At 28.9% G+C, this 115,343-nt stretch carries 102 protein-coding genes and 1 riboswitch (2 of these 103 running past the window's edge); of the genes, 83 read left to right on the top strand and 19 right to left on the bottom strand.

The features are described 5' to 3' along the window. From M2214_RS14095 to M2214_RS14065, 7 genes are all read left to right on the top strand, one after another. Positions 1–94: the final stretch of a DNA-3-methyladenine glycosylase family protein gene (locus M2214_RS14095; RefSeq protein ID WP_248479999.1), read on the top strand. Its footprint begins 521 nt before the window's first position; only the last 94 of its 615 coding nucleotides appear in the window; its start codon lies off the left edge, out of view; it ends in the stop codon at positions 92–94. A gap of 117 nt (positions 95–211) precedes the next feature. Continuing rightward, positions 212–955, top strand: coding sequence for an MEDS domain-containing protein (locus M2214_RS14090; protein WP_248479997.1), 744 nt, complete (start codon positions 212–214; stop codon positions 953–955). Between the two features lie 234 nt (positions 956–1,189). Beyond that, entirely contained in the window at positions 1,190–1,507 is a 318-nt protein-coding gene (gene trxA / locus M2214_RS14085; RefSeq protein WP_248479995.1) for a thioredoxin, read from the top strand. Positions 1,508–1,519: 12 nt separating this feature from the next. Beyond that, positions 1,520–2,371 carry an NAD(P)/FAD-dependent oxidoreductase gene (locus tag M2214_RS14080; protein ID WP_248479993.1) on the top strand — a complete coding sequence of 284 codons (852 nt, stop codon included), beginning with the start codon at positions 1,520–1,522 and terminating at the stop codon, positions 2,369–2,371. Between the two features lie 367 nt (positions 2,372–2,738). After that, positions 2,739–3,674 carry a metal ABC transporter solute-binding protein, Zn/Mn family gene (locus M2214_RS14075; RefSeq protein WP_330651509.1) on the top strand — a complete coding sequence of 312 codons (936 nt, stop codon included), beginning with the start codon at positions 2,739–2,741 and terminating at the stop codon, positions 3,672–3,674. A gap of 11 nt (positions 3,675–3,685) precedes the next feature. Beyond that, positions 3,686–4,348, top strand: coding sequence for a metal ABC transporter ATP-binding protein (locus tag M2214_RS14070; protein ID WP_248479981.1), 663 nt, complete (start codon positions 3,686–3,688; stop codon positions 4,346–4,348). Then, positions 4,329–5,153 (top strand): metal ABC transporter permease, encoded by an 825-nt coding sequence (locus tag M2214_RS14065; protein WP_248479979.1) that lies wholly within the window; start codon positions 4,329–4,331, stop codon positions 5,151–5,153. Before M2214_RS14070 ends, M2214_RS14065 begins: the two co-directional genes overlap by 20 nt. 91 nt (positions 5,154–5,244) lie before the next feature. Here M2214_RS14065 and M2214_RS14060 read toward each other — a convergent pair whose 3' ends face one another. Next, on the bottom strand, positions 5,245–5,403 hold the full coding sequence (locus M2214_RS14060; RefSeq protein WP_248479977.1) for a hypothetical protein: 159 nt from the start codon (positions 5,401–5,403) through the stop codon (positions 5,245–5,247). Between the two features lie 551 nt (positions 5,404–5,954). On the opposite strand from M2214_RS14060, the gene M2214_RS14055 reads away from it, so the two are divergent. Further along, complete coding sequence (locus M2214_RS14055; RefSeq protein ID WP_248479954.1) at positions 5,955–6,809, top strand: CPBP family intramembrane glutamic endopeptidase; 855 nt, start codon at positions 5,955–5,957, stop codon at positions 6,807–6,809. A 61-nt stretch (positions 6,810–6,870) separates the two neighbouring features. Here the strand turns inward: M2214_RS14055 and M2214_RS14050 are convergent, their stop codons facing one another. Further along, a complete protein-coding gene (locus M2214_RS14050; RefSeq protein WP_248479952.1) occupies positions 6,871–7,068 on the bottom strand; it encodes a PspC domain-containing protein in 198 nt (65 codons plus the stop codon). A gap of 208 nt (positions 7,069–7,276) precedes the next feature. Between M2214_RS14050 and M2214_RS14045 the strand changes: the two genes are divergently transcribed. From M2214_RS14045 to M2214_RS14030, 4 genes are read left to right on the top strand one after another with little or no spacing between them, the layout of a single operon-like run. Next, complete coding sequence (locus M2214_RS14045) at positions 7,277–7,534, top strand: hypothetical protein (RefSeq protein ID WP_248479950.1); 258 nt, start codon at positions 7,277–7,279, stop codon at positions 7,532–7,534. 54 nt (positions 7,535–7,588) lie between these two features. Next, complete coding sequence (locus tag M2214_RS14040) at positions 7,589–8,281, top strand: ABC transporter ATP-binding protein (protein WP_248479948.1); 693 nt, start codon at positions 7,589–7,591, stop codon at positions 8,279–8,281. Continuing rightward, complete coding sequence (locus tag M2214_RS14035; RefSeq protein WP_248479946.1) at positions 8,281–10,638, top strand: ABC transporter permease; 2,358 nt, start codon at positions 8,281–8,283, stop codon at positions 10,636–10,638. The genes M2214_RS14040 and M2214_RS14035 overlap by 1 nt, the downstream gene beginning before the upstream one ends. Before the next feature lie 28 nt (positions 10,639–10,666). Beyond that, positions 10,667–11,911 carry an HlyD family secretion protein gene (locus M2214_RS14030; protein WP_248479943.1) on the top strand — a complete coding sequence of 415 codons (1,245 nt, stop codon included), beginning with the start codon at positions 10,667–10,669 and terminating at the stop codon, positions 11,909–11,911. Between the two features lie 110 nt (positions 11,912–12,021). On the opposite strand, the gene M2214_RS14025 is transcribed toward M2214_RS14030, so the two are convergent. From M2214_RS14025 to M2214_RS14015, 3 genes are read right to left on the bottom strand one after another with little or no spacing between them, the layout of a single operon-like run. Beyond that, positions 12,022–12,819 carry an ABC transporter permease subunit gene (locus M2214_RS14025; protein ID WP_248479941.1) on the bottom strand — a complete coding sequence of 266 codons (798 nt, stop codon included), beginning with the start codon at positions 12,817–12,819 and terminating at the stop codon, positions 12,022–12,024. Positions 12,820–12,848: 29 nt separating this feature from the next. Next, the gene (locus tag M2214_RS14020) at positions 12,849–13,646 is read right to left on the bottom strand and encodes an ABC transporter permease subunit (protein WP_248479932.1); all 798 of its coding nucleotides are present in this window, start codon (positions 13,644–13,646) and stop codon (positions 12,849–12,851) included. 5 nt (positions 13,647–13,651) lie between these two features. Next, positions 13,652–14,536 (bottom strand): ABC transporter ATP-binding protein, encoded by an 885-nt coding sequence (locus tag M2214_RS14015; RefSeq protein WP_248479923.1) that lies wholly within the window; start codon positions 14,534–14,536, stop codon positions 13,652–13,654. Positions 14,537–14,896: 360 nt separating this feature from the next. On the opposite strand from M2214_RS14015, the gene M2214_RS14010 reads away from it, so the two are divergent. Then, positions 14,897–15,859 (top strand): DegV family protein, encoded by a 963-nt coding sequence (locus M2214_RS14010; protein WP_248479921.1) that lies wholly within the window; start codon positions 14,897–14,899, stop codon positions 15,857–15,859. Positions 15,860–15,891: 32 nt separating this feature from the next. On the opposite strand, the gene M2214_RS14005 is transcribed toward M2214_RS14010, so the two are convergent. The 3 genes from M2214_RS14005 to M2214_RS13995 all read right to left on the bottom strand — a co-directional run bounded on the left by M2214_RS14005 (position 15,892) and on the right by M2214_RS13995 (position 19,406). Next, positions 15,892–17,124 carry an aminopeptidase gene (locus tag M2214_RS14005; RefSeq protein WP_248479919.1) on the bottom strand — a complete coding sequence of 411 codons (1,233 nt, stop codon included), beginning with the start codon at positions 17,122–17,124 and terminating at the stop codon, positions 15,892–15,894. Between the two features lie 123 nt (positions 17,125–17,247). Continuing rightward, entirely contained in the window at positions 17,248–18,237 is a 990-nt protein-coding gene (locus tag M2214_RS14000; protein WP_248479911.1) for a stalk domain-containing protein, read from the bottom strand. A 281-nt stretch (positions 18,238–18,518) separates the two neighbouring features. Next, the gene (locus tag M2214_RS13995) at positions 18,519–19,406 is read right to left on the bottom strand and encodes a sulfite exporter TauE/SafE family protein (RefSeq protein WP_248479902.1); all 888 of its coding nucleotides are present in this window, start codon (positions 19,404–19,406) and stop codon (positions 18,519–18,521) included. A gap of 535 nt (positions 19,407–19,941) precedes the next feature. Here M2214_RS13995 and M2214_RS13990 point away from each other — a divergent pair. The 6 genes from M2214_RS13990 (at position 19,942) to M2214_RS18335 (ending at position 25,027) form a co-directional block, all read left to right on the top strand. Further along, a complete protein-coding gene (locus tag M2214_RS13990) occupies positions 19,942–20,469 on the top strand; it encodes a hypothetical protein (protein ID WP_248479900.1) in 528 nt (175 codons plus the stop codon). Between the two features lie 100 nt (positions 20,470–20,569). Further along, a complete protein-coding gene (locus tag M2214_RS13985; RefSeq protein ID WP_330651508.1) occupies positions 20,570–21,874 on the top strand; it encodes a Na+/H+ antiporter family protein in 1,305 nt (434 codons plus the stop codon). A gap of 203 nt (positions 21,875–22,077) precedes the next feature. After that, positions 22,078–22,500 (top strand): metal-dependent transcriptional regulator, encoded by a 423-nt coding sequence (locus tag M2214_RS13980; protein ID WP_248479899.1) that lies wholly within the window; start codon positions 22,078–22,080, stop codon positions 22,498–22,500. A 129-nt stretch (positions 22,501–22,629) separates the two neighbouring features. After that, positions 22,630–22,866 carry a FeoA family protein gene (locus M2214_RS13975; RefSeq protein WP_248479897.1) on the top strand — a complete coding sequence of 79 codons (237 nt, stop codon included), beginning with the start codon at positions 22,630–22,632 and terminating at the stop codon, positions 22,864–22,866. 13 nt (positions 22,867–22,879) lie between these two features. After that, complete coding sequence (locus tag M2214_RS18340) at positions 22,880–23,650, top strand: FeoB small GTPase domain-containing protein (protein ID WP_330651507.1); 771 nt, start codon at positions 22,880–22,882, stop codon at positions 23,648–23,650. A 3-nt stretch (positions 23,651–23,653) separates the two neighbouring features. Beyond that, positions 23,654–25,027 (top strand): nucleoside recognition domain-containing protein, encoded by a 1,374-nt coding sequence (locus M2214_RS18335; protein WP_330651506.1) that lies wholly within the window; start codon positions 23,654–23,656, stop codon positions 25,025–25,027. Between the two features lie 84 nt (positions 25,028–25,111). Here M2214_RS18335 and M2214_RS13965 read toward each other — a convergent pair whose 3' ends face one another. Next, complete coding sequence (locus M2214_RS13965) at positions 25,112–26,041, bottom strand: hypothetical protein (protein ID WP_248479889.1); 930 nt, start codon at positions 26,039–26,041, stop codon at positions 25,112–25,114. A 182-nt stretch (positions 26,042–26,223) separates the two neighbouring features. On the opposite strand from M2214_RS13965, the gene M2214_RS13960 reads away from it, so the two are divergent. The 22 genes from M2214_RS13960 (at position 26,224) to M2214_RS13855 (ending at position 53,684) form a co-directional block, all read left to right on the top strand. Further along, positions 26,224–27,165 carry a phosphoglycerate dehydrogenase gene (locus tag M2214_RS13960; RefSeq protein WP_330651505.1) on the top strand — a complete coding sequence of 314 codons (942 nt, stop codon included), beginning with the start codon at positions 26,224–26,226 and terminating at the stop codon, positions 27,163–27,165. A 137-nt stretch (positions 27,166–27,302) separates the two neighbouring features. Then, complete coding sequence (locus tag M2214_RS13955) at positions 27,303–29,297, top strand: methyl-accepting chemotaxis protein (protein WP_248479887.1); 1,995 nt, start codon at positions 27,303–27,305, stop codon at positions 29,295–29,297. 89 nt (positions 29,298–29,386) lie between these two features. Continuing rightward, positions 29,387–29,689 carry an MTH1187 family thiamine-binding protein gene (locus M2214_RS13950; RefSeq protein ID WP_248479884.1) on the top strand — a complete coding sequence of 101 codons (303 nt, stop codon included), beginning with the start codon at positions 29,387–29,389 and terminating at the stop codon, positions 29,687–29,689. 775 nt (positions 29,690–30,464) lie between these two features. After that, on the top strand, positions 30,465–32,489 hold the full coding sequence (ligA, locus tag M2214_RS13945) for an NAD-dependent DNA ligase LigA (protein WP_248479882.1): 2,025 nt from the start codon (positions 30,465–30,467) through the stop codon (positions 32,487–32,489). A gap of 114 nt (positions 32,490–32,603) precedes the next feature. Then, complete coding sequence (gatC, locus tag M2214_RS13940; protein ID WP_248479880.1) at positions 32,604–32,888, top strand: Asp-tRNA(Asn)/Glu-tRNA(Gln) amidotransferase subunit GatC; 285 nt, start codon at positions 32,604–32,606, stop codon at positions 32,886–32,888. A 6-nt stretch (positions 32,889–32,894) separates the two neighbouring features. Continuing rightward, complete coding sequence (gene gatA, locus M2214_RS13935) at positions 32,895–34,361, top strand: Asp-tRNA(Asn)/Glu-tRNA(Gln) amidotransferase subunit GatA (RefSeq protein ID WP_456300427.1); 1,467 nt, start codon at positions 32,895–32,897, stop codon at positions 34,359–34,361. Between the two features lie 14 nt (positions 34,362–34,375). Continuing rightward, a complete protein-coding gene (gene gatB, locus M2214_RS13930) occupies positions 34,376–35,806 on the top strand; it encodes an Asp-tRNA(Asn)/Glu-tRNA(Gln) amidotransferase subunit GatB (protein WP_248479876.1) in 1,431 nt (476 codons plus the stop codon). A gap of 323 nt (positions 35,807–36,129) precedes the next feature. After that, a complete protein-coding gene (locus M2214_RS13925) occupies positions 36,130–37,050 on the top strand; it encodes an ABC transporter permease (RefSeq protein WP_248479866.1) in 921 nt (306 codons plus the stop codon). Positions 37,051–37,063: 13 nt separating this feature from the next. Then, positions 37,064–37,987, top strand: a complete 924-nt coding sequence (locus M2214_RS13920) for an ABC transporter permease (RefSeq protein WP_248479864.1) — start codon at positions 37,064–37,066, stop codon at positions 37,985–37,987. Between the two features lie 15 nt (positions 37,988–38,002). Next, positions 38,003–39,025 carry an ABC transporter ATP-binding protein gene (locus M2214_RS13915; RefSeq protein WP_248479862.1) on the top strand — a complete coding sequence of 341 codons (1,023 nt, stop codon included), beginning with the start codon at positions 38,003–38,005 and terminating at the stop codon, positions 39,023–39,025. A gap of 2 nt (positions 39,026–39,027) precedes the next feature. Next, positions 39,028–40,008, top strand: coding sequence for an ABC transporter ATP-binding protein (locus M2214_RS13910; protein WP_248479860.1), 981 nt, complete (start codon positions 39,028–39,030; stop codon positions 40,006–40,008). A 117-nt stretch (positions 40,009–40,125) separates the two neighbouring features. Next, positions 40,126–41,739, top strand: a complete 1,614-nt coding sequence (locus tag M2214_RS13905) for a peptide ABC transporter substrate-binding protein (protein WP_330651504.1) — start codon at positions 40,126–40,128, stop codon at positions 41,737–41,739. Between the two features lie 69 nt (positions 41,740–41,808). Continuing rightward, positions 41,809–42,399: a hypothetical protein gene (locus M2214_RS13900; protein WP_248479856.1), complete on the top strand. Its 591-nt coding sequence runs from the start codon at positions 41,809–41,811 to the stop codon at positions 42,397–42,399. Positions 42,400–42,778: 379 nt separating this feature from the next. Next, positions 42,779–43,759 (top strand): AIR synthase family protein, encoded by a 981-nt coding sequence (locus M2214_RS13895; protein WP_248479854.1) that lies wholly within the window; start codon positions 42,779–42,781, stop codon positions 43,757–43,759. A 98-nt stretch (positions 43,760–43,857) separates the two neighbouring features. Further along, positions 43,858–45,894 (top strand): N-acetylmuramoyl-L-alanine amidase, encoded by a 2,037-nt coding sequence (locus M2214_RS13890; RefSeq protein ID WP_248479852.1) that lies wholly within the window; start codon positions 43,858–43,860, stop codon positions 45,892–45,894. A gap of 442 nt (positions 45,895–46,336) precedes the next feature. Continuing rightward, positions 46,337–47,431, top strand: a complete 1,095-nt coding sequence (locus M2214_RS13885; RefSeq protein WP_248479850.1) for an NAD/NADP-dependent octopine/nopaline dehydrogenase family protein — start codon at positions 46,337–46,339, stop codon at positions 47,429–47,431. Positions 47,432–47,477: 46 nt separating this feature from the next. Further along, on the top strand, positions 47,478–48,902 hold the full coding sequence (locus M2214_RS13880) for a sodium:solute symporter family protein (protein WP_248479848.1): 1,425 nt from the start codon (positions 47,478–47,480) through the stop codon (positions 48,900–48,902). 131 nt (positions 48,903–49,033) lie between these two features. Then, complete coding sequence (locus M2214_RS13875) at positions 49,034–50,161, top strand: mandelate racemase/muconate lactonizing enzyme family protein (RefSeq protein WP_248479846.1); 1,128 nt, start codon at positions 49,034–49,036, stop codon at positions 50,159–50,161. Positions 50,162–50,394: 233 nt separating this feature from the next. Next, positions 50,395–51,735, top strand: coding sequence for a ribonuclease PH (rph, locus tag M2214_RS13870; protein WP_248479844.1), 1,341 nt, complete (start codon positions 50,395–50,397; stop codon positions 51,733–51,735). A gap of 2 nt (positions 51,736–51,737) precedes the next feature. Continuing rightward, complete coding sequence (locus tag M2214_RS13865) at positions 51,738–52,214, top strand: metallophosphoesterase family protein (protein ID WP_248479842.1); 477 nt, start codon at positions 51,738–51,740, stop codon at positions 52,212–52,214. Positions 52,215–52,343: 129 nt separating this feature from the next. Further along, entirely contained in the window at positions 52,344–52,880 is a 537-nt protein-coding gene (locus M2214_RS13860; RefSeq protein ID WP_248479840.1) for a DUF2179 domain-containing protein, read from the top strand. 411 nt (positions 52,881–53,291) lie between these two features. Then, positions 53,292–53,684 carry a hypothetical protein gene (locus M2214_RS13855; RefSeq protein ID WP_248479838.1) on the top strand — a complete coding sequence of 131 codons (393 nt, stop codon included), beginning with the start codon at positions 53,292–53,294 and terminating at the stop codon, positions 53,682–53,684. 435 nt (positions 53,685–54,119) lie between these two features. Here the strand turns inward: M2214_RS13855 and M2214_RS13850 are convergent, their stop codons facing one another. Then, positions 54,120–55,391 carry an ArsB/NhaD family transporter gene (locus M2214_RS13850; protein WP_248479836.1) on the bottom strand — a complete coding sequence of 424 codons (1,272 nt, stop codon included), beginning with the start codon at positions 55,389–55,391 and terminating at the stop codon, positions 54,120–54,122. A gap of 211 nt (positions 55,392–55,602) precedes the next feature. On the opposite strand from M2214_RS13850, the gene tig reads away from it, so the two are divergent. From tig to clpX, 3 genes are all read left to right on the top strand, one after another. Further along, on the top strand, positions 55,603–56,889 hold the full coding sequence (tig, locus tag M2214_RS13845; RefSeq protein WP_248479834.1) for a trigger factor: 1,287 nt from the start codon (positions 55,603–55,605) through the stop codon (positions 56,887–56,889). A gap of 63 nt (positions 56,890–56,952) precedes the next feature. Beyond that, complete coding sequence (gene clpP / locus M2214_RS13840; RefSeq protein ID WP_248479823.1) at positions 56,953–57,537, top strand: ATP-dependent Clp endopeptidase proteolytic subunit ClpP; 585 nt, start codon at positions 56,953–56,955, stop codon at positions 57,535–57,537. A gap of 24 nt (positions 57,538–57,561) precedes the next feature. Further along, the gene (gene clpX / locus M2214_RS13835; RefSeq protein ID WP_248479821.1) at positions 57,562–58,818 is read left to right on the top strand and encodes an ATP-dependent Clp protease ATP-binding subunit ClpX; all 1,257 of its coding nucleotides are present in this window, start codon (positions 57,562–57,564) and stop codon (positions 58,816–58,818) included. 11 nt (positions 58,819–58,829) lie between these two features. Here clpX and M2214_RS13830 read toward each other — a convergent pair whose 3' ends face one another. Together M2214_RS13830 and M2214_RS13825 are read right to left on the bottom strand one after the other, a co-directional pair. Next, entirely contained in the window at positions 58,830–59,366 is a 537-nt protein-coding gene (locus M2214_RS13830; RefSeq protein ID WP_248479818.1) for a chromate transporter, read from the bottom strand. After that, complete coding sequence (locus tag M2214_RS13825) at positions 59,351–59,866, bottom strand: chromate transporter (protein WP_248479816.1); 516 nt, start codon at positions 59,864–59,866, stop codon at positions 59,351–59,353. The genes M2214_RS13830 and M2214_RS13825 overlap by 16 nt, the downstream gene beginning before the upstream one ends. A gap of 156 nt (positions 59,867–60,022) precedes the next feature. On the opposite strand from M2214_RS13825, the gene lon reads away from it, so the two are divergent. The 3 genes from lon (at position 60,023) to M2214_RS13810 (ending at position 64,458) form a co-directional block, all read left to right on the top strand. Beyond that, positions 60,023–62,368 (top strand): endopeptidase La, encoded by a 2,346-nt coding sequence (gene lon, locus M2214_RS13820; RefSeq protein WP_248479813.1) that lies wholly within the window; start codon positions 60,023–60,025, stop codon positions 62,366–62,368. A 1-nt stretch (position 62,369) separates the two neighbouring features. Then, positions 62,370–62,978, top strand: a complete 609-nt coding sequence (gene yihA, locus M2214_RS13815) for a ribosome biogenesis GTP-binding protein YihA/YsxC (protein ID WP_248484878.1) — start codon at positions 62,370–62,372, stop codon at positions 62,976–62,978. Between the two features lie 157 nt (positions 62,979–63,135). Then, positions 63,136–64,458, top strand: coding sequence for an APC family permease (locus M2214_RS13810; RefSeq protein WP_248479811.1), 1,323 nt, complete (start codon positions 63,136–63,138; stop codon positions 64,456–64,458). A gap of 58 nt (positions 64,459–64,516) precedes the next feature. On the opposite strand, the gene M2214_RS13805 is transcribed toward M2214_RS13810, so the two are convergent. After that, positions 64,517–64,684, bottom strand: a complete 168-nt coding sequence (locus M2214_RS13805) for a (2Fe-2S)-binding protein (RefSeq protein WP_248479809.1) — start codon at positions 64,682–64,684, stop codon at positions 64,517–64,519. Between the two features lie 215 nt (positions 64,685–64,899). Between M2214_RS13805 and M2214_RS13800 the strand changes: the two genes are divergently transcribed. From M2214_RS13800 to M2214_RS13765, 8 genes are all read left to right on the top strand, one after another. Continuing rightward, on the top strand, positions 64,900–65,979 hold the full coding sequence (locus M2214_RS13800) for a PRK06851 family protein (RefSeq protein ID WP_248479807.1): 1,080 nt from the start codon (positions 64,900–64,902) through the stop codon (positions 65,977–65,979). Positions 65,980–66,234: 255 nt separating this feature from the next. Then, complete coding sequence (gene ric, locus M2214_RS13795; RefSeq protein WP_248479805.1) at positions 66,235–66,942, top strand: iron-sulfur cluster repair di-iron protein; 708 nt, start codon at positions 66,235–66,237, stop codon at positions 66,940–66,942. A 223-nt stretch (positions 66,943–67,165) separates the two neighbouring features. Beyond that, positions 67,166–67,867, top strand: coding sequence for a Crp/Fnr family transcriptional regulator (locus tag M2214_RS13790; protein ID WP_248479803.1), 702 nt, complete (start codon positions 67,166–67,168; stop codon positions 67,865–67,867). Positions 67,868–67,959: 92 nt separating this feature from the next. After that, on the top strand, positions 67,960–69,189 hold the full coding sequence (locus tag M2214_RS13785) for an FprA family A-type flavoprotein (protein ID WP_248479801.1): 1,230 nt from the start codon (positions 67,960–67,962) through the stop codon (positions 69,187–69,189). A gap of 42 nt (positions 69,190–69,231) precedes the next feature. Beyond that, on the top strand, positions 69,232–69,789 hold the full coding sequence (locus tag M2214_RS13780; RefSeq protein WP_248479792.1) for a hemerythrin domain-containing protein: 558 nt from the start codon (positions 69,232–69,234) through the stop codon (positions 69,787–69,789). Between the two features lie 160 nt (positions 69,790–69,949). Then, positions 69,950–71,140 (top strand): anaerobic nitric oxide reductase flavorubredoxin, encoded by a 1,191-nt coding sequence (locus M2214_RS13775; RefSeq protein WP_248479790.1) that lies wholly within the window; start codon positions 69,950–69,952, stop codon positions 71,138–71,140. Between the two features lie 33 nt (positions 71,141–71,173). Beyond that, the gene (locus tag M2214_RS13770; RefSeq protein WP_248479788.1) at positions 71,174–72,391 is read left to right on the top strand and encodes an NAD(P)/FAD-dependent oxidoreductase; all 1,218 of its coding nucleotides are present in this window, start codon (positions 71,174–71,176) and stop codon (positions 72,389–72,391) included. A gap of 14 nt (positions 72,392–72,405) precedes the next feature. Further along, entirely contained in the window at positions 72,406–72,624 is a 219-nt protein-coding gene (locus M2214_RS13765) for a DUF1450 domain-containing protein (RefSeq protein ID WP_248479778.1), read from the top strand. 109 nt (positions 72,625–72,733) lie between these two features. On the opposite strand, the gene M2214_RS13760 is transcribed toward M2214_RS13765, so the two are convergent. After that, positions 72,734–73,216 (bottom strand): hypothetical protein, encoded by a 483-nt coding sequence (locus M2214_RS13760; protein WP_248479776.1) that lies wholly within the window; start codon positions 73,214–73,216, stop codon positions 72,734–72,736. A 241-nt stretch (positions 73,217–73,457) separates the two neighbouring features. Between M2214_RS13760 and M2214_RS13755 the strand changes: the two genes are divergently transcribed. From M2214_RS13755 to M2214_RS13630, 26 genes are all read left to right on the top strand, one after another. Continuing rightward, positions 73,458–73,649 (top strand): hypothetical protein, encoded by a 192-nt coding sequence (locus tag M2214_RS13755; protein ID WP_248479774.1) that lies wholly within the window; start codon positions 73,458–73,460, stop codon positions 73,647–73,649. Positions 73,650–73,664: 15 nt separating this feature from the next. Next, on the top strand, positions 73,665–75,464 hold the full coding sequence (locus M2214_RS13750; RefSeq protein ID WP_248479772.1) for a heme NO-binding domain-containing protein: 1,800 nt from the start codon (positions 73,665–73,667) through the stop codon (positions 75,462–75,464). Between the two features lie 267 nt (positions 75,465–75,731). Then, positions 75,732–77,741, top strand: a complete 2,010-nt coding sequence (locus M2214_RS13745; RefSeq protein ID WP_248479760.1) for a methyl-accepting chemotaxis protein — start codon at positions 75,732–75,734, stop codon at positions 77,739–77,741. Between the two features lie 204 nt (positions 77,742–77,945). Beyond that, positions 77,946–79,970: a methyl-accepting chemotaxis protein gene (locus M2214_RS13740; protein ID WP_248479751.1), complete on the top strand. Its 2,025-nt coding sequence runs from the start codon at positions 77,946–77,948 to the stop codon at positions 79,968–79,970. Between the two features lie 282 nt (positions 79,971–80,252). Beyond that, entirely contained in the window at positions 80,253–80,936 is a 684-nt protein-coding gene (locus M2214_RS13735) for a DUF881 domain-containing protein (RefSeq protein ID WP_248479749.1), read from the top strand. 19 nt (positions 80,937–80,955) lie between these two features. Further along, a complete protein-coding gene (locus M2214_RS13730; RefSeq protein WP_248479747.1) occupies positions 80,956–82,635 on the top strand; it encodes a GspE/PulE family protein in 1,680 nt (559 codons plus the stop codon). Positions 82,636–82,644: 9 nt separating this feature from the next. Beyond that, on the top strand, positions 82,645–83,694 hold the full coding sequence (locus tag M2214_RS13725) for a type IV pilus twitching motility protein PilT (protein ID WP_248479745.1): 1,050 nt from the start codon (positions 82,645–82,647) through the stop codon (positions 83,692–83,694). 13 nt (positions 83,695–83,707) lie between these two features. Then, positions 83,708–84,919 (top strand): type II secretion system F family protein, encoded by a 1,212-nt coding sequence (locus M2214_RS13720; protein WP_248479743.1) that lies wholly within the window; start codon positions 83,708–83,710, stop codon positions 84,917–84,919. 2 nt (positions 84,920–84,921) lie between these two features. Then, positions 84,922–85,005: riboswitch (cyclic di-GMP riboswitch) on the top strand. Between the two features lie 320 nt (positions 85,006–85,325). Further along, complete coding sequence (locus tag M2214_RS13715) at positions 85,326–85,682, top strand: competence type IV pilus major pilin ComGC (RefSeq protein WP_248479741.1); 357 nt, start codon at positions 85,326–85,328, stop codon at positions 85,680–85,682. Positions 85,683–85,767: 85 nt separating this feature from the next. After that, a complete protein-coding gene (locus tag M2214_RS13710) occupies positions 85,768–86,517 on the top strand; it encodes a prepilin peptidase (protein ID WP_248479739.1) in 750 nt (249 codons plus the stop codon). A gap of 19 nt (positions 86,518–86,536) precedes the next feature. After that, positions 86,537–87,595: a type IV pilus assembly protein PilM gene (gene pilM, locus M2214_RS13705; RefSeq protein WP_248479737.1), complete on the top strand. Its 1,059-nt coding sequence runs from the start codon at positions 86,537–86,539 to the stop codon at positions 87,593–87,595. A 10-nt stretch (positions 87,596–87,605) separates the two neighbouring features. After that, a complete protein-coding gene (locus M2214_RS13700; protein WP_248479735.1) occupies positions 87,606–88,166 on the top strand; it encodes a PilN domain-containing protein in 561 nt (186 codons plus the stop codon). After that, positions 88,166–89,404 carry a hypothetical protein gene (locus tag M2214_RS13695; RefSeq protein ID WP_248479733.1) on the top strand — a complete coding sequence of 413 codons (1,239 nt, stop codon included), beginning with the start codon at positions 88,166–88,168 and terminating at the stop codon, positions 89,402–89,404. Before M2214_RS13700 ends, M2214_RS13695 begins: the two co-directional genes overlap by 1 nt. After that, on the top strand, positions 89,401–89,769 hold the full coding sequence (locus M2214_RS13690) for a PilW family protein (protein ID WP_248479731.1): 369 nt from the start codon (positions 89,401–89,403) through the stop codon (positions 89,767–89,769). The genes M2214_RS13695 and M2214_RS13690 overlap by 4 nt, the downstream gene beginning before the upstream one ends. A gap of 11 nt (positions 89,770–89,780) precedes the next feature. Beyond that, complete coding sequence (locus tag M2214_RS13685; RefSeq protein ID WP_248479729.1) at positions 89,781–91,919, top strand: pilus assembly PilX N-terminal domain-containing protein; 2,139 nt, start codon at positions 89,781–89,783, stop codon at positions 91,917–91,919. Between the two features lie 20 nt (positions 91,920–91,939). Continuing rightward, positions 91,940–92,437 (top strand): PilW family protein, encoded by a 498-nt coding sequence (locus M2214_RS13680; RefSeq protein WP_248479727.1) that lies wholly within the window; start codon positions 91,940–91,942, stop codon positions 92,435–92,437. Between the two features lie 26 nt (positions 92,438–92,463). After that, on the top strand, positions 92,464–96,534 hold the full coding sequence (locus M2214_RS13675; RefSeq protein WP_248479725.1) for a VWA domain-containing protein: 4,071 nt from the start codon (positions 92,464–92,466) through the stop codon (positions 96,532–96,534). Positions 96,535–96,780: 246 nt separating this feature from the next. Further along, complete coding sequence (locus tag M2214_RS13670; protein WP_248479723.1) at positions 96,781–97,848, top strand: YecA family protein; 1,068 nt, start codon at positions 96,781–96,783, stop codon at positions 97,846–97,848. An 81-nt stretch (positions 97,849–97,929) separates the two neighbouring features. Then, on the top strand, positions 97,930–98,307 hold the full coding sequence (locus M2214_RS13665; protein WP_248479714.1) for a hypothetical protein: 378 nt from the start codon (positions 97,930–97,932) through the stop codon (positions 98,305–98,307). 82 nt (positions 98,308–98,389) lie between these two features. Continuing rightward, positions 98,390–100,372: a methyl-accepting chemotaxis protein gene (locus M2214_RS13660; RefSeq protein ID WP_248479712.1), complete on the top strand. Its 1,983-nt coding sequence runs from the start codon at positions 98,390–98,392 to the stop codon at positions 100,370–100,372. A 207-nt stretch (positions 100,373–100,579) separates the two neighbouring features. Beyond that, a complete protein-coding gene (locus tag M2214_RS13655) occupies positions 100,580–100,906 on the top strand; it encodes a hypothetical protein (RefSeq protein WP_248479710.1) in 327 nt (108 codons plus the stop codon). Positions 100,907–100,967: 61 nt separating this feature from the next. Beyond that, on the top strand, positions 100,968–101,144 hold the full coding sequence (locus M2214_RS13650) for an aspartyl-phosphate phosphatase Spo0E family protein (RefSeq protein WP_248479708.1): 177 nt from the start codon (positions 100,968–100,970) through the stop codon (positions 101,142–101,144). A 135-nt stretch (positions 101,145–101,279) separates the two neighbouring features. Further along, entirely contained in the window at positions 101,280–102,878 is a 1,599-nt protein-coding gene (locus tag M2214_RS13645; protein WP_248479706.1) for an NAD(P)/FAD-dependent oxidoreductase, read from the top strand. Between the two features lie 123 nt (positions 102,879–103,001). Beyond that, a complete protein-coding gene (locus M2214_RS13640) occupies positions 103,002–104,630 on the top strand; it encodes a Na/Pi cotransporter family protein (RefSeq protein WP_248479704.1) in 1,629 nt (542 codons plus the stop codon). A 247-nt stretch (positions 104,631–104,877) separates the two neighbouring features. Beyond that, the gene (locus M2214_RS13635) at positions 104,878–105,711 is read left to right on the top strand and encodes a carbon-nitrogen hydrolase family protein (protein ID WP_248479695.1); all 834 of its coding nucleotides are present in this window, start codon (positions 104,878–104,880) and stop codon (positions 105,709–105,711) included. A gap of 90 nt (positions 105,712–105,801) precedes the next feature. Further along, positions 105,802–107,154: a glucose-6-phosphate isomerase gene (locus tag M2214_RS13630; protein ID WP_248479682.1), complete on the top strand. Its 1,353-nt coding sequence runs from the start codon at positions 105,802–105,804 to the stop codon at positions 107,152–107,154. 158 nt (positions 107,155–107,312) lie between these two features. Here the strand turns inward: M2214_RS13630 and M2214_RS13625 are convergent, their stop codons facing one another. From M2214_RS13625 to M2214_RS13605, 5 genes are all read right to left on the bottom strand, one after another. Then, a complete protein-coding gene (locus tag M2214_RS13625) occupies positions 107,313–109,229 on the bottom strand; it encodes a cellulose biosynthesis cyclic di-GMP-binding regulatory protein BcsB (protein WP_248479681.1) in 1,917 nt (638 codons plus the stop codon). 120 nt (positions 109,230–109,349) lie between these two features. Then, on the bottom strand, positions 109,350–110,639 hold the full coding sequence (locus tag M2214_RS13620; protein WP_248479673.1) for a glycosyltransferase: 1,290 nt from the start codon (positions 110,637–110,639) through the stop codon (positions 109,350–109,352). A gap of 5 nt (positions 110,640–110,644) precedes the next feature. Beyond that, positions 110,645–111,490 carry a hypothetical protein gene (locus M2214_RS13615; protein ID WP_248479671.1) on the bottom strand — a complete coding sequence of 282 codons (846 nt, stop codon included), beginning with the start codon at positions 111,488–111,490 and terminating at the stop codon, positions 110,645–110,647. After that, positions 111,480–112,337 (bottom strand): diguanylate cyclase domain-containing protein, encoded by an 858-nt coding sequence (locus M2214_RS13610; RefSeq protein ID WP_248479669.1) that lies wholly within the window; start codon positions 112,335–112,337, stop codon positions 111,480–111,482. The genes M2214_RS13615 and M2214_RS13610 overlap by 11 nt, the downstream gene beginning before the upstream one ends. A 13-nt stretch (positions 112,338–112,350) precedes the next feature. Further along, positions 112,351–113,463 carry a glycosyl hydrolase family 8 gene (locus M2214_RS13605; protein ID WP_248479667.1) on the bottom strand — a complete coding sequence of 371 codons (1,113 nt, stop codon included), beginning with the start codon at positions 113,461–113,463 and terminating at the stop codon, positions 112,351–112,353. A gap of 314 nt (positions 113,464–113,777) precedes the next feature. Between M2214_RS13605 and M2214_RS13600 the strand changes: the two genes are divergently transcribed. Continuing rightward, entirely contained in the window at positions 113,778–114,617 is an 840-nt protein-coding gene (locus M2214_RS13600; protein ID WP_248479665.1) for a PRD domain-containing protein, read from the top strand. Positions 114,618–114,631: 14 nt separating this feature from the next. Beyond that, a protein-coding gene (nagE, locus tag M2214_RS13595; protein ID WP_248479663.1) for an N-acetylglucosamine-specific PTS transporter subunit IIBC crosses the window boundary here: on the top strand, positions 114,632–115,343 show its 5' portion. 656 nt of this gene lie beyond the right edge of the window; the window shows 712 of its 1,368 coding nt (coding positions 1–712); it begins with the start codon at positions 114,632–114,634; its stop codon lies off the right edge, out of view.

Genomic DNA, 115,343 nt, shown 5'->3' with positions numbered 1-115,343 from the left:
GATATCAAAAAAGTTATTTAATGAATATAAGGAAATATATTCGCCGTATGCTTCTGTAGCATCTTTGTATTTGTGGGAGTTATCTTTAAAATAAAACTTATTGTATACAATACAATAACTTTTAATTTAGATAATATCCCATATTAAAATATACCAAAAATGATATAATATAGATAAAAATGTAATATTTTAGCGAAAGGGGATGATAGTGATGAATATAGGATACGATACTGTAGAAAAAAATGATTATTATGATTTGGAAAATAAGATTGAGTTGACTCGTCAAAAATTAAATAGTATTATAGCAGAAAAAAATGAAAATTTACTAGATCAAGAGGTTATAAAGCTAAGCGAAGAATTAGATGAATTAATAGTTAGATTTCAGTATATTAAGTCTATACAAGATACTCACTTAATGAATTTGAAAAATATAATGGGCACTCATTCTACTTTTTATTATTACGGAAAGTGTCATCTCTTTACAAATATGGTTCAGTATATTAAAGTTGGACTAGATAATAATGAAGTGCTATATATATCAATGAAACCTGAATTGTATGAAGATCTGAAAAAACGTTTAAATGATAATGGAATATCTGGAAAAAATTTAAAATTTAAATCTGTTAAGCAGCTTATAGATATAAATAAAAATGGTGGAGTAAAAAAACTTAAAGAAAAAATTGAAATTTTACTAAAAGAAGAAACTAAACAAGGATATAGCGGTATTCGGTGGATAGGTCAGCCTACATATGCTATTGAACAAACTTCTAAAAAGGATTTTTTGGACTGGGAAGCTAATTTAACTGAAGGTTTAAGGAATACGAAGGCATCTCTTATTTGCATATATGATTATTGTGATTATATAAATAATAAGGAAGTTATAGATGAAGAGGTTATCAAAAAATCAGTAAATACGCATTCTCACATTTTGGACAAGTTTTTTTTAAGAGGATAGATAAAAACCTTCTATAATTGTAGGAGGTTTTTTCAGTTAAGACGCTTGTTTAATTAATTATAAAAAATAGAATAATATTGTTGATTAAGTCATATTTTATTGGGTAAAGTAATAAAAGGAAAGAGTAAATGGATTTTAATATCTATATATTACGATATTGACATATTGATAATAAAAGAGTATAGTATGGATATAATAAATGTAAAATTAATTTGAATTGGGAGGAATTTAATCATGATAAAAGTTATAAATACTAATGATTTTAGCAAAGAAGTAGAAAATGATAATGGGGTAGTTGTAGTAGATTTTTTTGCAGAGTGGTGTGGACCTTGTAAAATGTTAGCTCCAATATTCCAAAACTTAGATGAAGAAATTGGTGATAAGGTTAAGTTTATGAAGGTTGATATAGATAAAGATATAAATTTAGCTGAGAAATTTCAAATAACAAGTGTTCCTACTATGATAGTATTTAAAAATGGAAAACCAGTGGATACTATAATGGGCTTTAGACCTAAGGATATGATAAAATCTCAAATAGAAACACACTTATAAGATGGTGATTTTATGAGATATGATGTAGCTATATTAGGAAGTGGGCCAGCTGGATTGTCAGCTGCTATAAATGCTAAGGTTAGAAATAAAAGTATAATAGTATTTGGTAACAGCAATTTAAGTGATAAGATAATAAAAGCACCTAAGGTAGATAACTACTTAGGTATTCATGGTGTAAACGGTGAAAACCTAAAAGATATGTTTAAATCTCATATAGATAAGATGGGTATTGAGATTACAGAAGAAAGAATTAATAATGTATACGCTATGGGAGAATATTTTGCCCTAATGATGAATGAAAAAACTTATGAAGCTACTACGGTAATACTTGCTACTGGAATAGAGTATGCAAAGCCTATAAAAGGAGAAGAAAACTATTTAGGCAAGGGAGTCGGTTATTGTGCTACCTGCGATGCAGCTTTATATAGAGGAAAGAATGTAGTTATTGTAGGTTATAATACAGAGGCTGAGGAAGAAGCCAATTTCTTAATGGAAATAGCATCTAAGGTTTATTATATACCTATGTACAAAGGCGAGTATGACCTAAATGGTAGTATAGAAGTTATAAAGGATGTACCTATTGAGGTTAGAGGAGAGATGAAGGCTAATAAACTTGTACTTAGAAACTCAGAGTTAGATGTAGATGGAATATTCTTTATAAGAAACAGTATATCTCCTAAATACTTAGTTCCAGGTCTTGAAATCGAACAGGATCATATAAAAGTAGATAGAGGTATGAAGACTAATATCCAAGGCTGTTTTGCAGCTGGAGATTGTATAGGAAAACCATATCAGTATATAAAAGCTGCAGGAGAAGGTCAGGTTGCAGCACTTAATGCAGTTTCATATCTTGATAAGAAATAGATTAAAACACGCTCTTCATTAAGGAGCGTGTTTTTTCATACACTAAGGGATTATAAAATTTTCGTTCAGTGGATAATATTGATAGAAGAACTACACTTGCAATTATTTTAAGCAACAGAGGAGTGAGACTTGTTGGCGTCATGAGCCAGTGCGTAGCAACTAGACGAATTTTTTATTTAATAATAATTAGTAAATATAGAAATATTTACGTTTATAGATAAGAATATAAGAGAATAATAAAGATATATGGTTAAATAACCATATATCTTTATTATTTTCTACAGAAACTATATTGACAAATTAAGTCATTATGTTATGATGAAAAAAGTGAATGATAATTATTATTAATTAATAAGGAGTGAAAATTTTGAAGAGATTTTTAATTTATATAGTTATTATAATAGGATTATTTTTAATGAGTGGATGCTCAAATAAAGAAGCAGATGATAATAAAAGTAGTGACTTAGGAACAGACAATATAAAAGTTTCTGTAGCTATTGTACCAGAAAAAACATTTGTAAAAGCAGTAGGAGGAGACTTACTTGATGTAGAGGTTATGATACCTCCAGGATATAGTCCTGCTAATTATCAACCTACGCCTAAGCAGATGTCCAAGCTTAGTGAATCACGAATTTATTTTTCAATAGGAGTTCCAACAGAAGAGTCTAATATAATTCCAATGATAGAAGGCTTAAATGAAAGTATAAAAGTAGTGCATTTAGACGATAAAGTGAGAAATGTATATCCAGATAGAATGTTTAATGAAGAACATGAAGATGATTCAGGTGAATATACACATGATGAACATGATCATGAAGGACGTGATCCTCATATATGGTTGTCTCCAAAGAGGGTTAAAGTAATGATTGATGAAATAAAAAATGAGTTAATAGAATTGGATCCTGATAATAAGCAGATATATGAAAAAAATGCCATGGATTACATATCTAAGATAGATGAAGTAGATAAAGAGATTAAGGATACCCTTAATAATGTTAGCAAACAATCTTTTATAATATACCACCCGTCTTTTGGATATTTTGCAGATGATTATGATCTAAATATGGTTGCTATAGAAGAAGAAGGTAAGGAAACTACAGTCAAAAGACTTCAAGATATAATAGATTTTGCTAAAGAAAATAACATTAAGTTTGTATTTTATCAAGAAGAATTTGACAGCAAACAGGCTGATACTATAGCTAAGGAAATAGGTGGAGAAAGTATACAGGTATCTCCTTTAAGTCGTGATTATATAAAGAATTTAAAACATATATCGAATACATTTGAGGAAGTTTTAAAGTAGGAGAGGATTATATGAATGATATAGAAATGAAAAATTTGAGCGTAAGTTATGGATCAGTATGCGCCTTAAAAGATATAAATTTAGAAATAGGAAGTAGAGAATTTGTAGGAATAACAGGACCTAATGGAGCTGGAAAGAGTACTCTTTTAAAGGTTTTACTTGGGATATTAAAGCCTACAAGTGGAAGTATTTCATTAAAAGACAATACGTCTATAGGATATGTTCCACAATTTACATCTTTTGATAAAAACTTTCCTATAAAAGTATTAGATGTCATACTTATGGCTAAGTTATCTAATAAAATTAAGTTGTTTAAAAGATATTCTAAAGAGGAAATAGACAGGGCAAGAAATATTATGGATAAACTAGGAATACTCAAGTTTGAAAATAGACAAATTGGACAATTATCAGGAGGACAACTTCAAAAGGTATTAATAGCTAGAGCTCTTATGACAAACCCAGATATACTAGTATTAGATGAACCTACTGCAAGTTTAGACTTTAAAGCAAAAATAGATATTTATGAGATGCTATCTAAAATAAAAAAAGAAAAGACTATAATAATAGTTACTCATGATATGGAAGAGGTTGTTTCGTATACTGATAGAGTAGTTTATTTGGATAAGGGATTAGCTAGTTGCAAGGAGGAGGAGCATGATAGAAACATTATTTAGTTATAATTTTATAAAAAATGCCTTTATGGCTGCTATATTAAGTAGTGTAGTATGCGGAATAATAGGTACAATAATAGTTGAAAAAAAACTTGTAAGTATGAGTGGTGGTATAGCTCATGTTTCGTTTGGGGGTATAGGCCTAGGATATTTGTTAGGTATTGAGCCTATAATAGGAGGGCTTATGTTTTCGGTATTGGCATCTCTCGGGATATCTACTATAAATAGAAAGACAAATACTAATTCAGATGTTTTAATAGGTATGTTTTGGTCAGTTGGAATGGCTCTTGGAATATTATTCATATCTTTAACTCCTGGATACCCACCTGATATGACATCTTATTTATTCGGAGATATACTAACGGTATCATCTGTTTATATAAAAATAATGATAATATTAAGTGTAATAATAATTATATCTATATTTAGTATATTTAATTACTGGAAGGCTTATTTATTTGATGAAGAATTTATTAAGGTATTAGGTATAAATACACTATTTTTAGAGTCTTTTTTGTTTATATTAATAGCCCTTAGCATAGTAGTGTTAATAAAAGTAGTCGGGATAATACTATCTATGGCACTTTTAACTATACCTCCAGCTATAGCTAAACTCTTTACTTACGATATCAAAAATATTATGATATTGTCTACATTATTAGGAATAGTATTTAATGTTTTAGGACTAACAATATCTTATCAGTACAATATTCCATCAGGAGCAACTATAATATTGTTATCTGTAAGCGGATATTTTGTGGCTATTGTTTTAAGTAAATATATAAAACATAAAAAAGTGCTGGCATAGTTTTTTTATTCAATAAATTATATAAATAATGAGGGGTGCTTGTTAAGCACTCCTCATTATTTTCTTTAAAAGAACTTCTAAATTATTTTAACTAATTATTGATAAACTCTTCTATTTCAGATTGTTCAAAAATAAAATGCTCTCCCTTATTGATCATTACACAAGGAAGACCGATGCTGCCTGATTTTTTGATTTCATCAAACTCAGGTCTTGTATCTCTGTATTTCAGAAATCTTTTTAGATTTAACATACTATCTGTAATATCGAGATATAAAAATTCAATATTATTTTCTGAAAGAAACTCTTTCACTGGTGTACAATCTGGTCAAAGTTTGCTACCGAAAACTGTAATTTTATTCATTCTTATTCCTCCTAAAAATTCTATTATCTATGTACAACCTAAATTCCATGTTAAATAAAATTAACATTGATTTATGAAGAATTTAGGAAACATATTCTATATTGTAACATCTTCATCGCCTCCTCGCCAGCATTTTAGCCTGATAAAAATAATCAGCGAGAATATCTTAGATTTTACATAAATAGTTATACCTTTAATTATTACTTATTTAGAATTATTAACCATTAGCAAGAAGCTTTATGCATTATCTAGAATAGTGATTATTTCACTATCCTAATATTTAAATAGAATGATACGTTGTTGTAACATTCTTGTTTAAATACAATACTATAATATAATTATATATGTATAATTATATTTATAAAATTAAGATGCATTTAAGATTTTTAATATACAATTAACTCTTAATATTAGGTAGACAAAAGGGAGGCAGAGTACCGATGAACTTAATTAAAAACTTAGAGATTGGAAATATTAAAATACGAGAGATAGGTATTTTAGGAGCTATATGGATATTTATACTCCATATACTTTCCGATTTTTTGATGATACCTGTTTATATAATTGAAGAAATATTTTCTTTGAATTCATCTTCTATATATTTTTATGTTGAAAGCATGGGTAGCTTAATAGTTAAAATTATAATGATAAAGTGGCTTTTAAAAAGGTATTCTACAAAGGAAGAAGTAGGACAAAAAGAAAGTAGAAGCATTTCTAAAAAATATTATATATATACAATACTTATAGTTTTGGGATTGAGAATAGTTTTTGATAATAGTATAGGGATATTAGTCGATCAAGTACCAGTAAATGAGTCAATTGAAGAAGCTTTTAATGAATTGTTTAGATACCCTGTCATAGCTATGATTTCTATATGTGTAGTAGCACCTATATATGAAGAAATAATTTATAGAGGAATAATACTTAAAGGTCTTAGCAGAAAGTACAATGATAATATAGCTGTAATATTATCTTCTCTCTTATTTGCAGTAATGCATATGAATTTACATCAAGGAATTAATGCTTTCCTGCTTGGAGTTGTATTTGGTTATCTGTATTTAAAAACAAAATCTATATATATAACTATGTTTGCTCATTTTATAAACAATGGAATTGGTATAATAGTTTCTAGTATACTAGTAGAGTTCATTAAACTATCTCATAATGTGGTTATTATACAATCTGCTGTTACTGCTGTTGGTTTAATATTTATGTATAAGATTATTATATGGTTTAGAAAGAATGAGATAATATTAGATGAAGAACGCTTGTGTGAAAGTGATGCAGGTTGTTAAGTGCGAGAATAAAAATGAGAATTAGATACGATTATCTAATTCTCATTTTTTTATTTACTTTTTAGTAAACATTTGGATCATTAGGTATTATTAATGAACATGCAATGTAGGCTAAAATACCGCTGCCTCCTAGAAGTATAAATAGTATCCATAGTAATCTAACAATTGTAGAGTCTATATCAAAGTATTCAGCTATGCCACCACACACACCTGAAATTTTTCTATCTTTTATTGATTTATAGATCTTCTTTTTAGTCATAAGATCACCTCTATTCTTGTATTTTTGGATCATTATATTATCAAAACTTAAGATAAGTAAATTCTTATCTAGTATATAATATAATTTTAATTATTTATTTGGTACATGTTCACTCTTATATTCCAATAATAGACTACATTGGTCAATCATTATATAATTAAGATGATTTGAGTTTTTCAAAAATATTTATAATGAATCAAACCTTGAAATGAAAGAAATTGTAATCAAAAAACAAAATCAAATGAGTGAACAATCAAAAGTAACCTTGTTTAAAGGTGTTGATTACTCTTATTTTAAAAAGGGTATCGATATAGAAAAAACAATGGTAGTTATCTACAGTACGTTAGAAAAGATAACTATGACTCAAATCATAGAAGAAAATGCAGATATAGATGAAATAGTAGATAAGATAGAGGAGTATTTTGACTATTTTAGAGAACTATTTTATGAGAATGGAATAAATTAAGAATAATTAAAAAGGAATATTACCTAATAAAATCATTGAAAAAAGGAGGGTAATATGGAAAATAAAAAAGATATCAAAGAGCCTATCTTGATTGCCAAAAATCTAAATAAGATATATATAAATGGAGAGATTCAGACTCATGTTGTAAAGGAGGTTAATTTTTCAATATATGAAGGAGATTTTATTGTAATATTAGGACCCAGCGGTTCGGGTAAAAGTACCTTGATGAACCTTATTGGAGGGATGGATAGTATAACGTCAGGAGAACTTTTTTATAAAAATCAAGCTGTTCATAAGTTTAATAAAAAAGCCATGTCTTTATATAGAAGAAATGTAATTGGCTTTGTATTTCAGTTTTACAACTTGCTTCCAAGTCTAAATTGTTTTGAAAATGTTTCTTTATCAGCAGAACTATCAAAACATCCATTACCAGTAAAAGAGATTCTACAGAAAGTAGGTTTAGAGGAGAGAGAAAAGCACTTTCCATCACAACTTTCTGGAGGTCAACAGCAAAGAGTTGCACTTGCAAGGGCAATCGTTAAATCACCAGAAATATTACTCTGTGATGAGCCAACAGGTGCCCTAGATTCTCAAACTAGCCAGCAAATTCTAGAACTATTAAGAGAAATCAACAAAGAATATAAGAAAACAGTCATTGTTATTAGTCATGATCATGAACTATTAAAGTTTGCTGATAGATGCTTGCTTATCCGTGATGGTTATTTAACGGAGAAGGAGGAATTCTAATGCTCCTAAGAAAAATGATGAGGGATCTGTGGAATCAGAAAGGAACATACTTAGCAAGTATGATTTTAGTTATTTTGGGCATTCTTCTTTACAATATGTTTTCTATGCTTTATGAGAGTTTTAGCTATTCATTAGATAAGTACTATAAAGATTATCACTTTGCGGATGGAACATTAAAGGTAGTTGGTATGCCAAATCATGTTGTAGATGATATTATAAGGATAAAAGAAGTAAAAAATGCCACAGGTAGACTAGAAAAACGTGTTCGTTTATTGGATAAGGAAAGAGAAGTTATTTTTCAGTTTATAAGCTATGATGCTGATAAGGAGAATAGGCTTAATGATATAGAATTGCTTGGAGGTAGGATGCCAAACCAAAATGAACGTGAGATTATAATTGGAAATAATTATTTTGATGCTATGAAGATGGAATTAGGAGATAAATTACCTGTAGTAGTAAATGGGAAGCGTTATAATTTAACGGTAGTAGGTTATGGAAGATCTCCTGAATTCGTTTATGCAAAAAAGAATGATAATGAGCTTATTTCTGATCCAACATCTTTTGATTTAACTTTTATGCCTTATAAATCCATGTGCGAAATGTTTGACAATGTAAATCAAATCAACAATGTTGCTTTTTCATTATATAATGAAGACGAATTTGAAACTGCAAAGAGAAAAATCAAAGAAGTTGTATACAAATATGGTATTGAAGAAATTACATCGAGAGAAGATCAGATTAGCCACGCTACAACAACTCAAGAGATGGATGGAATTCGTAGTATGACTAAAACTTTACCTATTATGTTTTTAGTTATATCAGGAGTAATTATTTATATTGTTTTAAAAAGGATTATAGAACAAGAGCGTACCCAAATTGGAGTCTTGAAGGCCTTTGGTATTAGTGATTTTAGAATACTTATTCATTATATTTCTTATTCTATAATAATAGGATTAATAGGAGGAGCGATAGGCTTTTATATAGGAATATCTTCTGTACCAAGTTTAATTGAAATGCTAGGAATCGGTTATAATATGCCTTTTGTTACAGCCGGATTATATAAAAGATATTTAGTAAATAGTTTTATTTTGTCATTATTGTTTGCCATTATTTCAGGTTATGCAGGAGCAAAAAACTGTTTAAAACTAGAACCTGCTGATGCAATGAGAGCTAATGTTAGTGTAGAAGGGAAAGAGGGTCTACTAGACAAATTTTATTGGGTAATTGAAAACCTAGATATAAAGATAAAGATGGCGTTAAGAAATATTGTAAGAAATAAAGGACGTAGTTTGTTTATTTTATTTGGTATTTCTATTACAGCAGCGTTACTTTGTTTTCCAGTAGCGATGAGTAATATGTATGACAAAATGTTGATGGATCAATTTACGAAGATTGAGACTTATGACATGAAAATTTCTCTAAATAAATACATGGATCGTAAACCTATTGTAAGGGAATTGAAGAATAAGGATGGTGTAACGGATGTGGAGCCTATGATGCAATTCCCGGTTAAAATCTTTAATAATTGGAGGAGTGAAGAGATTATAATTATTAGTTTACCTCTTAATAGTAAACTCTATCACCTATATGACTTAAATGATGACCCTGTGCCATTACAAGCAGATGGAATGATGTTGACCCACTGGATGGCTAAAAGCCTTAATATACAAGAAGGGGACTATGTGAGTCTAGAAAGTCCACTTTTTAGAAATGAAACAATGAAAAAAATAAAGGTTACTAAAATTATTCCACAATATATTGGATCAAACGGCTATATGAATATTGATTTAGTTAAAGAACTACTAGATGGAAGAGATGCAGCAAATGCATTAATGGTTAATGGAACAAAGGAATCTTTAGACAAATTAAAAGATGACTATGATGAATCAGAAATGATAGGAACTTTTGATTTTCGTGAAAAAATTGCAGCGCAATTTGCTGAATTTATGCAGCAGACTACTGCGATGATTGGCATTTTAGTATTTTTCGGTTTGGTTACAGGTTTTGCTGTTATTTATGTATCCCTCACTATATCTTTATCAGAACGAAATCGTGAACTAGCAACAATGTTAGTGGTAGGTATGAGTGAAAGAGAAGTACATCAAGTGTTGATAATTGAACAATTTATTATTTCGATTTTTGGTATGGCTCTAGGGGTTCCATTGGGAAAATTATTGCTTGTAATCTTTGCTGAAACCAGTAGTACAGAACATTTCATCATGCCATCTACCGTACCCATAGAGGCCATGTTTTTTAGTATTGTACTAACCACTATATCTATTATCATCCCACAAATATTTGGACGAAGAAAAATAGGTAAAATAATTGTGACAGAAGCATTAAATGCACGTGAATAAAGGGATTGTATAAAAGGAGGAAAATATAATGAAAAAAAAGACGATGGTTAGTTTATTGTTAGTAGTTGTGGTTTTTGGCATCGTTGGTTTTATGATTTATAAATCAAATCAACCTTTAGTGGTCAAAACTGTCCAATTAGAAAAAATCAATTATGAAGAATATCACTATGAAGAGGGTAGTGTTGAGCCAAAGAAGCGCATGAAGGTATTTAGTAATGGAAGTGGTAAGATTATAGATTTATTTATAGAAGCGGGGAGCGCTGTAAAAAAAGGAGATGCAATTTTAAGTATAGATGATGATGATTTAAAATATCAATTAGATATTTTATATGCTCAAAAAAATAGTTTAGCAGGAGAACAAAAATCTGAAGAACAAATTGTAAAAAATTCTGAGCTAAAACTCCAAGAAGAAGCTATAGAACTTGCAAAATATGAAGTAGATTCAGTGAAGAAAGATTTAGAAAGAAAAAGAAAACTTTTTGAAAGTGGAGCAATAAGCAAGACGGATTTTGAACAGATAGAAGATCAATATAAGCAAGCAGTTGGTAAATTAAATATAGAAAATTTTAAATTTACAACTTTAAAAGATAGATCAAAGATTGGAAGCGGTAAAAATCTATATTATGCAGGACAAGTAGAAAAAATAGATTTGCAAATTAAACAACTTGAAGAAAAAATAGATAAAATGAAAGTCATTGCGCCTATAGACGGAACAATATCAAATCTTTCATTAGATAAAGGAGACTATATATCAGAAAATCAAATGTTATTTGAAATCTTTCATGCTGGGCTTTATGAGGTAGAATCCTATGTTTTAGCAAAAGAAGTAAAAAAACTTAAGATAGGAATGACCGCATATTTAGAGGTTGAAAACCAAAGTAAAATAGAAACAATAAAGGGCAAAATTACATTTATAGCACCTAATGCTATAGAAGTTACTTCCCCCTTGGGTTTAGTAGAGAAAAAGGTTAAAGTGCTTGTTGAACCGCAAGAGGATGTTAAGTTAATCCAAGGAGAAGAAGTTGACGTGAAATTTATAACTTACAGTAAAGATAAGGCTCAAGTCGTATCTAAAGATTATATTTTTCCTTGGATGGAGGGTGAGGGCATGTGGATTATTGATGACGGAAAAGCTAAGGTATTAAAAATAGATAAAGAATTTGATTCATCATCTAATGTTGTGTTAGGAAAGGATATAGATGAACAAACAAAAGTTATTATTACACCTTATCCAGAAAAAATTGAGGAGGGAGCTAAGGTAATAAGCAAATAGAAAAATTCACTTTATGCTATCGCATAGCTTATTTTAAAGAATCAATCTAAAGAGAGTATCCACCAATTTTAATTAGAAAAATGGTGGATACTCTTTAGATGGTTGTAATACTATAAACTTAAATCTCTCTTTTTATAAAATACATAGGTTCCTGTTAATGATACTCCAATAATTACAATAGATAGTATTATAAAAACAAAATCAATGCCATTCCCTAAAATTATAGATTCAGCTTCAAAATATTTAAAGGGTGTAAAATATTTTAGATTTTCAAGTTTATCATACATATTTGTTATCATATATAAAATAAAAGTGGCTAGGAGTATTCCTGTAGCAGTAGAAGTTGCAGAGTTAGTTTTTTTACTAAAAGAAGCTAAAAATGAACCTATACACATAAACATAACTTGCAGAATAAACATACCTAACATTAATGTTATTATATCTCCTAATATTGCATCGCCGTCATTAAAATAATTAACGGCAACTAATGATGCAATTAATGTAACTATATTTAAAATAATTATATTTAAAACAGCAGCTAATAGCTTTGTTGTTATAACTTTATTTCTTGAAACAGGTTTTATAAATAAAAACTCTGTGGTTTTATCTATTTCTTCTTTTGCTATAATATTTGATCCAAGCATGACAGCGTGAACCGTAGCAATTAATATAAGATATAAGAAAAGAACACCATAAAATCCAATAGCTTTTGATAAATCAAAGCTACTTATACCCATTATATTTAATAAGGGCTTAGGATATATATCCATAATATCATTGATAGACACCCCTGATTTAGTAAACCCTGCAAATTTTCCCATACCGGATCCAATCATCGCAACCATGCCTATACACCATATGATAAGTGATTTTATATTAGCATGCATTTCTCGAGTAAATATATTCATTGATTAAACCTCCTTTATTTTGAACCTAATTAAACTGTATGAATATCCTTTTTATCATATATAGCATAGCTTGCTATAATAGAAACAATAATAACTAATAAGGATATAATGATAAAGGGTGTTTCATAAGCACCATTTTTTATAATATAAGCAGGATCAAAGTATTTAAAAGGAGTTATATATCTAATAATATCATCACTATCTGCTGAACTTAAAAAGCTTATAAAATAGAAAACAAATACAGTAGCAAGAGAAATAGGTAAAACTGATTTGATTCTAGGCAAAATAACTGAGATAATAACGCCTAATGACATAAATATTAGTTGTACAAATAACAATGTAATAGAGACCATAAAGAATATTTTAAAGCTATAGTCTTCATTCTTTACAATAGATGCAATGATGTTTGCGGCTAATATATAAATTATATTTGTAGCTATTAAAGATGTAGTTACTGCCAGTATCTTAGACGTTAAAATTTGAGTTCGTTTAATAGGTTTTGTTAACAAAAAATCTGCTGTTTTTTGGCGTATTTCCTTTGATACAATTGAAACACCAAAATTCATAGCTTGAATTGCTCCGATTAAAATTATAAATGATAAGGGGAAAGAGTAGTATCCTAAAATATTATCAAAACTTTCCAGGGAAATACCTATTATGTTTCTTATAGATTTAGGGAAGCCTTCCAATAAATTTTTGATTTGCTCAATATCACGTGAGAATGAAGGGAAAAGTGAAAAAAATATAATAACTACCACAACTAAGGATAAAGTCCATATAATACTGGATTTTCTATAGGCCTTTAGTTCATGTAAAAATATATTCATTTTATTTATTCCTCCTCTGAATAATAATGCATAAAGATCTCTTCCAGGTCAGGTTCTTCTATCCAAAGGTTGGATATTTCAACGGATGAAATCTTTTTTATAACTGAATTGACATCACCCTTAAATATGAAGGTGACTATATTTCCCTTTGATTCTAACTTATTTACGCCAGCAATATTAAAGTAATCTTTATTTGTTTTTGATAAAGTTTCAATCTTGAATTTTTTATAGGTATTTTCTTTTAGAGTAGACATTTTTTCTAATTTGATTATTTTACCTTCTTTAATAATAGCTACACGATCGCACAATCTTTGGACTTCACTTAAAATATGGGAGGAAAACAAAATTGTTGCACCTTTCTTATTTTCTTCTTCAAGTAAATCGAAGAATTTCTGTTGCATAAGGGGGTCTAGCCCACTGGTAGGTTCATCAAGAATAATTAATTTAGGTTCATGAAGTAGGCCTTGAACTATACCGACTTTCTTTTTATTTCCAAATGACAAGTCATCGATTTTTTTATTTAAGTCAAGATTCATTGCATTTGCTAAATAATCTATTCTTTTACTGCAGTCTTTTTCATAAAAACTAGCTGAATACTTTAAAAGATCAATAACCTTCATATTGTCATAATAAAAAACTTCAGATGGTAAATAACCAATTTCTTTTTTTATTTCAGGACCATATTGTACAATATCCTTGCCAAATATCTTAGCAGTTCCGCTAGTTGGATATATCAGAGATAACAGTGTTCTAATAGTTGTTGATTTGCCAGCACCGTTTGGCCCGATAAATCCAAAAACCTCTCCCTCCTTAACACTAAAGCTTATATCGTCAATTCCCCTTGATTTACCATAACTTTTAGTTAAATTGTTGGTTTCAATAACATTCATTTTTAGAACATCTCCTTAAAAATATAAGTTTTTAATCCTGTTTATAAAGTGGTTACTATTAACATTATTGTTTACAAACAAATGTATATTATTCTTACTAGAATTTATGGTATACAAGGGTGTAAAGATGAGATTAAGGCCTATATGGATATAAGCTATTGTAAGTAGTATAATAATGGATAACAAAAATGATAATTTCTTTAAGGACAGATTAATTAATTTTTCTAAAAAATATTACAAAATTAATGCATGGAATGTATAATAACATATAGGAAACTTAACAATTTTATGACGTAGATTTCAATTATCGAGGCAAAATAATATATAGACATAAAATAACATAACTATTGGAGGGTATTTATGATAAAAATTATAGCAGATTCAACTTGTGATTTATCTCAAGATTTAATAGATAAGTATGATATTGGGATAGCTCCGTTGACGATTAATATAGATGGGAAAGTTTATAAGGATAGAATAGATATAAAACCAGATAGATTTTACAGTATAATCGAAAATTTAGTGAAAGAGCCAACAACTGCTATGCCAAGTCCTACAGAATATCTGAAGATAATGAATGAAGCTGTAGTAAATGGATATACACAGATAATATGTATATCCATGTCAAGTGGGACAAGTGGTTCTTATCAATCAGCAGTTATAGCTAAGGATTATTTTTATGATGAGCATGAAGGCTCTAATGTTGATATTCATATAGTTGATTCAAAGTGTATGAGCCATGGCAGTGGATGGTTGGTTTTAAAAAGTGCTATATTAAAAGAGCAAGGAATGAGTTTTGAAGAAATAGTAGAATTCAATGAGACATATAAGATAAATGTTAAGCATTTCTTATCTGTTGATGATTTAGATCACTTAATAAAAAGTGGAAGACTTTCAAATTCAAGTGCTTTTATAGGAAAGATATTAAAGATTAAACCAATAATGAGTATGAAAAAGGGAAAGGGAGCAATAGTAGCAAAGGAAAGAGGCCGTAAGAGAGTTTTAAAGCATTATGTAGATGAATTTATAAGTAGAAATGATAAAGAAGCTACAGATTTTATAATAATAGGATATACATCTGATATTAGTGTGGCTCAGAATTTAGAGAATAAGATAAAAAAAGAAACTGATTTTAAAGGCGATATATATATTATGCAGATGGGAGTAGCAGTTGGAACTCATGTAGGACTTGGAGCTATATCTATGTATTATATAGAGAAAGGACATAAAAAAGATAATCTTCTTATAAATGAAGTAAATGGGCTAATGGAAAAAAAAGCTGAGATAATGGAAAGAATAAAAAATACAAAATTGAATTCTTAAAAAAGTAGCTTGTATTTACAAGCTACTTTTTGTTATATCACCCAATTACCATTTTCGAATATTTGAACTTTTTCTCTATCATGAGTTTCAGCTACTATATCCATATCATCAGAACCTATCATAAAGTCTTCGTGGATTAATGAATCATTAGCACCAGCTTTTTGAAGCTCTACAGAACTCATCTGAGTTCCATTTTTTATACATGTAGGATAAGCCATTCCAAATGCTAGATGGCAAGATGCATTTTCATCGAATAAAGTATTATAAAATATTATATTTGAGTTTGATATAGGTGAATCATAAGCAACTAAAGCTACTTCACCAATATAAGAAGCACCTTCATCTGTTTCTAATAATTTTTTTAACGTTTCATGACCAACTTCAGCTTTAAAATCTACAACTTTACCGTCTTTGAATGTTAAAGTAAAATCATCTATTAAATTACCTGCGTAGTTAAAAGGTTTTGTATTTTTAACAGTTCCATTTATACCTGTTTTAAGAGGCATTGTAAATACTTCTTCTGTAGGCATATTTGCGACAAAATATGTTTTCTTAGCATTGTACTCTCCGCCACCAGCCCATAAATGATCTTTTGGAAGTTCTATAGTAAGGTCTGTTACACTTGACTTAAAGTGAAGTGATTTAAAGTTTTTATTATTTAAAAACTCAACCCTGTCATTTAAAGTTTTTAAATGAATATCCCAAGCTTTTATAGGATCATCTTTATCAACTCTAACTATTTTAAATATATTATCCCAAAGCTTTTGAACTGCATCATCTTCTGATACATCAGAGAATACTTTTTTAGCCCAAGCTTTAGTTGGAATAGAAACTACACACCAAGATATAGTACTGTTCATTATGTACTCTCTATAATTTTTTAGAGCAAGAGATCTTGCTTTATTAGCAGCTGCAATTCTCTTTGGATCTACATCCTTTAAAAGTTCTGGATTAGAAGCTGATATAGATATAACTGCAGCACCGTTTTTAGCTAACTCTTCAAGACCGTCAGCTTCCCATTTAGGAAACTCGTCAAATGCTTCATCTGGTGCATTCAAATATTTGATAAGAGCTAAATCTTCATCGCCCCATCTTACATGAACATTTTTAGCTCCATTGTCATAAGCACATTTAGCTACTATTCTCGTAAACTCAGCACACTCTATAGGAGAGTTTATTATAAGTGTCTGTCCTTTTTGAATATTAACACCGACTTTAATTGCAAGTGAAGCATATTTTTTTAGATTTTCATTAAAACTATTCATTTAATCACCTCTTCTTTAGTATTATTAAATAATATAAGTTAATTATACAGAAGTGACCAAAAAAAGGGAAATAAAAAAGATGTATTAAGATGATTTTTAATCATCTTAATACATCTTTAAAAACTATAAATAGAAATCGTGATTTTGAATGGTTTTATAGTAAGATCTATGCCATACTATCCAATTGTTAGTTGACTTTCTTGGATTCAAGAAGTAAAGACATGTTGATATATTATTATGTCCTTCAAGTGCTTGTTTTGTAGCTTGAATACTAGCATCTGAAGGGGTATTATATATTCTACCATTAGCAACTGGAGTATATTGAATTCCATAGTTATCATCAAATATAACTCCTTTTATACTATTAGGGAATAATTCACTATTTTTTCTATTTATTATAACATTGGCAACAGCTAGTTTTCCTTCGTAGGGTTCTCCTTGAGATTCAGCTTCTACTAATCTAGATAGCCAATATAAATCTTCGCTAGAATAGCTAGGAACATTAGGCTTAACTGTATTTTCATGAGAAGGTATGTAACCTTTAGTTTGAATATCCACTACATAGTTATAGCTATCCCAGTTGACAGAACAGCTAAATGCCTCGGCTACAAAGCGAACGGGTACGAATGTTCTTGCATTATATATGTTCACAGGGGCATCAAGATACACTGTAGATTCGTTTATAGTAGCTGTACTAGAGTATACTGGCAATTTGATATTCTTGTCCTCATATTCTAATATAGCTTCTTGTGAATCTTCATCCCATGATACATCTGCACCTAGATTTTCTGATATAAATCTTATAGGAACAAATGTACGTGAATTTTCTATATAAGGATTTTGATCTGTATAAACTACTTTACCATCTATTTTGATAGATATAGTTTTTTGATCTTTTATAGGCTTGATCTTTATTAAACTTCCAGAGTTAAGATTGTATTCTGATATGTTATTTAATGAACGAATACTATCTATACTTGTATTATACTCCTTTGCAATAGAAGTATAGGTATCTCCGGTTTGGACCGTATGCATAAGATATGACTGTGCATAGGAAGTAGAATTACCTAGTAGCAGAGCAGCAAAAATTAAGCTCAATATTAGTTTTTTCATTATGAATTCCTCCTTTGTAAGTCATTAACAATTTTATCATTGTAAGAAAACGCATACAATGGAATAAAAATGGTTTGTGAGGATAAAATTGTAAAGATAAGAAAATGGAATTCGTTTGTATATATAGATACATCTAATATATATTAAAATCTAGATAATATCAAAAAATAGGATTATATTGAAGAAAGTAACAGTTATAATTTTCTGAATTTGGGAAGCAATGTTTTCTGTGAAACTAAAAAAGCAGGTAGGTTAAAAACCTACCTGCTTTTTTTATCATACTAAGCTACTCTTTTGTTTTCTTTAGCAGTTGTTTCTTTATATGATTTGAACATCATGAATGTTGTGTATACAACAACGAATATTAATAACCATTTTAATAGGTAAACATCCATAGACTTAACTAAAAATGCAGCTATTAAAACTCCGATTGGACCCATAACGTTAACTGCCATAGAACCTTGAGCAGAGTGAGTATCTTCCTTTATAAACTTCATACCAGCAAAAGGTAATAAAAGTGCACAAGAACCCATCATTATAGGGAATGCTGCTATTGGAGACATACCTAACATGTAAACCAAAGTCATACATGGAGCAAAAAGTCCTATACCTAAAGTATTTAAAGCTCCAAATATAAAGTTACCAACTATAGCTATTATAAGCTTAGTTCCATGAAGACCCATAGCATCTCCACCCACTGGGAAAAGGTTTAATTGTCCAGCAAGTAATATTATTGCCATTGAGAATAAAGCTATTCCCATTGCAAGTTGTATAGTTTTTTTAGGAAGCTTAGATATAAGTCCAGCTCCTACAATTGCACCTGCAAGTGCTGCAACTATCATAGAGAATAAAGTTAAAGGTTCAACATTAACAGATGCTATAAATATACAAGCCTGAAATAAAGTTGGGATTGTTGCACCAACATTTAATGTTCCAGGTAATTTTTCATCGCTAACTAAATTAAAGTTTTTAAATAAAGATGTTTCTATAGCGAAACTACTAAGACCTAAAGTGTCAAAAAAGTTTGCTAAAGCTCCTATTAAACCCATTTTAATAAAACTTTCTTCTTCTAATCTACCTTCTGCTTTTCTCTTCATGTAAGATTGAACAAGCATGAAAGTAAATGGAATTCCAGAAGCAATCATAATTCCTAAAAGTATTTTTGCCATTTAAAAATCTTCCTTTCACAATATAATAATTTTGAAATAAATAGAAATTAGTTCATAAGCGTTATATAACTATTTTTACAAGCAAATAGTTATATAATTATCAAACGTGCTGTGAACAAATTAAATTATATATTATTTTAAGATTTAAGTCTACTAAAAAATCAAGTATTTCATAAAAAAAAATCGTATGGATAAATGGCTAAATATCAACGGGAAAACGATGTATCTAATGCGAGATACAGTTGTTTTCGTGTTTTCAAATATTAAAACATTATAAAAATAAAGTGAATATAGAATTTTGAAAAAACTATAAAAATGTAGAAGAAAGCGCTATAAACGCGAGAAGATTGTTAAAAAAATAACCTATATTATTTTGAAATTTATTATATAATTTAATATATAGTCTATTATAGAGGAGGGGTTTATAATTTTTGATAAAGAATATAAAAAATATATATCTAAAATAGATTTTAAAAAATATAAAAATGAGTTTGTAAATTATAAAAATATATTACTTGAGGATATAAATAAAAGATTGATCAAATTTAAGGAAATTAGTTTAAATGGAAATGGGTTAGGAGAGAAGGATATAAGCATTAAACTTTATTATGAATTAAAGTTTAAAAATAATGTATTATTCGAACAAGGCAGAGATTACTTATTATATACAATTAAAGATAAAGAATTGAATAATTGGAATTACAATATATTTAGTATTAAATATAATTTAAATATGGACGATAAAATAGCAAATTGTATAACAATAATATTTAAAAAAAATAATAATCTCAATATAGATAATATATTAAATATTTCACAAAAATTTTTACCAAATGATACTATCCCCACATCTAATGTAAATAAAGAGTATATAAAGCTTGATTTAAATGATAAAGGTAAAAAGATAAAATATAATATAAAGTATGAAAGTAAAAAAATAAGAAGAAATACAGGAAAAAGTGATATATCATTAGATATATATAAGGTTGTTGAGCCTCTTTTATATAGTGATGAGGATAGAGAACAGTTTATAAGAGTGAAAATTTCTAATTTAAATTATTAAATTAGAAATTTTTACTCTTTACTTTATTTTGATAAAGTGATAAAGTAATGAAGTGACAAAAAATGAAGCAATGAAAATAGTTAGAGGGGGAAATTGAATTATGCTGATGAATCCAGTTGTAATATCTGTTATATTAATGACCGCATTATGTCTTATGAGACTCAATGTTATTTTATCTTTGATAATAGCTGCTATTAGTGCAGGAGTATTATCAGGAATTTCTATTGATGAAATTATGAATGTATTTATAAATGGAATGGGTGGGAATACAGAAACAGCTCTTAGTTATATTTTATTAGGAGCTTTAGCATGTGCTATTCACAAAACAGGGTTAGCGGATATATTAGCTAGAAAAATTGCTAAATTAATAAAAGGAAAATCTGTTATATTAGTTATTTTAATTGCAATTATAAGTATTTTTTCTCAAAATCTTATACCTGTTCATATCGCATTTATACCTATATTAATTCCACCGTTACTAGGAATTATGAATAATCTTAAAATAGATAGAAGAGCTGTTGCCTGTTCGTTGACATTTGGTCTTCAAATGCCGTATATGTGTATACCCGCTGGATTTGGACTTATATTCCATAACATTATAAGAGATCAGATGAATGCTAATGGAATGAATGTACAAACTGATATGATATGGAAAGCTATGGTTTTACCGGGAATAGGAATGATTATAGGTTTACTAATAGCGGTATTTATAACTTATAGAAAACCTAGGGAATATACATCTGAAGATATATGTATAGATGAAGTTGCATGTACTTTGGATACAAATATGGATAAAAAACACTATGTTTCTATGATGGCTGCATTATCAGCTTTAACAGTACAGTTGACATTAGGATCGCTTCCTTTAGGAGCTTTAGTTGGTATAATTATAATGGTATTATTTAGAGCTATAAAATGGAGTGATATAGATTATATTGTAAGTGATGGTATAAATACTATGGGATTTATAGCATTTGTTATGTTAGTAGCATCAGGTTATGGGGCTGTTATTAGAGCAACAGGAGGCGTTGAAACTTTAGTTCAGTCGGGATCTATTCTTATGGGATCTAGTAAGTTAATAGCAGCAACGACTATGATTTTATTAGGTCTTATAATAACTATGGGAATAGGAACTTCATTTGGAACTATACCTATAATAGCAGCTATATATGTGCCGCTTGCATCTTCTATTGGATTTAGTAGCATGGCAACTATAATACTTATAGGAACAGCAGCAGCTCTTGGAGATGCGGGATCACCTGCTTCGGATAGTACACTTGGGCCGACTTCTGGTCTTAATGTAGATAATCAACACAACCACATTTGGGATACTTGTATTCCTACTTTTTTACACTATAATATTCCTCTTATTATATTTGGAATTGTGGGAGCTTTAATATTTTAATCATAAATCCTTAATTAAATAATATTATTTAATTAAGGATTTATTTATATACAAGGAAATTATATAATATTTAATCTTAGCATAGCATTGATTAAAGGACTAAAGTATCAACTATTTTGAGCAACGGAGCCCGTTAGGACTTGTTGGCGACATGAGCTATGTGTTAGCATTAAGCGAATTTTTGTTTAGAAAGGAGTTTCTTGATGTTATCTCCAAGTCTTGAGGATTATTTAGAGGAAGCGTATAGGCTTTCTTTATATAATGAAGAAATTAGAGTAAAAGATATAGCTAGGTGTTTAAATTTTTCAATGCCGTCTGTAGTTAAAGGGCTCAAAAAATTAGATGAGCTTGGATATATAAGATATAAGCCTTATCAAAAGATAAAATTATTAGATAAGGGAAAGAGAAAAGGCAAATTTTTAGTGGACAGAAATTCTATATTAAAACAGTTTATAACTATAATAGGAGCTGAATGTGATATTGATCAAGAAGCAGAGGCTATGGAACATTATTTTAGTATAGAAACCATAAAGTCTATAGAAAAATTGATAGTTGTTTTAAAAGAAAATGAAGATATAGCAAAAAAAATACAGGATTTACAAATGAATAGTGTACTAGATATATAACTCAGAACCGTCCATTACAAAGGGCGGTTTTTTTATACACTAAGGTATTATAAAATTCTCGTAACTTAATTTATATTCATTCATATTATATTATGTATAAGAAATTAGCCATGGCTAAGGAGGTGCAATATGCAAACAACTCTTAAAGACCTAGATATAGACAAAAAGTGTATAGTTTTAGAGCTTTTAAATCAAGGAATATCTAGAAGAAGAATGTTAGATTTAGGTATAGTACCTGGAGCATCTATAGAGGTTATACGAAAAAGTCCTCTAGGTGAGCCTAAGCTTTATAAAATAAAGGGAGCGCTTATAGCTCTTAGAAAAGAAGAAACAGTTAATATATTAGTGAAAATTATTGAAAAGTAAAGGAGGGAATTCTATGGGATGCAGCTGTGATAATTGCAATAAGTGCGAATATAAAAATAAAATAGAGGATTTTGATATAAAAGTAGATTCAAAAGAATCCTTTGTTATAGCTCTTGCAGGAAATCCAAATGTAGGGAAAAGCACAGTGTTTAATGCTTTAACTGGACTTAAGCAACATACAGGTAATTGGCCTGGAAAGACTGTGGCTAATGCTAGTGGAGATTATACTTATAAAGATAAGACATTTACACTAGTTGATTTACCAGGGACTTATTCACTTTTAGCAAATTCAGTTGAAGAGGAAGTAGCTAGAGATTTTATATGTTTTGGAAAACCTCATGCAACAATAGTAGTTGCTGATGCCACATGCTTTGAAAGAAATTTAAATCTTTTATTTCAAGTTATGGAGATTACTGATAATGCAGTTTTATGTTTGAATTTATTAGATGAGGCAAAAAGAAAAGGTATATATATAGATATTGAAAAATTAGAAGAAGAATTAGGTATACCTGTAATTGGAACGTGTGCAAGAAAAAAAGAAGGATTAAATGAACTTGTTGATAAAGTTTACGATGTAAGTCTTAACAAAGTAAAATGTACTCCAAAAAAGATAAAATACTCAGATTTTATAGAAGAAAAAATAGAAAATTTAATTCCAAAATTAGATAATATATTGGGAAATGAAATTGATTTAAGATGGGTTGCTCTTAGAATATTAGAAGGAGATACTTCAATAATTAATTCTTTGAACAAATATATATATACAGGAAAAGAGGTGGACTAAATCATGCAGGATATAGAAAAATTATCTATATTAATAAATAAATACAGCGAAGAAGAAAAACAGAATGTAAGAGATCATATGGTTTTTAATATATACGAAAATGCAAAACAATTATCTGATAAAGTAGTAAATAAAGATCAATCAAAAATAGATATAGATAAAAAAATAGATAATATACTTACATCTAAAATTACTGGATATCCTATAATGTTTTTATTGTTAGGATTGGTATTTTGGGTGACTATAGTCGGAGCTAATTATCCATCTGCTGTTATAGCCAATTTTTTATTTGCAATAGAAGAAAGATTAACAGATATATTCATATCACTCAATGCGCCTAAATGGCTATATGGGATGCTAGTTCTTGGTATGTATAGAACTGTAGCGTGGGTTGTAGCTGTTATGCTTCCTCCTATGGCAATATTTTTTCCGTGTTTCACGCTTCTTGAAGATTTAGGATACTTGCCTAGAGTTGCATTTAACTTAGATAGATTATTTAAAAAAGCAGGAGCACATGGAAAACAATCACTTACAATGAGTATGGGATTTGGATGTAACGCAGCTGGGATTATAGCTTGTAGAATAATAGAATCTCCAAGAGAAAGACTAATAGCTATGATTACAAATAACTTTGTGCCATGTAATGGAAGGTTTCCAACCCTGATAGCTATAGCATCTATATTTGTAGGTGGGTATTTTGCAAGTAGGTACCAAAGCTTAGTGGCATCATTCTTTATTGCAGCATTAGTACTTGTTGGGATAATAATGACATTAATAGTATCTTGGGGACTTAGTAAAACTTTACTTAAGGGAGTTCCATCTTCATTTACATTAGAATTACCACCTTATAGAAGACCTCAGATACTTAGAGTAATATATACATCTATAATAGATAGAACAATATTCGTATTATTAAGAGCAATGGCAGTAGCAGCACCTGCTGGTATTGTAATATGGATACTTGCTAATACAATGATAGGGGATGCAAGTATATTAAGCCATGGTGCGAAAATTTTAGATCCATTTGCACAATTGATAGGACTTGATGGATTTATACTAATGGCATTTATATTAGGACTTCCAGCTAATGAAATAGTAATACCTATACTGATAATGGCGTACATGTCAAAAGGTGCTATGCTTGAACTTGATACATTAAGCAGTATGAAAAATTTATTTATACAAAATGGATGGACATTTATTACTGCACTTAATGTTATGCTATTTTCACTGCTTCACTTTCCTTGTGCAACAACTTTAATTACTATAAAAAAAGAAAGTGGAAGTCATAAGTGGGCGGTAATATCTGCGCTTATTCCAACGGTGATAGCAGTAATAGTATGCTTCATAACAAAGCAGATAAGTGTTTTATTATAAAGAAACTAGGATGTTTAGATAAAAAATGAAGCTTATTGAAATAACGCTACTTGGTTAATATTTCAATAAGCTTCATTTTCAGTTCTATGTATTAGGTATAAGATTTGATTTTTTTAATAAGGTATTCCTTATATCAAGGTTATTATCTGCAATTTTATAAAGATCTAATAAGTTAGCCATTATATTGGATACCTCTCCTAGTATACTATCAAAACATTCGAGGTACTCTTCATTTACATTATCCTTTTTATCGAGTACATTAACAGCTGTTTGATTTATTGTAGATAAATTATAAACCTCGTATTTAACTTTGTATATAAGGTCTATAAGCTCTTTTGAAGAATTTTTTATATTATTAGATACATCTCTAATTTCCTTTAACTTGTTATTAGAATCATCGTCTTTTTTGTTAGAATTATTTTCAGTAGACATATCATAAATGAGATTATTTAAATGGTCAATTGAAGAATCTAATTCACTTATAATATCTCCAAGTTGAATTACCATAGAAGTTATTTCTTTTGTTTTTGCATCAATAGCATTAACTGATTGCTTTATGGCATAATCTGACTCAAGGAGTTTGTTAACTTTTATAGAATTCTCTTTAGAATAAGTTTTTATATTATTATTGAATTTAGATAATTCCTTTATTTTGGTATAAAGAGAATTTATGTTTTTATTCGACTGAGTTAATATATTTGCGCTAGAACTTAACTTGCTTTCTTTCTTGTTAATAGATTTCGCTTTTAAATTAGAAGTTGAAATATCTTTTGAATCAGTATCCTCTAAATCATCGATAGATTCATTCGTATCTTTTTTACTTTTAAAAGAACTTTTTAGTATAGAAAATAACAATACATTAAGACCTATAAGAAACGTTGAATAAATTAATAATATCTTTTTAAATGTCATATCAATATTAGACTTTGTAAAAAAGACGATAGATACTGACGATATTATTAATATAAAAGTTATTAATAAGATAGTACGTTTGTTGTGTTTTGACTTAAGCATAAATACCTCCTCTAGATATTAAAGATAAATTTCGACAAATTTTTAAAACATACATAGTATACGGTAACAAACTAGAATTTGGGTACCTAATTTTAAAAAAAATAAAAAAGTTTTTAATTTAAAGATTTTCAATGTAGAATCTTTTTAAATTTATATAAATTTTATATAAGGAGATGATTAAAGTGAAAGTATTATTTACTTATAATTATGGAGAAGAAGAGATGAATAAGATTAAGGAATTGGGGTATGAAATTGTATATATGAATGAAAAAGAAATTTTTAACAATGAAAACATAAATGATATAGATGCTCTTGTTTGCTATAATCCTTTTGAAAAAATCGATATGGAACAATTTACAAAACTAAAACTAATTCAGTTATCAAGCATAGGAATAGATCAAGCTCCTATTGATTACATAAAAAGAAACAATATTATATTATCTAATAATAGAGGCGGGTATAGCATACCTATTGGAGAGTGGATAATACTCAAAATACTTGAAATATATAAGAATAGTTTATATTTCTATAAGAATCAAGACAATAAGGTTTGGAAGATAAATACTAAATTGTTAGAATTATATAATAAAAATGTAGGATTTATAGGAACTGGAACAATAGCTATTGAAGCTGCTAAAAGGCTTCAAGGATTTGGTGTTAATATCCAAGGACTTAATACGAGTGGAAGAGATGTAGAATATTTTGATAAATGCTTTTCGATTGATGATATGGATGAATTTTTATCAAAATGTGATGTTGTTATTGTATCTATACCATACACTAAAAAAACTCATCATTTGATAGATGCAAAAGTCATAAATAAGATGAAGGATAACTGTGTTCTTATAAATATAGCAAGAGGAAGTATAATAAACGAATTAGATTTGGTAGATGAGATAAAAAAAGGAAAATTTTTAGGTGTAGCCCTTGATGTATTTGAACAAGAACCTTTATCTAAGGAAAGTCCTCTTTGGGATTTAGACAATGTTATATTGACTCCTCACAATTGTTGGATATCAGAAAATAGAAATAATAGAAGGTTTGAAGTAATATATGAAAATTTGAAGAGATTTAAAAATGATGAAGAACTGATGAATTTAGTAAATTTAAAAAAGGGATATTAAATTTTTGATTTCCCTTTTTCGCGAAAATTTGACAGTTAAATACTTAGAATGATAAAATTTTCATAAATAAACAAATTATTTGAAAAAAAGTATAAAATTTCATTTTGAAAAACATTTAAAAAGGTGGAGGCGGACTTATGAAAAAGAAAATTGGAATGAAAACAAAGTTGATATCTCTTATTTTGGCACTTATAATATTACCTATTTTAGTTTTGGGAATTACTACAAACATGAAAACTAAAAAAATAATTGATGAAAGTTTTGTGAGCAGAACTAAAGAATTAAATAATCAAATACAGTATTCAATTGAAAATTATTTTTCTAAATTTGCAAGAGGTGCTAAATTATTAGGTCAAAATATCAATTTCAAGGATATTGTTGAAGATCCAAGTCATGAGCCGTATTTGGTAGATTTATTAAAAGCATATAAAGAAAGTAATCCAGAAGCATTACAATTATTTATGGGAACTGAAGAAGGTAAGATGATCATTTATCCAGATACAGAGTTGTCAGATGGTTATGACCCTAGAGAAAGAGGTTGGTATAAAGATGTAAAAGAAAAACAATCTGAAAATATGACAAAGGTATATGAAGATGTTATTGTTGGTGGTCTTGTAGTTACATACTCTGTTCCTGTATATAATCTTGAAAATAAATTTGTAGGGGTTATAGGTGTTGACTTACCTATAAAAGAGTTGAATAATGAGATAAGTTCTATAAAAATAGGGGAAAAAGGATATCCGTACATACTAGATTCAGAAGGTAAGTTTATAATACATAAAAATGAAGACCTTATAGGAGAGAAAATACAAGTTAAAGAAATTCAAGATGCTTTAAATAATAACTCTGATGTAGCATATTATAATTGGGAAGAAAATGGGAAACAATATGAAAAGTTATCTGTATTAAATAAAATACCTGGTTTAGAATGGAATGTAGTTTCGTCTACATATTTAGATGAAGTGGATAAGGAAGTTAATGATATAAATAAATTTTCTATTATGATTGGACTTATTGCTATATTAACAGCATCTATAATAGGATATGCATTCACACATAGAATAACGAATCCTATAAAAACTATAGTTGAAGATATGCAAAAGGTTAAAAATGGAGATTTTACAGTTAAAAGTAAGGTGGAATCTAGTGATGAGATAGGAATATTGGCACGAAATTTCAATGAAATGATAGAAAATGTTAAGATGCTTTTAGTTGATGCCAGTGAAGTTAGCAAAGAAGTTTCTGATGCATCTACTAATTTAGCAGCTATATCAGAAGAAACTAGTGCATCTGCAGAGGAAATATCAAGAACTGTTGAAGAAATAGCACATGGAGCTACTAATCAAGCTCAGGATGCTGAAGAGGGAGTTAATCTTATATCAAGACTTAATCAGAAATTTATAGAATTAGACGACAATAGCAAGAATATGTTGGAAACTACTGCTCAAATATCGGATGTAAATGAACTCGGTATAAAATCAGTAAGTGAATTAAAGCAAAGTAACAATTTAAATAATGATTCGATATCTAAAGTAGAATATGCTATAAATCAACTTAATAATAAATCAAACGATATAGAGGATATACTATCTACTATAAAATCTATAGCAGAACAAACTAATCTATTAGCTCTTAATGCATCTATTGAAGCTGCTCGTGCTGGTGAAGCTGGAAGAGGATTTGCAGTGGTAGCTGATGAAATAAGGAAGCTTGCAGAAGGATCGGGTAAAGCTACTAGTGAGATAAAGGAAATAGTAGATGCTATTCAAAAAGAAAGTGCTAATACTGTTGATATTATGAAAGAAGTAAAAGAGGTATCTTTTAATCAAACTCAATCTGTTGAAGATGTAAACAATGCATTTGATAATATATCAGATTCTATAGCTGCTATTACTATTAGTATTGAAGCAGTAAGTGAGCATATAAATGATATAACAAATGATAAAGATTTGATTGTAGAATCCATAGAAAATATATCTGCAGTATCAGAGGAAACAGCAGCAGGTTCTGAAGAAGTAACAGCTTCTGTTCAACAACAGTCTATGGCTGTTGAAGAGGTTGCAAAAAGTGCACAAAATCTTAATGAACTTTCGTTAAAGTTAAATAGTCAAATATCAAAATTCAATATTTAGATAGTATATTAACCCTTAGTATTATTTAGATGCTAAGGGTTAAATTATGATATAATATAGAGTGAAATTTTGATAAGGAGGTATTTTTTATGGCACTTGTTGAAGTTACTATAGTTCCGCTTGGAAGTGAGAGTACGAGTCTTAGCTCATATGTAGCTGATGTACATAAGGTACTTGAAAGAGAAAAGGGTTTAAAGCATATGTTAACTCCTATGGGCACAATAATAGAGGGAGATTTAGATTTAATACTCAACACTATAAAACAAATGCATGAGAGTGTATTTGAAAATGGAGCGATGAGAGTTTCGACTAGCATTAAGATAGATGACAGAAGAGATAAAGTTGGAACTATGAAACAAAAAATAGAATCTGTTGAGAGTAAATTAAAATAATATATCCTTCATTTAGGATATATTTTTTTATCGACAACTAAATTGCATGATTGCATAAAATGAACAGATTTATGTTCTTAATCCAAAATCAATGGGATCAAAATACCGATCATGCATTAAATATTTTAATCCCATTGGTTTTTTAAATGTAGTTCTTAAATTTTTAAATAGATTTAATAATAAAATTTTTCTTTTACTTTTTATCGAGGTAGGGTCAATTTTACAATGTAGGTATTAATTGTAGAAAACTATATATGAAAATATTAGTGAATGCTTTTAGATATTTTGACTAATATAACTTAGTTTTTAGCGTTTAATAATCCGTTAAAAAATTTACGTGTTTAACCGTAGGGAGTTCGTAAATTTTAGGGTTATTAATAAGATGAAAGCTTAGTTGTATTCAAAATAGTGTTGTATTCACGGTATTTTCATATATAGTTTTGATAACCCACAAAAGCAATTTTAAAGTTTTAAAAATAAATTCTTTATTTATTTTAAATAAAATTATATAATTTCTATTCATGGGTATCATTAACAGTATGATGAATGAGGTTGATGATATAAGTTTTTACGATTAAGGAAACTATATGACTTTCAACTTAGGGATAACATTGATTGAAGAACGAAACTTGCAACTATTTTTAAGCAACAGAGTCGTGAGACTTGTTGGCGCCATGAACGCACGTGAATTTTGAGAACGGAGCCTGTAGGGATCGTTGGCGACATGAGTCAGTGCGTAGCGACTAGACGAATTTTTTGTGAAAGGTGATGAGGTATGGATATTAAGAAAAGAGTCGAAGAACTTACTCAAATTATAAATTATCATAATCATAAATACTATGTTGAGGATGATCCTGAGATTGATGATTATGATTATGATATGTTGATGAAAGAACTTATGGATATAGAAAATAAACATCCTGAATATAAAAAAGAGGATTCTCCAACTCAAAGGGTAGGTGGAGTTGCACTTGATAAATTTAAACAAGTAGTACATAAAACTCCCATGTTAAGCCTTTCTAATGCATTTTCAGAGAATGATTTGATAGATTTTGATAATAGGATAAAGGGTATAGTAAATAGTGATGTTGAGTATGTAGTAGAATTTAAGATAGATGGATTATCAGCCGTTATAACTTATGAAAATGGAGCATTAAAAATAGGTGCAACTCGTGGAGATGGACAAGTAGGAGAAGATGTAACTAACAATTTAAAAACTGTAAAAAGCATACCTATGAGAATTAATGAAAATTCAAATCTACAGGTAAGAGGAGAAGTATTTATACCAAAGGATAAATTTCAAAAGCTTAACGACTACCAAGAAGAAAATGGTATGAATTTATTTGCAAATCCTAGAAATGCAGCAGCTGGTTCATTAAGACAGCTTGATTCTAAGATTGCTGCAAAGAGACATTTAGATATGTTTATATTTAATCTTGAAGGAATAGATGAAGATAAATTTAAAACGCATAGTGAAAGCTTGGAGTGTTTGAAAAATTTAGGATTTAAGGTTAGTCCTAATTATAAAATATGTAAGAATATACAAGAAGTTATAGAGTTTATAAATTATTGGACAGATCATAGAGATGAACTGAAATTCGATATAGATGGTATGGTTATAAAGGTTAATGATTTAAAGCAAAGAGATATTCTTGGTAATACAACTAAAAGCCCTCGTTGGGCAATAGCTTATAAATTCCCTGCTGAAAAGAAGAAGACTAAAGTATTAGATATAATAATTCAGGTTGGAAGAACAGGAAATCTTACGCCGACAGCTTTACTTGAGCCTGTACAAATTGCAGGATCTATTGTATCAAGAGCAACTCTTCATAATGAAGATTACATAAAACAAAAGGATATTAAAATCAAAGATACGGTTATAATACAAAAAGCAGGGGATATAATACCTGAAGTTGTAGAAGTAGTTAAAGATGAAAGAGATGGTACTCAAATAGAGTTTGAAATGCCGGATGAATGTCCGGAGTGTGGTTTTGAAACTAGTAGATTGGATGGAGAAGCTGCTGTTAAGTGTACCAATATATCTTGTCCTGCTCAAATAAGACGAGGAATAATACATTTTGTATCAAGAAATGCTATGAATATAGATGGTTTAGGAGAACGTATAGTAGCTCTTTTACTGAAAGAAAATTTAATAAAGGACATAGCTGATATTTACTATTTGAAAAAAGAAGATCTAGTTCCTCTTGAGAGAATGGGAGAAAAGTCTTCACAAAATTTAATAGAAGCTATACAAAAGTCTAAAGAAAATGATTTGTCGAGGTTGGTATTTGGCCTTGGAATAAAGTACATAGGAAGCAAAGGTGCTAAAATACTTGCAAGTAATTTTGACGATGTATACAAAATAATAGAAGCTGAGAAAGAAGATTTAATTAATCTTGAAGAATTTGGAGAGGTTATGGCTGAAAGTGTAGTAGATTTCTTCAATAATGATAAGAATCTAGAGCTTATAGAAAAATTTAAAGCAGTAGATGTCAACCTTAAATCATTAAAAACGGAGAGCAATGAAGTTAAAATATTTGAAGGAATGAAGATTGTTTTAACGGGAACACTTGAAAAATATAAGAGAAATGATGTTAAAGAAATAATAGAAAAATTCGGTGGAAAAGTAACTGGAAGTGTAAGTAAATCAACGCATGTAGTGTTTGCTGGAAGGGATGCAGGCTCTAAGCTTGATAAAGCAAACTCTCTTGGAATAAAGGTTATAGATGAGAATACATTTGATGAAATAATAAATCTATCCTCAAAAGAAGAAGTTTTAAAACATCTAGATATAGAGTAACTAAGCTAGATTATTTGATTAAAAAAAGGTATAATTTTAATAATGAATATGGAATTTAACAGAATCTTCATTTAGATGAAAGATTTTGTTTTATGAATAAAAAGGAGTGAAAATATGTTAGATAAGGATACTGTGAAGCATGTAGCCAAACTGTCTAGACTTGAAATCAAGGAAGACGAATTTGAAACTGTATCAAAAAAGATGGGAGACATACTAAGTTATATAGAAAAACTTCAGGGTGTAGACACTGAAAATACTGATATAACTTATAACCCTATAAATCTTGTTAACCAATTAAGAAAAGATGAAGTGAAAGAATCTTTAGAAGTTAAAAAGGTACTTCAAAATGCTCCAGAAAAAGAAATGGGATGTTTTAAAGTACCGAAAGTATTAGATTAGAAAGGAGTGAACCTATTGAAACTTTATGAAATGACGCTAAAAGAAGTAAGTGAAAAAATAAAAAAACAAGAAATAACAGCTCTTGAGCTTACTCAAAGTATTCTAGATAGAATAAAAGAGGTTGAGCCAAAGGTTGATTCTTATATAACTATAACAGAAGAAGAAGCTTTAAATAGAGCTAAGGAGATAGATGAAAAAATAAAAGCTGGAGAAGAGATATCGGTTCTTGCTGGTATTCCGATGGCTGTAAAAGATAACATATGTACAGATGGAGTTAAAACGACTTGTGCATCTAAGATGCTTGAAAATTTTATACCTCCATATGATGCAACAGTTGTAAAAAAGCTTAATGATGCTGGAGCAGTAATGGTTGGTAAAACTAATATGGACGAGTTTGCCATGGGATCATCTACAGAAAATTCATCTTTTAAAAAGACTAAAAACCCTTGGGATTTAAAAAAGGTTCCGGGAGGATCATCTGGAGGTTCTGCAGCAGCAGTAGCGGCTGGACAGGCTTTTTATGCGCTTGGATCAGATACAGGGGGATCTGTAAAACAACCAGCAGCTCTTACTGGACTTGTTGGACTTAGACCTACATATGGAAGAATATCTAGATATGGACTTATAGCGTTTGGTTCATCTCTTGACCAAGTTGGGATATTTACAAAGGATGTAACAGATTGTGCTATTGTATTAAGAGAACTAGCTGGAAAAGATAAGATGGATGGAACTAGCTCAGAGGTTGAAGTGGCAGATTATGAGAAATACTTAGATAAAGATGTTAGCGATATAAAAATAGGTATTCCTAAAGAATATTTTGTAGAAGGAATAGATCCAGATGTCAAAAAGGCAGTTTTAGATGGTGTAGAAAAATTAAAAGAGTTGGGAGCAACTGTTAAGGAAGTATCACTTCCTCATACTGACTCAGCTATAGCTACTTACTATGTATTAGCACCTAGCGAAGCTAGTTCTAACCTTGCTAGATTTGATGGTATAAGATATGGTTATAGAGCAGAAGGGTATGAATCTTTAGAAGAATTATATACTAAAACTAGAACTGAGGGCTTTGGAGATGAAGTCAAGAGAAGAATAATGATAGGTACTTATGCTTTAAGTGCTGGTTATTATGATGCTTATTATAAAAAAGCTTTAAAGGTTAGAACTTTGATAAAGCAAGACTTTGTAGATGCATTTGAAGATGTAGATGTTATAATAGCTCCTACGGCTCCGAATGTAGCTTTTAATATAGGTGAGAAGACATCTGATCCTATGGCTATGTATATGGAAGATGCGTGTACTATTCCATCTTGTCTTGCTGGTATTCCTGGAATGTCTATTCCATGCGGATTTAAAGATGGTCTTCCGATAGGAATGCAAATAATAGGAAATTACTTTGATGAATCTACTATGCTTAAGGTAGCTCATGCATTTGAAAGTGTAACGGAATTTAAAGATCAAAGAGCGAAACTGTAATTGGAGGTGAAACAATGGGTGATAAAATTTTAATAGGACTTGAAATACATGCAGAACTTTTAACTAACACAAAAATATTTTGTGGATGCAAAAATGAATTTGGATCAGATGTAAATACTAACTGTTGTCCAGTATGCTTAGGTCTTCCTGGATCTTTACCTGTTTTAAATGAAAGGGTTTTAGATTTTGCTATTACTGCTGGACTTAGCTTTAATTGTAAAATAGCTAGAAACACTAAAATGGACAGAAAGAATTATTTTTATCCAGACCTTACAAAGGCTTACCAAATATCTCAATATGATATACCTCTTTGCTCGGATGGATATATAGAGGTAGAGGCTGAAGATGGATCTCTTAAAAAAATAGGAATAGAGAGAATACATATAGAAGAGGATACTGGTAAATCTCTTCATGATGCAAGTGGAGATACTCTTCTTGATTATAATAGAAGTGGAGTTCCACTTATTGAAATAGTTTCTAGACCAGATATGAACTCTCCTCAAGAGGCTTATCAATTCTTAGAAAAATTAAAAGAGGTATTATTATTCACACATGTTTCTGATGTAAAGATGGAGCAAGGTTCTTTAAGATGTGATGTAAATGTAAATGTAATAAAAGAAGATGGAAGAAAGTCGAATATAGTAGAACTTAAAAATTTAAATTCGTTTAAAGCAGCTTTAAAGGCTATGGAATATGAAGTTGTAAGACACAATGAACTTCTTGCAAACGGAGAAAATACAGTACGTGAGACAAGACGTTGGGATGATTCTCAAAATAAGACTATATCTATGAGAAGCAAAGAAAGTGTTCAAGATTATAGATACTTCCCAGAGCCAGATGTTGTAGACATAAATCTTACTGAAGAGTATATAGACGTAATAAAGAGTAATTTACCAGAACTTCCTGATGATAAGAGAAAGAGATTTATCAAAGAGTACTCTCTTCCTGAATATGATGCCAAGGTACTTACTACTTCTAAGGAAATTTCAAGTTATTTTGAAGATATGGTATCTAATTTTAGCGATGCTAAGATGATCAGTAATTGGATTATGACTGAGTTATTAAGAAGAGTTAATGACGAAGGAATAACACTTGATGATGTGAAGTTTAGTAAAGATGATTTTGTATATTTATTAAAGGTTATATCTGATGGAAAGATAAACAATAATGCTGGTAAAAAGGTGTTTAGAGAAATGTTTGAAACAGGAAAGAAACCAGAGGATATAATAAAAGAAAAAGGTCTTGTTCAAATACAAGATGAAGGGGCTATAAAAGAAATAGTAGTAGATATATTAAACAATAATCTTCAATCTGTTGAAGATTATAAGAACGGAAAAGATAGAGCATTAGGATTCTTAGTAGGCCAAGTTATGAAAGCTAGTAAAGGTAAAGCGAATCCTCAGGTGGTGAACAAATTAATAATAGATATTATGAAAGATATGTAAGAGTGGGAATTCCCACTCTTATTTTTTTATATAAAATTAGGAAAATTTTTTAATAATATAGTGAAAGTTAAATTAGAAATATAAATTGTCGAGAAAACGATATTTTTCAGAAAAAAAGAATATGGAATCGTGATTATGCAAAAATACACATGTCTACGTACTGTATAAAAGTGAAATTTTTTAAAGAATGTTGAAAAATGAATGAAACTGGAAGAAAACAGTTCTTGCATTAAACGGTAAAATAATATAATATATATAAAAATGAAATTATCGCAAAAAAAAAATCATATGTAAAAATAATCTGATAATAAAGGAGTGATATTGTGGGTCGTTATATTGTTAAAAGGTTAATATCAATGCTGATAACCTTATTTTTTATCATAACTATTACTTTCGTACTTATGCATACTATTCCGGGAGGCCCTTTTACAGGTGAGAAAAAGTTACCTCCAGAAATAGAAGCAGCACTTAATGAAAAATATCATTTAAATGAACCTGTATTTGTTCAGTACACAACTTATCTTAAAAACATCTTAAAGGGAGATTTAGGTCCGTCTTATCAAATTAAAGGTGAGACTGTAAATCACATAATAGCACAAACATTCCCAGCATCGGCTCAATTGGGAGTTATAGCTATAGCTATAATATTATTAATAGGAGTTCCGCTTGGAGTTATAGCGGCATTAAAGCAAGGAACATGGGTAGATAGTGGAGTAATGTTTATTGCCATACTGGGAGTCACCATACCGAGCTTCGTTATAGCCACATTGATGATATACGTATTTGCAGTTAAATTGCATGTATTACCTGCAGCTAGATGGGGAACGTTTAGACATATGATAATGCCAAGTATTGCGCTTGCATCTTATTCTTTTGCGTTTATAGCTAGACTTACAAGATCTAGTATGCTTGAGGTTGTATCGCAAGATTATATAAGAACTGCTAGAGCTAAGGGATTGAGCGAAGGAGTAGTAATATTTAAACACGCTCTTAAAAATGCTTTGATACCTATAGTTACTTACATAGGTCCTCTTGCAGCAGGACTTTTAACAGGATCTTTCGTTATAGAAAAGATATTTGCTGTACCAGGGCTTGGTAGATCGTTTGTTGAGAGTATAACTAATAGAGACTACACTCTTATAATGGGAGTTACAATCTTTTATGCTGTATTCTTAGTTGGAATGATACTTGTAGTAGACTTACTTTATGGATTAATAGATCCTAGAATAAAATACGATGACTAAGGGGGAGTGATTAATGGAAAAGCTTAATATAGATAAAAATTTATGGAAACCGCTGAGCCAAGAGGATAGAGATTCTGAAAAAATATTAAGACCCTCTATGACGTATTGGCAGGATGTATGGAGACGTTTGAAGAATAATAAAGTAGCTATGGGATCTTTAGTATTCTTGATATTCTTACTATTAGTAGCTACATTTGGACCTATGTTTGCTAAATATTCTTATTCAGATCAAAACTTATTAAATGCAAACCAAGCACCGAGTGCTGAACATTGGTTTGGTACAGATTCTCATGGTAGAGACTTATATGTTAGAGTATTATATGGGGCTAGAATTTCTTTAACAGTAGGAATTGTAGCATCTATAATAAATCTTGTAATAGGAGTACTTTACGGAGGAATTGCAGGATATTTTGGAGGTAGAGTAGATAATATAATGATGAGAATAGTAGATATATTATACACTATTCCACTTACATTATACGTTATACTTCTTATGGTAGTTATGGGAACGGGCCTTAAGGCCATACTAGTCGCTTTAGGATCTGTTTATTGGATTAATATGGCTAGAATAGTTAGAGGTCAAATACTTTCTTTAAAAGAACAAGAATATGTACTAGCTGCAAAAACACTTGGAGCTGGCGACTTTAGAATACTTATTATGCACTTAATACCTAACGCTATGGGACCTATAATAATAACTATGACAATGTCAATACCAAGTGCCATATTTACTGAGGCATTCTTATCGTTTATCGGTCTTGGTGTTTCAGCTCCTATGGCATCTTGGGGAGTACTTGCTAATGATGCATTAGCAACTTTAAGTTTATATCCATATCAGTTATTCTTCCCATCGCTTGCTATATCAGTTACTATGTTAGGATTCAATTTCTTAGGGGATGGATTAAGAGATGCACTAGATCCACGTATGCGTAAATAAAAGGAGGAGAAATATATGAAAGACCATTTACTTGAACTAAAAGAACTGAGAACTTCCTTTTTTACTCATGTAGGAGAAGTAAAGGCTATAAGAGGGGTAAGTTTTCATTTAGATAAAGGAGAAGCATTAGGAATAGTTGGAGAATCTGGTAGTGGAAAGTCAGTAACATCTATGTCTATTATGAGGTTGCTTCAACATCCAGGAAAAATAGTTGGTGGAGATATAATTTTCAATGGTGAAAATCTAATAGAGAAAAGTGATAAGGAAATGCAGAGTATAAGAGGAAACGACATAGCGATGATATTCCAAGATCCTATGACTTCCCTAAATCCTGTTTATACTGTTGGGGATCAAATAATTGAAGCTATAGTTAAGCATCAAAAAATATCTAAGTCTGATGCTAGAAAAAAAGCTATAGATATGCTAAATATTGTCGGTATACCTAGCCCTGAAAAAAGAATAGATCAATATCCACATGAGTTTTCAGGGGGGATGAGACAAAGAGCTATGATTGCTATGGCTCTTTCATGCGAACCTCAACTTCTTATAGCAGATGAACCAACAACTGCACTGGATGTTACTATTCAAGCACAGATACTTGAACTTATGAAGGATTTAAAAGATAAGCTAGATACATCTATAATACTTATAACACACGATCTTGGTGTAGTTGCAGACGTATGTTCAAGAATAATAGTTATGTACGGAGGAATAATATTAGAAGAGGGTAAATCTGAAGATATATTCTACAACCCTAAGCACCCATATACACTTGGACTTTTAAAATCTATACCAAAACTTGCGGACAAAGAAGATAAAGAAAGATTGATTCCAATACCTGGATCACCTCCGGATTTATTAAAGCCTCCTAAAGGATGTCCATTTGCAGCAAGATGTGAATACGCAATGAAGATATGTATAGACAAAATGCCTGAATATACTTATGTGAAAGAAGATCACAGATCTATGTGTTGGTTACTTCACAAAGATGCTCCTAAGGTAGATGCTATAAATAAAAACCTAAAGGAGGGTAAATAGACATGAATAAAAATGAAATTCTATTAGATGTACAGAATCTAAAAAAATACTTTCCTATAAAAAAGGGATTTATAACTAGAGAAACTCAATACGTAAAAGCAGTTGATGATGTAAGTTTTCACATAAGAAAAGGAGAAACTTTAGGTCTTGTTGGAGAATCTGGTTGTGGTAAGTCTACAACAGGAAGAACTATAATAAGACTTTATGATCCAACGTCTGGAAAAATAATGTTCGGGGGAAAGGATATAGCAAACCTTTCTCAAAAAGAATTAAAGCCATATAGAAAAAAAATACAGATGATATTCCAAGATCCATACGCTTCTCTCAATACACGTATGACTGTTGGAGATATTATAGGAGAGCCTTTTGACATACACAATATGTGTAGTGGAAAAGAAAAGCTTGAAAGAGTACACCACCTATTAGACAAGGTTGGTCTTAATCCAGACCACGCTGCGAGATATCCTCATGAATTCTCAGGAGGTCAAAGACAGCGTATAGGAATAGCTAGAGCTTTAGCTGTAGAACCAGAATTTATAATAGCAGATGAACCTATATCTGCGCTAGATGTGTCTATACAAGCGCAGGTTGTAAATATGCTAGAAGATTTACAAAACGAACTTGGACTTACATATCTGTTTATAGCTCATGATTTATCAATGGTTAAATATATATCTAATAGAATAGGTGTTATGTATTTAGGGAAATTAGTTGAGATAGCAGAAAGTGATGAGTTATACAATAATCCAGCTCATCCTTATACTAAGGCGCTACTTTCTGCAATACCACATCCAGACCCTAATGCAGCAAAAGAAAGTAATAGAATAGTTCTTGAAGGGGATGTTCCGAGTCCGCTTAATCCTCCATCAGGATGCAGATTTAGAACTAGATGTAAGTATGCTATGCCAAAGTGTGCTGAGGTTGAACCGATACTTAAAGAAGTATCTAGTGGACATAGTACGGCGTGTCACTTATACGAATAAAACAAAATATTTAGAATATTGAAAAAATAAAGAGGGTTTGATTAAAATATATAGAATATATATTAACTATGTATTTTATATTTTAATACAATGAAAATATTAAAGGGAGGGATTCATTTGAAAAAAGTTTTATCATTTATGATGATACTTGTACTGGCATTAGGAACTTTAGCTGGATGTGGCGGAGGAACTGAACAGGCCGGTGAAGCAAAGAAAACAGTAAAGTATAATTTAGGATCAGATCCTAAGACACTAGACCCTGCTTTAAACGCAGAGGTTCAAGGGTCTACTATATTAGTAAACTGTTATGAAGGACTTATGAGACTTGATGAAAATAATAAGCCTATACCAGGTATGGCAGAGTCATATGATGTATCTGACGATAATTTAACTTATACATTCCATTTAAGAGATGCTAATTGGTCTGATGGACAAAAAGTTACAGCTCAAGATTTCGAGTATGCTTGGAAAAGAGCTTTAGATCCAAAGACAGCAGCTGAATATGCATATCAATTATACTATATCCAAAATGGGAATGAGTTTAATGCAAATAAAGCTAGCATCGATGATGTAGCTGTTAAGGCTTTAGATGAAAAGACTTTAGAAGTTACACTTATAGCCCCAACTCCATACTTCTTAGAATTAACAGCTTTCCCAACTTACTTCCCAGTTAGAAAGGATATAGTTGAGAAAAATCCAGAAGCATGGCCTATAACTCCAGAAAATGTACCTTTCAATGGACCATTTAAGATGACTAAATGGGAAAGAAATAATGTTGTAGAAATAGTTAAAAATGATAATTACTATGATGCAGATAGAGTAAAGCTTGATGGTGTTGAATTTACTATGATAACTGAAGCTACAACAGCTTTCCAAGCATTCGAATCAGGAGAAATAGATGGAGCAGATGAAGTTCCAGAACCTCAAATACCACAGCTTAGAGAAAATAATGATCCGAGCTTTAAAATACATCCGTACATTGGGATATATTACTATGCTCTTAACGTAACTAAAGAGCCTACTAATGATCCTAAGGTTAGAGAAGCTCTATCACTAGCTATAGATAGAAATCTTATAACTACAGTTGTTGTAAAAGCTGGACAAAAGCCAGCTAAAACATTTGTACCAGAGGGAATGAAAGGACCTGATGGAAAAGATTTTACAGAAAATGCTAAAGATTATGGTATAACACCAGAGGCTCAAGTTGAAAAAGCTCAAAAATTATTAGCTGAAGCTGGATATCCAAATGGAGAAGGATTCCCAGAAACTACTGTATACTATAATACTAATGAAAATCACAAGGCAATAGCTGAAGCTGTTCAAGAAATGTGGAAAAAGAACTTAAATATAAACGTTAATCTTCAAAATCAAGAGTGGAAGGTATTCCAAGAAACTAGAACTCAAGGAAACTTCCAAATAGCTAGAGATGGATGGATAGGAGATTACTTAGAGCCTATGACATTCTTAGATATGTTCATATCTACAAGTGGAAACAACCATCCACAATGGAAAAACCCTGAGTTTGATAAGCTTATAACTGATATTAAGAAGACTCAAGATTTAGATCAAAGATATAAGATGCTTCACCAAGCAGAAGATATGGTTATGGACGAAAATATAGTAATTCCAATTTACTACTATACAAATCCAGAGTTATTAAAAGAGAATATCAAAGGTGTTACAGTATCTCCATTTGGTCAAGTATACTTTGATAGTGCGAATATAGAATAATAATTTAGTAAAAAATAAGAGAGTAGAGATACTTTCTTATTTTTTTGCAAAGAATCAAAGGAGGATATTATGGAGTTTTTATTTGATGATTATACTAAGACAAAAAGAGTTTATCATGTGGTATCTTTAAAAGACCTAGGATACGTTATAGAAAATGGGATATCATATGATGATAAGATAACTTATATAACTAAATACAAGGGATTTCACGATTATATAGAGGAATTAAAAACAGATAAAATTCCTAGTTGGGTTGATAGGAAAAAATCTATATTTGCAAGTCTTAATTTTAGTAAAGACCACTATTTTCATTCTCATAGTGCTCTTTTATCGTTAAAAATAAATGAGGATAAGTGCTGGATTGCAAATGAAAACTTAGCAAATGAAATATATGAACCATTCGCGTTGAAAGATATAAAAGGATTTGAATACTGTAAAAAGTATTTAGATACTAAGGCTAAAGACGTTATTACAAGATATTGGGATACATCTTTGAGTTTTAAAGATAATTTAAAGGTAAGAAGGGATTTGAGTGAATGTTATGATGCTGAGATATTAATAGCCGATAATATACCTAAAGAGGATATAGAAGTTATAAAGATTTATTCGGATCATAATGCGTTTTCTCTTGATGAGTTTAGAAAATATTTTACTATATAAAGTCAATAAACAAATTCATATACTTAAACTCAAAATAAAGGGACCTAAAATACCGCGAATGTGTTAAATATTTTTAATAAAACTAGGTATTACATCTTATTGAATATCCTAAAAGTTCTAAACTCCCTAACGGTCAGACAACGAACTTTTCACGGATATTCAAACACTGTAATACTAGTTTTATAAAAAAATATTTAAATCATTCTCTAACATTTTAAGTTCCTTTATTTTAAATGGATTTTCAAACCTAATTTTTAATGTAACTAGTAAACTGTATGAATTTCCAAAAAAGTCTAACTCTAAAATATTCAAATAAAGACTTCTTCATACAAATTTTTTGATATAATAATTATATAATTTGTATTTTAGGGGGTAGGTTATGAAGGTTGGTAAATTGAGTACGGATCAGCTAAAAGAGTTGATTTTTTCTACTTTAAATAAAAAGAGAGAAGAAATACTTGTAACTCCAAATGTTGGAGAGGATTGTGCGTGTGTAGATTTTGGAGATTATGTATGTGTTATGAGCACTGACCCTATAACGGGAACAAGTGAGGAAATAGGGAAGTTAGCTGTTCATATAACTTGTAATGATATAGCATCTAGTGGAGTTAGCCCTTTAGGTATAATGCTTACTATTATGGCACCAGTTGGAACTACAGAGAAAGAGATAAAGAATATAATGCTTGATGCGTCTAGCGAGGCAGATAAGCTGAATGTAGATATAATAGGTGGACATACTGAGATAACTGACGCTGTCAACAGAATAGTTATATCGTCAACTGGAATTGGAAAGCAGAGCAAAAGTGAACTTATAAATAAAGATAAGCCGAAAATTGGGGATTTGATAATTTTAACAAAAGGAGCTGGTATTGAAGGAACTGGAATCATATGTTTTGAAAAAGAGGATGAATTAAAGCGTATATTTGGAGAGGCTATTGTGCAAGAAGGAAAATCTTTACTTGATAAGGTAAGTGTTGTTAAAGAAGGTATTATAGCTGGCAAAGTAGGTGTTAGCTGTATGCATGATGTGACAGAGGGTGGAGTTTTAGGTGCTGTTTGGGAAATGTGTGACTTATATGATTTAGGATGCAGTATATATAATGATAAAATACATATTAATGAGAGTACTAAGCTTGTATGTGATCACTACAATATAAATCCACTTAGACTTATATCTAGTGGATCTATGATAATAGGTATAGATAAAAATAAGTTTGATTTATTAAAAGATAGATTTGATAAAAAAAATATAGCATTTAGTGTAATAGGTGAATTCATAGAGACAGGTAAGGTTTTAATAGACAATGGCAGTGAAGTTATAGACCCTCCTGAAAGTGATGAACTTTACAAGGTTATATAATGTTACATTTAAATTACAAAGTCTTATCAAAGTTGACATTATAAAATTTTAAATGATATTCTTAAATAGGATAAGATAAGATGTTGGGGGGAAGTTTAGTGAAAAGACTTGGTAGTATATTTACTTTATTTTTAGTTATGTTTTGTTTGTTGGCTAATTTAGGTTATGCGAATGAAGATGTTTTGGAAGGAAGCTTTATTTTAGATGGGAAGAATGTGAAAATACCTATTACCAAAGTCAAGCTTGATGGGAAGTATCTTGAAGGCGACGTTCCTCCAGTTATATTAAATGATAGAACTTTAGTTCCGGTAAGGCTTGTATCTGAAAATTTAGGTGCGAAGGTAAGCTGGGATGCTAAAAATTATGAAGTACATATACAAAAAGATGATAAGGAAATAGTTTTAAAAATAGACAGTTATAAAGCTTATGTAAATGAAAAGGAATATATTCTTCCTGATAAGGTTCCTGCAAAACTTATAAGCGATAGAACTATGGTTCCTGTAAGATTTGTGTCAGAGCAGTTAGGTGTTAATGTTGATTGGGATTCTGCCAATAGAGTTGTTCTGCTTGAAAGTCAAGGTGATTTTACAAAGCTTGAGAATATAGAGTACAGCTTAGATGAAGTTAAAATAAAGGTTAGTGATAAATCTACATATAATGAAATAGTTTTAGTTGATCCAGATAGATTAGTTATAGACATACAAGATACTAAAATGGCTACACCTAAGGACAAGTACATAGTTAATGGACAAGTTATAAAGGATATAAGGGTATCTCAGTTTTCTGAAGAACCAATGGTATCAAGGGTTGTAATTGATTTAAATTATATGGATGAATACGATATAACTCAAGATGATGAAATGATAACTATTAAGTTTAAAGTAAAAGATAATTATGCTAAATTTAAATTTGAAAAAAATGATAAAGAAGAATTTATAGTACATAGAGATTTAAAAAATAGATATAAGAGTTTTTACCTAGAAGGTCCTAACAGACTTGTACTTGATTTGGATTACACTAAGATATATGATGATATGCCTAGTATAGATAAAGAAATCGATGAAGAGTATATAAAATCTTATAGAGCTTATTATTATGAAGACGAAGATAGAACTAGATTGGTACTTACTCTAAAGGAAGGTATAGACAGAAGTAATATAAAGATTACAGAAGATGAAAATAATATACATATACTGTTTGACTTTTTAGAAATTGATATAGATAATGAATTTTTAAAATACGATTTTAATAGCTATAATTCTATATTTGAAGTTGCAAAAAATATAGAGGATGATGAAAATAGTGAAGATGAACAAGAAGATACTATTGAATATGATGAGTGGGAAAACAAAATAAAGATAAATATAGACAACAAATATATAGATTCAGAAGATGAAGAAATAGAAGTTGATGATTATTTTGTCGAAAACATAGAAGTAGACAAAAAAAGTGATTATACTAGGATCAATATATATTTAAAAGATGAGGTTATGTATAAAGTTCTAAATGCAGATGATAAAAATATACAAATAAAACTTTATAATGAAGAAGAAAATCAAAGAAATGGAAAGTATTTAATAGCAATAGATGCTGGTCATGGAGGAAAAGATCCTGGAGCTATATCTCCTATAGATAAGACAAAAGAGAAGGATTTAACTCTTGCAATATCTAAAATATTAAATGAAAAACTTATTCAAAATGGATATGACACTATTATGACTAGAACTGATGATACATATCCTGCATTAAAAGAAAGAACAGAGATGGCAAACAATAAGGATGCAGATTTATTCATAAGCATACATATAAATGCGGTTGATAAAACTGATATTCACGGTCTACAAACTCTTTATTATCCTAATGATGGAGAATATGCAAATGGAAGAGATAATGAGACTTTAGCTAAGACAATACATGAGGAACTTAAAAATCAAACTGGTGCGGCTGATAGAAAAACAGTGAAAAGACCTAATTTGGTTGTAATTAAGTACACAGAGATGCCAGCAGTTTTAATAGAATGTGGATTCTTGACTAACCCTAATGAGTTAAATCTTTTAAATTCTGAAGAGTATCAAGAAAAATTAGTAGAAGGAATATATAAAGGATTACAAAAATATTTTGAGGGACAGCAATAAGCTGTTCCTTTTCAATATCTAAGGAAATTGATAGTACAAGCGTTAGTTGATATATCTAAATTGCCAATCAGATTGCAAATAAAAAAAATGATACCGTTAGGAGTCAGTTTAAAATGACCTAGTTATAGGTCATTTTTTTATGCGTATTAATCTCAATAAAAGCTTTTAATTTTAGCCGTATTAATTTTATTTTTAATATAAATTTTATTTTTAATATAAATTTCAGAATATTAAGAACATTTTTAAGGGTTTAATAATATATATAACAGTATGACGGAATAACAGTTGTACTGTAGGACATTTAAACTTCATGTATTAGTCAATGTTAAATTAGGAAAAGGAGGGGAATGAATATGGGTTGAGATTTTGTTGAAGTTAATTAAGATTTTATATTAAATATAGAAAAATGTGTATATGAATTTAAAATTTGAGGAGGGATACAATGAAGAAATTATATAAATTTGCAATATTAGGCTGTGGTAATGGAGGTAAGGCTTTAGCAGCGCAAATAGCTTCAAAAGGTCACTCTGTCAATATTTTTGAAGCATTAGAACCAACTAAGGATTTTCTAAAACTTCAAAGGGAAAAAGAGATATATGTAAAAGGGGATATAACTTGCAACGGTAATTTAAATTGTGTAACAGCTGATATTGAAGAAGCTGTTTCTGATAGAGATATAGTACTTGTTGTAGCTCCAGCTTTTGCACATGAACCTCTTTTTAAATTACTTATACCACATCTAAAGGATGAACAAAAAGTTATCATTATTCCAGGTAATTATGGGACTTTCTTATTGAAGAAAATGATGTCAGAGTATGGAATAAGTAAGAACATCTCAATTTCAGAGGTGGCTTCATTACCTTATGCATGTAGAGCTACAGAGTATAATACTGTAACGGTTTATAAGCAAAAGCTTAAGCTTAAATTAGCAACTTGCCCTGTAGAGAAAAATGAAGAAATATTGAACATAATGAATGAAATAGCAGATATATATATTTATGGTGAAAATGTATTAGAAGTTAGCTTGGATAATTTTAATGCAATACTTCATCCCCTACCTGTTTTATTAAATGTTGCAGGAATTGAAAAAAATCCAAAAAACTTTAGACATTATATGGATGGAATAAGTCCTTTAGTATCTAAAAAAATGGAAGAAATGGATAAAGAAAGAATGAGTATTGGAGAAAAATATAATCTTAAGCTTTTGAGTACCTTAGACCAGGAAAAAATGTATTATGGCTTCAATGAAACTCAGAGCATTTATGAATATGTTAATAGTGAAGAAAGTCCTTATAAAGATATATACGGTCAAAGTGTTTTTGGTAGATATATTACAGAAGACCTTCCATATTTAGTAGTTCCAACAAAACAACTTGGAGAAAAAGTAGGTGTTAAGACACCTGTAATTGATGTATGCATAGCTTTAGCTTCAAAATTACATGATAAGAATTACATTGAAACTGGATATAACTTAGAAAAATTAGGAATTAAAGATATGTCTATGAATAAAATCATCGAGTACGCAATAAAAATGTAAAAGAGATCATAGCGATTATAATTAAAAAATGACAGGGGGGATTTTTATGAGTCTTGGGACATTGTTATGGATATTAACGAGTATAATGTGTGGAGTGTTTTTATATATTTCTTTTAAAGTTAAAGATACAGCTCAATCAAGCTTTTCTAGTTATGCTATTGGTGGAAAAAATTTTCCACTATATCTTATTTTATTCACTCAATTGTCCACTATTATGGGAGTTGGAAACTTTATAGGTCATGCAGGAAAAGGTTATGAAATAGGTCTTCCATGGATGGCTTTCATTTTAGGAGAACAAGGAAGTAAAATTATTTTTGCACTTTTCTTTGCTGGTTTAGCGGGAAGATTTAAATATATTACTTTCCCAGAAATGATTGATGATTTAGTTGTAAAAGATAAAGTAACTAGAGCTTTGGGAGGAATTTTAGCTTCTATGATTATGATTGCTTGGGTAGGTGGTCAAGGAAAAGCTTTTGGTAATATATTTAATATTATAACAGGTGCAAATCCTATTCCAATAATTTTAATATTCTCAGCTATATTTATTATTTACACTACTTTAGGAGGGATACACTCTGTTGTTTGGACTGATCTAGTGCAAGGAATTTTAGTTATAATATTCGGTGGAGCTTTTTATATTTATGCATTCTCACCTGTACATTGGAATTTAGCAGAGATAGGAGTACGTTTGGCGGAAGTAGGAAAAGGAGAATTATGGACATTTGGAGGTAGTAATAAAATTGAACTTGTAACAAAGTTTATAACAGGTTGCATAGGAATATTAGCAACTCAAGCCTATTGGCAAAGATGTTTTTCAGCAAAAGACAGTAAAACTGCAAAAAATGGTATGTTATTTAGTGGAATAGTTGCAATTATTATGGTAATGCTTACAGCATTAGTAGGAATGGTTATTTTAACATTAAATCAAGGATTAAAACCTGACGATGCTATACCATGGTTTATGTTAAATTATGTTCCGGTGTGGATTTCAGCTATGATTTTTGTACTTATTTTAGCGGCAGGTATGTCATCAGCTGATTCAAGTTTAAATTCTGCATCTATTTTAATTGTTAATGATTTAATTAAACCTTTTAAGAAAAATGTGACTGATAACCAACTTGTTAAGTATGCAAAGTGGTTAACAGCATTAATAGGTATATTTGGAGCACTAGCAGGTATTTACGGAAGTTCAATATTGGGGCTATTTTCTAAAGCATATGCAATATCAGGAGGCGGATTGGTTCCTGTATTATTAGTTGGCTTGTTATGGAAAGATAGACCAGATGAAGAGTTTGAAATGGGTAAAAATAATAGTAAGATAACTCCATGGGGATCAAGAGTAGGAATTGTTGTAGGAGCTCTATTAACGCAAATTACAGCATTGGGACCTAATAGAGTAATAACTGCCCTTGTAGTTTCTACAATATCAATTATTATAGTTTCAATTTTTACAAGAAATAGTAAAGCATAAAAACAGTATAAGAGTAGTGTATTAAATTAAAACTAAAATCTCTTCCTTAAAAAGTTTAAAGAATTAAATTAAGGAAGAGATTTTTTAATTTCAACTAAGCTTTATTTGAAATATAGAGGGGGTGGGTTTATATGAAAATATTAAAAATTGATATAGAACACATTAAAGTACCATTAAAGAAAGTATATAACCTTTCAAAAGCAATAGGAAGTATTGAAAATACAGAACCTATATTAGTTAAAATATTTACTGATGAGGGATTATTAGGAATTGGAGAAACTAATCCTTTTCCACATTTTACAGAAGAAACTCCCGAAACTATTAAAGCGATTATAAAAAAATATATAGGTCCTTCTATTTTAGGTATGAATCCATTAAATATAGCGAGTATACATAAAGCAATGGACAGTATTATTAAGGGCAATTATTTGTCTAAAGCTGCGATAGATATAGCATGCTATGATATAAAGGGAAAATATTCAAATTTACCAATTCACAATTTACTTCAAGGAAGATTGCGAGAAGAAATTCCAATTATGTGGTCTTTAGGAAGTGATTTACCTGAAAAGAATGCTGAAGAAGCAATAAAAATTAAAAATCAAGGATATAAATCTATTATGATAAAAGTTGGAGCTTTAAGTATATTTGATGATATAGAAAGAATCAAAAGCATAAGAGATGCAGTTGGGAAGGATTATCCTTTGATTGTTGATGCAAATCAAGGTTTGGACGTAAATACAGCTATAAAATTTGCTAAAAAGATAGAAAAATATGATATTTCATTATTAGAACAACCTGTACCTTATTGGGATATTGCTGGTATGGCAAAAGTAAGACAAAATATTAATATACCTGTATCTGCAGATGAAAGCTTATTTACAATACATGATGCAAAAGTATTAATTGAAAGTAAAGCAGTAGATGTATTTAGTATAAAAGTTTCTAAACATGGTGGTATATATAAAGCTAAACAAATAATGGATTTAGCAAAAACTTATGGTATTTATTGCTTAATGAATTCTATGATAGAAGAAGGTATAACTCAAGCTGCAAGTCTTCAATTAGGTGCTTCAGCAAGTAATCTTTGGGAATTTGGTCATGCTTATTTTTCTCCTTTACGTTTAAAAGAGGATATAACTGATTACTCGAACAATATAATAAATGGATCTATAAAAATTAATGATAAACCAGGTTTAGGAATAAATGCTTTTGATCAGATAATAGAAAAATATAAAGTTGATGAATTCACAATAAGCTAATAAAACTTTCTTTAAAATAATAGAATAAAAAGGTAAAGTACAAAGAACAACTCTTGGTATATTTTGCAAGAGTTGTTCTTTGTGTTTCTTTTATATGAAGTAAACAAAAGTATCAACTATTTCTAATAAATATACAGTATGAAGCGAATTTTTTTAACAATGAATGTGTATTAATAATATGGTTATTGTTGTATAATATTAAAGTATAAATTGAAAAGGAAAGGGTGATTCACTTGAATAGAATAGATGGAAGAAGAAATGATCAACTTAGAAATATAAAGATAACAAGAGATTATACAAAATATGCAGAAGGTTCTGTTCTTATAGAGATGGGAGAAACTAAGGTTTTATGTAATGCATCTATTGAGGAGAAGGTTCCTCCGTTTTTAAAAAATACTGGGAGTGGATGGATAACTGCTGAGTATTCTATGCTTCCAAGATCTACTCATAGCAGAAAAATTAGAGAATCTTCAAGAGGTAAAGTTGATGGAAGAACTCAAGAAATTCAAAGACTTATAGGAAGAACTTTAAGATCTGTAATAGATTTAAAAGGTATAGGTGAGAGAACTATATGGATAGACTGCGATGTTATTCAGGCTGATGGTGGTACTAGAACTGCATCTATAACTGGTTCTTTTGTAGCTATGATAGATGCACTACACAAGCTTTATATAGATAAGAAGATAAAAAAAATTCCTGTAAAATCATTTGTTTCTGCTATAAGTGTTGGAATATATAATGGAGAAAATATATTAGATTTATGTTATGAAGAAGATTCACAAGCTCAGGTTGATATGAATATAGTAATGACGAATAAAGATGAGTTTGTTGAAGTACAAGGAACAGCAGAAGGATTCCCTTTTAAGAAACAACAATTCCATGAACTTTTAGAGCTTGGAGAGATAGGTAATAGAATTTTAATACAAGAACAAAAAAATGCTTTGGGAGATATAACTAAATTAATACTTGGAGATAAAACTGATGTTGTTATAGCTACATCTAACGCTCATAAGCTTGAGGAGATAGGTAAGATATTAAGGGGTTTTAAGGTTAAGATACTATCTATGAAGAGTATGGGACTTGCTGGACTTGAGATAGAGGAAAATGGAACTACATTTGAAGAAAATGCTCTTATTAAAGCTAGAGAAGTTTCTAGAAGAACAGGAAGAATAGCTATTGCAGATGATTCTGGTCTTATAGTAGATGCTATAGGAGGAAAGCCTGGAATATATTCTGCTAGATTTGCAGGAGAGAATGCTACTGATAATGATAACAATGAAAAATTACTAAAAATGATGACTAATGTAAATATGAGTGATAGAACAGCTAGATTTGTATCAGCTATAGCCGTTGTATTTCCAAATGGAGAAGAGTTTACTGTAAGAGGAACTTGCGAGGGTAAAATAGGATTTGAGAGAAAAGGAACTAATGGATTTGGATATGATCCTTTATTTATAGTTAATAGATATGATAAAGCTTTTGGAGAATTACCAGCAGAGATTAAAAATAGTATAAGCCACAGAGCTAATGCATTAGAAAAGATGAAAGAAGAGTTTGGAAAGAGGTTAAAATAAAAATGAAGATAGGTGTAATAGGAGATACACATAGAAACTATAAGTATATAGATAAAGCTATAGAGTGCTTAAAAGAATGTGAGTTAATACTTCATACTGGAGATAATTTTCAAGACTCTAAGTATATTAACGAAATCACAGGAGTAGATACTATAGGAATAAGAGGAAATTGTGATTTTGAAGATGTTGAGGACGAGATTGTATTTGATGTTGGAGGTTATAGAATATTTTTATGCCATGGTCACAAATACGATATAAAGTACTCATTGAGAAGTATAAAAAGAAGAGCTCTAGAATTAAACGTAGATATAGTTATATTTGGACATTCTCATATACCTGTAAATTATAAAGAGGATAACATATTGTTTTTAAACCCTGGAAGTATATCGCTTCCTAGAGGAAATAGCAGCAGACAATTTATTACTATGAATATAGATGGTGGAGTTCATATTCAAGATATAATTTTGTCCGAAAGCTAAAAGCTCTAAGACTCCATCCTCTTAAGGTTAGAGATAAGAACTTTTAGCTTTTGGATTAGTTCAGCTAGAAATTCAGTTAGAGTAAAAACTCCATCTGAATTAAGTTTTACTTTATAGGAGGGATTGAAAATGGGATCAATTTTAGGATATCTTTTCATATTTATGGCAAGATGTACAGATGTATCTATGGCTACAATAAGAACTATAATGGTAGTTAGAGGTAAAAAAATGCAAGCTGCTATGATAGGTTTTGTAGAGATAATAATATATATACTTGCTATAAACAAGGTTTTAACTGGTATGGATAATATGCTAAATGTTTTTTTCTATGCAATGGGATTTGCCGCAGGTAACTATATAGGTATATTGATAGAAGAAAAAATGGCTATAGGAACACTTATAGCTCAAATTATAACTAAAAGAGATATAGATAAATTTTCTTCTTATTTGAGAGAAAAAGGTTTTGGAGTTACGGTTACAGAAGGTCACGGAAAAGAAGGTAAAATAAGCATTTTAAATGTAGTATTAAATAGAAAAGATATTAGAAATTTTGAGGTTTGTGTAGATAAATACGATAAAGATGCATTCATAACTATAATGGATGCTAGAAATATAAAGGGTGGATACTTTAAAAAAAGACAGGGAATAGGAATTAAGAAGAAATAAGCTTTAGGGCTTATTTCTTTTTTGTTGAAAACTTATAGTTATGTGGTAAGCGAAAAAGTATACTCATTGAAATACCGATACTTAGTCAATATTTTTATATAACTAAAGATTACGGATAGTGATTATTCTAAAACTTTTAAACTCCCTACGGTCAGACAAAAAAGTTTCTTAACGAATATTCACTATCCGTAATCTAAGTTATATAGAAAAATATTAACCTAAAAGTCTCTAACATTTCAATGAGCATAATTTTTAAGTTTAGTGGTAGATATTATATAGATTCAAAGAAGACATACTTCTCTTTGTGATACAAAATAAAATTAAGAGGCAATATTTATATAATAAACTGGTATAATAGAACAAAGACGCACTTGTAGAAAAATGTGTACTAAAAATTAAGTGAGGTATAAGATGAAAAAAGACATATCACTATCTTTTACTAAAATTATGTACTTCTTATTTGCAGTTGGAACTATAATTTTACTTTTGATGAGTTATACAGGTATAGGTAGTAGCATTGCTTTTAAATTTGGAATTGGCTATTTAATTTTAACCTTTTTTTTGCTTTTATATATTCCTGTTATCACCATTTTAAATTTAAGAAAATTAAAATGGGTTGAGATAAGAAAAAGGCTGTTTAAGTTTATTGTTTTGTTTACTTTATTTGGAACTATAAATTATATTTCAGGTTATGTTCTTAGACCTTCAGATATAGATTTGCTTAGAGTATTTTCTGGACCGTTGGGTTTGGCTTTTGGCATCTCTTTTATCGATGTTACATTTTTAAAAAAGAAACAGGATTAAAAACTTACATATCAACATTAATCTTAGGTATAGTCTAAATTTTAAATAGATTTAATGAAAATTTTTTAGCAGGGTAAGAGTAATTATATAATGATAGAGACTGATACTATAAACTGTCTATGAAAATGTTAGTGAATGCTTTTAGATATTTTGACTAATACAACTTAGTTTTTGGCGTTTAATAATCTGTTAAGAAATTTGCGTGTTTGAGCGTAGGGAGTTCGTAAATTTTAAGATTATTAATGAGACAAGAACTTAGTTATATTCAAAATATCGTTGCATTCACGGGATTTTCATAGATAGTTTAGATAACCCACAAAATGTAAGAGGAAAGCATGAAAAAAACCTAGACTTCATTTGTAAGAAATCTAGGTAGTTAATAACAAGCATCTTTATAATATATAAACTTACAAATTACAATCTATTAGCATTTTTTTAAACATAGAATATCCATAAATATATTGTACTAAGTATAATAGATATAATCATAAGCGGAAATCCTATCTTCATATATTCAACAAAAGATACCTCATGATTGTTCTTCTTAAGAATTCCAGCAACTATTACATTTGCAGAAGCTCCTATTAAAGAACCATTCCCTCCAAGACAAGCTCCAAGAGATAGCGCCCACCAAAGAGGCATTACATTCATATTAGACAATAAAGAAATCTTTGTTATAAGAGGTATCATAGTTGCTACAAATGGTATATTATCAAGGAACGAAGATAATATAGCAGCAGCCCAAAGAAGAAGTATTGTTGCAAGAGGTAAGTTATCCTTTGAAAAAGAAACTATAACTTTTGCAATTTCATCTATAACTCCTACTTTTTCAAGTCCTCCAACTAGTATAAATAAAAACATAAAGAAAAATATTGTGGTCCATTCGATTGAATGAAGAGTTTCTTCAACATTTGATTTACTTACAATTAGCATGATAGATGCACCTATTAAAGCGATTGATGAAGATTCAAGTCCGAAATATTGGTGTGTCATAAGACCTATCATAACTAAAAATAATATAGATAGACATTTTGTTAAAAGAGTTTTATTTGTTATAGCTAATTTTTCATCGAATTTAAATATTTTTTTCTTAACATCATCAGAAACTATTAATTGTTTTTTATAGATTATATTAAACAAAAATAGGGTAATAATTAATATGATAAAAGCAATTGGACCTGTATTTAATATAAAATCCAAAAATCCAATATTTGCCGCACTACCAATCATTATATTAGGAGGATCACCTACTAATGTAGCTGTACCACCTATATTAGAAGCGATTATTTGAGGTACTAAAAATGGAATGGGGTTAAGATTAAGAGTATCTGTTATAACTAGTGTAACTGGTGCTATTAAAAGAACTGTGGTAACATTATCTAGAAAAGCTGATAAAACTGCTGTTACAAAACAAAATACAATCATTATAGTAAGAGGTTCGCCTTTTGAAAGCTTAGCTGATTTAATAGCTATATACTGGAATAGGCCTGTTGTTTTGAGTATACTTACAATAATCATCATTCCAACTAAAAGCCCTATTGTGTTAAAGTCTATAAAATGAATTGCTTCTTCTTCATTTAGTACACCAAACAGTATAAGGCACGAGGCTCCCAGAAAAGATATAGCCGTTCTATCGATTTTTTCAGAAACTATAAATGCATAAGTAGTTATAAATATTACCAAAGCTATTAGCGTTTGTGTATCCATTTAGTACCCACTCTCCTTCTGATTTTTAAATAGTTAACATATTTACTTTAATATTCTTATTATATGAAAAATTGCAAAAAAAGTAAATGTTTGAAAAAATTTTATTTTTGTTAAATGAACAAATCAAGTCCCTTGTAAATAAAAATTATTATATGTTATAATAAAGGGGTTATTAAAGAAAATAAAGAAAGTTACATAGGAGGATTATAAAATGAACGCAGAATTAATAAAGAAGGAACAAAATGAAGTAACATTAAAAATAACTGTAGAAAAAGATGAATTTAAAAAAGCAAATGATAAAGCTTACGATAAATTAAAAGGAAGATTTAATATTGCTGGATTCAGAAAAGGTAAAGCTCCTAAGAAGTTAATAGAAGCTCAATATGGAAAAGGAGTATTCTTTGATGAAGCTATAAACATAGTATTCCCAGAAGCTTACTCAAAAGCTATAGAAGATCTTAAATTAGATCCTGTTGATAGACCAGAGCTTGATGTAGAAGAAATAGGAGACGATAAGGATCTTGTTTTAATAGCTAAGGTTACTGTAAAGCCAGAGGTTAAATTAGGAGAATATAAAGGTATAGAAATTGAAAAAATTGAATATACTGTAAAGGAAGAAGACGTAGATAATAAGATTGAAGAGATGAGAAATCAAAATTCAAGATTAATAAACGTAGAAGATAGAGCAGTTCAAAATGATGATACAGCTGTTATAGACTTTGAAGGATTCGTAGATGGAGAAGCTTTTGATGGTGGAAAGGGAGAAAACCACAACCTAGTTATAGGTTCAGGATCTTTCATACCAGGATTTGAAGAGCAATTAGTTGGAGCTAATGTAGGAGACGAAGTAAAAGTAAACGTAACTTTCCCAGAAGAGTATCATGCAGAAAACTTAGCTGGAAAAGAAGCTTTATTCGTAGTTAATGTAAAAGAAATAAAGGTTAAAGAAATGCCAGCGCTTGATGATGAATTTGCTAAAGATGTAAGTGAATTCGATACATTAGAAGAACTTAAGAGTGATGTAAAGGCTAAGTTAGAAGAAGCTGCTAAGAAAAACGAAGAAGCTGAATTAAGAAATAAGGCTGTAGAAAAAGCTGCTGAAGCTGCTGAAATAGAAATTCCAGAAGTTATGGTTGATAATCAAGTAAACAATATGTTAAGAGATTTTGACCAACAATTACAAATGCAAGGATTAAACCTTGAAAACTACGTTAAATTCACTGGAATGAAGATAGAAGATTTAAAAGCTCAAATGAGAGAAGATGCTCAAAAGAGAGTTAAAACTTCTTTAGTTCTTGAAGCTATATCAGGAAAAGAAGGAATTGAAGTTTCTGATGAAGAATTAAACAATGAGATAGCTCAAATGGCATCTATGTACAAAATGGAAGCAGATAAGTTTAAGGAAACGCTTAGAGAGCAAGATATGGATTATTTCAAAGAAAATGTAGTAGTTAAGAAAACAATAGACTTATTAGTAGATAGCGCTAAAATAAACTAATATGACAGTAGCCTTTAAAAGGGCTACTGTATCTATATATAGATAAAAAGGGAGGGGTAGTATATGGCTTTAGTACCTATGGTAGTAGAACAAACAGGAAGAGGAGAAAGATCTTACGATATATATTCTAGATTATTAAAAGATAGAATAATATTCTTAGGGGATCAAGTGAACGATGCTACAGCTAGCTTGATAGTTGCACAACTTCTATTTTTAGAATCAGAAGATCCTGATAAAGATATATATTTATATATAAACTCGCCAGGAGGAAGTATAACAGCAGGTATGGCAATTTATGATACTATGCAGTACATAAAACCAGATGTAAGTACTATTTGTATAGGTATGGCAGCTTCTATGGGAGCATTCTTACTTAATGCAGGAGCAAAAGGAAAGAGATTTGCACTTCCTAATGCAGAAATTATGATACATCAGCCGCTTGGAGGAACAAGAGGTCAAGCTACTGATATTGAAATACATGCACAAAGAATAGTTAAAATGAAAGAAAAATTAAATCAAATAATGGCTGAGAGAACTGGACAGCCACTTGAGAGAATAAAGCAAGATACAGAAAGAGATTATTTCATGGAAGCAGACCAAGCTAAAGAATATGGATTAATCGATGAGGTTATAAGCAAGAGACCTTAGCTTAAATTAAAGAGAGGTGTTAAAATGTCAAAGTACGAAGATAAGAAACATCTGAAGTGTTCTTTTTGTGGCAAAAATCAAGAGCAAGTTAAAAGACTTATAGCAGGGCCCAATGTATACATTTGTGATGAATGTGTAGAGCTTTGTGAAGAAATAATAAAAGAAGAATTCAAAGAAAGCATTGAAAATGATATATCTGAGTTACCAAAACCTAAAGAAATAAAGGATATTTTGGATGAGTATGTCATAGGTCAAGATGAAGCTAAAAAATCTTTGGCAGTTGCAGTATACAACCACTATAAAAGAATATATTCAGGAAATAAAAATAGCAAAGACGTTGAAATCCAAAAAAGTAATATAATGATGCTAGGACCTACAGGTTCTGGTAAGACGCTTCTTGCTCAAACTCTTGCTAAAATACTTAATGTTCCGTTTGCAATGGTAGACGCTACATCTTTAACAGAGGCTGGTTATGTTGGAGAAGATGTGGAAAATATACTTCTTAAATTAATTCAGGCATCTGATTACGATATAGAAAAAGCAGAAAAAGGAATTATATACATTGACGAGATCGATAAGATAGCAAGAAAATCAGAAAATCCATCTATAACAAGAGATGTAAGTGGAGAAGGGGTACAACAAGCACTTCTTAAAATATTAGAAGGAACTACGGCTAATGTTCCTCCACAAGGTGGAAGAAAGCATCCACATCAAGAATTCTTGCAAATAGACACTACTAATATATTATTTATAGTAGGTGGAGCTTTTGATGGAATAGATAAGATAATAAACAAGAGAATAGGACAGAAAACTCTAGGCTTTGGAGCTAAAATTGAGAGCAAAAAAGAGATGGATTTAGGTAAGATATATAAAAAATCTGAACCAGAAGACTTACTTAAATTTGGTTTAATACCTGAATTTATAGGTAGAGTTCCTGTAGTTGTAACTCTAGACTTATTAGACGAGAACGCTCTTGTTCAAATACTTAAAGAGCCTAAAAATGCTTTAACAAAGCAGTATTCAAAATTATTCAAAATGGATAAGGTTGAACTTGAATTTGATCAAGAGGCACTAACTGCTATAGCTAAAAAAGCTATTGAAAGAAAGACTGGAGCAAGAGGACTTAGAAGTATACTAGAAAAAGCTATGATGGATATTATGTTTGAAATACCATCAAGAGATGATATCGAAAAGGTTGTTGTCACTAAAGAGACTATTGCTGACAATAAAGAACCTTTAGTTATATGTAAACCTGGTCAAAAACCTGAAGAGAGTGCATAAATAAAAGGGGCTTATGCCCCTTTTAAAATTATTCCAATAAATCCTGAAAATATAATTATAAAAACAGGATGTATTTTTTTTGAATGAAGAAGTATTAATGAAACAAAGAAGATACACATAGAAAAAAGGTCGGATACACTTTTTTCATATGTAGAATAGAATGCAGATAATATAAATCCTATTGTTATAGGTCTTAAGGTCTTAAATAAAGTAGTTATATATTTATTATTCTTATATTTTTCAAGTGATGGAGAGACTATATTGATAATTATTATAGAAAAAAATATAACTCCTAATGTTGCAAAAATAGACCCTAATATAAAATTATACTTATACCCTATAAATGTTGCTGAATTTATAGCAATTGGTCCTGGTGATACTTGAGATATAGCTAGTACATCTAAAAACTCCTTGGGAGATAACCATCCATTTTTGTTAACGATTTCTCTTTCTATAAATGGAAGCATAGCATAGCCACCACCAAAGCTAAAAGCTCCTATTTTAAAAAAGGCTATGAAAATTTCAAATAAATCTAAGAATTTATACATAATCCTAATATACCTCCAATTATAATTATATAAATCGGGTTAATAGAAAAAAATGTAACCAATGTAAATGATATTCCTAAAAATAATATATTTAGTGTATTTTTTTCTACTTTTTTAGATAATCTAAAGAATGAATACAATAATAACGACGCGACTACGGGTCTTACACCTAAGAAAAATCCATTTAGATAAGAGGATGTATTGTTTTTATTATAAAAATAAGCAAGTATCAATATTGAAATAAAAGAAGGTAGTATTGTACCCAAAACACATACGATACTTCCTAAAAGTTTATTGAACTTATATCCAAGTAATAAAGAAATATTGACAGCTATTGCACCTGGAAAGCTTTGAGCGATAGATACGTAATCTAAGAACTCATCTTCTGATACTAATTTTTGTTTAAGAACAAGCTCCTTTTCTATCAAAGGGATCATAGCATATCCGCCGCCAAATGTAACTGAACCTATTTTAAAAAATAATAAAAATAATTTAAGCATATATACCTCCAAAGATAGTATTATGAAAATATTATAACACTAAACCTAAAATAAATTTATATAATTTAGATTATATTGAAAAAAATTTATGGGAAATATATAATAGTATAGTATTTATTACAAATTAGGTATATATTTATATAAAGGAGTGATGATATGGAGCAAAATTATAGCGTCAAAGAGCATAAATTACCTGTAATCCCTCTTAGAGGATTAGCGGTATTCCCATATATGGTTTTACATTTTGATGTTGGTAGAGAAAAATCTATAAATGCATTAGAAGAAGCTATGGTAGATGAGCAGCTTATATTTTTGACTTCTCAAAAAGAAGCTGAAATTGATTTGCCAACCCCTGATGATTTTTATCATATAGGAACTATATGTAAGATAAAGCAGATGTTGAAGCTACCAGGAGATACTGTAAGAGTTCTAGTAGAAGGTATGTCAAGAGCGAGAATAAAAGAAATTGTAGACGATGAAAAGGGATTTAGTGCTACTTTAGAAGAAGTTGTATATGATGAAGAATTATTAAAAGAAGATAAAGAAGTAGAAGCTTTAATGAGAAATGTATTCGATTCTTTTGAAGAATATATAAATATAAGTAATAGAATATCTCCAGAGATATTACTTACTTTATCAGATATAGATGAGCCTAGTAGATATATAGATACTATAGCATCTAATATGTTCTTAAAGCCTCTACAAAAGCAAGAAGTACTTGAAATATTTGATCCTAAGGAAAGATTAGAGAAGGTATATAAAATTCTTCTTGAGGAGCTTGATATCCTTAAAATAGAGAAAAAAATAAGCTTAAGAGTAAAAAAACAGGTTAATAGAGTTCAAAAAGAATATTACTTGAAAGAACAATTAAAAGCTATTCACAAAGAACTTGGAGAAGATGAAGAAACAACGGATGATATAGAAGAATATAAAAAACAATTAAAAAATATTAAAGTAAAAAAAGAAATTAAAGAAAAGATAGAAAAGGAAATAAATAGATTATCTAAGATGAGCCCATCATCAGCAGAATCTGGAGTTATTAGAAACTACCTTGATACAATCTTTGCTCTTCCTTGGAACAAAGAAAGTAAGGACAAGGTTGATTTAAAGGAATCTGCAAAAATACTTGATGAGGACCACTATGGGTTAGGTAAGGTTAAAGAGAGAATCCTTGAGTATTTAGCAATAAGAACACTATCTAAGTCTATGAAAGGACCTATAGTTTGTCTTGTTGGACCTCCTGGAGTTGGAAAGACATCAATAGCAAAATCAATAGCAAAATCTTTAAATAGAAAATTTGTAAGAGTTTCTTTAGGTGGAGTAAGAGATGAATCTGAGATAAGGGGACATAGAAGAACTTATGTTGGAGCTATACCTGGAAGAATAATAAATGCTATGAAGGAAGCAAAAACAAAAAATCCTGTATTCTTGTTTGATGAAATAGATAAGATGGCATCTGATTTTAGAGGAGATCCAGCTTCAGCTATGCTTGAGACATTAGATCCTGAGCAAAACAAGGAGTTTGTAGATCACTATCTAGAGATACCATTTGATTTATCAAGGGTTTTATTTATAACTACTGCTAATAGCTTAAACACAATACCTAGACCGTTACTTGATAGAATGGAAGTTATACAAGTATCTGGATATACAGAAGAAGAAAAACTTAAAATATCTAAAAAATACTTACTTCCTAAACAGATAAAGGAACATGGTTTAGAAGAAGGGTTCCTAAAAATATCAGATGAAACTATAAGAGATATAATAACTTATTATACTAGAGAATCTGGAGTTAGAAACCTTGAAAGAACTATAGGTAAGGTTTGTAGAAAAGCAGCTAAAAGATATGTAGAGAATAGAGAATTAAAGAATATTAGAATAAACAAAAATAACTTAGAAAAGTATCTAGGAAAGAAGATATACAGTTATGAGCCTATAAAAGAAAATCCGGAAGTTGGAATAGTTAGAGGTCTTGCATGGACAAGCGTTGGAGGAGATACTCTATCTATTGAGGTGACTCCTATGAAAGGAAAAGGACAACTTGTTTTAACAGGCCAACTTGGAGATGTTATGAAGGAATCTGCAAGAACGGGAATATCTTATATAAGATCTAAGTATGATGAGTTTAATATAGATGAAAACTTCTATAAGGAGCAGGATATTCACATTCATATACCAGAAGGAGCTATACCAAAGGATGGTCCTTCTGCAGGAATAACTATGGCAACTGCTGTTATATCTGCTCTATCTAATACTCCTGTAAATAATCTTGTTGCTATGACTGGAGAGATAACTTTAAGAGGAAGGGTACTTCCTGTTGGAGGAATAAAAGAAAAGGTACTTGCAGCTAATAGAGCGGGGATTAAAAAGATATTACTTCCAATAGATAATAAAAAAGATATGGATGATATACCAGAAAATGTAAAGAAGAACATAGAGTTTGTATTTGTAAAAAGCATGGATGAGGTATTAGAGCACGCTTTAATTAAGGACGGTGAATAATTTGAAAATAAGATCATCAGAGATAGTGATGAGTGCAGTAAATAGAGATCAGTATCCAGCAGAAGGAATTCCAGAAGTAGCATTCGTAGGAAGATCTAATGTAGGAAAGTCTTCTAGCATAAATTCACTTTTAAACAGAAGAAATTTTGCAAGAGTAAGTCAAACTCCAGGAAAAACAAGAACTATAAATTTCTATTTAATAAATGAAGAGTTTTTCTTTGTAGATTTACCTGGATATGGATATGCAAAGGTTTCAAAAACTGAAAAGGCTAGTTGGGGAAAAATAATGGAAAGATATTTAACGAGTAGAGATGAGCTTTGCCGTATATATCTTCTTGTAGATATAAGACATGAGCCTACTAATGACGATAAGGCTATGTATGATTGGGTAAAATATTTTGGATATGAATGTACTGTAGTAGCTACTAAGGCAGACAAGATATCTAGAGGTAAGTATCAAAAACATATGAGTATAATAAGAAAAAAATTAGGACTTACAGATGAAAAAATAATACCTGTATCATCACTTAAAAAGACTGGATTTGATATTTTATGGGATGATATTACTAACACTTACAGTGAGCATGGATATGAAATAACTTTAGATTAAGACCTTGGAATTCCAAGGTCTTATTTTTTTGAAAATGGGTAAAATAAATAAGACTTGTATTAATTTGTTGTCTGTGGTACAATTATTTCTAAATTATTTGTCGAACGAATTAAGTTTCACTTCATTGAAAATTTGAAATGTGAAAAGGAGAGTGAATATGCAGGATAATCAACTTAAAAAGAGCATTGGCCTAGTCTCGGCGTTATCTATAGTAGTAGGAATGGTAATGGGATCGGGAGTATTTTTTATGCCTAAACAAGTTTTTTCAGCTACAACTACACCTGGACTTGGAATAATAGCTTGGATAATGGGTGGATTCATATCAATTGCAGCAGGGCTTACAACAGCAGAAATATCTACAATAATACCTAAGACCGGTGGAATGGTAACTTATTTAAAGGAAGTATACGGAGATTTATGGGGATATCTTTTAGGATGGGCTCAAACTTTAGTATATATACCAGCTATAATGGCTGCACTTGCAATGATGTTTTCAACACAAGTTATATCTTTATTAGGAATTAGTGATAATATGTTAATACCAGTAGCTATAGGTGTTGTAGTTTTTTTAACTATTATGAATTCGCTTGGATCAAAGACAGGTGGTATTATTCAAACATTAGCCACTGTAGGTAAATTAATACCTTTATTTGCAATTATAATCGTAGGGTTTATAAAAGGTGATGGTGGTGTAGTAAGGCTTATGCCTATAATCCCAGAATCTAAGCCATTAGTAACAGCGCTAGGTTCTGCTCTAGCTGCTATAATGTTTGCATATGATGGATGGATAAGTGTAGGTAATATAGCAGGTGAGATGAAAAATCCAAAGAAAGATTTACCTATAGCTATAGTAGGTGGACTATTCGTTATAATGGGTGTATATGTTTTAATAAACATAGCATATTTACTTGTATTACCAGCAGATGTATTATCATCAACTTCAGCACCTGCAAATGAGGTTGCAAATGTTATATTCGGTGCAGGTGGAGGAAAACTTATAACAGCAGGTATAATGGTATCCATATTTGGAACATTAAACGCCTTTGTTTTAACGGGAGCTAGGGTCCCTTATATAATGGCTGTTGAAAATAAATTGCCATTTAGCAAGAAATTAGCTAAATTAAATAAATCAAATGTGCCGTTGAATTCAACTGTATTAATGACATTGTTTGCTTCATTCTATATAATGACTGGGAATTTTGGTCCATTAATCGATTTAACAGTATTTATAATATGGTTGTTCTATGTTATGATATTTTATGCAGTATTTATTCTTAGAAAAAGAAAGCCTGATATTAAAAGACCATACAAGGTACCTATGTATCCTATAATACCAATTATAGCAATCCTTGGAGGAGTATACATTATAGTAAATACTATAATCGCTCAACCTATGAATGCAGTTCTAGGTATAGGTATAACCGTTTTAGGAGTACCTATATATATGGCTAGAAAACATAAATTTAATAATTTAGATTAAATTAAAAACCTGCATCTTTTGATGCAGGTTTTTTTGTTAGATTATTCAAGAAATAATACTATTTTGTTTCTTCATCTATAATTTCCTGTATTCTTGATTGGCAAGCACCACATCCAGTTCCGGCACTTGTTTCTTCACCAACGGCCTCTACTGTATTAGCTCCTTTTTTTATTGCTTCACGAATTTCTTCTTCCGTTGTTCCAAAACAGTTACATACAACTGACATAAAAACATACCTCCTTACATATTAAATTATTACTATAATTAGTCTCTTCTATTATTTATAAAATATTCTTAAATTATTTAAATCAAGTTTCGTTTTAGAGAAAACTATTATAAAAATGAATTTATGCAGTACAAGCACAAAATATAGCTAAAATTAATAAAATAAAAGTAGGTTAGAAGTATGAGAATGAATATTAATTGAAAGAAGGAGATTTTATGACAGCTAAAATTAAGAGAGTGTTCCCTGGTGGAAACACAGCAGATGGTTTTTTTTCTTACTATGATTATATGATTCAGCAACAGGATGCAAACCATATATTTTGCATAAAAGGTGGACCGGGCGTTGGCAAATCTTCTATGATGAAAAATATAGGGAATGAAATGCTAAGACTTGGTTATGATGTTGAGTTCCATCATTGTTCATCAGATAATAACTCTATAGATGGAATTGTTATACCTGCGCTTAAAGTTGCCATGGTAGATGGAACTGCTCCTCACATAGTAGACCCTAAAAATCCTGGAGCAGTAGATGAGGTTATAAACTTAGGAGAGTATTGGGATTTGGCAAAAATGAAGGAAAATAGAGAAGCTATACTAAAGTCTAATAAAGAAGTGGGAAGATTATTTACAAGAGCATATAAATTCTTAAAGGCTGCAGAGTGCATAGTTAAAGATGTAGCAGTTAAGTATAAAGAAGCTATGGATTTTGGAAAGATAAACTCTATAACTTTAAATTTAATTGATGAGATATTAGGAAGTGTTGAATTTAAAGGCAAGGCAGGAGATGAAAGACATTTATTTGGATCAGCTATAACTCCTAACGGAGTCGTAGAGTATACTGATACAATATTTAATGATGCAACGGATGTATATTATATAAAAGGTGATGTGGGAACTGGAAAATCTACACTACTTGAAAAAGTATACAAAAATGCAGTACTAAAAGGTCTTGACGTAGAGGTTTACCATACTCCTTTAATTAAAGATAAAATCGAAACTATATTTATAAAAGAGATGAATATAGCTCTTACTGTAAGCAATATGTTTAAAGAAAATAATTACAAGGTAGTAGATTTAGATATATGTGTAAATCATGATATATTAGATAAGTACAAAGATGAAATAGAATATGATAAGGGATTAATAGAAAAGCTATTAGAAAACGGGATAGAAAATATAAGAAGAGCTAAAAAAGAGCATGATGTAATGGAGAAATATTATATACCTAATATGAGTTTTGACAAAATAGAAAAATTGAAGATTAAGATAAAAGAGCAAATACTTGAGTTTAAATAATAAAAAGACCTCCTAGTGTATGGAGGTCTTTTTATTATGAGTAGGAAATTATATTTATTTTAAATTATGGATAACATTGATGAAAGAATTACACCTGAAACTATTTTAAGCAACAGAGCCCGTAGGGATTGTTGGCGACATGAGTCAGTGCGTAGCAACTAGACGAATTTTTTTATGTTTGATTTGAGTCACAGTTTTATTTTTAATATCCTCTTATAATAAACTTAACAACACAATAAAAGGGAGGAATTAATTATGAAAAACGTATTTAATATAAATCAAAAAATAGGAGAAATAGCTACAAAATTTCCGAAAGCAATAGATATATTTATGTCATATGAAATTGATTTTTGCTGTGGAGGAGATAGACCTTTGAAAGAAGCATTAAAAGAACAAGAAATGAATGAGAAGGAAGTAATTGATAAATTGAATAAATATTATAGTGAATTTGTAAATAAAAATAATGAGGAAACAGATTGGACAAAATCTTCTATGTCGAATTTAATTGATTATATTGTTCAAAAACATCATGGCTTTATGAGAGAAACACTTCCAATTACAAATGAATTGATTAATAAAATTTTAAGAGTTCATTATGTAGATAATGGAGAAATATTGTCTAAAGTTCATAAATTATTTAATAATCTAAAATTAGAACTAGAAGAACATCTTATAAAGGAAGAAGAAGTTTTATTTCCATTAATAAAAGAATATGAAAAAAATCCATCAAAAGAAACTAAAGAAAAAGCAATTGCTACAATGAACGAAACAGAGGATGAACATGATAAAGCGGGAGATATATTAAAAGAAATAAGAAGAGTAACAAATAAGTATGAAGTACCTGAAACTGGATGTAATAGCTTTAAAATAGCATATGAAAAAATGCAAGAAATAGAAAGTGACTTATTTAAGCATATTCATCTTGAAAACAATATTTTATTTGAAAAATTGAAGAAGATTTAATATAAAATAAAAAATGCACTCAAATGGGAGTGCATTTTTTATAATGAGTAGGAAATTCCAATTATCTTAAATTGTGGATAGATATAATTTCTGATACAAATTTCAAAAAAGTCTACATTTAAAATTTTCAAAGGAAGACTTTTTTATTTTAATAATATAATTTTGGGTATACTATAAATAAATTTTACATATAATCATTTTTTATAAAATAAGGGGGTTGCAAATGAACAGTTGCTGTGAAAGATGTAAAAATAAATTGTGTGCCAGTAAAATTTATATATTTGAAAATTTATCCAATGAAGAGTTGGTTGAAATAATTAAAATGACAGGACATGAAAATTATAATAAAAAAGAAACTATTTTTGTTGAGGGAGAAAATGCAAATAAATTATATTTAATAAATGAAGGAAAAATAAAATTATTTAAATATACCAAGGATGGGAAAGAACAGATTTTACATATATTGTCTGATGGTGATTTTTTTGGAGAATTGAATCTTTTTAATAAAGGAGAGTACAATTTCAATGCTCAGACAATTAGTCCGACAAAATTATGTACATTAACTAAGGAAAAAATGAGAAATATAATTTTAGAAAGACCTGAAATAGGATTAAAAATATTAGAGGTTATAGGATCGAGATTATCTAACCTAGAGTCATTAGCGCAAAATTTAGCAACAAATGATGTAGAAGTGAGAATTGCATATATGTTATTAGAATTAAAAGATAAATACGGTAAAGAAATATCAGAGGGGATTGAAATAAATCTGCCTATTACAAGAGAGAATATGTCTAACTATACGGGTGTTGCTAGAGAAACAATAAGTAGAAAACTCAAAAAATTTGAAGAAGAAAATATAATTAAATTAGTTGGAATAAAAAAAATAATAATAATTAATCAAGAAAAATTAGAAGATTATTTGTAGAAAGATTTGATTTGAGTCACATTCTTTTTTCATTAAAACTCTTATAATAAAGATAACAAAACACATGAGGTATTTATAAGGAGGAGATATTAATGAAAAAAGAAATTCTAGTTGCTGATAAAACATATTGGATAGGATATATAGATAATAGAAATGTACCATTTCATCGTTTAATTCTTGAAAAAGGAACTACTTATAATAGTTATTTATTAAAAACTGAAAAACCTACAGTAATTGATACGGTAGATATTAGTTTTGGTAGACAATTTATTGAATCGCTTAGTGAGTATATTAATCCACAAGAGATAGAGTATATTGTAATCAACCATGTTGAACCAGATCATTCAGGAGGACTTCCTTTATTAGCTAATAAAGCAAAAAATGCAGTAATAGTTACAACAGAGCTTGGAGCTAAAGAATTAAAAGATATGTATAAGCTTCATAATAGAGAATTTATAATAGTTAAAGATGGAGATACGTTAGATATTGGAGGTAAAACATTAAAATTCTTTGAAACACCTTATCTTCATACTGAAGAGACAATGATAACATATTGTGTTGAAGATAAAGCATTATATTCTTGTGATATTTTTAGTAGCCATGTTGCAACATATGATTTATTTAATGACTTATCTAAAGATGATATAACTCCTGATTTTGAAGGATACTATAAATTGATAATGCATCCACATAGACCATATGTACAAGATATGATTAAAAAAGTAAGGAAATTAGATATAAATTTGATTGCTCCATCTCATGGATATATATTAAGAGAAAATGTTAAAACATTTATAGATATATATGATGAAAAAAGCAAACCAGTCGGCAAAAATAAAAAAGCTCTTATTATTTACTCCACAATGACTGGAAATACTAAAAAGATTGCAAACTACTTGAGTATTGGATTAAATGAAAAAGACATAGATGTAGAATTAATAAATGTAAAAACAGATATAGACATGAAAAAAATAAAAGAATCAATAGAAAAATCAGACTTAATATTATTTGGAAGTTCAACGCGTTATGGAGATATAGTTGGTGGAATTGAAGAAATATTAAAAGAAATAAAACATATGAACTTAAGTTCAAAACTAGCCATTGCATTTGGGTCATATGGTTGGAGTGGTGAAGCAATTGAAGTTATTAATGATTATTTAAAAGATACTAATATGAATGTAATAGAAAGCTCATATATGATTAAAACTACAGGTATGAATGATATTATGTTACCAATTAGAGTGAAATTTAATCCAAGTGAAAATGATATAGAAAATTTAAAACATACAGCTCGAACAATTGGAGATCTATTAATTGGTTAACTTACAAAAACATTTAAATAATATAAATTAAGAGGTGTTAAGATGGATGCTATTTCGTTGATGATGGAAGAACATAAAAATATTAAAAGGGTACTCAAGGTTATAAGAAAGTTATGTATTAAAATCTTAAATAAAGAAGAAATTGAACTTGATGTATTTAATAAAATAATCGATTTTGTAAAAAACTATGCAGATAAGCATCATCATAATAAAGAGGAAGAAGTTCTTTTTAAAAAAATATCGGAAGAATTAGGAGAAAAAATAAAAAATGGACCAATATATGGAATGCTTGCAGAACATGATATGGGTAGACTTTATATATTAAATTTAGAATCAGCCTTAGAAAAAGTTAGAAAAGGTGATGAAGATTCAAAGGTAGATATAATTGCTAATGCTATTTCTTATACAGACTTACTAAATAGACATATTGATAAAGAAGACAATGCTATATATAAATTTGGAGAAAAAAATCTAAGTAAAGAAGCTATAATAGAAGTTGAGGAAAAATGTAGAGAAATTGAAAAATCAGCAGCTAATAGAGATATTCAAAATAAATATATGAAAATAATAGAAGAGTTAGAGGAAATATCTAAATATTAACTACTCTATTTCAAAAATAAAGTAAGTAGCTTGAAAAACAAGCTACTTACTTTATTTTTATATTAAATACAAAAACTTATTTATAAGGTTAATTATATATATTTTGGGAAAACTAATTTATAAAAGTGATTTGATATATTACATAAAGGAGAGAATAAAAATGAGTTTTGAAATAAAAAATAATATCAAGTGGGTTGGAAAAACAGATTGGGAATTAAGACATTTTCATGGGGAAGAATATTCTACTCATAGAGGTTCTACTTATAACTCTTATTTGGTTCGTGATAAAAAAACTGTTTTAATTGATACTGTTTGGGAACCTTATGCAGAAGAATTTGTAAGGAACTTAAAAAAAGAAATAGATTTAAATGAAATAGACTATATTATTGCAAATCATGCAGAAACAGATCATAGTGGAGCTTTGCCAGAATTAATGAAAGAAATTCCTAATACTCCTATTTATTGCACTCAAAATGGAATGAAATCCTTGAAGGGTCATTATCATCAGGATTGGAACTTTGTACCTGTAAAAACAGGAGATAAATTAAATATTGGAGAAAAGGATTTCGTTTTTATTGAAGCTAGGATGCTTCATTGGCCAGACAGTATGTTTTCATATTTAACAAAAGATAATATTCTATTTAGTAATGATGCCTTTGGGCAGCATTATTGTTCAGAATCTATGTATAACGATTTAGTAGATCAAGCGGAGCTTTTTCAAGAATCTATAAAATATTACGCTAATATTTTAACTCCATTTAGTAAACTAGTAGAAAATAAAATAGATGAAGTGCTAAAATTAAATCTTCCTGTAGATATGATTTGTACAAGCCATGGAGTAATTTGGAGAGATAATCCAATTCAAATAATAAATAAGTATATGCAGTGGTGTAAAAATTATAAAGAAAATCAAATTACAATTATATATGACACTATGTATAATAGCACAAGAAAAATGGCAGAAGCTATAGGAAAGGGAATTAAAGAAGCAGATAAAGAAGTTACAATTAAATTGTTTAATATAGCTCGCTCTGATAAAAATGATGTAGTAACAGAAATTTTCAAATCTAAAGCAATATTTGTTGGTTCTTCAACCATTAACAAAGGAATACTTTCTCCTGTTGCAGGAATTTTAGAAGAAATTAGAGGTCTTGCATTTAAAAATAAAAAAGGAATAGCTTTTGGTAGTTATGGATGGGGAGGGGAGTGTATTAAACTCATTAATGAAGGCTTAGAAAAGGCTGGTTTTGAAATTGTAGATGAAGGGTTGAAAATAAACTGGAATCCAGATCAGCAAGCAATAGAAGAATGTATGGAATTAGGCAAAAAAATAGCAATAAGAACAAAATAACAAGTTAATTACTTATTAGAAGGAGTGAAAAGTTTGAATGAAAAAATACTTGTTATAGGTAGCGGTATTTCAGCTATAACAGCTATTAAATCAATAAGAGAAGTAGATAAAAATATTGAAATACATTTAATTGGAGATGAAGAATTTTATCCATATAATAGAGTTAGGTTATCAAAAGGATTATTAAGCACATTGGAGGAGGATAAAATATTACTCCAAAAAAAAGATTGGTATGACTTAAATAATATAAAGTTTTACAAAAATATAGGCGCTATTTCAATAAATACAGATAAAAAAGAAGTTGAACTGTCAGATAAAAATAAAATTACTTATAAGAAATTACTATTAGCTAATGGAGCCAGTAATGCTGCACCACCTATATTAGGAATTGATAAAAAGGGTGTTTTTAGTTTAAGGACGCTTAAAAATGCATGGGAGATAAAGAATGAGGCAAAAGAAAATAATAATATTCTTATAATAGGAGGGGGGATTCAAGGATTAGAAACTGCTTGGATTTTATCTCAACTTGGTAAAAAAGTTTTTCTTGCTGAAATTTTCTCAAGGCTTATGCCTAAGCAATTAGATAAAAAATCTTCTGAAATATTAAAAAATGCTTTGGAGCTATATAATATTGAGATTATGCTTGATACACAAATTAAAGAGCTAATTGGTGACAATAAAATTAGTGGATTTATAACAACAAAAGGAGAAGTAGTTGATTGTGATATGGTTGTTTATTCCACAGGTATAAAACCAAATATAAATATATTAGAAAATACGCAAATTAAAACTAATAAAGGTATAGTAGTAAATGAAAAAATGGAAACTAGTGTAGTAGATATTTATGCTTCAGGAGATATTGCTGAATTTAATGATGAAGTATATGGTTTATGGAATGTAGCTATAGGACAGGGAAAAACTGCTGGGTATAATATTGTTGGTAAAAACAGTATTTATGAACATATAGTACCTGTGACAACATTAAATGCGTTTAATTTATCTTTATTTTCTATGGGAGAAATAGATGAAGATAAGGCAACTGATATATTAGTAGAAGAATTAGAAAATAGTGGCTATCAAAAAGTTTTAATAAACAGTAACAAAATAATAGGAGCTATAGTAATTGGTGATATAAGAAAGTCTCCAGCTTTAAAGATAGCAATGGAAAAAGAAATAGATTTAAGTGATGTTGATATTAAGAATGTATCTATTGATGAGATTATTAACATAATAAGAGAAAAAGCTAAATAGAGAGGGTGAAAATAATGGTGCAAGTAAAATTTTGTGAAAATAATTTTAGCCATGGAACCGAAGAAATAGTCAATAAAATAGAGAATGAATTAAATGAAGTTGATGTTGAGGTAGAACCTTGTTTAGGATATTGTGGTGATTGTGCAGTAGGGCCATTTGCTTTAGTAGATGATGAACTTATTCAAGCTGATACTCCTGATGAGTTATTTGATAAAATTAAAGAGCAAGCTTAAAAATTAAAGATATTAAAAGTAAGAGAGAAGTTGCTCTCTTATTTCAGATTGTTGACAAAAAGCTGTCAACAGTAAAAGACCTCCTATTATATGGAGGTCTTTTACTATACTATATAGTATCTGGATCTTTTTCAAAATAAACTCTTTCACTTCGAGTTTTATAATTTTTAATATAATCCTCTATTTCGTCTAAACTATTATTTAGTTTTTCGAACATTTCGTGAGGTATGTTATAGTAAAGGTATAGATCTTCAAAATGTCTTTCTGCATCCGCAAATCTTTTATTTATATTTATAAATTTTTTAAAAACTGTTGAGTTTGATGCATTTTTAAACTGCTTTATATCGTGCTTTATAACGTTTAGTATTTCGTCTTTATTTACGTATGTTCCTATATCCATAGGATACGGCGAAATTCTTTGGAGGAAGTAGTTATTTACGTTATTTATATGGTATACGTATTCTACATCAATTTCTTTTACATTGAATTTAACATAACACATTATACCCTTTATTATCTTCACCTGACCGCCCATTTGATTTAGAATCATTTCATGCTGAGACATTTCAGTTTTAAGATAAGCTTGTTTCATAAAAAAACCTCCTTATTAAATAATAAAATTATGTATTTAAATTTTATAACTTCAACTATATAAATAAGTCTATATAGTTATTATATAATATAATGCTATAGAATATTTCAAAAAATGAAAGAATTACATATAATTGTATAAAAATATAACTAATTTCAATAAAAAGACTATAACATATACAACTTGATAAAAAAATGGTAAAATTATATTCAAAATAAAGTTTGAATAGGAGAAAATTGGTATGGGATTATTGTTTAGTGGTATAAACATAATTATATTATTGATAATAATGATTATTCCTTTTGTAGTTGGGTATTATTCAATAAGGTTTTTAAAAAATAGAGAAGAAAACAAAGATGAGTTGTTAGTAAGAGTAGTTTTACTTGAGAAAAGAGTGAAAGAACTTGAAGATTATATAAATGATTCAGAATAAATGGAGGGGTTTTGTATGAAGGGCACAGTTGTATCAACTTGGCTTAAAACATGTAGAAAAATTTATAATGATGATGTAGTGGATAAAGCAATGCAAGATTGCAATGTTAGTAGTTCAAAAACATTTTCACCTATTGAAGATGTTGATGACGCTACTGTATTTAACATAATTAAGAACATAGCTAAAGCGGTAAACTTGGATGAAAAAAGTATATGGAAGAGCATAGGTATAGACAATATTGTTACATTTACTAATGACTATCCTGCTTTTTTTAGACATGATACATTATATCAATTTCTAAAATCTATGAACGATGTACATAAGATAGTTGTGAAGAGAATCCCTGGAGCTAAACCACCAGGACTTGATTTAACACCTATATCAAAAAATGAAGCTATATTTGAGTATAGATCAAAGAGAGGCATGTTTGATTACTTTTTAGGAATGCTTGAAGGTGCGGCAAAGTATTATAATGAGAAAATACAAGTAGAAGAAGTTGAAAGAAGTTCATCAGAGCTTAAAATTAAGATATTATTCGAAAAAGATATATACTTTAAAAAGACTTATAAATTAAACAAATTAATGTCTTTTGGGTTCATAAAAGATATACATGTAAAAACTTCTATACTGTCTCTTGTAATATTTATATTGCTCAGCTTACCCGTTAATATTCTGTTTAAAAATATAGGTATGTATATATATCCTTTTGTAGCATTTTTAAGTTTTATAGCATCATCTAAAATTATGAATAAGCCTATGCAGTTTATACTAGATGAATTTGAAAATATTAAATCACATAATTATACAGAGGGCGGAAAGATTGTATCGAATGATATGTATGAAGATGTGTACGATATATTAAATGAGTACAAGGATATAATAAGAAAGGACTTTGTAGGATTTAAAGGTGTTACTGACGAAATGAATACTTTCAGTAAAACATTGACGGGAATAGCTAATAAAATGGACTATACTTCTGAAGAAATATCGGGGATAGTTGAACAAGTTGCAACAGCAGCTATAACTCAAGCAGAAGAGACTGAAAGTGCTGTTAGCTTATTAAATGACAATATAATTGGTATAAAAAATATATCTGAAATGGAAAATGAAAATAAAGAAGAATTAGAAAAATCGGTTGAGAGAATAGAGCAAGGATACAGCCATGTTAAATCGACTACTGATAAACTAAATGATATACTGAAAAGCTTTGAAATGGTTAAGGAAAACAGTGTTAACCTTCAAAAGAAAGCTGAGAATATAACTGATATCGTATCTATAGTTGCATCAATTGCATATCAGACTAATTTATTGGCACTTAATGCTTCAATAGAAGCTGCAAGAGCTGGAGATATGGGAAAAGGGTTTGCAGTTGTAGCTGAAGAAGTTAGAAAGCTTGCAGAGCAATCTCAAGATGCAGTTAATAATATAAATTCTAATTTGTCTATGTTTATTGGAGAAATAGAAAACCTTGTATCAGATGTTGGAACTGAGTTTGAGGTGCTTGAAGAAGAAAATCATAAATTGAATATAGCTGTATCGGAGAGTAGTCTTGCTAATAATACAATAAAGGATGTAGCTAAAAAAATGATAAAAACATCTGAGTATCTTCAAAAAGAAACTGAATCTATATCATCAATTTTTGAAAATATGGAATCATTAGCAGCAATAGCGGAAGAAAATTCAGCTTCATCTCAAGAAGTAAGTTCTAGTGTAACAACTTATACAGAAGAAATAAAAAATCTTACTAAGAGTGTCTCTGAGTTTAACGAAATTGTAGATAATTTTAGTGAAGATATAAATATATATAAAATATAGATAAAAAATACGCCTTTTTATAAAAGGCGTATTTTTTATACACTAAGGGACTATAAAATTTTCGCTCTATAGATAACATTGGTGGAAGAACTACACTTGTAACTATTTTTAAGCAACAGAGTCGTAATTCTTGTTGGTGACATGAGTCAATGTGTAGCAACTAGACAAATTTTTTTATGAATAAGGAAATTATATGTTAATTAATGACATATTGGATAAAAAATGTTAAAATATACATATTTAAATAGAGGTTTGGGGGGGATTTTATTGAAAATTAAATGTAGCTCTATAAAGTTTAAATTTATAAGTGCTTTATTAATTATATTACTTATAATAATATCGTCGCTGAGTTTTTTATCTATAAAAACTACACAGAAATCTATTAAACAGCAGTTAGAACAAGATGGAACTCAGCTTGTTAAAGAGATAATACTGCAAATAGAAAACAATAATGAAACTATAAATAGTATAGACAAATTATTGGAAGATAATATGATATCTATTTGCAACATAATTGCTAAAGGGAAATTGATATCTAATGATTATCTATTTGAATTGGCTAAAAGCAGTAATATTTCTGAAATAAATTTAGCAAATCAAGATGGTGTCATAATATATTCTAATTTAAATGAGAATTTGGGATTTATATACCAAAATGACCATGCTGTGTCTAAGCTGATTCATGGTAAGGATGAACAAATTGTAGAAGACATAAGAAAAAGTTCTGTTTCAAATGATTATTACAAGTATTCAGCAATAAAACTTAAAGATGGAACTATACTTCAAATAGGTATACTAGCTAATAGTATAGAGGATATAAAAAGTTCAGTATCTAATCAGAATATAATAGAAAAAATAGTAAAACAAGAAGGTATAGAATACATAACTATAATAGATAAGAACTTAACTGCTATAGCTCATAGTGATAAGGAGAAGATAGGAAAAACATTCAACGATAAAGGAAGTAAAGAGGCTGCAAAAAATGGGAATAAATACGCTTGGGAATATGAGTATAAACCAGGTCTTTGGGTATATGATGTGTTAGTACCTCTTTATAATAATGGCGAGCATATAGGGGCTGTTGATGTAGGTATATCTATGAAAAATTTAGAAAATGTCAAGAAGCAGATGTTTATAAATACTATTATAGTAGCTTTTATTGCTTTTGCACTTAGTTCTGGAATAATAATTTTATTATTAGATAAATTATTAAGACCATTAAATGAAGTTATAAGAGTGTCTAATGAGGTATCGGATGGAGATTTGACTAAGGTTATAAATATAAAGGACAATAATGAAATAGGAATGTTAGCATCTAGTTTTAATAAGATGACCAATAATTTAAGAAGTATGACTACGAAAATAAAAGAAACTACATCTGGTATAAATGATTTTTCTCAAGAGCTTCTTTCGTCAACTGAGCAAGCTGCTATTGTATCAGAACAAATAGCTATATCCACTCAAAATATAGCAATCGGTTCAGAAAAACAATCTCAATCTACTGAAAATGTATTAAATAATATAAAAGAGGTTGCAACTGGAATGGATAATATAAAGCATGAGGTTAAGGATGTTGTAGATAATGCTGACAATACAAGTGAGTTAGCTATTCAGGGAAGAGAAAAAATGGTAGATATGGTAAATCAGATGAATACAATAAAGGAGAATGTTGGATATACATATAATGTAATGAATGATCTTGAGAAGGCTTCCCGCGAAATTGAGGACATACTTCAGGTTATAAATAATATAGCAGATCAAACCAATTTATTAGCTTTAAATGCAGCTATAGAGGCGGCAAGAGCTGGAGAAAGTGGTAAAGGATTTGCTGTGGTTTCAGATGAAATAAGAAAACTTGCAGATGAGTCCACTAAATCAGCAGGGAAGATACAAACGTTGATACTATCAAATCAGAAAAATACTAAGAGGGCTATGAATGTTATAAACCAAGGCTTAGAAGAAACAAATAAAGGCGAGGTTATAGTAACGCAAGTGGGAGAGTATTTAAAAGATATATTAAATGGATTTGAAGTAACAAAACAAAAATTATATAGGACTAATGAAAGTATCAATCTATCAAATGAAAAAGTTAAAAACATAGAAAATGTAATATATGAAATAGAAGCTATAGCTATGGATTCGGTTGCTAGCACTGAAGAAGTTGCTGCATCGAGTGAGCAACAGTCTGTAAGCATACAAGAAATATCATCATCAGTACAAGAACTTTCTTGTATGACTAGAGAACTTGAATTTATGGTTGAGCAATTTAAAGTTTAAGATAAAAACACTCTTATAGGACAATGGTCTTAAAAGAGTGTTTTTTACTTGTGACTATAGTATTGTTTCTAAAATTTTAATAAAAATATATGTAATTTAAAGAGGAAAAAGAAAATAAAATGGAGAAATATGTTATAATAATAGAATAAAATGAATAAATTTGTTAAAAATATGTATATAACTAAAAAAATGGAGGAGGATTGAATGAAAGTTAAATTAAATTTTAAGGTTAATTCAATAAAAACAAAGATAACAGCAATTATATTATTGGTGATAATGTCAATATTAACTATAAGTACTTATTTATCTATTCAAACGATAGATAAATCTATGAAGAAACAATTAAAAGAAGATGGGTTGGCGTTAGTTAAAGAAATAACATCACAATTAGAGCGCAATAATGAGGCAATAGAACAGATCGATGGACTGTTGGGAAATACAATATTGTCAGTGGCTTATGTTATTGGAAGTAACAACGAAATTTCAAATGAATACTTAGTAAAAATAGCTGAAAATGCAGGAGTTTCTGAGATTGATGTGACTAATGAAGATGGTATTATAATTTACTCGAATTTAATTGAAAATATAGGTTACAAATATCCTGATACTCATGCAGTTAAACCTTTACTTGATGGAAAGCAAGATACTGTTGTAGAAGATATAAGAAAAAGCGAAGTTTCTAATGATTACTATAAATATGGGGCAACAAGATTGCCAAATGGAGGAATAGTTCAAGTTGGTATCATAGCTAATAATATCGAAAAAATGAAACAATCTATGAATATACAAACGGTAATAGATAAGATTGCAGCAGAAGATAATATAGTATTTGCACTTTTTATAGATAAAAACTTAAAGGCTGTAGCACATAGTGAAAAAGATAGAATAGGGATAGATTGTAATGATAAAGGAAGCATAGAGGCTGCTCAAAATGGAAAACAATATACATCGGAATTTATGTACAAAGACAAGATACCTACATACGATGTATTAATGCCTGTATATGATAATGGAGAACATATAGGTGCAGTGGATATAGGAATATCTATGGAAAATTTACATGCTGCACTTAAAACCACAATGATAAAGTCTATAATTACATCTATAATAACGTTTGTGCTAAGTGCATTTATAATAATATTTATGCTTGGAAAAATGATAAATCCTATTCAAAAAGTAGTTCAAGTGTCTAAAAAAGTATCAAAGGGAGATTTAACTGAAAAAATAGATATAAAATCTAATGATGAAATTGGTATATTAACTGAAGGCTTTAATGATATGATAGATAATTTAAGCGGGATAACTAATAAAATCCAAGATGTAACGTTTAGCGTATCATCTTTCTCGCAAGAATTATTAGCTTCAACTGAGCAAGCTGCTATGGTTTCTGAACAGATAGCTGTATCAACTCAAGATATAGCTCATGGTTCAGAAAAGCAATCTCAGGCTACAAATAATGTATTGAACAATATAAAAGAAGTTGGAAGCTCAATGGACTATATAAAGAATGAGATTGTAGACGTAGTTGATAATGCTAATGAAACAAGTAAATTAGCTCTTCAAGGTAGAGAAAAGATGACGGATATGATAACTCAGATGAATGTTATAAAAGAAAGCGTAGGTTATACATCTGATGTTATGGCTGATTTAGATGAAGCATCAAAGGAAATAGGGGATATATTAGAAGTTATAAACAATATAGCAGATCAAACTAATCTATTAGCCTTAAATGCAGCTATAGAAGCGGCAAGAGCTGGAGAAAGTGGAAGAGGATTTGCTGTTGTTGCAGATGAGATAAGAAAGCTTGCAGAGGAATCTATGAAATCATCTGATAAGATAAAGGATTTAATAGTATCTACTCAAAATAATACTCAAAAAGCTAGTATAGCAATAAATAAAGGAACTGAAGAAACCCAAAAAGGAGAAGCTATAGTAACTGAGGTAGCGGACTATCTAAAAGATATACTCAATGGATTTGATTTAACAAAGGAAAAGCTCCTTATAACTAGTGAAAATATATCAAATTCTACTGAAAAATCTCAGCAGGTTATGGAATTTGCTAAAGAAATAGAGGGCATAGCAATAGATTCTGTTGCTAATACAGAAGAAGTAGCAGCCTCTAGTCAAGAGCAATCTGCTACAATAAATGAAATAACAAGATCTGCTGAACAATTATCAAGTATGGCGACAGAACTTGAGGAAGTAACAAAACAATTTAAATTAAACTAATAAGTGAAACTTGATTCAGATGAATTTTTTACTCAATCTGAATTTTGGGTTGCGTGTGCCCTGTGGGGGAACTAATCCAGAAGCTAAAAGAACTTGTGAGTATATTTTTATACTCACAAGTTCTTTTCTATATAAGGGCATTATATAAGAGAGCGTTATCATAAAGCGAATTTTTTATATAAAGACATAATATGTGAATTTTAGTTAAGTTTTTGTATAAATTAAAAAGAATTTGATGTATTATAATATTGAATAGTAAATTAAATTTGAGGAGTTAAGATTATGAAAAAATCCTATATACATATATTGATACTTTCTTTGATTTTAGGAATAGGAGTTGGTATTCAATTAAAAAATAACTACAATGTAGTTGAAGAACTTTCTTTCTTTGATAAACAGATAATAGATCAGGTAAATAGAGTTAAACAGGAAAATAAAAAGTTAACAGCTAAGAAAGAGTACTTGAAAAATCAACTAGATATATTAGAGGAAAATAAAATAGATGACCCGCTGGGTAAAAGCATGAAAGAAAATATAGATAATCTTAAAATGATTTTAGGATATAAGGATGTTCAAGGTTCCGGCATGATAATAAAAATAGATACAGAAGAAGAGGTAAATTTAGGAGATTTGATGGAGAGAAACAGCTTTTTTGTTAGGTTAATCAATCAAATAAGAAGATATGGTGGAGAATCTATATCCATAAATGGTCAAAGAGTTAGTCAGTATAGTGCTATTGCGCTAGCAGGAAGCCATATAAATGTTAATTTTACTCCTATAGTTCAGCCATATGAAATAAAGGTTATAGGAAATTCTGATATTTTAAAAAAGCATATAAACGACAGAAATGAAGTTATAGAGTATATGAAAAGCTATGGACTAGATATAGAGATTAAGTTATATGATGCATTAATTATTGAAGGGATGCCAAGAGAAAAAGAGTTGAAGTTTACTAATGTTTACTAAATAACAAGGAGATTTAATTATGGAATACAAAAAAATTAAATTAGGAGAAATTTTAATATCAACAGGAAAAATAACTCAAGAACAATTAGACAAAGCTTTGGAAGAACAGAAAAGTTCTAAAAAAAAATTAGGACAAATATTGATAGACAATAATATTATAACAGAACAAGATATCATAGAAATACTAGAGTTTCAATTGGGAATACCACATATTAATCTAGAAAATTTTGTAATAGATGAAGAAGTTCCGTTATTAATATCGGAAAGTTTAGCAAGAAGATATGAATTGATTCCAATAAGAAAACAAAGAGGTAGGCTTATGGTAGCTATGGTAGATCCTCTTAATATATTTGCAATAGATGATGTTAAAATAGCTACAAATATGGATGTTGAGCCTTGTATATGTTCAAGGAAGGATATATTAAATGGGATAGATAAATGTTACGGAAAAGAAGTAGCTGAAAAGGCAATAGAAGATTTTAAGAAACAATATGAAGTAGATAACATAAATGATTTAGATGAAGAAATATTAAATGACATAAATAATGCTCCTGTTGTTAGGCTTGTAAATTCTATAATAAAGCAGGCAGTAAAAGCTAAGGCAAGTGATATACATATTGAACCATTTGAAGAAAATGTTCGAATGAGATTCAGGGTAGATGGACAGCTTCAGGAAATTATGAGTTCAGCAAAGACCACTCATTCAGCAATAGTTACAAGAATTAAAATAATGGGGAAAATGGATATTGCAGAAAAAAGAGTTCCGCAGGATGGTAGAATAGAGATAAATATAGATGGAAAAGAAGTAGATCTTCGTATATCAGTACTACCGACTGTATTTGGAGAAAAAATAGTTATAAGACTTTTAGACAGAAGTTCATTTCTACTTTCAAAGAGTCAGTTAGGATTTACTCAGGATAATTTAGAAAGATTTGATGAATTGGTTGAAAATCCTAATGGGATTATATTAATTACTGGTCCTACAGGAAGTGGTAAAACTACTACATTATATACTATATTAAGGGAATTAAATCAAATAGATAAAAATATAATTACAGTAGAGGACCCTGTAGAATATAAGCTTCATGGTATAAATCAAGTTCAAGTAAATAATAAAGCAGGGTTAACTTTTGCAAATGGACTTAGATCAATACTTAGACAAGACCCGGACATTATAATGATAGGAGAAATAAGAGATGCAGAAACGGCTCAAATTGCAGCAAGAGCAGCGATAACAGGACATCTTGTTATAAGCACAATGCATACAAATGATGCTCCATCTACAATAACTAGACTTATGGATATGGGAATACAACCATACCTGATATCAGCATCTGTAGTTGGTGCTATAGCTCAAAGGCTTGTTAGAAAAATATGCACTAACTGCAAAAAAGAATATACTCCTAGCGAAAAGGAAAAAGAAATACTTAATATAGGAGATGAGACCAAGCTTTATAGCGGTGAAGGGTGTAAACAATGCTATAATACCGGATATAAAGGAAGAACTTCGATTCATGAAATAATGAATATCAGTAAAAACATAAGAGAATCAATAGATAATAAAGAAGGTATAGATAGATTAAGAAAAATAGCAGTAGATGAGGGGATGATTATTCTTAGGGATAATTGTAAAGAGCTTGTATTAAATGGAACGACTAGCTTCCAAGAATTTATGGCAGTTACATATAATAATAAATAGGTGATGGATATGAATATATATGATTTACTTAAAAAAACAATAGAATTAGGTGCATCAGATCTTCATATAACAGTTGGATACCAACCTGTTATGAGAATAAATGGAAAACTGAGTAAGTATGGGGAAGACATATTATTACCAGATGATAATTTGAGTTTAGTAAAGCAAATATTAGATGAAGAGAAATTTAAGAAATTAGAAGAAAAAGGAGAAATGGATACATCCATTTCTTATCATAAACTAGGAAGATTTAGAGTAAATATATATAAACAAAGAGGAACGTATTGCATGGCTATAAGATCTGTAGCTTTAGAAATACCAAGTATGGAAATACTAGGTCTTCCACCTATTATAAAAGAATTATCTAAAAAACAAAGAGGTCTAGTTCTTGTAACAGGACCTACAGGAAGCGGAAAATCGACAACACTCGCATCAATGATTGATTATATAAATAAAAATAGAAGTGCTCACATATTAACATTAGAAGATCCTATAGAATATCTTCATAAGCACAATAAGAGTATCGTTAACCAAAGAGAAATAGGTACTGATTCTAAATCATTTTCAAATGCTTTAAGATCCTCTTTAAGACAGGATCCGGATGTAATATTAGTTGGAGAGATGAGAGATTTAGAAACAATATCAATAGCCTTAACAGCAGCAGAAACAGGACATTTAGTATTTTCAACACTTCATACTATAGGTGCTGCTAAAACTATAGATAGAATAATAGATGCTTTTCCATCACATCAGCAACCTCAGATATTAGTACAGCTATCTGCAGTTCTTGAAGGTGTTGTATCTCAACAATTAATTCAAAAAGAGGATGGAAGTGGAAGGGTTGCTGCCCTTGAGGTAATGGTAGTAAATACAGCAATAAGAAATCTAATAAGAGAAGGAAAAACACATCAAATACAAACATCTATACAAACAGGAACAAAATTTGGAATGCAGACTATGGACAGTGATCTAAGGAATTTATATTTAAAAGGTATTATATCAAGAGAATCATTGTTAACTTATGCAGTAGACAAGGATATGGTTAGTAGATACATATAGGGGGTTGATATGTATGCCCAATTATAAATACACAGCTATAGATAAATCGGGTAAGAGAATTGAAGGAAAGTATACAGCAAATTCCAAGGAAGAAGTTTTGTCAATGTTAAGGCAAAATAATTATTATCCTATGAAAGTAGAAGAAAATAAAGGAAGTAAAGAGATAAGAATTGGAGATTTTTTTAGAAAAATAAAAACTAAGGACATAGCGATTTTTTGTAGGCAGTTTTATACATTACTAAATGCAGGTATTACAATAATAAGCTGTTTAGATATTTTAAGAGTTCAAACTGAGAATAAAAAATTTGCAAAAATTATTGGAGATGTGCATGATGATGTTCAGAAAGGACTTACATTTTCAGAAAGTCTTAAAAAACAAAAACATGTATTTCCAGAACTACTTATTAACATGGTAGAAGCAGGAGAAGTAAGTGGTAACTTAGATGTAATAATGGAGAGAATGTCTTTCCATTATGAAAAGGAAAATAAAATTAATAATAAAGTAAAGGGTGCTATGGCATATCCTATAATACTTAGTATAGTAGCAGTTGTTGTTGTAACATTCTTACTAACATTCGTTATGCCGACGTTTGTTGGAATGTTTGAAAGCAGTGGAGTTAAACTACCTCTTCCAACAAGAATACTTCTTAGTATAAGTGAGAGTATAAAAAAGTACTGGTATATACATTTTTTTACACTTTTCATGGTAATTTATGCTATAATTAAATATGCAAAAAGTGAAAGAGGAAAGATGTTAATAGGGATTATAAACTTTAGAATACCTATAGTTAAGGGGATAACACAAAAGATAATTACATCAAGATTTACAAGAACATTATCGACATTATTATCAAGTGGAGTACCGTTAATACATGCACTTGAAATTGTAGCAAAAATTGTAGGAAATATAATTGTAGAAAAAGGAATACTTGAAGCTAAAGAAGAGGTTAGAAAAGGTATAGACCTTGCGAGTCCTCTTGAGAAGATAGGAGTATTTCCACCAATGGTTACTTCTATGATAAAAATAGGAGAAGAATCAGGTTCACTTGATGAAATTCTTGAAAAGACGGCTGATTTTTATGATGAAGAACTAGAAACAGCATTGGGACAAATAACAACACTAATTGAGCCGATTATGATTATAGTTATGGGTGGTGCTGTTGGATTTATTGTTATAGCTATGATGTTACCTATGTTTGATATGGTGAATACTATAGAAATGTAAAAAATTATATAGGGAACTGTGAAGTATCTTCTGTATGTGGGCACCTGGAAGATATGGAGTGAGTGGTGCAACCGACCGCCAAGTATTAAGCAATTAGTTGTTTAAATAGTTGGTTTTTTTATTTGAAATATTAACTGAGATTTGCGGTTAATCGAAAAATAAGCCTTATTAAAATACCACAACTTAGTCAATATTTTAGTAATACTAAGGCTGAGTCTTATAATATATATTAAAACTTCTTAAACTCCCTTACGGTCAGACAAAAGAAGTTTTTAACATATATTTCAACGTCTCAACTTAAGTATTATAGTAAAATATTAACCAAAAAGGAGCTAACATTTTAATAAGCCTCATTTTTAGGAACGTAGGTAGATACAAGTGATTTTATTTGAAAGGAGGTGAAAACATGATAAAAGCAATTCAAAAAAAATTAAATAACAAAAAAGGATTTACTTTAATAGAACTTATCGTAGTTCTTGCGATATTAGGAATTATAGCAGCTATTGCAGTACCTAAATTTACAAAAGTACAAGATACAGCTAAAGAAAAAGCTGATATAGCAACTGCTGCAATGATAGAAAAAGCTGCTGAAACATATTTTATTTCAGAAACGAATCCATCTACTAGTATAACTATAGAACAACTTGTCACTAACGATTATTTAGATAAAACACCAATTGCTCAACAAAAAGGTAAAGAGTTTACACTGACAATAGATGATGATGGAGATGCTACTGTAACTATAACGGAAAAAAGTGAATAATAATTTTAATTATTAAAATTTAAGCTTCAATTTAGTGATTGGCTTTAAAGCTAATCACTCCTTACTATTTTTAAAGGAGAAACAAATGAATTTCATAATTTTAACCCTAGGCCTTCTCATAGGCTCATTTTTAAATGTGTGTATATATAGAATACCAAGAAATGAATCTATTTCATTTCCACCATCTCACTGCCTAAAATGTAGTACTAATCTAAACCCTATTGATTTAATTCCAGTATTAAGCTTTATTTGGACAAGGGGTAAGTGCAGATATTGTAGTGAAAAAATATCTAATAGATATCCTTTAGTTGAAATATTAAATGCATTAATTTATTTAATATTATATTTAAAATTTAGTATAACCATTTTATTTATAAAATATGCTCTTTTATCTAGCATTCTTATAGTTATAAGCTTTATAGATTATGATCACCAGATTATACCTGATGAAATTGTAATATTTGGAATTATATTGACTTTTATCCTACATACATTATATAACTTTAAATGGAATATTTTAAATGGAACGATAGGACTACTTATTGGTGGAGGATTGTTTTTAATTATTGCACTTGTAACTAATGGAGCTATGGGTGGTGGTGATATTAAGCTCATGGGAATGTTAGGATTTAGTTTAGGATATAAATATATTCTTTTGATAACATTATTATCTTTTATTATAGGAGCAGCTGCTTCGTTAATATTAATATTTCTTAAAATAAAAAGTAGAAAAGATTTCATTCCGTTTGGACCTTTTATAGCCATGGCAGCTCTTGTAACAATCTATTTTGGAGATGAAATTATAAATTGGTATTTACTCAAAATAATAAGCTAGATTAATGGGGGGAATAGACTTGTTTAATAACAAAGTTTTGTCTATAGATATAGGAAATAAAAATATAAAAATAGTCTTAGGAAAACAAAATAAAAATAATGTAATAGTTGAAAAAGCCATGGTGATAGAAACTCCTCCTAACTCGTATAAAGATGGAAATATATTAGATATAGAAAATTTAAAGTCGGTTATAAATAGATATATACAAAATGAAAATATAAAAACTAAAAAAACAATTTGTACAGTTCAGAGCACATCAATCATTAAAAGAGAAATAACACTACCTGTTGCTAAAAAAGAAGAAGAAATGAATACAATGGTAAGATTTGAAATAGAACAGTATTTACCGATTATATTTGATGATTATGTGATAGAGTACAAAATTTTAGAAACTTTTATTGAAGAAGATATAAAAAAAGGAAGAATAACTGTTGCTGCACTTCCTAAAACAATAGCAGAAGATTACTTGAAACTAATAAAAGAATTAGATTTAACTCCTGTAGCTTTAGATATGAATTCAAATTCAGTATCTAAATTATGTGAATCTAAGGTTACAATTAATGATGAAAATTCCAGTTTGGATAAAACTGTTGTTGTTATAGATATAGGACATAATTACATAAATTTAAATATGATTTCTAATGGCATATTAGAATTTAGTAGAATTATACCTGTTGGAAGTAATGAAATAGATATAAATATTGCAAATATGCTTAATCTATCTTTAGAAGAAGCTGAAAAGAGAAAAATAGAAAATTCTAATTTAAATCATGAAAATGGCCTTGTTTCATTAGAAATGTTAAATGATATAGTAAAAGACTCTGTTAATACTTGGATACAAGAAATTAGAAGACTATTTAGATATTATGAAAATATAAAAAGAGAAAATAAAATAGAAGAGATATACTTATATGGTGGAGGGTCAGATATTAAAGGGTTAGAAGATCACTTTAAAAAAGAATTAAATATTGAAGTTATAAAGATAGAAACAATGTCTAATATAAAACTTGGGAAAGAAGCACAAGATACAAAGCTGAATCAATATTTAAATTGTATAGGTTCAATTATACGAAAGTAGGTAGAGGGTCATGAGAGATTTCAACTTTTTTTCATCATATATAGATCGAAATAAGAAATCAAAAAAAAATAATATACTAATAATTTTAAGTATAACGATACTAATTATATCTATGGGTGGATTTACAATATATACGAATATTAAAATCAAAAAGTTAGAAGAAGAAAAAGCAAAGTATGAAGAGTATTTAAATTCGGAAAAAGTAGTTAAAGAGTTAGAAAAAGTGAATGAGAAAAAAGCAAAAATAGAAATTATGAAAAAATATTATAATGCAGTAAATGATATTAATATAGAAATTAATGAAGCAGATAAAATTAGTACTGTTTTAATGGATAGAATAGCCTTAAAACTACCTACAGATTTATTCTTAAAATCTATGAATATAAATGGATTAAATATAAATATACAGGGAGTAGCAATGAATAGAACTTGTATAGGTGAGCTTGAATATAACTTAAAGCAATTAGGTATATTTGATTCTGTTCATGTATCAAATATAAATAAAGAATCAGATGAATCTGAGAATTTCACATTTGCCTTGAAGTGTACATTGAAAGGCGGTGAAATGTAGTGAAATTAACTACAAGAGAAAAAATAATGCTGATAGTATTAGGATTGATACTTATCATAGGAGGATATTATAAATTTATATTAAGTCCACAGCTTACAAAGCTTGATAATATAAAACAAGAGGTAATAGATAAAAAAGCTGAGGTTCAGAGAGTAAAATTAGAAATATCTGAGAATAGTCCAGTTTATAAAGAGTTCAAAATCATAAATGCTAAAATAAAATCTATGACAAAACCTTTATTCCCAAGTATAAATCAAGAAAAAATAATAGTAATTTTAGATGACATGCTTGGAAAATCTAATATAGAAGGTAATTCAATTAGTTTTTCTGATATAGATGTTAATGAAATTGATGTGAAAAAAGCAGAAAAAAAAGATAAAGATTATTTAATTAAAAATCTATCAGAAGAGTATAAGGGTAATAAAAAAGAAAAAAAGGATGAAGCAAGTAAGGAGAATCAAGAAGATTTAGAGGAAAATAAAAATGAAACTGAAAAAATGACTGCAACAATTAGCTATAAAGGAAAATATAAAGATTTAATTACTTTCTTAGAGCATATAGAAACCTATGAGAAAAAGATACTTATAAATAATATTTCAATATCTAAATCTAAAAAAAATAATACAGATGAAGACGGAATTGTAACTGAGGAAAATAGTATAACAGGAAGTATTGCATTAGACTTTTACTCTGTTCCAAAGATTCATGAACAGGATGAAGAGTATCTAAAGTGGGATTTTGATAATGGATATGGAAAAGGTAATCCATTTGTTCCTTTTAGTGGGTACCATGAATATAATGAAAATAATAGAGTTATAAACAATGATTTTATTATGACTGTAAAACCTATATCTTCGGATCTTCCTACTGTGATAATGGGAAGGGCCATGGACAAGTTAGGAAGAAGCTATGTATACGCAGATAACCAAAACTTTGAAGATGTAGAATTTCAATTAATCCAAGTTGATAAAAAATATTATTATAAATATAAAACACAAGGAGAATCTTATCCTAAAGATTATGAAAATAATATGATAGAATTTGATCCTCATGGAACTGCTGTAAATATTAAGATTATAAGCAATAAAAGAAATAGTGAAGAAGATACTAGTGGAATAAATCTATCTTTAATTAACAAAACAAATTTAAAATTGAATGTAAATATTGATTATGAAGATGATAAAAATCCTAGAGTAAAAGTAGTTAATAAGCTTGGAAATGTTAAGGTGATAAAATGATTAAATGCAATAAAGGATTAACACTTGTTGAACTTGTTGTAAGTCTAGCCTTACTTGGAATTATTATTGCTCCATTATCTTCCTTTTTTGTGAATACAATAAAAGTAAATAAAAACTCAGAAAATCAAATGATTGCAAATCAATTGGCTCAAAAGTATATGGAACAGTTAAAATTCTCTAAAAACATAGTGTTTACAGATGAAGAGGGAGAATTAATGGAAGATAAAGATTATCCGAATTTTAGAATAACTCAAATAGTACAGGAGTATGAGCAAAATAAGAAACTTGTTAAGATTACAATAAAAGTTAAAAAGAAAAATAGTTATAATGAAGTTGAATTAGTAGGATTAAGAAAGACAGACTAGGGGTAGATATTATGATAAAAAAATTTTTAAACAATAAAAAAGGGTCTGCCTTAATAATGGTATTAATGTCACTTTCGGTACTGAGTATTTTAGGCACTGCAATATTATCTGCAAGTGTTATGAATTTAAAAATGAAAAAAATAGATATGAAATCAAAACAGTCTTTTTATATAGCTGAATCAGGGCTTGAAGAAGCATATGTTGTTATAGAAGAGGTAGTAGAAGAAGCTATAGATAAAGGAAAGAAAAAAGTAGAAGATGAGCTTGAAAAAAGACAAAGCGAAAATTTAAATGAAGATGGTAGTGTAAAAGATGAAGATAAGTTAAAAGAAGAAATGAAAAATTGGTTTGAAGAAGGTTATACAGAATATATAAATGAGAATATTATAAAAGATTTAGAACATTATTCTTATATTGATGATATTACAGTAAAAATAAAAGATAAAGATTCAATAACTGAATTTAGTAAAAGTAACGATGAATTTGAATTTGTTTTAGAATCTACTTCTCAAAAAGATAAGATTGAAAAAAAAGTTGAAAGTAAGTTCTTAATAGATATACCTGAATACGATATTTCTTATTCAAATAAAAAAATTGAAACTTTAAAAGAAAATGCACTTTGGACAAAAGCCTTATTATCAGATAAAGACATAATAGTAGAAGGGAAAAATGTAAAAGTAAAAGGGAACATATATGCATATGGTGATGAAATAAATTCTAATATTAAAAGCAAAGGAATTATAGTAGGATATGACGGTAATTTAGGGAGTTTAAATGTAGATGGAAGAATAGTAACAGGAGCATACCTTCAAACTGGAGAAGATAAGTCTACTATAGAAGTAATAAATAATGGAGAAGTATTTTGTAATAGCTTGTCAATTCCTAACGGGAATATAGGATCTAATATAAATATAAAAGGTGATGTAAATACATATGATGATATAGAACTAAATGGAAAAGACGCGAATATAAAGATTGATGGTAGCTATTATGGATTTAATGATGGAAGAAATGAAAGTACAGTACATGATAAAAGCAGTGGTATAGTTATAAATAATAATGATATAGGTACTGATAAATCTAGGATAACAATAACAGGATTGGGAAAAGGAAAAAGTTATGATAAAAATTATAAAGGTACTTTTATCGCAGGAACATCATATATAAAGCTTGATAATGATGAATATTATCAAACTGGAGAAAGTGTATCTGTTAAAGGAAATTATAAAGCTTATTCACAAGTATATTATGATGAAGATATTTATAATGAGATTAAAGATATGTATGAAAATGAAAATAATGAATATTATGAACATTATAGTGGAGATATAGAAGAAAATATAAGTTCAGAAGATATAGATTTTGATTATTTTTCACCATTAGTTTTAGTTAATAAAATAGACAAAGCTAAATCTCCTTTGTTTAAACAAAGAAAAAGCTACTTAACAGCAGTAAGTAAAGTTAAAAAAAATGATGATGTTTTAAATCTGGGTAAAGGGAATATAGATATTCAAAATGTAAATTATAGCATTGGAGCATATATACAAAATGATGAGATAAAAGATGAAGGACATCAATTAGAGTCTGATTCTAATTTTAAAAAGAATCAAGAAGAATATGATTTTTATGTAAATGCAATGGGAGATCCACAAGTAGATATAAATGATATTCTTAATAATGATGAAGATGATACTTTTGAAAAAAAATATATAGCTGATATGTGGAATTCAGGTAAAAAAGAAGAGACGAATAAAAAAGAAGGTTATGAAGAAGTAATTTATATAAACTTAAAAGCAAATAAAAACTATGAGTTAACAGGTGGAAGCAAAGAAGTAAAAAAAATAAAAGGAATAATAATAACAAACAAAGATGTTCATATATCAGGAGAAATTGACTTTGAAGGAACTATAATTACACAAGGAAATATTTATATACAAGGAAATGAAAATAAAAATTTTACTAATACTTACACAATTAATAAGATGAATAATTTTATACTAAATAAAATATCTCAAGATGAAGAAATAAGAAAAATGTTTAAACAAACAGGTGATAGCATAATAAAAGTTATATGTGACTTAGAAGGAAATTCTAATCAACCTACGCTATCAAGTATTATAACAGTTTCTGAATGGAAAAAGACAAAATAATGTTAAGAAGGGTTACAACTATGAAATATATTTATAAAAACAAGGGATTTACTTTAATAGAACTGCTTATAGTATGTGCTATAGCAGGAGTTGTAATAAGTGCAGTAGGATCATTTTTTATATCAAATTATAAAATCTTTTTTAGGTCAGAAAAGCAGATAAGAACACAAGAACAAGCTCAAAAGTCTGTAAATGAAATTGTAGATAAAGTTAGAGAAACAAAAGGCGTAAGAACAGTTGAAAAAGACTCAAATAAGTATTTGATAAAATTTAAAACTGATGCTGATGATTTGATAATTAGACATGATAAAACGAATAAAACACTATACTATGGAAGAGGTAAACAAGCAAATGCACAATTAGCATCAAATATAGAAAGCTTTCAAATTGATTCTATTCCAGATAGTCCATCAAAGTATGAAGATTGGATAGGGATTAAAATAAATATTACAGCATTAATTGATGATTATGACGTTTTAATTAAGGATGAAGTCTATTTCAGGAACAAGAGTAGATAAAAATTTAATTAAAAGGAGGGATTATTGTGAAAATTGGTAAATTTAAAAAAATAATAAGTATTATTATGATGATGTGTATGATAATAACTATGGTTACTCCTACGTATGCTGATAGAAAGAATTATGTAATAAGTGGATGTGTATGGGAAGATTCTGATGGAGATGGAATAAGAGACCTAAATGAAAATGGAATAGCTGGTATAAATATTTATTCTTATAATGGGAATGCCGATAAAAAAGAATGGAATTATGAAACAACTTCATCCTCAAATGGATATTATAGTGTTTCAGCTAAAAATTCTGGTAATGACAATATAATAAAAGTAGATTTAGATGAACTGAAGAATAAAGGATATAAATTAACAACAAATCAGCATGATTCAAAAGTAAATCCTACAAATGGAAAATCGTCTAAGATGAAACCTTCAACAAACATACATATAGGATTAGTAAAAATAAAAGAAGATACATCCCCATCTAATCTAATGGATATTAGTAGGTCTATTGATGAGGTGAAAATAAAAAAAGAAGATTATTTTGATATTAGGTATACTATAGCGCCTAAGCCAATTCCTATAGAACACGATAGTAGTAAGAAGGATATAATATTAGTTATTGATACTTCTGGAAGTATGAGATGGATTCCAACACAAAACAGAGAACCCTATTATTATAATGAAGATTCAAGATTAACTATAATAAAAAATGTTGCTAAAAACTTTGTAGATAAATTCGAAAACTCACAGAACTTCAATATTGGATTAGTAGAATATAGTAGTTATGGTTGTAAAGTAAGTGATATTATATCTGTACCATCTAGAACGCAAAATTTAAAAAGTAGTATACATGGATTAAGTATAGGAGGCGCTACAAATATAGGAGATGGAATTAGAACTGCAAAAGCAATGCTTGATGCAGATACATCTGCAAAAGAAAAATATATTATTTTAATGACAGATGGAGTACCTACAGCTTATAGTAGAGATATAAATGGAAGTCGTAATTATAATGATTTTACAGACGTATATAATCGTGATGCTAAATATAACAGAGAATATTATAGACGTTTAGATGATTATATGGGTTCAAATATAAATAATGTTATATATCATAATAAATTAAATGAAGTTAAATCAGCATATTATTTAGGAGATTACTTAAGTTATTTAGGAAATCAAGAGGGAGATGCGGCATCGTTAAATTATGCAAAAAATGTAGTAAATGAAAAAATCAAAAAATCAGATAATATCACATCCTTTTTTGTAGTAGGATTTGGTTTAGGAGCGGGTAGCAGTAATGAAGAAATAGCAAATGCTGCAGGAGCAAAAGGACATTATTATTCTAGTCAGGATAGTAATACTCTACAAAACCTATATAATCAATTTGCAGAAGAAATTTTAAATTCTATTTCAGGCAAGATTCATTTTGAAGAATGTATTACTGAACAAAATAATGAACAAGTAAGTGATATTTTGTATACAGACAATCTGCCAGAGGCTTTTTATGTAGATAATAACAAGATAATAGGAAATATGGATATAACATATAAGTTAAATCAAGAAAAAACATTATATGAAGCAGACCCTGTTTCATTTACAGTTCGATACAAATTGGATAAACAAGGCACATATATTTTTGGAGATAATAAAGATTCTTTTGCCAATATAGATATTTTGGATAAAAGTGGTAAAAGGTATTTAGAAGCTTTAAATATAGAAATAAAGGATAAGCCAAGAAAACCTACATTTACTCAAACTCCAACTGCATGGACTAATCAAAATGTTGAAGTGAGCATTCAGTACTCTAATGATTCGGAGAGAAGAGAGTATAAAATTGATGATGATCCATGGCAAACATATAACGGACCAATTACTGTAATGAGTAATGCAATAATTCAAGCTAGAGGAATAGATGAATTAGAGCAAGAGTCAATAGAAAGTATAAGCATAACAAATATAGATAAAGTGCAGCCTGTCGGAAATATTGCTATGAACCCAATTACAAACACAAATCAAGATGTAACATTGACTTTAACAGCAAATGATACAGGATCAGGTGTGAAAAGGGTACAAAAACCAGATGGAACATGGGTAGATGGAAGCAATACAACATATAAAGTATCTGAAAATGGAACATATACTTTCAATATTTTAGATGTAGCAGGAAATGTAGAAAGTGTAATAGCTACTGTTAATAATATAAAGAAAAATTTACCAGAAGTTAATATTAAAGTGAGAGATACTTCCGGAGCTAGAGATATACTTGATATAACTTCTGAAGATTTAAATAGAAGATATGATAAAATACTAAATCAATCTATAGAACTTCAGGGAGAGGGTTATGCAGATATAAGTTTTAAAGGAGAAGATGAAAATTTCTTTGAATACCAATTTATAAAAAAATCTGAAACACCTGAAAATATTCCAATTAATGGATGGAATAGAATGGATTTAAATGAAGAAACGATAAATGAAGATGTTGTTGAAGAAAAGCAAGGATATTTAAATAAAAGAAGTTATGATGTAAGCCATGGCATAGGAGTAGGCTCAGGAACCAGTGTTGCCGATGCTAATGAACAATTTTGGTATCACTCAGAGAAAGTATTTAAGAATCCACTAGATACAACAAATTATATAGAAGCTTCTTATTCAACATCAAAAGAAGATTATGGTAGTTGGGAAACGTATACAAAAAGAGATGGAATAGAGAGTAGAATATGGAAAACAAATTCTATTTTCCTAAATAATATGTGGATTGATAATAATTATAGAGAAGCTTCAAAATTCTGGGGATACATTAAAGTAGATAATACAGGAGATTATAAATTTGGAGCACATTCAGATGACGGATGTAGAGGTTATATAACAGCTAATGGAGAAACTAAAGATTTTGTTAATATGTTTGGACTTCAAGGACGTAATAGTCAAGTTGGAACTACTAATAATGTATATCACTTAGAATCAGGTAAATACTATCCAATTTATTTAGAATATTTTAACTGGGGAGGTTCTGCTGCCTTTGAAATGAAATATTCTAATAATGGTTCAACATGGAATAGAGTACCTAAAGGTTGGTTCTATCCATCTAAAGATATAACGCCAGGAGAATATGCTAAAACTATATTTACTGGAAACGAGGGTGTAAAATTCCCAACTGAATCAGGAGATTACTATATTGCCTTTAGAACAGGAAAAGATGGAGATGTTACTAGAGAAGGTATATACGGAGCATTTACAGTTGAAGGAAAAACAGAGCTTACAATATCTAAATCAGTTGTAGGTGGAGATAAAGTACAAGAAAGAAATAATTTCACATTAGAATATATAATTGAAGTTCCTACAGAAATACCAGCTATAAGCACTTTTAAAGAAAATGGAGTATATAAAGATAAGATATCTTTAACTAATATACAAATAACAGATGAATATCCTCAATATATAAATATAGAAAATGATTTGATTTCAGAACAAAAGATTATAAAATATATTAATGATATAGAATTCATTAAAGATACAAGTAATGGTGAAACTGTATATAGATATCAAGGGGGTCCAATAAAGGTTGAAGTTAATTTAAGTGCTAAAAAACCAGGAAATTATGTTTTAAGTGAAGACAGTAAATCAAAAATAACTTTCACTGACTTTAATGGAAAAGCAAATAGAGAGCAGGAATTTGATCCAATTAATATAACTGTTGTTGAAAATGAAATTGAAATAACAACAGGAATGTTTATTAATGGAGAATTTAAGGATAATAGTAATGTCAATCTAGTAAAAGGATTCGATATAGACTTAGGTGTAGAAATAAAAAATATTAAAAATCAGGATATAGTTTTAGAAATTGAAGATGAAAATAAAATAGATATTTCTAATATACAAGTGAATACGGGAAAAGACAATTCGGATGTTGATATTATAAAAGAAGAAAATAAATTTAAAATTAAAACGTCAAATAGAAACAGTGAACAAAAAAGCAACTACATGATAAGTTATAATGTAGAGGGTATTAGCATAGGTACTACTACTATCAAAATAAAAGCTAGTTCTGAAGAAAAAACACATAAGGTCAATATTGTACCACTTCCTAATTTAGAGTAAATTGTAACATAATATTTAAAAGAATAAAGAGTAAACAAAATATACGTCTACTCTTTATTCCTTTTTTATCTATATGAAACAATAAAAGGATATTTATATATACTTATAGAAATATATACTAAGGAATATTAGCAACATACCAAAAATATGAAGTGATTTTGTAGAATGTTTTGACAAACAATGATATAATACAATATTGTATCTCAATAAAAGCAAATGAATAAAATGTGAGGGAGGAAACACAACTTGGTAGGAAGAAATGATTTATGCCCATGTAATAGTGGAAAAAAATATAAAAAATGCTGTTTAAATAAAGACAAAAAAAATTCTATGTTACAACAAAAAGTTGATTTTTCACAAAAACACGATATAAGTACAACTCAAAAATTATATGCTTATTCTAGAAAAGATAAGTTCTATGATGAATATATTGGTGCACAAAACAAATTCTATATTGTAGATGATAAAGAAATAAACTCTAAATTCAATTCATTCTTTAATACATACTATCTTCAAGATTATATAACTAGTGAAAATAAAACTATAGCTATATCTTTCTTTGAAGAAAATAAAAATAAATTAAACGTAATAGAAAAGAATATATTAAAAAGTAAATTGAAATCATACATAACTATATATAAAATCTTAAATATAGAAGAAGATAAAGCATTACTTAAAGATTTAATACTTGATAAAGAAACGTATATAGAAGATATAAATGTATTAAAGGATTTAAAAGTTGGAGAATTAATAATAGGTAGAATGGCTAATGTTGTAGAAGTTAATAAGTTTATAGATACAGTATTATCTATATCTGAAAAAATTAAGGACGTTATAATAGCTGATATTAATAATATATACGAAAAGAATAAAGATGTTTATAAGCAGATGGAAACATTCTTAATATATAATACGAATATATTCTATAAGTATATACAACAATTAATAGATCCTCAAATAGGAGAATACTTAAAAGAAAAGAAAAACGCTTCTAATACAGAAGTGAATAATATGGAAGAACAAGTAGATACTAAAAAAATAGATGATTCGAAAGAAGAGTGTACAGTTAAAAATCTTATAACAGAAAATATAGAAGATGCTTATAAAGAAGTTGCTTTAACTATATGGGAAGAATACAAGAACAACAATGAAGTAAAAGGAACTGAAAATGGATGGGCTTCGGCAGTTGAATACCATGCTAAAAAAGAAGATGGTGTAAATGTAACTCAAAGTGCTATAGCTAAAAAATACAAAGTAAGTCCAAGTACTTTAGGGAAAAGATATAAAGAAATAAAATCAATACACAAAATATAACATAGATTGTATTATAAGTACTGTGATATAATACTCATATATGGTAAGTGTTTTGATAAATATGTAGAAAGAGGGATAATAATGAGTCTAACTTTAGGAAAAGAAATAGCTGTTTCAACTAGTTATATAAAATCAAACCCTGCTGTACCTATTTATAAAGGCGAAGAAACATTTGAAAACTTATTTGGTATGATATATCACATAGAAATAGGCTTTTATGAAGGTAATAACGAAAAAATAAAAGAATACATAATAATAGATTTTAAAGAGTACACTTTATCAAAAGAAGATAAAGAAGCTTTACTTGATAGAGCTAAAGAGTACTGTAAATCAAAAGGAAAAGATTTAGAATCTAATGTTGAAATATTCTTATTAGATAATGAAGAAACTGAAAGTTTCGTAGAAAAATTATTTGACAATATGAAATTTATAAGAGGGTTAACTACTAAAAGAGGTTAAGCCTCTTTTTTTATGTGAAAATAACAGAATATTCAAAATTAACTAAAAATGATATAATTATACTAAGTAAAGGGGGGGTTAGATGAATTTCAATAAGATAAGTGTAAGATTGATTTCTGTTTCTGTATTATTAATATTACTTCCGATGATATTAGTTGGATATTTTTCATATGACAGAGCAGCTCAAATAATAACTCAAAGTGAGCTAAGCAAGAGTAAAACCGCTATAAAACAATTGAATGATAATCTTAACTTAGAGCTAGACAACAAGTACAAGATATTTCAAGGGCTAAATCAAGCTGTTAAAAAAACTGCTGATGAGGAGATATTAGAATTATTTAAAGAATTTAGTCAAAATAATAAGGATATTTCATTTGTTTACATAGGACACCTAGATAAAACTATGCAAACTTACCCTACGGTCGAGTTTCCAGAAGGTTATGATCCTACTCAAAGAGGATGGTATATAGATGCTATGTCTAGCGATAAGCCTGTTTGGTCAAAAACGTATATAGATGCTGTTACAAACAAGAATATAATAACATTATCGGTGAAATTGTACGATTCCAATAATAATGTAAAAGGAGTTTTGGCGGTAGATATACAACTTGATAGTATAGGAGAGTTGACAAACAGTATAGATTTAGGAGAGGGTACAGGCATTATAATAGGAGATCATGAAGGTAAAATAGCGTTTTATAAAGATGAATCTAAGATTGGAACTGATTTAAAGCAAACCCCGTGGGGAATGCAAATATATGAGAAGAAAAAGGGCAGTATAGAATATAAATCAAAAGATGATAAAGAAATAATAAGAGGAGAAAAATACATAACATTTTATAACAACGATACAATAGGATGGCAGATAATAAATGTGTTTGATAAACAAATAATGGAAAGTGGGACTCATTCTATTTATAAAATTTCCTTAATTGTAGGAATACTAACAACTATAGTATCTATTATAATAAGTATATTTATATCATTTGGGATAACTAAACCTATAAATGAAATAGTAAACACTATGGATGAAGTTGGAAGAGGAAACTTTACTATAAAAAATAAATTGAAGACAAATACAGAAATAAAATTAATATCCAAAGGTCTTAATAAGATGATAGAAAAAATAAAAAATCTGGTAATAAACGTTGAAGATATATCAAAGAGTACACAGAGTATATCTAGCGATTTAGTAGATATATCTTCAACAACGTCTATGTCTATAAATGAAGTAGCTCAAGCTATAGATGAAATAGCAAGAGGAGCAACTTCACAGGCTAGTGAAACAGATGGATCATTATCAAAGATGAAGGAACTTGGAGACTTTATAGATCAGGCATCTAATATGGCTGAAGATATGTCTGTTAATTCTGATAAGGTAAAAAATTTCAATGAAATAGGTATTCAAACTATAGCATTATTGAAAGACAAAAATATAGATACATTAAACATAGTCAAAAGTATTGAAAATCAGTTTAAAGAACAGTTATCAAAATCTACGAAGATAAATAATATAAGTGAAACTATAACTCAAATAGCAGAGCAGACAAACCTATTGGCTTTAAATGCTACAATAGAGGCAGCTAGAGCAGGAGAACATGGTAGAGGGTTTGCAGTTGTAGCTGATGAAGTAAGAAAGTTATCAGAAGCTACTACACAACAAGTAAAAGAAATTGCAGAAATAGTAAATAACATTCAAATAGAGACTAATGAGACAAGTAAGATTATGAATGACGCATCTTATATAATTGATGGGCAGAATGAAGTCGTAGAAAAAACAGAAAAACTATTTAAGGATATAGATGATATTACTTGTACTATGATAGAAAAAACTATTGATATAAAAGACATGTTGGAAAATATAAATATAAGCAAGGTTGAATTTGTAGATTCTATGGAAAAAATAGCATATGTAACGGAAGAAACAGCAGCATCTACGCAGCAAGTATCTGCATATGCAGAACAACAAGTAATAGATATAGAGAAATTGAACAATTTAGCTAAAAATCTTAATTCTAGTATTGATGAATTGACTAACAATATAAAAGAATTTAAAATAAGATAAATGCATTATAAAAGTCATGTTATTATAAAAAAAGATATGGCTTTTATTTCTAAAACTCCATTTGAATCAAGTTTCCCTTTATAGATAATAATGATAAGAGAACAAAAATATCAGTTATTTTAGACGAATTTTTTATTTATTTGCAAACAATAATATATATGATATATACTACATATAGCATTTTATAATTGAAGAGGAGTGGATAATATGGATTTTATAGGAATAGAAGAAATACAACCGTATGAAAATATGTATAAATACAAAATATTTGAGTATGATGATGTAATAGAATTAGGAAATGAAGAAAAATTTGTATGTGATCTAAGATTTATAAAATTAGATATAAATTCTTTGTACAAAAACAAGGGCATAGATGAAAGTATAGGATATGCTGTCGTTGAAAATTTATCTAAAAATATAGAAATACCGCATCAAAATCTCGAAAAAAAGATAAAAAGTTTCATAATGCAAGAAATTCCTTTAATAAACATGAAAGAATCGTCTATAAATGTAATTTTCGGTCTAAATAAATAAAATGAATGTTGTTGATTTTTACCTCATCATGGTGTAAATTTATAAAGGGGGAGGGGCTTGCATGCAAAGTATGAAGGATTTACAGATGAATATAGAAGTAACTAGAGAAAGACTGAATAAATTGATAGAGAATAACAATTTTAAGCTTGTTAATAAAGAAATAATAGATTTAAGTCAGGAATTAGATGTTTTATTAGATAATTATGTTAAATTGAAGAAGAGTAGTATATTGTCATGAAATAAACGAAGGCATTATATATTTACATATAAAAATTGAAAGTCCTATTTATAAATATATGAGTAGTATTTATGAATAGGGCTTTCAATTTGGGAAATTTTAAATAACAAAAACAAATGAGAAAGGACAATAAATATGATAAGAATATCAAACATAAAGATGGATATAAATGAGGATATTAAAAGTATTAAGGAGAAAATATTAAAAAAACTTAGAATAAGGGAAGAAGAATTAATAGAATATACAATATTTAAAGAATCAATAGATGCTAGGAAAAGAGGAAAGATAAACTTTATATACACAGTAGATGTTAAAGTTAAAAAAGAAAATAATGTACTTAAAAAGATAAAAAGCAATGATGTGAAACCGAGTCCAAAGCTTAAGTATAAAAATGTAGAAATGGGAAGTGAAGAATTAAAAGAAAGACCTGTTATTGTAGGAATGGGTCCTGCTGGATTGTTTGCTGCATTAATACTTGCTCAAAGAGGCTATAATCCTATAGTTTTAGAAAGAGGAATGGATGTTGATAAAAGAACTGAAGATGTAAACTTATTTTGGAACTCAGGGAAAATAAATGAAGAGTCCAATGTTCAATTTGGAGAAGGAGGAGCTGGTACTTTTTCAGACGGTAAATTGACTACGAGAATAAAAGATCTAAGATGCAGAAAAGTTCTTGAAGAACTAGTTATATCAGGAGCACCAGATGAAATACTTTACTCTCATAAACCTCATGTTGGAACGGATATATTAAAAGAAGTTGTAAAAAATATGAGACAAAGAATAATAGAACTTGGCGGAGAAGTTAGATTTGGTTCAAAGGTTACAGATATTATAGTTAAGGGCGAATCAATAGTTGGTGTTAAGGTAAATGATGAATATAAAATAGATACTAGTATAATTATACTAGCAATAGGTCATAGTGCTAGAGATACTTATGAAGTCTTAAATGATAGAAATATAAAAATAATTCAAAAGCCATTTGCTATAGGTGCAAGAATAGAACATCCACAGGTAATGATAAATGAATCTCAGTATAAAGAATTTTACGATTATCCAAGACTTGGAGCTGCAGACTATAGACTGATTTACCATACGGAAAAAGGAAGAACTACATATACATTCTGTATGTGCCCTGGTGGAAGCGTTATAGCATCATCATCATCTAAAGGAGAGCTTGTTACAAATGGAATGAGTGAGCATTCAAGAGATAAACAAAATGCAAATAGTGCTCTTTTAGTAAATGTAGGTCCTGAAGATTTTCGAAGTAATCATCCGTTAGCAGGAGTATACTTCCAACAAAAATATGAAAGACTAGCATTCGAATTAGGAGGTAAAAATTATAAAGCACCAATTCAATTGGTAGGTGATTTTTTAAGTGATAAAGAATCTACTCAAGTAGGAAGCGTAAAGCCGTCTTATAAGCCAGGATATACCCTTACAGACTTAAGAAAGTGTCTTCCTGATTTTGTAGTTGAAGCAATGAAGGAAGGTTTGGTAAATCTTAATAAAAAGTTAAAAGGATTTGCACTAAATGATGCAGTACTAACTGGTGTTGAAACTAGATCATCATCTCCTATAAGAATAGTAAGAGATGAAGAAAGTCTTGAATCTATAAATGTATTTGGACTTTATCCTGCTGGAGAAGGAGCTGGATATGCAGGAGGAATAGTATCTGCTGCAGTTGATGGAATAAAAGTTGCAGAGAGTATAATAAGCAAATATCAGAAAAAATAATATAAAATCAACAAATTTAATCAAAAATTAACAATTTTAACATTTATTTAACAATTCTCTTGTTGAAATTTGGTACAATTATACAGTAAAAAGCATAGATTACAAATTCAAGGAGGACTAATAATGGCTATAAATATAGCACTAGGTATACTTGGTGGATTAGGTTTATTTTTGTATGGAATGAATTTAATGGGAGAAGGTCTTCAAAAAGCAGCTGGAGAGAGATTAAAGAAGATAATAGAAATGTTAACTAGCAACAGATTTATGGGGGTATTAGTTGGCGTATTTGTTACAGCTATTATCCAAAGTAGTAGTGCAACAACTGTTATGGTGGTTGGATTTGTTAATGCAGGCATAATGCAATTAACTCAAGCTATAGGAGTTATAATGGGGGCCAATATTGGTACTACTATGACAGCACAGCTTGTGTCATTTGAGTTAACACAGTTAGCTCCTGCTGCAGTTGGTATAGGTATGGTAATATATTTATTTGCAACAAAACAAAAAAGCAAACAATTAGCCGAAATATTAATAGGGTTTGGTATATTATTTATAGGTATGGACTTTATGAAGGATGCAGTTAAGCCTTTAAGAGAGTTTCCAGCATTTAGAGAAATGTTAGTTGGATTTGGGAATAATACATTTTTAGGAATTTTTATGGGGTTTGGGTTAACTGTTATACTTCAAAGTAGTAGTGCATCTATAGGAATATTATTAGCGCTTGCATCAGAAGGATTATTACCATTATCATCTGCACTTCCTATATTATATGGAGAAAATATAGGAACGTGTATAACAGCTATCTTATCGAGTATAGGAGCAACAAAAAATGCTAAAAGAGCAGCTATTATGCATTTGATTTTTAATTTATTAGGATCATTAATATTCGCACTTATATTGAGCAAACCGATAATGAGAGTTGTAACTAAGATAAATGCAACTGATGTAGCAAGACAAATAGCAAATGCACACACATTATTCAATATTGTAAATGTTGTGATTTTATTCCCGTTTGCTCCATTTATAGTTAAATTAGTTATGAAGATATTACCTGAGACGGAAGATGAGAATAATAATAGGGTGACTAAGTATTTAGATAATAGAATACTTGAGACACCATCTATAGCACTAGCAAACACTATAAGAGAATGTCTACACATGGGTAATATAACTAGAAAATCTTTGGAAAATGCTATGAATGGATTCTTTGACTGGTCAAAAGAAGAAGCTAAAAAAACATTTATAAAAGAAAAAAAGATAAATGCATTACAAAGGGAAATTTTAGAATACTTAGTTAAACTATCTAATAAAGCTATATCTGTAGAAAATAGAGAAGTAGTAGATGGTTTGTTTAATACTGTAAATGATATTGAAAGAGTAGGAGATCATGCAGATAATATTGCAGAGTTAGTTGTTGAAGGAATAGAAAAAGATATACCTTTCTCTAAGGAAGCTATATATGAGCTTAGAACTATGTTTGAAAAAATTATGGAAATTTATAAAAACTCATTAAAATGTATGAAGAACAATGATATAGAGTTAGCCTTTAAAGTAATCGCAATGGAAGAACAAATAGATATAATGGAAAAATCATGTAGAACAACTCATATAAATAGATTAAATAAAAGCTTGTGTAATCCAGAAAGTGGTATAATGTTCTTAGAAATGATAAGCAACATGGAAAGAATAGGAGATCACTCATCTAATATAGCAAGAGCTGTAGTAGATGCACAAACTGTAAAACAACATTAATATATATTAATGCCTCGTTATAAAAAACGAGGCTTTTTTTTACTTAAAAACCAAGATTGATAAAGCGTAACTTAATTCAGATGAAGTTTTAGAATTTTTAACTCTCGGATAAATAAAATTTATGATTAAGCAAAAAATAAACAAGATAAAATTAAAAAAAGTTTATTTTAGCATAAGGAGTTTGTTGTATTATAATTAATTATATACATAATAAATGTTTTATAGTTAAAAATAAGGGGGAGTCTATATGTCTAAAAATTTCAAAATAGCTTTGTGTCAGACTAAGGTAAAGGATGATAAGGATTATAATCTAAAGAAAGCTTTAGAATTTATAGAAGAGGCAGCTATTAATGGTGCAAATATTATTTCTTTAGGGGAGATGTTTATCTGTCCTTATAGAAATGATGCATTCATAAAATATGCTGAAGAAGAAGCGAGTAGCCAAACGCTTAAATCTATATCTAATATGGCAAAAAAACATAATGTATATGTAGTGGCCGGTTCTATTCCTGAGAAAGAAGAAGATAGGTATTATAATACATCATATGTTATAGGAAAAGACGGAAATATTATAACTAAACATAGAAAAATGCATCTATTTGATATAGACATAAAAGATGGAGTATATATGAAAGAATCTGATACATTCTCTTATGGAGAAAATATAACTATATTTGATACAGATTATTGCAAAGTAGGACTTGCTATATGTTATGATATGAGATTCCCTGAAATATTTAGAATTATGGTTCAAAATGATGTGAAACTTGTAATAGTTCCAGCCGCTTTTAATAATATTACAGGACCTGCTCATTGGGATATTATAATAAGAAATAGAGCTGTAGATAATCAGATATATTTTGCAGCAGCAAGCCCTGCTAGAAACTATGACGAGACTTATCTAGCTTATGGACACAGTAGTGTTTGTAATCCGTTTGGAGAGATTATAGGACAATTAGCTGAAGATGAAGACATATTGTATTCTAATATAGACTTAGAGTATTTAGAGAAGGTAAGGGAACAATTACCTCTTTTAAAACACAGAAGATTAGATTTATATGATATTAAAACAAAAAGATAAAATAAAATATAAATTATATTAGAAATTTTTGTGAATTTAATATATAATTATAATGTAATTTGAATTAATATTTATGAAGGGAGTATCAATATGAACAAGATAAGCTTTTGTTATAATAATGCACTTGACTTTGTAAGACAAGAAGAAATCGATTTTATGCAGCCTAGTATAAAAATGGCTCATGATTTACTACACACTAAAAAAGGACCTGGAAATGATTTTTTAGGATGGGTAGACCTTCCTAAGAATTACGATAAAGAAGAATTTAACAGAATAAAGAAGGCAGCAAACAGAATAAAAGAGAATTCAGATGTATTACTAGTAATAGGAATAGGTGGATCTTATTTAGGGGCTAGGGCTGCTATAGAGATGTTAAGTCATTCTTTTAGAAATAATTTAACTAAGGAAGATAGAGAGTATCCTGAAATATACTTTGTAGGTAATAATATAAGCTCTACATATATAATGGATTTAATGGATGTTATAAAGGATAAAGATGTTTCTGTAAATGTTATATCAAAATCTGGGACTACAACAGAGCCGGCTATAAGCTTTAGAATATTAAAAGAATACTTAGAAAATAAATATGGAAAAGAAGAAGCTAAAAAGAGAATATTTGCAACAACTGATGCTAAAAAAGGCGCATTAAGACAACTTGCACAAAATGAAGGATATGAAACTTTCGTAATTCCAGATGATGTAGGAGGAAGATTCTCTGTATTAACAGCAGTAGGACTTTTACCAATAGCTACAGCTGGAATTAACATAGATGAAATTATGAAGGGTGCAAATGAGGCTCGTGTTGACTATGATAATGAAAACTTAGCAGATAATAATTGTTATCAATATGCTGCTGTTAGAAATGTTCTTCACAGAAAAGGAAAGAATATAGAGCTTATGGTAAACTATGAGCCAGCACTTCACTTTATAGGTGAATGGTGGAAGCAGCTTTATGGAGAAAGTGAAGGAAAAGACCAAAAAGGTATATTCCCAGCTTCAGTTGATTTTTCAACAGATCTGCATTCTATGGGGCAATATGTACAAGATGGAAGAAGAGATTTATTTGAGACAGTATTTAATGTAGAAACTCCAAGAAGAGAAGAGACTATAAAAGAAGATGATAAGGATTTAGATGGACTTAACTACTTATCAGGAAAAACTATAGATTTTGTAAACAAGAAGGCTTTTGAAGGAACTGTACTTGCTCATGTTGATGGAAATGTTCCTAATTTAGTAATAAATATACCTAAACTTGATGAGTACAACTATGGATACTTAGTGTACTTCTTTGAGAAAGCTTGTGCTATAAGTGGATATATATTAGGAGTTAATCCTTTTGATCAACCAGGAGTGGAAGCTTATAAGAGAAACATGTTTGCACTTTTAGGTAAGCCTGGATATGAAAAAGAGAAAGAGGAACTTGAAAAGAGGTTAAATAAATAATAAAATTCGCTTTATGCTATCGCATAGCCATGTCTCCAACGGAGTCCTACGAGCTCCGTTGCTCAAAAGAGTTAATATTGTAGTTATTTAATCAATATTAATCAGCTATTGAAAATTATATGATTTCTTTAAATATAAAAAAGTAGAAGAATTTTCTTCTACTTTTTTTGAGCTTCTCTTATTATGGATATTATAACTAATGATATTAATACTAATATGAATATAACTATTACAAAAATCATTTTTGCTTGAAAGTTCACAGTATCTACCCATCTGGTTTTCTTGTTTGCTTTGCTTAGTTCTTCCCTATAATAGGCATAGTCCTTAACTCCTTTTTCATTTAATATCAATACATCTGCTATATTTGAAGAGATTGCATTAATATTGGAGAGAGTATCCTTTGTTGAATAAATAGTATTTATACTAGGTGAAGTTATAACCAACATATACTTATCCTGGTGTAAAGGAGATTTTAATAATTGGATGCTTACTAAATCGTTTTTATTGTTGTTGACTATATTGATCTTATCATTAGAAATAAAATTACTAAAGTCGTCGTTGTATTGTAAATAAAGATTATCATTATATTTTTTTATTAGAGTATCTTTATCAGCTGATGAAATCAATATAATATTATCATTTTTAAGGTTACTATTTATACTTGTATATAAATCAAAGTCTATAAAGTCGTTTGAAGATTTATTCATGCTAGATAATACAATTGAATATAGGTTTATCTTGTCTATATTACTTAAATCTTCAACTATTAGGCTTAAGCTATTTGATCTATTATACATTGCAAATGGAGCTGGATAATCATATAGTGAATAAGAGCTTTGATTACTATATGAACAGTGGATATAAGATGAATCTAATATAGTTGCAAAGCATACATTGTCATCTATAAAATCACAGTTTGATTTAATAAGAGGGAGATAAAATTCAACTTTCAAATTAAAAGCTTTAAGGTTTAAAAATTCTTTGGGTATTTTAAATCTTAATTTATCATTGTTAAAGAGATCTTTACTCAGTTGTTTTGTGTTAACAGGAACATCATTTATATATACATTAATTGATGCATTTTCAAAATTTAATATACTAGAATATCTAAAATTTAAATTTATATATGAATCATCAGATAGCTTAAGTCCCTTAGGTATTTGTATATAAAACGTTCTACTTTGAGATAAAGCTCCATTTAATTTTACGCTATTGTAATTTAAATCTTTAAAGGATATGTCTGTGTCATCATCATCTTTTTGATCGGCCAATTCAAAATCTATAATTTGGCTTGAATTTAGCATTTGTCTAGATAATTTACTTTTAGATAGTGCATTTATAGATTTATCTATATCATACGATATGAATAAGATTTTTTTTGCTTTGTCATAAGGGGATTGTATTTCCTTTATAAATCCTTCGTTTTCACTTACTATATAATTATTTTCAAAATACTTATTTATATTATTTTTATCTAATATAAATATTAGATTAGAGTTTTTGTATTTATCAATATTTGAGTAGTTTATTGTCCTAAAAAAACTATTTTTATAAGGATTGTAGTTTGATAATAATATTGACATTTTTATAGCGCCCTTTGCTTCATCTAAAGAAGGATTATCAGGTATAACTATATAGCAGTTTTCTACAAAATCTCTTTGGCTTATTATATAAGGATATGGAAAGTCACTTATACTTGTTGCATCATGTAAAAGAGAATATTCTAAATGAATAAAAGTATCTTTATGAAAGCAAAGCCAATTAAAAGTACTTAACTCATCGCAGCATAAATCCTCAGTTAGTTTAGTAAAGGATTTGATTGTTATGATGTTTGGGCCGTCAGTTATTTTATTTTTAGGAAGAGGTACAGTAAATGTTGAGTTCAAATCAAAATTATTTAACTGTATACTTTTTAATGGTATATCGTTTAGATAAACAGTTATAGAGGAACAGTCATATTTTTCTTTATTTGTTTGAGTAAAGTTAATTTTAATATAATTATTATCATTTAATATAGCGTACTTGTCCTTAGAAAAGTAGAATGTATTGGTAGAAAATACTCCATTTACGTACATATCTTTTGATAAGGGGAATATGTTGTTAACTTCCTCAGCATAGCATGAGAATATAGAAAAAAAACAAAAAAATAAAATTGTGAAAATATATTTTTTTAATGCACACATACTAGCACCTCTTTAAAATCGTTGAGTTTTATTCCATTTGACTTCTTTTTTAAAGATTAAATCCTTTATATATTCGTAGATACCTTTTAATCCTAGCAATATCCATAGTTGACAATAAGTAAAATACATTATACATATGTAGAATACATTTTTTATTTTATTTTCTCCCTTTTCAAAAGTTAGTACTATAGATATTTCTAATATAAAAAGGATATAAGCCATAATCCATATAACTAAGAAATTCCCTTCTATAGAAATTTTTAATGAACTATAACCGAATATAGTTGAGATTATTCCGAGTATAAATATAGTATCTGATATTATTATTGAAGATAAAAACAGCAAATATGTTGAAAAAAAATATATAAGATCCAAGGTTAACTTGAGTTTTTTTAATTTAAATATTTTGGGAATATATTTATGAATAACATATAAATTTCCTTTAACCCATCGTAGCCGTTGATTAAACCATACTTTTAAGGTCTCTGGTTCTTGCTCCCAGGTTATAGCAAGTGGCATAAAGCAGATTTTATATCCCATTTGATATATTCTGATACTTATCTCAGTATCTTCAGCTATAGCTTTAACATCCCAACCGTTTAATTTATCTAATATACTTCTTCTTATTACAAAGTTAGTTCCGGGTATTGTGGCTAAGTTAAATAAAAACCATCTGCCACCTTGAGATAACCATTGGAATGACAGTGTTTCTATATTTATGAATTTAGTTAATAAATTTCTACTTTTGTTTCTAGTCCTGAATTTTCCTATTACAGCTGCATATGTATCATTTGAAACTAGTGTATATATAAGATATCTTAGTGCCATTGAATTTGGTGTATTATCAGCGTCGTAAACGGCTATAAAGTCTGAATTTGAACTTTTAAATCCTATATTTAAGGCATTTGATTTTCCTTTACCGCCATTTAGTGGGGTAGTATTTATTATTTTTAAGTTTTTATCAGTAGTTTTACATATATCGAGTAGTATATTTTTAGTATTATCAGTAGAATTATCGTTTATAACTATTATTTCAAGTTTATCGCTTGGATAGTTAAGATTTAACAGAGAACTTACAGTTTTTAATATAACTTTTTCTTCGTTATGAGCAGGTATTAATATGGATACTGGTGGCCAATCTGTGAATTTGTTTATTTTATCTAATATATCAAATCTTTTGTCATTAGTTTTTAAAAAATATATAAATCCTGAATATGACAAAAGAACTTGGTACAATAGAGTAATCCATATAAGGGTAATAGAGTATAAAAATAAGTAGTCTATCGAATTTAAATTATCCATATTGATCACCTTTTTTTAAATAAATTTGATACAGATAGCACATTAAATCCTAAAAGCATAAATGTGAATGAAATTACTATGATCAAGATCAAAGAATAAAGGGAAGAAAATATCTTGTCTATAAATGAATAATTACCACTTGATATAATATCAGCTGTTACATAAGTTTTAATAATATAATCATTTGAATTAGTTATGCTAAAAGGGAGAATATAAGTGTTTATATTTGCATTAAAAAAATCATTTAAATAATCACTTAATACAAAATATAATTGAGTACTTAAATTAAATGAAGATACAAAATGTAGGTTATTAAGCTTTAATATATAAGGATAACTGTATTTACCATCATATAAGTTACAAATTATATCTGATTTATCAGAAGTTATAATTGTAAAATTTGAGCTACTAGGTATTTTATAATTATTTTCTTTATAATAAACAGATAAAAAGTTTTTTTTAAAACCGTTGTAATCTATATTTTCAAGTTTGTGTTCATTTATTAAGTGATTTATATTAGGGCCTATCCAAAATATATCTTTTTTAGATAAATATATATCATCTAATATGTATTTGTTTATAGATAAGGTTTCTGTTTCAAAAAATATAAATATATATTCATAGTTACTTATTTCGCCTTGTGAATAATCAGATATATCTTTGCTTTGAATATCGTTTTTAAAGTTTGATAATAGTTTGTATAGCTTATAAGTTTTATTTAAACTAAAGTCGGTAGATTGATTTGATTGATAGAGTATCAAAATATTATCTTTAGTATTATCACAAAAAGCCAAGCCTATATTTAAATTTATTAATATTAAGCATATAAGCAGGCTTTTTTTAAACATCATATTCTAGTTCTCTTTCAAGTGTTTTTTTTATTTTTATAGGAGTATCTAGATTATCGTTGTATTCGTTGCATGAAGCTTGGCATTCTATAGTAAATATTTTTTTATCATTTTTATTTTCAAGATTAAATGTAGTAAGATTTATATCGTTCTTTATCCTATTCTTTAGATTATTTGCGCCTTCTAAATCTGTGCTAGGAAGTATTAATGCAAAAGTATCGTGTTCTACCTTATACTTTTTATCAGATGATCTTAATGCAGAGGATATTTTATCAGCAATATTTCCTAAAAGATTGTTCATTTGATTGAGCCCGTATATAGATTTAAATTCATTCAAATATTTTATTTTTATAAGAACTATAGAAAAAAATTCATTCTCGTATCTTTTGGCTCTATCTATTTCTTCTTTTAATTCTATATAAAATGTTTTTGAGTTTTTAAAGTGAGTAACCATGTCTATGGTTATATATTCACCTACATTATGAGTATAAAAGTCAAGTTTTGATAATATATCTTTCGTATGATTTCCTAAATAACCAGAGGTATAAGCTACTATTGGAATGATTAAAAACCATATATAGTAATTTTCAAATGCTATCTCAATAGGAGTATTAAAAATAGTATTAAACATAAGATAGGTTCCAAGCAAAAAAACGAAGAACAAACTTGAAACTAAACTCCAAATAAGACCATAAAATAGACCTAATACAGATGTCAAAAGTGTTGAGCAAAATAACATAAAATCTATAATGTTTTTGATATTATTTTTGCTGAACAAAAATGTTGTTATTAATAAAAATTCTAGTGATAATGAAAGAATTAAAATCTTGTATTTTATGTTTTTATTCATCAAAAATCCTCCATTAAATATCTAGTAAAGATATAGATAATAAATATTGAAGGTTATCAAATGAATATACCTCTTTTGTTTGTTCATTCCCAAAGCTTCCGTATAAAGTGGAATCTTTGCGAGATACTTGAAATGCAGTGCATTTATTTAATAATTCTTGTGATTTTTTAGGCTCATCAACTAAATAGAATAATCTAGATGCAAGTGAATAAATAGCTGTGGATTCTATGTGAGATGCAGGATTTAAATCCAAAGAATATTGGGAGTATAGCTTATTGTCTTTTTTGAACTCTTTATATATCCAATCTATATCTTTTGATGATATTAAATCAACTTCTGCTAAATGTATTAGTGTGTATAAATTTTGAGTTAAATCTATATTTTTTTGATCTACGTATTTTTTATTCTCAATATCATATCTGTATCTATATAAACTTGTATTAGGTATTTTAGAGTTTAGTACTATATTTTTAGAACTTTCATATATATTTTTCCATCTACTATCTAATAATGATAGATTTTTTAATGTGTATAAATCTATATATGAAATTGTAGTATATTTTGAGGTGATTTTATTTTTTATATCGTAAAAGTCAAAGCATATATCGTCCTTTGTGTTGTACTTTAACAAACCGTCAGATATTTTTTTTATTTTTTTAGAATAATCTTTATCATCCCATTTTTCATCAGCAAGAATTAATGCTTTTAATATTCGAAAATCATCTATTAGACAATTAGCGTTGTCTTCGAATTCATGTTCTCTTATTCTCCATGCAAATGTAGAGTTTTTTAGAGATAAGTTTTTAATGGTAAACTTTAAGGCTTTATCAAAATTATGTTTATCATCTTTATTTAAAAGGTATAGAAGTAGTAGGCCTTGAGATTCTGATAGTATATCCTTTCCAGTAGCCTTATCTATATTTATCTCTTTTGAATCCAAATAGTTTGTGTATATTCCAAGTTTTGAATTTGACATGTTGTTTAGTATAAATTGTAGAGTGTTATATTCGCTATATGATGTTTTGATAGGTATATTATCGACTTTTTTAGAATTATAGATTAAGTTGAAATTTATAAAAATCAGTAATGTAAAACAAAGTGAGATTAGAAACAATAATTTTTTCATATAAAAACTCCTTTAAAATAATATATATTAAATAGTTTTGGTTTTTTGGGAAAAAATATACATTATATTAGTTTGTTAAGAACATACTAAATAAAAAACACAATTTTGCATAAAATTACATATAAACAAAAAATTCATTAAATATTGACAAATGTTTTTCTTGTATGCTATCATTAGATCAATCAAATTAAAAAAATTGAATGATAAATTTAGTGCGTTACTGTTGAGCAGGCGTAAACTTATGTATACAAGTAATCTTGTGTATATAAGTTTACGCCTTTTTTGTTTCCAAATTTTAGATAGGAGGGGTGTATTTGGAGAAGAAAAATTTTAGAGTATTAAAGCTTTTAAACAATAATATAATTCTAGCTTTTGACCTTGATAACAAGGAAGAAGTAATACTTCTTGGAAAAGGCATAGGATTTGGGAAAAAGGAGAATAAAAAGGCCTATATTCCAAGAAATAGTATAGAAAAATCATTTGTAACTTACGATGATAAAATGACTAATGATTATTTTAAAATTGTAAATAGTACAGATTCAAAGGTAATAGAGATAAGTGAAAAAATAATAGATAGTGCAGAAAAAAAATTAGGTGATTTAAATTCTCATATACACATTCTTCTAACAGACCATATAGGATTTGCTATTGAAAGAGTAAATTCAGGTCTTGAAATAACCAATCCGTTTATAGATGAAATAAACATACTTTATCCTGAAGAATTTAAGATTGCAAGTGAGGGAATAAGCATTATAAAAGAAAATTTAGATATTGATTTAGGAAGGGGAGAGGTTGGCTTTATAGCTATGCATCTTCATTCTGCCAAAAAAAACGTAAATGTAAAAGAGACCGTTAAAAGCACGAGAATATTAAATGAGATAGTAAATATCATAGAAGATGGTCTTAATATAAAAATCAAAAAAACAGATTATGAGTATAAAAGGCTTATAAATCATCTACAAGGTGCTTTAGATAGAATAAAAAATAAAAAAACTATCAAAAATCCACTTTTGAGCAATATAAAAGAACAGTTTAAGGATTCATTTGAAATAATAGAAAAAATAAAAGAAAAGATAGAAGAGGAGTATGAAACTGAAGTATTAGAAGAAGAACTGGGTTATATGGCAATTCATATTGAAAGATTAAAAAAATAAAGGGAGGAATTATAATGAATAATGTATTTGGTAAGGTTCAAAAGCTAGGTAAATCATTAATGCTTCCTATCGCTGTAATGCCGGTTGTAGCGATACTATTAAGGCTTGGGGTATTATGGGATATGCCGTTTATAACGGCAGCAGGAAGTGCTGTATTTGACAATTTAGCTATATTATTTGCAATAGGAGTAGCAATTGGATTTGCTAAGGATTCACAAGGGGCAGCAGGACTTGCTGGTGCAGTTGGATATTTTGTTTTAGATGGTTGTGCTAAGGCTATTAATGCCGATATTAATATGGGCGTTTTAGCAGGTATGATAGCGGGTATTGTAGCTGGTAACTTGTACAATAAATATAATGATATTAAGCTACCTGATTTCTTAGGTTTCTTTGGTGGAAAGCGTTTTATACCTATAGTAACAGCATTTGCTTGTATAGTATTAGGTTTTGTATTTGGTTATGTATGGCCATACATTCAAGATGGAATAGATTCTATAGGTAATTGGATAATAGGAGCAGGGGCAGCAGGAATGTTTGTGTTTGGTTTCTTAAACAGATTATTAATACCAACAGGTCTTCATCATATTATAAACAGTATAGTTTGGTTTATATTTGGAAGTTATAATGGAGCAACAGGAGATTTAAATAGATTCTTTGCAGGAGATCCAAATTCTGGATTATTCATGACTGGATTTTTCCCCGTTATGATGTTTGGTCTTCCAGCAG

It is taken from the genome of Tepidibacter aestuarii, assembly GCF_934924865.1.
Lineage (GTDB): Bacteria > Bacillota > Clostridia > Peptostreptococcales > Peptostreptococcaceae > Tepidibacter_A > Tepidibacter_A aestuarii.
Note: the sequence above shows the minus strand (reverse complement) of the source record. Positions and strands in the feature narration are given on the sequence as shown.

Bases quoted from the DNA above. Each gene is read 5' to 3' on its own strand.
- M2214_RS14090 (WP_248479997.1), top strand. From the start codon at position 212: ATGAATATAGGATACGATACTGTAGAAAAAAATGATTATTATGATTTG.
- trxA (WP_248479995.1), top strand. From the start codon at position 1,190: ATGATAAAAGTTATAAATACTAATGATTTTAGCAAAGAAGTAGAAAAT.
- M2214_RS14080 (WP_248479993.1), top strand. From the start codon at position 1,520: ATGAGATATGATGTAGCTATATTAGGAAGTGGGCCAGCTGGATTGTCA.
- M2214_RS14070 (WP_248479981.1), top strand. From the start codon at position 3,686: ATGAATGATATAGAAATGAAAAATTTGAGCGTAAGTTATGGATCAGTA.
- M2214_RS14065 (WP_248479979.1), top strand. From the start codon at position 4,329: ATGATAGAAACATTATTTAGTTATAATTTTATAAAAAATGCCTTTATG.
- M2214_RS14060 (WP_248479977.1), bottom strand. From the start codon at position 5,403: ATGTTAAATCTAAAAAGATTTCTGAAATACAGAGATACAAGACCTGAG.
- M2214_RS14055 (WP_248479954.1), top strand. From the start codon at position 5,955: ATGAACTTAATTAAAAACTTAGAGATTGGAAATATTAAAATACGAGAG.
- M2214_RS14050 (WP_248479952.1), bottom strand. From the start codon at position 7,068: ATGACTAAAAAGAAGATCTATAAATCAATAAAAGATAGAAAAATTTCA.
- M2214_RS14045 (WP_248479950.1), top strand. From the start codon at position 7,277: ATGAAAGAAATTGTAATCAAAAAACAAAATCAAATGAGTGAACAATCA.
- M2214_RS14040 (WP_248479948.1), top strand. From the start codon at position 7,589: ATGGAAAATAAAAAAGATATCAAAGAGCCTATCTTGATTGCCAAAAAT.
- M2214_RS14035 (WP_248479946.1), top strand. From the start codon at position 8,281: ATGCTCCTAAGAAAAATGATGAGGGATCTGTGGAATCAGAAAGGAACA.
- M2214_RS14030 (WP_248479943.1), top strand. From the start codon at position 10,667: ATGAAAAAAAAGACGATGGTTAGTTTATTGTTAGTAGTTGTGGTTTTT.
- M2214_RS14025 (WP_248479941.1), bottom strand. From the start codon at position 12,819: ATGAATATATTTACTCGAGAAATGCATGCTAATATAAAATCACTTATC.
- M2214_RS14020 (WP_248479932.1), bottom strand. From the start codon at position 13,646: ATGAATATATTTTTACATGAACTAAAGGCCTATAGAAAATCCAGTATT.
- M2214_RS14015 (WP_248479923.1), bottom strand. From the start codon at position 14,536: ATGAATGTTATTGAAACCAACAATTTAACTAAAAGTTATGGTAAATCA.
- M2214_RS14010 (WP_248479921.1), top strand. From the start codon at position 14,897: ATGATAAAAATTATAGCAGATTCAACTTGTGATTTATCTCAAGATTTA.
- M2214_RS14005 (WP_248479919.1), bottom strand. From the start codon at position 17,124: ATGAATAGTTTTAATGAAAATCTAAAAAAATATGCTTCACTTGCAATT.
- M2214_RS14000 (WP_248479911.1), bottom strand. From the start codon at position 18,237: ATGAAAAAACTAATATTGAGCTTAATTTTTGCTGCTCTGCTACTAGGT.
- M2214_RS13995 (WP_248479902.1), bottom strand. From the start codon at position 19,406: ATGGCAAAAATACTTTTAGGAATTATGATTGCTTCTGGAATTCCATTT.
- M2214_RS13985 (WP_330651508.1), top strand. From the start codon at position 20,570: ATGCTGATGAATCCAGTTGTAATATCTGTTATATTAATGACCGCATTA.
- M2214_RS13980 (WP_248479899.1), top strand. From the start codon at position 22,078: ATGTTATCTCCAAGTCTTGAGGATTATTTAGAGGAAGCGTATAGGCTT.
- M2214_RS13975 (WP_248479897.1), top strand. From the start codon at position 22,630: ATGCAAACAACTCTTAAAGACCTAGATATAGACAAAAAGTGTATAGTT.
- M2214_RS18340 (WP_330651507.1), top strand. From the start codon at position 22,880: ATGGGATGCAGCTGTGATAATTGCAATAAGTGCGAATATAAAAATAAA.
- M2214_RS18335 (WP_330651506.1), top strand. From the start codon at position 23,654: ATGCAGGATATAGAAAAATTATCTATATTAATAAATAAATACAGCGAA.
- M2214_RS13965 (WP_248479889.1), bottom strand. From the start codon at position 26,041: ATGCTTAAGTCAAAACACAACAAACGTACTATCTTATTAATAACTTTT.
- M2214_RS13955 (WP_248479887.1), top strand. From the start codon at position 27,303: ATGAAAAAGAAAATTGGAATGAAAACAAAGTTGATATCTCTTATTTTG.
- M2214_RS13950 (WP_248479884.1), top strand. From the start codon at position 29,387: ATGGCACTTGTTGAAGTTACTATAGTTCCGCTTGGAAGTGAGAGTACG.
- ligA (WP_248479882.1), top strand. From the start codon at position 30,465: ATGGATATTAAGAAAAGAGTCGAAGAACTTACTCAAATTATAAATTAT.
- gatC (WP_248479880.1), top strand. From the start codon at position 32,604: ATGTTAGATAAGGATACTGTGAAGCATGTAGCCAAACTGTCTAGACTT.
- gatB (WP_248479876.1), top strand. From the start codon at position 34,376: ATGGGTGATAAAATTTTAATAGGACTTGAAATACATGCAGAACTTTTA.
- M2214_RS13920 (WP_248479864.1), top strand. From the start codon at position 37,064: ATGGAAAAGCTTAATATAGATAAAAATTTATGGAAACCGCTGAGCCAA.
- M2214_RS13915 (WP_248479862.1), top strand. From the start codon at position 38,003: ATGAAAGACCATTTACTTGAACTAAAAGAACTGAGAACTTCCTTTTTT.
- M2214_RS13910 (WP_248479860.1), top strand. From the start codon at position 39,028: ATGAATAAAAATGAAATTCTATTAGATGTACAGAATCTAAAAAAATAC.
- M2214_RS13900 (WP_248479856.1), top strand. From the start codon at position 41,809: ATGGAGTTTTTATTTGATGATTATACTAAGACAAAAAGAGTTTATCAT.
- M2214_RS13895 (WP_248479854.1), top strand. From the start codon at position 42,779: ATGAAGGTTGGTAAATTGAGTACGGATCAGCTAAAAGAGTTGATTTTT.
- M2214_RS13885 (WP_248479850.1), top strand. From the start codon at position 46,337: ATGAAGAAATTATATAAATTTGCAATATTAGGCTGTGGTAATGGAGGT.
- M2214_RS13880 (WP_248479848.1), top strand. From the start codon at position 47,478: ATGAGTCTTGGGACATTGTTATGGATATTAACGAGTATAATGTGTGGA.
- M2214_RS13875 (WP_248479846.1), top strand. From the start codon at position 49,034: ATGAAAATATTAAAAATTGATATAGAACACATTAAAGTACCATTAAAG.
- M2214_RS13865 (WP_248479842.1), top strand. From the start codon at position 51,738: ATGAAGATAGGTGTAATAGGAGATACACATAGAAACTATAAGTATATA.
- M2214_RS13860 (WP_248479840.1), top strand. From the start codon at position 52,344: ATGGGATCAATTTTAGGATATCTTTTCATATTTATGGCAAGATGTACA.
- M2214_RS13855 (WP_248479838.1), top strand. From the start codon at position 53,292: ATGAAAAAAGACATATCACTATCTTTTACTAAAATTATGTACTTCTTA.
- M2214_RS13850 (WP_248479836.1), bottom strand. From the start codon at position 55,391: ATGGATACACAAACGCTAATAGCTTTGGTAATATTTATAACTACTTAT.
- tig (WP_248479834.1), top strand. From the start codon at position 55,603: ATGAACGCAGAATTAATAAAGAAGGAACAAAATGAAGTAACATTAAAA.
- clpP (WP_248479823.1), top strand. From the start codon at position 56,953: ATGGCTTTAGTACCTATGGTAGTAGAACAAACAGGAAGAGGAGAAAGA.
- clpX (WP_248479821.1), top strand. From the start codon at position 57,562: ATGTCAAAGTACGAAGATAAGAAACATCTGAAGTGTTCTTTTTGTGGC.
- M2214_RS13830 (WP_248479818.1), bottom strand. From the start codon at position 59,366: ATGTATAAATTCTTAGATTTATTTGAAATTTTCATAGCCTTTTTTAAA.
- M2214_RS13825 (WP_248479816.1), bottom strand. From the start codon at position 59,866: ATGCTTAAATTATTTTTATTATTTTTTAAAATAGGTTCAGTTACATTT.
- lon (WP_248479813.1), top strand. From the start codon at position 60,023: ATGGAGCAAAATTATAGCGTCAAAGAGCATAAATTACCTGTAATCCCT.
- M2214_RS13810 (WP_248479811.1), top strand. From the start codon at position 63,136: ATGCAGGATAATCAACTTAAAAAGAGCATTGGCCTAGTCTCGGCGTTA.
- M2214_RS13805 (WP_248479809.1), bottom strand. From the start codon at position 64,684: ATGTCAGTTGTATGTAACTGTTTTGGAACAACGGAAGAAGAAATTCGT.
- M2214_RS13800 (WP_248479807.1), top strand. From the start codon at position 64,900: ATGACAGCTAAAATTAAGAGAGTGTTCCCTGGTGGAAACACAGCAGAT.
- ric (WP_248479805.1), top strand. From the start codon at position 66,235: ATGAAAAACGTATTTAATATAAATCAAAAAATAGGAGAAATAGCTACA.
- M2214_RS13790 (WP_248479803.1), top strand. From the start codon at position 67,166: ATGAACAGTTGCTGTGAAAGATGTAAAAATAAATTGTGTGCCAGTAAA.
- M2214_RS13785 (WP_248479801.1), top strand. From the start codon at position 67,960: ATGAAAAAAGAAATTCTAGTTGCTGATAAAACATATTGGATAGGATAT.
- M2214_RS13780 (WP_248479792.1), top strand. From the start codon at position 69,232: ATGGATGCTATTTCGTTGATGATGGAAGAACATAAAAATATTAAAAGG.
- M2214_RS13775 (WP_248479790.1), top strand. From the start codon at position 69,950: ATGAGTTTTGAAATAAAAAATAATATCAAGTGGGTTGGAAAAACAGAT.
- M2214_RS13765 (WP_248479778.1), top strand. From the start codon at position 72,406: ATGGTGCAAGTAAAATTTTGTGAAAATAATTTTAGCCATGGAACCGAA.
- M2214_RS13760 (WP_248479776.1), bottom strand. From the start codon at position 73,216: ATGAAACAAGCTTATCTTAAAACTGAAATGTCTCAGCATGAAATGATT.
- M2214_RS13755 (WP_248479774.1), top strand. From the start codon at position 73,458: ATGGGATTATTGTTTAGTGGTATAAACATAATTATATTATTGATAATA.
- M2214_RS13750 (WP_248479772.1), top strand. From the start codon at position 73,665: ATGAAGGGCACAGTTGTATCAACTTGGCTTAAAACATGTAGAAAAATT.
- M2214_RS13740 (WP_248479751.1), top strand. From the start codon at position 77,946: ATGAAAGTTAAATTAAATTTTAAGGTTAATTCAATAAAAACAAAGATA.
- M2214_RS13735 (WP_248479749.1), top strand. From the start codon at position 80,253: ATGAAAAAATCCTATATACATATATTGATACTTTCTTTGATTTTAGGA.
- M2214_RS13730 (WP_248479747.1), top strand. From the start codon at position 80,956: ATGGAATACAAAAAAATTAAATTAGGAGAAATTTTAATATCAACAGGA.
- M2214_RS13725 (WP_248479745.1), top strand. From the start codon at position 82,645: ATGAATATATATGATTTACTTAAAAAAACAATAGAATTAGGTGCATCA.
- M2214_RS13720 (WP_248479743.1), top strand. From the start codon at position 83,708: ATGCCCAATTATAAATACACAGCTATAGATAAATCGGGTAAGAGAATT.
- M2214_RS13715 (WP_248479741.1), top strand. From the start codon at position 85,326: ATGATAAAAGCAATTCAAAAAAAATTAAATAACAAAAAAGGATTTACT.
- M2214_RS13710 (WP_248479739.1), top strand. From the start codon at position 85,768: ATGAATTTCATAATTTTAACCCTAGGCCTTCTCATAGGCTCATTTTTA.
- M2214_RS13700 (WP_248479735.1), top strand. From the start codon at position 87,606: ATGAGAGATTTCAACTTTTTTTCATCATATATAGATCGAAATAAGAAA.
- M2214_RS13690 (WP_248479731.1), top strand. From the start codon at position 89,401: ATGATTAAATGCAATAAAGGATTAACACTTGTTGAACTTGTTGTAAGT.
- M2214_RS13685 (WP_248479729.1), top strand. From the start codon at position 89,781: ATGATAAAAAAATTTTTAAACAATAAAAAAGGGTCTGCCTTAATAATG.
- M2214_RS13680 (WP_248479727.1), top strand. From the start codon at position 91,940: ATGAAATATATTTATAAAAACAAGGGATTTACTTTAATAGAACTGCTT.
- M2214_RS13665 (WP_248479714.1), top strand. From the start codon at position 97,930: ATGAGTCTAACTTTAGGAAAAGAAATAGCTGTTTCAACTAGTTATATA.
- M2214_RS13660 (WP_248479712.1), top strand. From the start codon at position 98,390: ATGAATTTCAATAAGATAAGTGTAAGATTGATTTCTGTTTCTGTATTA.
- M2214_RS13655 (WP_248479710.1), top strand. From the start codon at position 100,580: ATGGATTTTATAGGAATAGAAGAAATACAACCGTATGAAAATATGTAT.
- M2214_RS13650 (WP_248479708.1), top strand. From the start codon at position 100,968: ATGCAAAGTATGAAGGATTTACAGATGAATATAGAAGTAACTAGAGAA.
- M2214_RS13645 (WP_248479706.1), top strand. From the start codon at position 101,280: ATGATAAGAATATCAAACATAAAGATGGATATAAATGAGGATATTAAA.
- M2214_RS13640 (WP_248479704.1), top strand. From the start codon at position 103,002: ATGGCTATAAATATAGCACTAGGTATACTTGGTGGATTAGGTTTATTT.
- M2214_RS13635 (WP_248479695.1), top strand. From the start codon at position 104,878: ATGTCTAAAAATTTCAAAATAGCTTTGTGTCAGACTAAGGTAAAGGAT.
- M2214_RS13630 (WP_248479682.1), top strand. From the start codon at position 105,802: ATGAACAAGATAAGCTTTTGTTATAATAATGCACTTGACTTTGTAAGA.
- M2214_RS13625 (WP_248479681.1), bottom strand. From the start codon at position 109,229: ATGTACGTAAATGGAGTATTTTCTACCAATACATTCTACTTTTCTAAG.
- M2214_RS13620 (WP_248479673.1), bottom strand. From the start codon at position 110,639: ATGGATAATTTAAATTCGATAGACTACTTATTTTTATACTCTATTACC.
- M2214_RS13615 (WP_248479671.1), bottom strand. From the start codon at position 111,490: ATGATGTTTAAAAAAAGCCTGCTTATATGCTTAATATTAATAAATTTA.
- M2214_RS13610 (WP_248479669.1), bottom strand. From the start codon at position 112,337: ATGAATAAAAACATAAAATACAAGATTTTAATTCTTTCATTATCACTA.
- M2214_RS13605 (WP_248479667.1), bottom strand. From the start codon at position 113,463: ATGAAAAAATTATTGTTTCTAATCTCACTTTGTTTTACATTACTGATT.